Here is a 112,547-nt window from a genome sequence, read left to right on the forward strand (position 1 = left end):
GGGCAACACGCTCATCGTTCTTCAGGCCTTTCCAGGTCAGACCGTCAAACTGGACGTAATTACCTTCAGAGTCACGGAAGCCGTTGAACATGTAGTCAACGTACTGGCGTTGTACGTCTTCAACCGAGCCACGCTGCGCATCAGCCTGAGACTGCAGGGCGGATGGGCTATTGAAGATCGGGTCACGCCAGGTGAATTTGAAGCCGGAATCATGCACCGGCACCATGGTGCCGTCGAAGGTGTAGGACTTGGCATCAAGCGCCGCGCCAATCTGACCAGACATGGACGTGTGCGCCCAGCCACGGCCACCGGTACGTGCATAGTCGTAGCGGGATTGCTCAATGCGCACAGAGCGGGAAAGCGGCATCAGGTCGTTCAGCAGCGTGAACTGCGTGTTGGGTTCAAACTGCGCCAGCACAGTGGTATCGAAGGCACGGTACAGGCGGCGAATATCATCAACGGCATTCACAGCGTCCAGACGGCCTGCATCTTCACGAATGCCACGCACACGCCCGAGGAAATCAGCAGCAGCCTGGGCGCCTTCGTTTCGCGCCATTTGCAGCTCAGCAAACTGAGCCTGGTTTACTTCAAGGTTGCCGGTGCGCTCACCGACAGAACGGGAAAATACAAACATTCAGGTGCTCCTTACTTGAACACAACGCGAATCAGATCGCCGGCTGCCGCGGTAGTGGCCCGATCTTCCTCGACATAAGCAAATACAGCAGCACCATCAGCTACTGCAGTGATACGGCCACTCGCCACGGCAACCGGCTGACCTTTGGTATAAGTGCCGGCAGCGGCACGCACATTCAGAAACAGCCCTGGTAACGGCTGGATCGCCACAACGTGTTCACCGACCGCAATAGCATCATCAACACCCATGCAGCGCAGGTAATCCATGTTCGCCACGTACAGAATTGCGCTTTCAGCGCCTGCTACAGATGCGGTGAACTTACCCGCATCAAAAAAGCCGATGGTGCCAGGCAGGGTGACTGCCGCCGCGGCACCTTCACGGTTGAGAAGCGGGTTCGGGAAGATGCCGCCCGCATGAATTACATGCTTTCCATCTTTAGCCATTTTTTACTCCGGCATTTCGCTAAGGGATTGAGTTGAGTTGACCTGGCGGAATGCACCATTCAGGCCGGTAGAGGACTGGCATTGCGCATAGAGGCCATCCAGCGCCGCACCATCAAGGGCGTTGACTGCGACATCATCCAAGCCGAACTTGGCTTTTACAGCTGTACGCTTTTCGCCCTTTTCTTTGTCGGCGTTAACAGCCATGCCGCTTTCAATAGTGCTCAGCTTTTCAGCAAATGGTTTGAACCACGCCGGCGCTTCATCTGAGTTAGTTGCGGCCTTTTTATCGGCCTCTTCTTTCTCTTTTTTGGCCTTCTCGTCAGTCTCAGCCTTTGCTTTGGCATCGTCTGCAGCCATCTGGTTGTAAGCGTCCATCAGCTCTGCATCAGACTTACCTTCAACGTCGATGCCTTTCGCTTTCAGCGCATTGGTGATGAGTTCTTTCATCGGGTTTGCTTCCTCTTTGACGGAATTGCTGTTGGCGCTGAAAAACGCCTTGAGCTGGTTAAAAAATGATTTAAATGTGGGGTCTTGCGGTGGGTCGAAATCAGGCGTGTTAGCCTCGGCCAGGTTGACGACCTCCAGTTCTTGCTCGCTGCCATCGGAGTTAACAAAGATGCCAACACCTTCTTCAGGTGTGCCGGCACCGGGCTCATCCAGCAAATTGGCAACGTGGTCAAACATCATGTTGGTGACGATTTCCCGATACTTCTTGCCCTTGGACTCACCGTTGGCGGCAATACCCGAGTACAGAAGCCCAGTTGAAATGTGGATGGGCTCAACGTTGTTGCCTGCTGCCATCTCATCCAGCCGGTTAACAAGCCGCGGGCCTTTCTCGGTGGCTTCTGCATAGCGGCGATCGACATACATATCACCAGTTACCTTGCCGTCTTTGTGCTCGACGTTCTGCAACCACGCTCCGATGTGATATTCGTTTACCGCTTGCACATCACGGGCAGAGACATGTTTGCCATCTACCTTCGGGTGACCAAGCGGCATTGGGGTGCGCTCAAGGGAGCGATACCCTTTGGCGATTTCTGCTGCCGTGTACAACTTGCCGTTCATTACGATGTCGTCAACGATAGGCGTGACGCCGCGCACCACAATGTGTGGTCTGCCGTTGATGGTCTCGGTTGTGATGTTTGAAGCGGAGTTGACGACGGACAGCACGTTAACGCGATTGCGCTTCATGCTGTGTCCTCATAGTGGGTTACAGGCAATAAAAAAGGCCGCCGAAGCGACCTGTATTAGAGGGTGTCTACCTAATAGCCTTCAAAGCTACCGTGCTTTTTTTGGTACATGACGTACATAAGCTTAACGTTGTCTACCAGGGCCTTTTCAACTGGATCAGATGTCTTATCTGCTATCGCTTGTAGCTTTTCGATAATGTCATCTGGCACAGGGCGTTGCTCAGCAAGCTCATTTGCCTTTTTTAAGTTCGGCCACATCATTTTCTTCCAGCCATTTCAGAATCGGTGGGTAAATCCGGGCTCTGTCTTGTTTGGCACCTGCCACATAAAGAGAGAATGACTCAGCGAATAACTCCCGGTGGTTTTTCCCGGCATAATCGCTGAGCACTAAATCCCATCCCCGTGCACGCGCCTCGATAGATAAAGCCTCTAGGACATCGAGCTTTTGATAATACACATGATGCCCGACTTCATGCGCCACCGTCCCGCGAATAGATTGCACTGTCGAATATGGCAGGGAACCCATGGCTAAAAGCATAGGCGTTATTGCTTCTGAATCTACGGCATCTGCAACTTTGCTTAATGCAGCAGCTTTGTAATTTTCCTTCAGCGCACCTTTGCTAATAGCATCCCATGTCTGCTCACTCAAGGTGATAGCTGGGATATGGATGCTATTCGTTGAGCTGTCAAAAGCGCCCAGGCCACCCAGATTCAAATCACCCACCTTTTTCACCGGAGGAAGGTTGAAACGGGTGAAGGCTTCACTCATGGTGTTTGCCACAGTTTTTGCAGCCTGGATGTCAGTACCAGCCGGGAATACGACATTCTCGCTAACCCGCCCACGCATCCAATCTTCGATACCCGCTACACTTTTCCCTGCTTTAATCGGGACAGTAGCAATGTCGATTACAGGCTTGTCCATGAAATCGATGCTGCTGGCCCACTGTCTACGTTCCTGCCCAAGCTTTTCAACCAAGCCAGGGTTAACCACCTTTCCATTATCGCCGACAATCACCGGTATCTGACTGCAATAGCAGCGATAGCGGTTACCATTGACGGCATAGAAGGCCTCAACCTCTTCAGTGGTGTACGTGTTGCCATGCCTGGCTGCATGCCATCTGCGTGTCGTCGGCTTCAGTGCAGAGATCCAGAGCAACCTGGTATTCAGACCCAGTCTTTCTCTGGCCCAATCAGTCTCAAGCCATTGGGCTTTACGCAGTGCGCCGACCTGCTCTGTCTGAGCTATGTTCTTGGCTCTGTCCATAGACACATCAAGGCGTTTACTAATGATACCCGCGGTTTCTCGCGGGTTAACACCACGCCCGATTGAATCTGATATCACATTAGCCAGGTCAGCGCGGGCTGCATCACTCAGGCCGCGCCAATCGCTATAGGTAGAGACATAAGCTGCAGCAATCTGGTTCTGGTAAGCCGGGCTGCTGAGCAGCTGTTGCAGCGTTGTCTGCTGCCCATATACCGAGGACTGCACAGAGAGATTTGTGAATGCTTGCTTGGTGCCTCGTTCGTACTCAGCGGCGACATAAGACAAAGCCCACAGGTTCTGGCTGCCACCATCAAGTAAGTGGTCATCCAGGATGACCTGCACCCGCTCCAGCAAGTCAGCCAGCTGGGCCGCTGACATGTTGTAGATGTATGTGCCGGCGTTCACCTGGTAAATCACGTTACCGTGCACAGCATGACTTTGCTGACCGTTAACCTCTCGCTTTCGACCTGTCATCCGGGCATCAAGCAGTTGCCGTAGTGCCAGCTTAATCTGGTAATAGCGGCTCTCAATGTCGCGGAACATGCGGTTGACTGACTTGGATGACTGGGTGGGGTCTGCTTTATTGCGGGGTATTACCGGTGTCCGGATTAGCTTCTGGGTCGTCACTTAGCGGGTCTCCGGGAGGTGGCTCAGGCGGTAACTCATCTTCTGGCAAAGGCTCAAGCTCACCTGCTGCACGCACTTCGTTTTGCGTAATCGCCGGTGTGCCATATGCCAGTTGAGTTTTCTGCGCCACGTCTGCTAGTGCCTGCATGTTGCCGATCTTCTCTTTCTCGCTTGGTGCGAGCAGGTCAGACCATGCCAGTGTCACCTCACCGGATGATGGCGCGTCAATCACACCCATTGTCCAGAAGCGCTCCAGCACACTTTGAATCACGGCTGTCTGAAAGCCCCAACGGCGGCCATTGCAGCGTTTAGCCCAGTCTGATTTATCTTCATCAGAGGCAAGGCGCCCGGTTTGCTGGCCGAAGAGGATGGTGAACGGACACTGAATTGACGACGCGAACTCGTTAGCTGTGACTGTCCAGGTTGGCGCGGGATCTGCAGCTGCGACAGAAAGAACCGATGTAGTGCCAGACTGCGTTACCAGTGCGGCATCCGTACCTTGGTTGAGCCTGGCCATCTTGTCATTCATGGCTTCGCCAAGGTTTTCGTAGCCCGCTGCTTTGGCCTGCGCAGCAATAGTGTTCATGTCTGTAGTAGAGTCGAAAGCAATACCCAGCTGGCGACTGGCGTTCTTCAGGAAGCCTTCAGCGCTCCCGCCTGACACTTTCTCAAGGTCGAGCAGCTTGTTGTAACCAGCGCGGAGGTAAGGGATGCCAGACAGCATGTTTTCATCTTCAGAACCTTCACACAGGATGATGATGCGATCAGGATGGACCGTAACACCCCGAACGGGGCCGTATGTGCCATCGTCACCAACCGGCTGCTCATTGAAGTTGTAGGAAACGGGCTGCCCATACGTTTCAGAGAGCGTGTCAGTATCGAAGTTGCCAGGCTTAATCTGTGATTCCCATGCTGGGATAAGCTTGACGATCGCCTTCTCTTTCAGGCGAGAGACAACGGTTGTATCTACTGGCTGGCTCCACTCCCGCCCATCACGAAACTGGATCAGCAGCGCTGAATAGCGGCCTACCAGATTGCGGCGGTCAGCATCCTTGATTTTGGCCCAGTGCTTGTTCAGTAACTTGGTGACGGCCTTTTCCCATGGCGTAGTCTGTGTAGACTCTTTCTCTTCGTCGCCATCAACGATGGTCGGTTTGTCTACCCAGCACGAATCCAGCAGCTTATGTACTGCGGCATACGCCACGGCATTACGCTCATAGGCACGGTAGTAACGGTCGAACTCAAGGTTGTCCGGGTAGCCGAACTCATCCCAGAGCTTTGTACGCTTCGTGTTGCCGGGCTGACCGGCATACAGCATCCGCTGCCGCCCTATCTCATGAGCGAGGGCGTTTACGAGGAATTGCTCCCCGCTGCTTAATTCACTCACTGAGTGCTCCTTAGAAGAAGATTGCGCCAGGTGTCTGGCCGCTGAGCTCTGTCATCGCCCAAACAAGCGCATCGAGGCGGTCAGGTGATTTCTTTGCTGTGGTTGGTACGTACTCCATCTGCTGATTTTCCAGCTGATAAAGGTTGCCTCGGTGTGCAACACGGCCTTGTGCATAGAGCGCTGATATAGGTTCAGCGCGTGCAAACTTACCCTTACTGGCATGAACGCGGATGATGCGCTCCCGGAAGCCGGCATTACGCAGCGTTTCTTCTGCCATGTCGCCTCCTTGGTTTGTTTCAATCACGATGGCGTCTGCATCATGCTGCTTGTAAGCATCCATAGCACGGGTTGCCCAGCCATTGGGTGAATACTTGCCGCTATAGTCACCGTCTGCAGAATATTGCTTCCTGTCACCCGTGCCATAAACGCTGGCTGCAACGATGCCTGTTTCATCACTTTCATCGCTGTTGGTGGCTTGCGGGTCGATTGCTATTACCGTACGTGAAAGCGTCTCGATGATGTTGAGCGCGTGCGCAGCGGCAATCATGTCCTCAGTCCACAAAGCCCCCTCAGCATTAAACCTGCGTGGGCATTGCATGTACTGCGCTTCAGCAGTGCGACGATGTGAAAACAGTGATACGCGGTGGGACTCGTTGTGCTTGAAAGGCCAAAGCCACCCATCAGGGAGCTTGTGCTCAATCGGTATTGCGTGGGTGTTCTCTGGGTACTGCTCCGTATAGCTGAGTGAGTTGTCGATGATTACCGGCAGATTGAGATGATGCCAATGCTCACCGCTACCACCCCGCAGCAGATAGCCGCTCAAGTCGTGATAGTGGATGCGCTGCATTATCACAATCATTGGCGTTGTCTCTATCGCCAGACGTGATTTGATGGTTTCGTTAAAACGGTTATTCACACCATCACGAACCGTTTCGCTGTAGGCATCATCAGGCTTAACCGGGTCATCGATGATCAGGGCGCCCTGCCAGCCTGGCTCCATATGCCCGGCACGAAAGCCGGTAACCTGGCCGGCAGCTGAAGATGCATAGACACCGCCGCCGTGCTCTGTCCACCACATAGCCTTACTATCGGCATCATCTCGTAACACCATGGGCCACATAGCCTGATAGGCCTGCGATTTGACCATGCTGCGTGCAGTTGAAGAATTCAATAGCGCCAGATTGTGTGAATAAGACAAGTGCATAAAGCGGGAGCGATTGTTTAATGAAAGGCCGCGTCCCATCATGTTGATAGTCGCCAGCTCGGTCTTCGTATAGCCTGGAGGAACGTTGATGATCAGGCGGTTAATCTCACCATCAATTACTCTATCCAGGGTCTGTTGAATCACCTTGTGATGAGGGGCAACAATCATCTTGCCGCCAGTGCGCTGCTTGAAGAAATAACGGGAGAAGTACAAGCCATCTTCTTCACACTCTATCTTGCGGGCATAACTCCGCTGCTCAACAGTCGTCATCCTCCAACATCTCCCGTCGAGCCTGCTTATATTCGTCTTTGCTTAGTACCGCGGTCTCAATTGGACCGCCGTTTTTACCCGTATGTTCATGAGTAGCCTGCTCTTTGAAAGCCATAACAGATACATGCTTACCAAGCAGTTCAAGGTTCTTCACCTTATCCGGCCACTTAATCTTTTTCAGGATGCCAGCCAGTTCTTTACCACCATCCTCGCCGGTGTAATCAAACATCTCCGCAAGGTCGAACCCAGAGATGTATCGGCGCCAGGATGAGGGCCATTCGGTTACTGGTTTCAGCGACAAGTCATCCCGGACAATGTCCAGGACGTCCATTTGATCTATCTCTACGAGGCGCCGCAGTACGTAACTTGCATCAATGTTAACTTGCTCATTGCGTTGTGATTTGAGATCGGCAATTCTGTTTTGGATGTCAGGTTTTGACAGGTTCTCGGATGCGGTGCGATTCGCTGTCTTCTCGCTGTACCCCGCCCGAATGGCCGCTTGCGTGGCGTTCAAATCGATGAGGTACTCGCGACAGAACATTTCTTGTTTGTCGGTGAGTGCCATGTTTATTCCAGTGAGGGTAAAATGGTTGATTCAATGCATTACACAGTAAGGAAAAAATACCAATTTAAGGTTAAGAATCTAAATGCGTACTTATTTGAAAGCGACGGCGGTGGGTGGTTTTCCGCTGTACGCTCGCCTGATGATGTGTGCTTGGAAGTTGGTGATGTTATTAAGCATTACAGTGCCAATCAATGGCGTGACAAAGAAGAAAAGACGCTTACGATCGACCCCGACCTGAAGTGTTCTACCTATCAAGAAGCGGATGCTAAATTTGCAGCGTGGGTTGATGAAGATTCATAGTTTTATCCATTTCTCCTCAAAATAGGATACGGGCCTCTGTGTTTGGGTTAACCCGTATCCATACAGTCTTTCCACGAGCATGATGAAAAAATTCCGAGTTAGTGCTGGAGCTGCCTTTTAATGTTTTTTCCAATAAAAAACCGCCCGGAGGCGGTTTCATTATTTGGCTAGAGCTTCCTGTATAGCGTCAGCTATCTTGGAAACATGCTTTTCAACACTCTCAGCATCATGGGCTAGCGAACCTGAACCAACAGAAGCTTTTATTATTTCGACAGCAGCCTGCACCGCTAACAATCTTTGAAATTCCTTCTGAGTTACCCCATTCGGGGTGGTTTTCAGAAAATAATTCTCTAACATCAAAACCTCCTTTTCACAAATGGAGGCTACAGATTATCGCTAAGGCTTCTTTTAGTGAACAGGAATTAACCATTATCAAGCTCACCCGCAGATGAGCTTTGTGATGGCAATAAAAAACTTTCCAAAGGCGGTTAATCATAACTTCCGCAGCCGTTATGGTGCGAAATGTACCAATATATCGTCTTTTAGGCCTACTGGGCGCATTGGAAACGTGTCTGATTCGGCGGCTTGTTTTATTGCTTCAATAGCAGTAGCACAAAGCTCTGGATCCCCACCTTGCGCTTTTATACTTACAGGAGGCTTACCCTGTGGCTGCGTGATGGCTAAGTCGCAAACCTTCCCATGGTAAGTTTTTGCGTCAAAAAAACGGTATTGAATGGCAGTATGAACTTGGCAATACCAAACAATTATTTCACGCTTTTCACTGACAGTGGAATTTTGTGATTCACAGTAGCTCTTGATTTCTGATGCGGTTGGAAACTCTGATCTTGGTGTAAGCCCTCGAGTAGTATGAGTTTGACACCCGAACAGTGTTAAGGCCGCAATGACGCAATATGCTTTTCTCATGTTAACTTCCCTGTAGAACATTTCGATTTTTATATCACTTCTATTGAGTCATGGGTAGAAATGACATGTGGAAATCATCATCAGGCGCACTCGCAAATGCGCCTTGTGATGGCTACAAGTCAGGCCGTTCATCGTTGAACAGCAGGCCAGGCTGTGCAATCTGCATGATGTGGTCATGCTCAACTGCAAGCACGCGCTTCTCTTTCTTACGCTCATTCATCAGACGACTGCCAATGGTTCCTTTCAGCTTTGAACGGGTTTCTTTAATAGCGAATCGATGCTGCAACTCTTCGCCCATGGCCTGCCGCTGAATTAGTCGGGTTGTCATCCAGTTAAACGCCGAGATATAGCTTTCTTTGATGGCAGTAGCAGCCTTTCCAGTAAAGCCCATCACGAGCATCATCCAGCCGTCTTTAGTAATGCTATACATCAGGCGCATTTCACCTTTACGGTCGAGATATTCAACGGGCTCAAAATTGAGCCGGCTAAAATCCGGTGAGCACTCACCTTCAAGGCGCTTAATTGCTCTCAGTACGTTTTTGTGTGCCTTTCCAAAGTACTCAGCAACCTTAAGGGAGGTTGTTACGACTCGGTCACCCGATGGCATAACCATGTCATGGAAATTGAAGGCAGGAATAACTGACGGATTATTCATGGTCGATTCCTTTTAGGAAGATGAGCCTGTCGCACAGAACAGCCGTCACCCGAGAGGCCGCCATGATGCCAACGGTTGTTCTCAGGCTCAGCTTTCTGAAAGGCTCGGGTTATTGTTTGCGCGTGCGAGGCGCATAAAAAAGGCCCGCATTCATATGCAGGCCTATGGTGCTCGTTGTACGCTAGGGTCCGATAAGTTTATTTACAGGTACTTCTGAGCCAGTGCCTTTAGCTCGTCTTTCGCAGCAGCACCCAGTTGGGCAACGCCCTGCTCTACGAAGCTGAATGCAGCTTCAAAGTCTTTAACGCCGGTCTTTACTTCAGCCACTGGAGTGGATTCAACAACAGGCGTTTCAGTAGTGGTTACGGTGTCAGCAACAGGGGCTGTTGCTGTATCGGTGGTGATCGTGTCAGTCACGGTAGGTTCCTTTGTCTCTTTGGTGAGTAGCCATTTGAGCGGGTTCATTTCTTTTCTCCGCAAAGGCGGTCGTATAAATCGTTGTGGGCGTTGATAGCCCGGACGGTGCGGATATCCATTAGCTCTGAGTCTTTGCCGTGGGTGTAGATAGGGCTGAAGAGTGTGCAACTGGAATCAACGGTAACCGTGGGGCTAGTCGTCTGAGTTGTAGCGTGAGGAGTGCAGCTTGTTGCGGCTAGCAGCATCACTGAGAGCAGCGTTAGTCGTTTGAGCATCTTTAGCCACCTGTGCATTTTCTTTCTGCTTTTCAGCAACAGCTGATACCTGAGCAGACTCGACCTTAGCCGCGGTTACGTCAGCTTTAGCCTGCGTCTGTGTGGTGCCAATCTTCTTGCCACCGAAGTAACTCGCAACCAGCGCAACCACAACGGCGAGACCGGCAAGAATCTCTGACCACCATCCGGAGAGGAGTGCTGTCATGGTTGCGCGTCCAGTTGCTGTTTCTGGTTGAGTAGCTTCCGCTGACGGATGAACTGTGCTAAGACAGCCATCACCATCAGGAATGAACCGATGATGCTCAGGTAATTTGGGGGCAAGAACGACTTAATGTCTGGCGGCAGCATGTTCCAGCCGGTGAGTGCGGCATCAGGGATGAGCTGCATTGCGGCACTTAACGCTGCGCCAGCACTCCCCAGCCACACTGACCACGCTTTGAATAGCAGCTTGGCATGAGCCACAAACTCCAGATTGGTGTATTTGCGGATGAGAAGAACGCCGATAATTATCGCCAGGACAATCAGGAGCCAGATGAGGAATGTCATAGCTCTACCCTCTGCTGAATCCAGCCATAAACAAACGTCTCGTTAGCCGCCCTGCCTTCTGCAAGCTCGATATACCGGGCGCCCTGAAGGCTGTTCAGTGCCTTGAGCATCACGGTGACACCCTCATGACTACGGGCTGTAATGAACGCCCGCAAAGCAGTGATGGTGCGTGGGCCAATCTGGCCGTCTGCCACAATGTCCGGGTACAGCGTCGCCTGCTGATTGAATACATTCAGGCATCGTTGGAGAAACTTAGCCGCTACTGCCGGCCCCATGTTTACGCCGGTGTCGCAAAGCTCTGCCGCAATCTGCGGTGACAGCGCATTGACCTGATCGAACCGTGGACCAGTCCAGTAATCAGCCTCAAGAATGCTCAGCGCCTGCTGTCGTGACAGGTTCTTCATGTCGCCGGTGTAGCCATGCGCCCGGGCAACCGCTTCAGTGATTCCCCAGTTGGTCGCGCCTCCTTTGTCGTTGGGGTTGTTTACGTAACCCCCTTCCTTGCCGAGGATTTCGTTAAAAATGTCGTCTTTCGTCATTTCCCTTCATCCTCTTTGACTACCTGCTTCACCTTGTCAGCGGTCTTATTGGCTGTGCGGTCTGGCAGGGAATCGAGTTTCTTCTGAAGGTCGGCCACCTGATTACTCAGTTGCTCAACCTTTTCATCACGGCGTTCTGCGGTGATGCTGTAGTACTGTCTGATGGCCTCTACTCGCTCATTGGTTTTGCTGTTGAGGTAGGCGAAGATAATCGTCATGACGATTGATAATACGCATAGGCCAAGCAACACCCTGCCCACAAAGAACATGCGCTTGTGTGCCTTGGGTATCTCGCTATTGGGTAGGTGCATCGCTGTCGTCCTCCAGAGTGGCGATCAGCCGAGTGACTTCATTCCTGAATCGGTCGTTACCTGAATTGCTCGCTTCTGACATCGCCAACAGGATGCCCAGGGCGTTCTTGATCAGCCGGAGGTCTGTCTCCAGGGTGGAGATGCGACGAATGTTTTTATCGTGTCTGTCGCGGAGGTCGTCGTTTTCCTTTCGGAGCAGCTCATTGCTCTCTTTCAGCAAAACAACCTGCTCTTTGTAGCTGGAGATAATCTCTCCACCCGCCCTGTTGGTGGTAACGATTGAAGCGATGCCCGCAATTAAGGGCTTCCAGAAAATTGCCACCGCCCCGCCGCCTAGCAGCAGAGCGCTGATACTTGTGATTAAGCTATTCTCCATGCCTGACCTCGCTGATCAGATACAGGAGTGATGTGAGTGTGTTTTGCATGGCCGTCTCCGGCAATCCCGGCAAGACCGGCACTATTGCTGTTGAAAGAAATAAAAGAGCGCTTCAGCAAAGGCACACGATTCGGGGAAATCCACTGAGCGCTGAAAAAGAAAAAAGGCCGCTCTATGGCGACCTTTTGAAATTGGTGGAACCCGATGGAATCGAACCATCTCCTAATGCTCTTCAGGCATCCGCGCGAACCATCTACGCCAGAGTTCCTTTGTCAGGCGGTTAACGCCCGCCCACTACGGTTGTGATGGCCGGCGCTGATCTCCGGCTCAGTCTTTGACCATAGAGTTGCATCAACCTGCAAATTCACCACAACGGAAAGAGCACTGCTGTTTGCCGGGTCTATGGATAATCTTTCAAACCATCCCCGCAATGCGTCGCAATGCCCTTACCTGTTGCGCTGAAACGAAAAAGGCCGCCCGTAGGCAGCCTTTGAAGAAGGGAATGAAGTCAGGCAGCAGTTATTTCCAGCCGCTTACCTAGCGCCAGGAGCGCTTTCTGTATTGTGTCGATTTTAGTGCTATGACTCAGCGATACAATGCGCTGAACTTCCTGCGGGCGCGTATCAATCAGCCTGGCTAACTCCGCATTAGACACACCCTGTTGAACCAACGTGTTCAGCAGAAGCACCTTCGCAGCGACGCTGGCCGGCACTTCAACAAATGCTTCACCCTCTGTTGAGGGGGCTGGGATCTCCCGCCGGTCTTCAAAGTAGAAGTCAAACGCCGTTACCAGAGCGTCTTGCGCCATTGATAGCGCTTCTTCTCTGGTATCACCACCGGTCATTGCTTCTGGGATGTCGGGGAACAGCACCGCACATCCCGTTTCATCACAGTCGAACGTTACTGGATATCGCATAAATGATTAAGTGAATCTCCGCGAGTACCAGCCCCGAGGGGCTGGTTTTTATTTCAATCCGAGTTGCTTGAGAATCACTTTTCTCAGCGGCTCCGGTATCTCTTTCCCCGGATGCCTCGGCATTATCGTCTGCTTGCCGTTGAGGAAGATTTTTAGATGGTTTGTTCCATCTTTAAACTCCGCTCCCTGACCAGCAAGCCAACGTCTGAACTCGCTTTGCTTCACTTCTCCTCCTGTCTGTTTAAGTTGAGATAAATATAAACATTTTTGTTTATACCGTCAACAGGAAGATGAACATTTTTGTTTATAATATTCGCCGCAACGTAAAGCTGTCTGTTTCACAACACGAGTACATCGCTAAGCGATAACACGTCAGGCAGCTTGTCTGTTGCGCAGAAATGCAAAAAGCCCCGAGCTATTAACTCAGGGCTTAAATTCTGTTGCTCAACGACTTTTGTCACGAGCATAGCAGGAATGTAGCAGTTTCATTTCGCCAAATCAATTTATTTTCATTTTATCCGTTTTACGCCGCAAAATTCATCCTGATCGCCTCACGTTCTTCCATTATCGCGTTAAAGACACTGGCCTCCAGAAGCTCCCTGCACCATTTAATTCTTCGCCATGCTGACTGAGCATCAATCCCCGTCAGCTTGGATAACTCCATAGCAATGTCTTGCGAGCATTTGCGATCACAGTAGTATTTAATGGCTACATGTCGAATCGGGTTAGCCGGTTCGAACAGTCTGCAAATAATGGCTTCCACATAGTCGGCATCTTCTTGTTCGTTGGCGCGGTCGAGAAGATTGCTGATTGAGTTCTGCGGGTTGATTAACTGCTGTGCTTTCAGAAATAGCTCGTTGCCGGTGTAACCTTGCTTATGCAGGTTATTAACCACCTCCATGATTCTCTCGCTCTCCCTGTCGTTCCAGCTCTGGCGGATCATCAGTCTGCCAATTACGCTTGATGCCCCTGCCGGCCCTTCATTGCCACCGTATTTGCTGCCCCATACATCGAGGATGCACCGTACCCAGGCGGATTGCAGCGGGGTGATTAACTTCACTGGTTTGAGGTAGCGCTTCTTCAGGTCTGATTTACGCATTACCTGGGCGAGTTGTGCGAGTGCTTCGCTCTTCATGCTGCTTCCTCCTGATTAAATAAGTCCATCTGTGTACTGTCTGCGATAAAGGCCTCACAGCTTTCTGAGCAGGAGCCTGTGTCATAGGCTTTATTGCCTTTGATGGTTGTGGCTATATCTTCTCGGCTCATATGGCTAAACAGTGATTCGATGGTTTCGAGTGAATGAGAATTGCGGTACATGCTGGATATTGCAGACTGGCGGTTGCTTAGCTCTCTGACCTCTTCAGAACGGATAGCAGCATTGAACTGAGCGAGAAGCTCTGGTGCATCACGCATGGCCAGCGCTATTTTGCTGAGGCTCTTCTTAATGCAGAAAACGCAGTTACCTAGGTGTTCCTCGAGCTGCAGGTTGAACGGTTGTTTCGCCCACCAATTCAGAATGTCTTCCTTATCGAAATCACTCACCTCTGCCAAAAACCTTTGGTTAAGGCTTCTCATTTTCATGATGCGGTCACTGATGCGGCGGGCATTTACTGTATCCAGAAGGTATCGATCACTGAGATGCTCAACCATCAGTTGCTGATTCCCTTTCTCGCTCAGTTCCTGATAGAGGCTGCGGATTTCAAAGTCATCCATTTTCATTCGACGAAGCACTGATAAAATCTCTTGCCCCCAGATACGAGCAGGTTCATCTGCTCTCATGCCTAGCCAGGTGGTGTAATTGCCTTTACCGAATTTTTCATTGCAGTACTTTTGAAAGGGACCAAGCTTCATTCTGTCTGTGCAGAACGGGCCAGTTACGTACGGGAGTCCGTATTTTTTCATCATGCGCACCCAAGGGGTCATGTCATGCTGGATATCTGCAACGTCGACGACCTCATAGCTGTTTGCTCTGCCCAGCTCGTTATTCGGGACAAGTCGCAGGCATGTCAGGTTAATCTGCCAGTTCTGAACAACCTCACGGATGAAATCGTAAGTTTTAGGATGCTCTGCGCCGGTATCCATAAAGATGAATTGCGTCTCTGGATCCAGCTCCAGCATCGTTCTAACTAAAAATGCAGATGTGCGCCCACCGGAAAAGCTGACAACGTTAATCATGCTGCCTCCTGTCGATGTTTTATGAGTTCACGCAATTTCTTTCTGTAACGCGCTCTGAGTGTGTCGAGTTCTTCGCGGATGTATCGGTGAGGGTCGCTGTCAGATTCGAGCGCTATAACGCGCTGGAGGCCAATTTTCGCTATCAGGTTGATGCGGTATGGCCCGATGTTTCCGGAGTGGTGGGTATTGCAGGCTGCACACTGCAAATTGCAGTTATCTTCGTTAAACCTGAGTTGTGATGCTGCCGCTGTCGTCCGAAAATGACCAGCGTGATAGCTGACTGCCGTTGTGCTGCCGCAGCTGATGCAGCCCTGCCCCTCATCCCTTGCCCGAATGTAGTCGTTGAATACGCGCTGGGTCATGTTCATCCAGTGGCTTAACGGCTTCACATCGGCTTTGCGCTTGTTCCACTCTTTTCGCTCCTCCCGGTGTTGCTTACGGGCTTCACGCGCGGCTTTCTCTTCTCCCTTGAGGCGGGTGAATTCGATAGCGCATTTGTAGGAGTGGCAGACTTTCTGAGTGGTAGAGCGAGGGGTGTATTCAGTGGAGCATATCGGGCAGGTTCGGGCTTTCGGCGGCTTGGTGCCTTTAGCCATCGTCATCCTCCCCTACTGCATAGTTGGGGTCGGTCATCTCAAACCAGTCAGCGCAGTTCTGGCAGCAGTAGGTTTCGTCAGCTTCCAGTTTCAGGCCGCAGTGGGCGCACACTGGTTCAGGCTGCTTTTGCATAACCGGCCTCCTGCATTGCCAGGAAAGCTTCCATGACTGCGCGAGGTAATTGGCTGGCATGGGTTTCAACGCTGATTCTACTCTCCCGGATAATCAGGCCGGCATCAGTCCATGAGTTGCACGGGTCGAACCGGTTGGGCCCATCACCGAATCCACGGGTCACCAGAAGCGTGGTGCCGTTCAGGTCGTACTGAATCGACTCCCGGACATCCTTCACGGAGTAGGCGTTGACCATCTTCGCGCCCAGAGCGACGGCGACCGCTTTGTTAATTTCGTAGTCCGACATTTCGCTGTAGTTCACTTCCTGCTCCTTACACGCAGCCAGCGCTTAGCCATGAGCGGCCAAACGGGGTCATAGGTTCTGATTTCTGAGGTTGAAGGTTTTGGCTTGGGGTTACTGCGGGAACGCTTTGGGGGGATGAAAATCAGGTTATCAAGGGCTCGCTGGGTCAGGCTTATTTGCATGGCTTCGCCTTATTGTGAGCACCTCGATTGCCCTGATTTACCATCAGCACGCCGTTGATGATGGCGTGACGCTCGGGCTTTGTGTCTTTGTGATACTTCTTCACTGTGGTGCGATGGGTATTAATCATCCGGGCTACCTCAGTGATATTCCCGCGAGTCTGTATCAGCAGCTCAGGGATGGTCTGGATTGTTACGTTCATGCGACCTGCTTTTGTTTGAGTTGGCTGTATTCGCTATCGGCCGGCACAGTCAGCCTGCATCCGACATTGAGCGCCCAGCCCTCAACCTGTGTGAGGTAGTGGTGCATGTCGGCAGTGTCGAGGTCTGCTGTGTGGCGTAGCGTCTGGATAAGGGTCTTCTCACCGGTAATCACATCGACCATCTCCCGCTGCTCATAACCGAGATAGGTGTGTTTCATCGCATCCTTCACCCACTCTGGAGACGCAAAGGCTTTGCCACGCTTAATGAGATAAGCGCTTAGCTCTGCGTACCACATGTGCTGTAAGGAGTTCTGAGGGATGCTGCGTTGGTCGCGCCATTCGGTGATTTTGATGCGCCAGCGTTTGCCGGAAGAGACGAGTTCGAAAATTTGCTTAGTGAATTGACCCAGGGTTGTTTTGTGTAGGCAAAAGTCCTGCACGGTTACCTCCCTTCGTTTGTCTCCACGTAGTCGAGTACCAGGTTGTGGGCTTTGCTGAGCAGCAGGTCTAACGTGTGCTGTTGATGCCCGCCTTCACGCACCAACTTCAGGGCCTGGTTGATGTACTGCTGAGCCTCTGTGAGTTGGCGGTAGGGACGCAGTGGGATGACGTCGGCTGTCATTGCTTCTCTCCGTGTTTCCGGATAGCCATGATGATGCAGGCAGTGCATAACCACATGGTTCCAATGATGATTTGTAGAGGGTCATCGGCAGCCATCCCATAACCCGTAATGGGTGCACCGATAATGGCGAGGATGTAAGGCATCAGTTCTCCTAGACTGCCAGTTGCAGTTGCATGTTGAATCGGTCTCGCTGCTCACAGTAATGCAACGACCCTGGACTGTTATGTGACTCGATCCGCTCGACCATCAGCGCCGCTCGCGTCTCTTTTGATGCTGGCGCGTATGCTCCTGACCACGCCTTGTCGATGCCGATGTTTCGGGCAACGTTAGTGCTGTCAGCACTAGCCAATGGAAGCTTTGTGAATATCAGAGGATTAAGCATCCGTAGGCCGTGAAGTTTGGCAATCGGCTGCCCGTAATCATCAGTGACGTGGCGGATCAGGTCTTTCATTCTCGCCACAGCTAGGTTTGGCCGCTTAACGTCGTACTCTCCACAGCTGCCAATAGCCACTCGAGGAAATTCATTGCAGAGGCGGATAAACCGCTCATCGCTTTCGTTCATATGCCATACGGGTACGCCATAAAACTCGCCATGCGGCCATTCATCCAGCAATGCTTCGTTCTCTGACTCGCCGCCGTCGATAACGTCCGGGATGATTGCGAAATCGAAACCTGGATGGTTTTTCCATCGCGCCACGAATTCGTAATAATCCTTCCAGTCGATTTTGTTTCGGCCAGTTGCTTTCCATGCAGTGAATGCGCCATTGTCTACGGCGAAAGACTGGCAGAACTCAGCGGCGAGGTTGATTTGACTGGCGTGGGCAAAGGAGATGAAAGCATGACGACCTTTCCAAGCTTTTATGGCGCAGGTGTCCGGGGTTATGGGGCCGCCGTGATAATGCAACATAGTTAGTCCCCCTGCTTGCTGCGGGCTAGCCATGCCTGCCAAAAGCCATACTTGATGTGCGGTACAGCGTCGGTATATTTTGAAGACTCAAGATGCTTGTATTCAGCGTCCCACCAAGCTTCAAACCGCTCCCTTTCCTGTTCATCGTTGTTTGCCATATTGTCCTCCCCGCTTATGTTTTTTCCCGGCTGGCTCATACGTTTGCCCCTCTCGTATAGCGACGCCCTTGAGGTTGGTCATCGTTCTGTCGGCCACGACAAATGCTCTCTGCCTCAGCCTGGTCAGTTGGTTTGAAGTGACCGTTCTTGAACTCCTGGAACACGGTGCCAAGCTGGCCGAATCGGTTTTTGGTGACGATGATTTCTGCGTACCGTGCGGCAGGTGACTCTTCGTCATAAACCGCTTCCCGGTACAGCATGATGATGCTGTCGGCGTCCTGCTCGATGCTGCCGGAGTCGCGCAAGTCGGCATTGGTTGGGCGCTTCTGGCCTTTGGGGCGCTTCTCTACGTCACGTGAGAGTTGGCTCAGCGACATGACAGGCGTCTTCAGGTCTTTCGCCATACGCTTGAGGCTGCCGGAGATATGCGCGATAGCAAGGTCATTACGGTCAGCCTTCGGTTTGTCGATGAGGCCAAGGTAATCGACCATGATCAGCGACAGTGCCGGGTGGTTACGCTTATGCCGTTCCGCGATGGCTCTGATTTGCTCAACGCTCATCTTGCTGGCGTCAACAATCCAGACATCCAGATTCATCAACTGGCCGATGCCGTGCGATACCCTCGCCCATTCTTCATCGCCCATCTGTGCCGGATTCCTTAGCGCTGAAACCGGCAAGTTCCCGGCACCGGCCACCTGACGTTCGACAATCTGGTTGGCATCCATCTCCATGCTGAACATCAGTACCCCGCGCCTCTGGTCAGCACCCGGCAGCTTCTGGTTTGCTACGCCCTGAGCAACGGTAAGCGCAAACTCTGTCTTACCCATCCCGGGGCGAGCAGCCACAATCACCAGGTCGACGGGGTTGATGCCGCCGGTGATAGCGTCCAGCTCGGGAATACCAGTCTTCAGGGTATCGGAGTCTTCGCCCTGACGAACTCGCTTATCCAGCAGCTCACCGTAGCCTTCGAGCACCGTCTGGATGTGCATCGGCCTCACCTCATCGCCCGGGCGCTCAATGTCGCTCAGGGATGCCATGAAGTCAGCGATGGCGTTCATGGCCATCTCATGATTTTTGCAGGTGGTTACAGCTTGCTGGCCTTGCTCAAGGAGAGCGGTGAATTTGCGGATCTTCGCGTTATCAGCAACAACCCGGGCGTACCCTTTCAGGTTGGCTGCGCTGGGACAGGAGCGCATAGTCGTCATGACATTCGCAAAGTGCTCATCGCCCATCGCCTCAGCGACCATCAGGCTGTCTATCAGGCTTCGCTGCTTGGCCTGCCGCTTGATTTCACGGTAGGTCTCCCGATAGAAGTGGACCGAGAAATCCTCTTCGTCCAGGGTAGCCAGAACGTCGCTTGCATCTGGGGTGTAACCGCTAATCAGCAGGCCGCCGATTACGCTGGCCTCAATGTCGGTGTTAATCATCAGAGTGTTCCCTCACGTACTTTGGTCAGTGTCTTGCGTTGCAGCAGATAATCGAGCGTTGCTACCCATTCCCGGTCGTTGTCTCCGAAATGGAACGGCCTCGCCTGCTGCATGAAGGCGTTCACGTAAGCACGGAAGCCTTCAGCGGTTGGCGTAGCCAGGGAGGTAACGAGGGTTTTCATCTTGCGCTTGCGCTCATCGCTCAGCTCTACAGCGTGGGGGAGCTTGTCACCGACGATTTCGTTGTAGGCGCTCATGCAGGCTCCGTAGTCGATGCGGGTGGGTTTTCGTCTTTCAGGTTTGACCTGCTGAGCGCCAACACCCGTGAGGGGGTTGGGGGTGTTTTCTTTTTTCTTTTGTATATTGTCTTTTGTGGTTAGCAACTTCTGCGAAGGTTCGTTAGCGACTTCTGCTAAGGTTTTCTTAGCAGGTTTAGCTAATGTTTTGCAGAATCCGTTATTCTTGGTTTCCCACTCAGAAACGTTGGTATTCATGCCGATTTTCCGGCCTTCTTGAAGCAAGACTTTCTTCCTGATAAGCAGGTTCTTAGCCGTTGAACAGTGAGTGTGATGCTTGCCTATCATCTCCTCCAACTGCTCATTGCTGATCCAGTCCATCTTCTTGCTGAAGCCGTATGTCTTCCGCCAAACGGCAATGACGATACAGAGTTCAGTTTCGCTCAGCCCAGAAGCCATCGTTGCATCGAGCAGTTCGTTAGCTAAGCGAGTGAACCCATCTTCAAGCTGCGCCACTCTACGCTCCACGGCCTCTACAGACGGCCTCTGGTAATCTGATAACTTAACGACGCCCATTCTTCACCCCCGCCTTAGCCAGCCTGTAAACGCCAATGAGACGCTCTGCGAACGCCTTGTTGTTAGCTGCTGCAACAACCAGCCCGTCTGGTGAATCTTGGTGTCGCCACTCTTCTTGTGCTTTGAATATTCTGCGTTTTCGCATATAATTACCTCGTTGAAATGAGCAAGTTTCAATGCATTACTAAGCGTCGAAGCTGTTAGCGCAGCTCGGCGCTTTTTCTTTGGTTATCTCCAACTGCAACTTTGCGAAGTTCATCGCCGTTGACATGAGCCAGCGGTATTCCTCCAGAGATATTTTCTTTTCTCCACGCATGACAAAATCCTCTACGCCACTTGCGGCGAGAGTTTCCATGAGTTCTGGGAATTTTTCGGTTCTGCGAAGGACTGTTGAATCCGCTACGTTAAGCAGCTTTGCAACCACGGTTTGACGTGTATTCGATAGCGCCTGATGCGCGGTAGCCAGGAGATGACGACCGATAAATACGACGGTGCTCGATTTGCGTGTTGTTGCGTTTTCCATTTGAGATACTTTCCGTATTGAATAAGTAGTTGATTAAGTGGTAAACCGGTTAAGGATTCCACGATGGTGCTCCAGCATTTCGGCGGGAGCGGTTCAGATTGACAAAGAGCAGTGCTGCTTATGCAGCTGGGCGGTAAATTTGGCCCTGGTACTTCAGAACGCCAGCGGTGAAGACTTCCAGTCGGTAAGCATCTTTCTCAGGAATAATTTCCTTCCACTGAGATACAGCTGCGTCGGTCAAGCCTAACGCTCTGGCTACCGCGCGCTGAGTTCCGAAGTGGTCGATTACATCTTTCTTGTACATAGACTCGCTCCGAAATTAAAGAACACTTAAATTATCATTCTAAAGGAAACTTAAGTCAATAAGATTTAAGATCTCTTAACCATGAAAATGCAAACAGTCGGCGATCGCATCCGTGCGAGACGCAAAGAGCTTAAGTTGACTCAAAAGGATTTAGCATCCAGAGTTGGTGTATCTCATGTCGCTATCTCTCAGTGGGAGAAAGATGACACCGCACCACGGGGTGATAACTTGCTACGGCTATCGCAAGCGCTGGGGTGCGATGCCTCATACCTTAATAACGGAGATGGCTCGGCCAGCAACGTCGCCCCAGCGTCTATAGACTTTCGCGCAGTTCCTATCATCAGTTATGTACAAGCTGGATACTGGACAGCCGAATGCACCATTCGCTCTATAGAGGGTGATATAGAGTTTTTGCATACAAATATGGACTTATCTGATTCAGCCTTCACCCTCATTATCAAGGGCGACTCCATGGAACCTGACTTCCGGGAGGGAGATGCCGTTGTGATTGATCCAGACATCGCTCCTCTACCTGGCGACTTTGTTGTGGCGAAAAATGGAGAGGAAGAAGCCCTCTTTAAAAAGTATCGACCACGCGGAGTTATCGATGGCGCGGACGTATATGAGTTGGTGCCTCTTAATGAAGACTACCCCACCCTCCGCTCTGACCAGGTTCCAATCCGCATCGTAGGAACAATGGTTGAGCACCGCAGATACCGAAAAAGAAGATCCTGATCACAAAATCAACCCGCCACTGCGCGGGTTTTTTATTCTCCCCGCTTAAAAGATTCCTCGAAAATCCAGCCACTTTCTTAAATCACGCCAAATAATTTAAGTTTTCTTTAAAATCCCGCTTGACCATAGATTTAAGTTGTCTTAAATTTAGCTCCATCAGCAGGACGCAGTACACACCAGGACGGTGGCGCTCTTTAACATTGATGGGGTTTGTCTCCGCAGTAATGCGGGGAACGATTTAACTCAACAGGAGGCTATATGTAGCGTTCATGCGGGTTAGACCGCAGCCGAAAGGCAATGCAGCAGTAGTGATGCTGCCCTGAGTCACCATTGGTGAGCCTGCTTAGCGCCGGGTCAAGGTTTCTAATCAAAAGTAGCTCCGGTAAAGCAGTGCGAACGCCAGACGCACACCGGTTATTAGCGGCAGATTGCGACAGTATCTCAAGGGCATGAGCGCGGCCACTGCGAGAGTGTGGCTCAAAGTGAAGTTGGCTTTGGGATGTGGTGAATGCCGGCAGCTGAATAGCAAAGGACAGCCAAAAGCATAGGGATGGTAACCCTGACCACATCACCTAAGCCAATTACCGGAGGTACACATGACTGTAGTTATCACTCTCTTGGCCTCTGACAATGCCAAGAATCGCCGCAGAGCACGTCGTGCAGCAGAGCGTGAAAGCACTGAAAGTATCAAATGTGCAACCCTGGGGTCGAAGCCAAGGGTTACTACTCAGGCGGTCAGAAAGCCGATTGAACGTGTAGTGAAAGCAGTATCTAGCACTGAGGGGTACGGCCGGCAGCTACAGAAGGCTATCAGTCATCATGAGCCAATCGCTCAGAAGCGCGAAGAGAAGCAGCGCCGTGAGCACATGAAGGTGCGCAATCCTTTGGGGCAGCAGGTTAACGCTCGTCAGAAGATGCGCGGCAAAAGCATCCCGTTAATTTGAGAGAGGTAACCATGAGAACAACACAGTTCAACTCCGTACAGCGTCAGGCGTTCGACAAGGGATTATACGGTCGCCAGTGGAAGGCTAAGTGCAGCAAGGAGCTGAGGTTCAATGAGCTGGAGACACGAAAGGTGTTCTGGCCTGTGTACATATAGCCGCCCAATGAGGCGGCTTTTTTATGCCTGCTAACAGGAGAGTGAGATGAAATGGATTAAATGCAGCGAATCGCTACCAGAAGCTAATCAGCAAGTGCTGGTTAATGACCTGAATGGTGAAGGAGTTCTGATTGCCTGGCGCTCACTATGGTATAGCGCCGGACAGGTGCCAACTGGTGACTGGCAGTGGGTTTTCCAGATTGCAGGTTTAGAGCATGAAGATGTGAAAGTAAAAGAATGGTGTGCATATCCCGCCCCTACCGAGTGACACCGCAGAGCTGATTCACTGAGTCGGCTCGATGAGTCTCTCTAACATTGTGCCGCCCTTGCCCGCCTCGCTGCGGGCTTTTTTATGCCCATACCAAAGCTGATTCATTCGAGTCGGCTCCGTTATGTAAACACTCAAAAGGAACAAGCCCATGCAACACGCTATTGCAGGGTGGCCCGGCATGGGTTGCCCATCGGAATCTCAGCTCGACCGCATCGTTATCCGCCTGAAGCTTGCAGCCAGAAAGCTGGCTCATTCGTTCAATCATCGGGGGCATCCATGAAGTTCACCATCGCCGGTCAGCTTCTCATTATCACGATAAGCGGGAGCAGTCGTGAATATCCAAACAACGCCGCTGGCTATCAGTTGATGGCTCGCGAGTTCTGCCAAAGCAAGGGGTTGTTATGAACCTGAAATTTGAATGCCGGGACGTGCGCGTTCGCCCCGGGGTCCGCCTGGGTGAATTCAAAGTAGAGGCCGCAGACGTGGCTTTGTACGGCCAGTCAGATGACCGCGAGATTCTGAGCCAGCTCGATATCACAGAGGTGGTTGAGTGGCTTGCAGGCCAGGGTTACAGCGTTACCGCACCACAGGAGCATGCAGCATGAATGAATGGAGTGATGACGCTTTCATCGCACTGATGAAAGACGTGCTGGCTGATGAGCCAATGACAGATGAGCTGGCGCACCAAGAAGCGGCGGCAGATTACCGCACGGAACGGCAGGAAATGATGATGGGAGGTGCTTCATGGGCACAGCAACTTTAATCCTCGGTGAGTCCGGCACTGGTAAGTCTACCAGCCTGCGGAACCTCGACCCGCAGGAAGTGATTCTGGTTAAGCCGGTAGGGAAGCCGTTGCCTTTCAAATCCAGGGATTGGAAGCCGTGGGACGTGAAGGCAAAGCAGGGAACGGTCGTCACTACTGATAGCTGGGATGTTATCAAAAAGGTGATTCAGGCAGCGAGCGGGTACGGCAAACGCATTGTGGTCATCGATGACTTCCAGTACGTGATGAGTAACGAGTTTATGCGCCGCTCTGAAGAGAAGTCGTTCGACAAGTTCACAGAGATTGGCCGGCACGCTTGGGAGGTGATTAAGGCCGCACAGGACGCGCCTGATGACCTGCGGGTTTACTTCATGTCCCACACGGAAGAGACGCAGATGGGACGCGTCAAGATGAAGACAATCGGCAAGATGCTGGACGAGAAAATCACAGTGGAAGGGATGTTCACTATCGTTCTGCGCACCCTCACCCGAGATGACCAGTTCTTCTTCACCACCAAAAACAATGGTGCCGATACGGTGAAATCACCGATGGGCATGTTTGAAACCAACGAAATCGACAATGACCTGGCAATCGTAGATGCAACCATCTGCGACTACTGGGGCTTATCCAATGTTCACAACCTCAAGGAAAATGCCGCATGAGCACCCCTATCTTTACCTATAACCATGAAGCAGCTCTGACCGCCGGCCAGGGCGGCTTTATCAATGAAACCGGTGCGTATGTGCTGACCATCACCGAAGCGGCGCTGAAGCAGGCCGACAGCGGCGCCCGCTCTATCGAGTTCTCTGGTGAAGCAGAGGATGGGCGCAAGATTCAATACCTGAGCGTCTGGGTAACAAAGAAAGACGGCACTGAGAACAAGTTTGGTGCAAACATTATTCACGCCATGATGGGTTGTGCCGGTGTTAATCAGTTGACCAGCCACATGCAATCCGCTGGTCAGTATGTTGCCCCGGAGTTCGCAGGGAAGAAGATTGGCCTGGTGCTGCAAAAAGTCCTCTCCAGCAAGCAGGATGGCAGCGACACCTACAAGTTTGATATCCGCCTGCCTTTCATTGCTCAAACTCACCAGACGCTTCTGGAGAAGGCTGAAGGTAAGAATGCAGAAACAGTCAGCCGGATGGTTGCGACGCTGAAAGACAAGGATGAGCGCAAGAAAGGCGTCAGCCATGCCGACAATGGCTATCACTTCGGTCAGGACGATGACCCGGGCTTCACCCCCTTCTAACCTTCACAGGTAACCCCACATGCTCACCAGCCACGAGCAGGATGTCTACGACAACCTGCCGGTTGAGCTGCGTCCAAAATACCTGGACAAGCTCCGCCGAATCAAAGAAAGGGATGCTCTTATTGTTGCTGGTGCGCTCGAAGCCGTGGAGTGCGCCAGGCAGGGATTGCAGCATGAGCGCCTCAACAGGATGAGGCTCAACGCGCTCAACAAGGAAGCGGCGTTCTACCCGCTATGCCCAGAGCATATTCTCGATAAAGACAAGCGGGCGTTCACCAAAGAGCAGCCTGCTAACACTGATATCTATCTCGACTACACAAACCCAATCAGGGGCTTTGGCGGCGCTGTCCGTCAGGGTTAATCACGTAAGGACTCATCATGACAGACAAACAGCCTGCCCCGGTTGGGGATTGCCACATCGTAGGAAAAGCGGTTGTGCCGGGATTCAGCAAACTGGAAGCGGCAGCAAAGGCATTTGAAGAGGCGTTGAGTTCGGCGGGCACGTCAATGTCAGGCAGCCAACTGCAAGCGCTGTCAGAAGCTATGACGGCTTACCATGAATCGAGTATGCCAAACGTCATCCTTAGCCTGTTACGGCAGAATGCTGAACTTAAGGCGGAGCGTGACGCGCTGGCGGCGCAACTGGCTCGCTACTCCATGAGTGCCGGACAGGCTGACCAGCGGATGTGCGAATCTCAAGCCGTTCGTAAAGCGTTGGGATTCGGCGAGGATGCCGAAGATGTCGCACCCATTGACCTGATGGAAAAAATTGATGCCCTCAAAGCAGAGCGTGACGCGCTGGCGGCTGAGAATGCAGCGGTGAAGAACGCTATGTCGGTAACACTTGAGCATGTCAGAGTGATGGATACAGGGCAAGCAGGGGTTGCGGCAATGATTATCAATGACGCAATGAATAACAGCAAAACCCCGGCCACCGATGCCGCCAGCCTGCGCAAAGGGGGTGAGTGATGGTTGTTGGAGGCTATACGCTTGACCTGACGTGTGATTGTCAGAAGTGTCAGCGCTATATGGGTCTTCCTGATTACCGCAGTGAGGAACGGGGTTTTACGCGCTTAGCAGGGGATAATTTCACCGAGTGTTTCCGGGCAGCAAAGAAACGCGGGTGGAAATTTTACAGCAACAAAACCAAGTGCTTTGCACCTGGTCATGAGGTGGGGCGAGAATGGATAAGCAACAGAAATACAAATTGATCGCGGCGGCCAAACAGGCCATTAAGTGCTACGAGGCTGGCGGTAACGTCTCGCCGGAGCCGGAGTATCTGGCGTTGTTTAAGGTGGCGCTGGCGTCGCTGGAGGCTGAACCTGTGGCGTGGGAAGTTAAAGGGATACTGTGCCACACCAAAGAAGAGGCCGACCGGTATATCGGGGAGCCTGAACCTCTCTACGCCGCCCCGCCCGCGCCGGTGGTTAAGGTCGGATTGCCTGAGCCTTATGATGATGGACACGGCAACGAGTGGCTTTCTAAAAGAGAAGTTATCAAAGCTATTCAGGAAGCTGGCGCGGAAGTCCTGCGCCTGAACTCCAGCGATACTGACGATATAGACACCACGCCTCAGCAGTATCAATCCCTATCCTGATAGCCTCGCAATAGCGGGGCTTTTTTATACTGAAAAATCATGATTGAGCGCATCTACGGCGACACCGAGCCAGCCCATATCGTTGTCGCACATAAAGCTATGGAAGCGCATAAAGCCAAGTATGGCGAGGGCAACAAGTTTCATCCCCGGATTTACTCAGTCGCGTATCGCGGCAGGTTCTATCAAATTGAGGTCGTGACTCGCCGCCAGACTATAGCCGCGACGGTGATTACTGGTGTCAGAACGTTAACTAAAGTATTGGAGGTTGCATGAGCGAGTGGATTAAGTGCAGTGAGAGGATGCCTGAGCTAAAGCAGGAAGTGCTATGTGTTAATGAGTGGGGAGACTATGAAGCTGCTCTCTATGATGTTGGATATATCCCCGGCCCACCATTCTTTGCAACGTCAGCCGGCGAGTTTCACCCAACCCACTGGATGCCACTACCAGAACCACCGGAGGAGAACCAAGGATGATTACCGTAAACAGCTACTTTTGCGGTGCCGGCCTAATGGACGCAGGTCTGATGGACGCTGGCATTCAAATCAGCCAGGCATTTGAGATGGATGAGGATGCCTGTAAGACATACCGGGCCAATCATGGCGATCACATTAAGCAGTGCGATATCGCTAGTGAACTGGTCATGGAGCAAGACAGTTGCGACGGGATGATATTCACCTACCCCTGCACTAAATACTCCACTATTGGTGATATTCACGGAACCCGTACCGGAGATGAGCTGTTCCTGCACGCATTACGCCACCTGGCTGTGGCACGACCTGAATTCTACGTTGTAGAGAATGTCCCTGGCATGAGGGCATTCCCGGTCGTCATGGAAGCGATGACCAAGATGCCGGATTACTATGTGCACGTGTTCTGCCCGATAAAATCTGAGACCTGGCTGCCTCAGCGGCGTGACCGCCTCATTATCGTCGGCACCAAACGGCAGTGGTTGATCCGCCCGCCTGAGAATACCCGGCCAATCACCCTGGCTGAAATCCTTGAAGATGAACCACGCGTTACCCTTCCCTCAGCAATAAAAGCGCGAATGTCAGGGCAGTACCGTGACTTACCCATTATCAGTGACCCTGCCCGTGGCGATATCGCCCCGACATGTGTGGCGCACTACGCTAAAGATAAAAGTACCAGGCTGGTCGTGGATAAACGCTTTCCGATGGGTGTGCGTCCATACTCAGTAAGAGAATATGCGAGGCTCCAGGGGTTAGAGGATTCGTTCGTATTCCCAGTGTCAGATACCGCCGCCTACAGGCAAATCGGTAATGGAGTTTCACGCCATGTCGGGATGTGGATAGGCAAAGAGTTAACCCGCTATATGGGTATGCGCAAAGCTGCCTGATGGAGAAACTATGCTCGCCGGCTTCGTCCTCTTACTTACCTCCTGCGCTACTGATTGTCGCACCGTCCCCGTATCAGAAACCATGTTCCCTACCCTGACCGAGTGCCAGCAGATGGCTGAGCGCATCAGGATGGTTCGCCCGCGGGTAATTTTGGAATGTGCGGAGGTGCGCCGCTAAATGCTTACACCACTTCATCTGCTTATCACTATCGCCGCTCTGGCTATCTATTACGTCCTGATGGGCTAACGCCTAACCTTTTACTATCGCGCTATGCGTGAGGAGTTGCTATGTCCGTATATTTTTACAGTGGCCTGATTTACAAGTCAGGGATAGTTGTCCGCGGGTTTAGCGGAATAATTGAAGGAGGCAGCGCTGGAGAGGCTTATCGCACCGCTCAACAGCTTCAGGTAGACGTTCTGAGGGATAGTGGGATTTATTCTGATGACTATCTCATCCTGGTTAATCAGTTCAACAAAGTCGAATGACCACCATCCCCGACATCTCCCCGGGCGAGCTAATCCTCTGGCTCGCCATCGTCACCCTTTTCATCATCGACAGCTTCATCAGTAAGCCACCAAAGGAGTAGCTATGGCTGACATTACCCTGATACAAGAAAAAGAAGTCATGGAAAAATTGCACATTACCTCACGCACAACCATGTGGAAGTATTGTGAGTCGCATAATTTTCCCAAGCCCGTCAGAACGCGCCCAAAAGCATTTCTCAAGAGCGCAGTTGAAGAATGGATACTAAACGGAGGTGTTAATCAGAAAGCTTCCTGATGTGCCAGAACAGCTTATCGGCATGTATTTCGTATGCCTTTCTCTGATCCTCTATCCAGTCGTGCTTGTTATATACCGCCATTACCCCGCCCAGCTCATGCCCAAGCATCCTTTCGGTAACGTGAGGTGCTACCCCCTCCTCCGAAAGACGCGTGACAATAGTTCGCCTAAAGTCATGAGCGCGCCAGTAACCAATATCCATTCCCTCGCGAATACGCAGAATGTAGCGGTTCGCGGCGGCAATGGTTATTGGCTGGCCTACATCATTTCCTGGGAACAGTATTTGGTCATAGGTTTCCATCGCCCGTTCCAGTAGCGGCTTCATCTGTTCAAAGATGGGCCGCCTGATGACGTTATGCATCTTGCTGTGCTCTTTCGGAACCGTCCAGACCCATTCACTCAGATCAAACTCTTTTCTTTCTGCAAGTCGAAGCTCTGATACCCTAGCCCCCCATAGCATTAGCATCTGGTGAAGCAGTTTATTAGATGTGGCAGCTCTGCTTCTTTCAATCGCCACCCAGATACGGGCCAGCTCACTGTATGTCAGCACCCTACTACCAGTTTCTGAGCGTACGCCAACATCCTTCGGGCTGATGCGCATAATTGAGGAGCTATCAATCACCTGACGCCTTATGCACCAATTAATGGCCGTCCTGGCTTGGGACAGCAGCTGCCGAGCGCGCCGGGGGTTCTCTTTTTCCTCTTTCGAGAAGAAATCCACCCACTGTTTAACAGTTATATCGGCAATGGGCCTGCCCGAGAACGCGCCTTCTAGGTGTTTAAGCACGGTCGATGTGTACAAAGCCTGGGTTTTTGGCCGCAAGGCTACATCGACGTAATGCTCTTTCCAGTAGCGCAGGCAATCGCCGACAGTCATGGAGTCGCCGCCCGAGGTTTCTTCAAAGTAAGTACGGGGATCTGTGCCGCCGTCATAAAGAAGGCGTAACTCTCCGGTAAGTGCTCGGGCGTCTTTCAGGCTCAATGCTGGATATCGTCCTAAGCCAAGGCGCTGGGCCTTGCCTTTCCAGCGATAACGATATTGAAAGGTGATCACCCCCCTCGGAGAGATGCGAGCGCTGAGGCCATCTACATCTGAAACTTCTGGAGAACCAGAATATGGTTTACCATGTAATGAACGGAGTTTAGTGTCGCTCAAAGCCATAATTATTTTCTGTACGCAGTAAAAATGAGGTTCTGTACCAACTGTGTACGCAATATTGCATGGACTAAAGAGAACATCAATGAACTGATGTGAACATATGCAGGCAAGAGCGGGGATGTTTGGCGGGATTGTCACTGCTCAAACAGTATGTTAGCAAACAGAAGTGAACGGATAAAAATCTTGGCAAACAAAAGCGAACAACCTACCTTCCTTATTCACGATTACGAAACCTTCGGCAAAAGCCCGTGGCGTGACCGCGCCGCGCAGTTTGCCGGGGTGCGTACCGACATGGATTTCAACATCATCGGCGAGCCGCTGGTGATTTACTGCCGCCCGGCCGATGACTACCTGCCGGAGCCGGAAGCGGTGATGATCACCGGCATCACCCCGCAACACGCCAGGGCGCAGGGGCTGCCGGAAGCGGAGTTTATCCGCCGGATCCATGAGGCCTTCAGCGTGCCGGACACCTGCATCATGGGCTATAACAACATCCGCTTTGATGATGAAGTGACGCGCAACCTGCTTTACCGCAACTTCTACGACCCGTACGCCTACAGCTGGCAGCACGGTAACTCCCGCTGGGATTTGCTCGACGTGATGCGCGCCTGCTACGCCCTGCGCCCGGAAGGCATCGAGTGGCCGGAGAACGACGAAGGCTTCCCGAGTTTTAAGCTGGAGCACCTGACGAAAGCCAACGGCGTGGAACACACCCACGCCCATGACGCGATGTCCGACGTGTACGCCACCATTGCGATGGCGAAAAAGGTGAAAGAGGCGCAGCCGCGGCTGTTTAATTTCCTGCTGACCCACCGCAGCAAGAATAAACTGATGACGCTTATCGACATCCCGCAGATGGCCCCGCTGGTGCATGTCTCCGGTATGTTCGGCGCGGCGCGCGGCAACACCAGCTGGATTGCGCCGCTGGCGTGGCACCCGGACAACAAAAATGCGTTGATTGTCTGCGATCTGGCCGGGGATATGGCGCCGCTGCTGGAGCTGGAGGCAGACGCGCTGCGTGAGCGGCTTTACACCCGCCGCGACCAGCTGGCCGGCGATCAGGCTGCCGTGCCGCTGAAACTGGTGCACATCAACAAGTGCCCGGTGCTGGCCCCGGCCAAAACCCTGCTGCCGGAAACCGCCGACCGGCTGGGCATTGACCGTGAACGCTGCCTCGCCAACCTGAAACTGCTGCGGGATAACCCGCAGGTGCGGGAAAAAGTGGTGGCGCTGTATGCGGAAGCCGAGCCGTTCAACGGCAGTGACGACGTTGACGGCAAGCTCTATGACGGCTTCTTCAGCGAGGCCGACCGCACCACCATGACCATCATCCGCCAGACTGCCCCGCAAAACCTGCCGGCACTGGATCTCACCTTCCAGGACCCGCGCATGGAGGCGCTGCTGTTCCGCTTCCGCGCCCGCAACTACCCGGCCACGCTGGATGACGCTGAGCAACAGCGCTGGTTGCAGCACCGGCGTGAGGCGCTGAGCGCAGAGCGGGTGCAGCGCTACCTCCAGGAGCTGGAAGAGCTGTATAACCTGCACGAAGGGGACAAGGAGAAACTGGCGCTGCTGAAAGCCCTGTACGATTATGGTCGTGAACTGGCGGGCTAGCCGCCAGAGGGGGCCGTGAACCGGCGGGCCTACCCGCCAGAGGGGACGTGAACCGGCGGGCTGAGCCGCCGCGCCTTACGGTAAACACAAAAAAGCCAGACCGGAGTCTGGCTTTTTTATTACCTGAAAGAGGCGTTACGCCATATCGTCGGCGGCATCCTCTTCCATCTGCGGCGGGGATTTGCTGAAGAAGCGGGTAATGTAGGCCAGGTAAGCGAGGCCAACCGCGCCCCACGCCAGCCCCAGGTACATTGAGCTGGCTTCCAGATTCAGCCACAACGCCCCCACCGTCAGCGCGCCGATCACCGGCAGGATCAGGTAGTGCAGGATATCTTTCGCGGTTTTATTGCGCTGCTCGCGGATAAAGAACTGCGAAATCACCGACAGGTTCACAAAGGTGAAGGCCACCAGCGCACCGAAGTTAATCAGCGCCGTGGCGGTCACCAGGTCGAAGCAGACGGCCGAGAGGGCCACCACGCCCACCAGCACCACGTTAAAGGTCGGGGTACGCCATTTCGGGTGAACGTAACCAAAGATCTTCTGCGAGAAGACGCCGTCACGGCCCATCACATACAGCAGGCGCGACACGCCGGCGTGCGCGGCCATGCCGGAAGCCAGCACCGTCACGCAGGAGAAGCAGAGGATCACCGACTGGAAGAACTTACCGGCCACATACAGCATGATCTCCGGCTGCGACGCATCCGGGTCATGGAAGCGCGAGATGTCCGGGAAGTAGAGCTGCAGGAAGTAAGAGACCACGATAAAGATGATGCCGCCAATCAGCGCGGTCAGGAAGATCGCGCGCGGGATCACTTTCGCCGCGTTTGGCGTCTCTTCTGACAGCGAGCTGATGCCGTCAAAGCCCAGGAAGGAGAAGCAAAGGATGGTCGCGCCGGTAATCATCGGCACCACATGCGCATTCTCAGACCAGAACGGTTTGCTGCTCACCAGCTGGCCGGTGCCCTCGCCCTGATACACGCCGTGGATCAGCAGGCCCAGGAACACCACCATGATCGCCACCTGTACCACCACGATAAAGCTGTTGAGGTTCGCCACCAGCTTGATGCCGCGCAGGTTGAAGAAGGTCATCAGGCCCACCAGCGCCACCACGAAGATCCAGGACGGCACGCCCGGGAAGATCGCTTCCAGGTAGATTTTCGCCAGCAGGATGTTGATCATCGGCATGAACAGGTAGTCCAGCAGCGACGACCAGCCGACCATAAAGCCGACGTGCGGGCTGATGGCTTTCTGGGCATAGGTATAAGCGGAACCGGCAGACGAGAAACGCTGCACCAGTTTGCCGTAGCTGACGGCGGTGAACAGCACCGCGATCAGCGCAAAGGCGTAGGCGGTGGCGACGTGGCCGTCGGTCAGGCCGGTCACGATGCCGAAGGTATCAAAAATGGTCATCGGTTGCAGATAGGCGAGGCCCATCATCACCACCTGAACCAGCGTCAGGGTTTTATGCAGCTTCACGCGCTGCGCCGCCGGTGCGGCCGCCATCACATCAGCAGACATGGCTCAACCCTCCCTGAAACAGCGGGGAAACGGCAAGACCCGGCATCACCGGCCTGGCGTATTCATGCAGAGGAAACTGGGGGAACGCCGCAGGGCGGGTCCGGCACAACCCGGCACGCTTTTTCCGGGTATGACCACAGCAGACGCCGGCGGGCACCGGCACGAACATTACACATTGCCCCATCGTTCATTTCCTCATAGTGGCGACCGGTAGAGTTTGGGGTCGCACACGGACTGGTTTGATTATCTATCCGGATCGAAGCCCGGCCTCTTGATATGTAAAAACGCCCTGACGCCAGAGCGCACAAATGGTTTGTACAGCCTTGAATGCAAAAAAATAACCGACGCCTGAAAGCGTCGGTTATTTGCAAGCCGCGTATTCTGCCCGAGGGGGGCAGAGATCTCAAGATCCGGAGACCTTCTGACACACATTCTTTCAATTCGCGCAAAAAACAGCCAATAGGCGTTTTCAGCTAATCAGATCTTTTTCAACGGGTCAGGCGTTTTTCAACATCCAGTCAATTTCCGTTTCCGTGACCAGCCGCTCGAACTGCAGCAGCTCATCAGATTTACAGGTGTGGTACACGTGGCAGAAGCGCTCGCCCAGGTAGTGTTTCAGCGGCGACTGCTCCTCAAACTCATACAGCGCATCGCTCTGGCGGATCGGCAGCGGCAAACCTTCCTGTTCCAGCCCGTTGCCGGTGACCGGCTCCGGCAGCGGCAGATCGTTGTCCAGCCCGTGCAGCATCCCGGCCAGCACGGCGGCGACCACCAGATAAGGGTTGGCATCCGCGCCCGCCACCCGGTATTCCACCCGGTGACTGTTGACGTCCCCGCAGGGAATACGCAGCGCCACGGTGCGGTTATTGTGGCCCCAGGAAGCCTGGGTCGCCACATACATGCCCGGCTGGAAACGGCGGTACGCGTTGACGTTCGGGGCCAGCAGTGCCATTGAGGACGGCATCAGGTCAATCATCCCGGCCAGCACGCGTTTCAGCAGCGCGGAGTCTTCACCGTCGGCGTCAGCAAACAGGTTTTTGCCCTGGGCATCCAGCATGCTGACATGGATGTGCATCCCGCTGCCCGCATACTCTTCATAAGGTTTCGCCATAAAGGTGGCGTGCAGGTGGTGGTTCTCCGCCACCTGGCGCACCAGGCGTTTCAGCGCCAGCGCATCATCGCAGGCACGCAATACGTTATCGGTGTGGTTGAGGTTGATCTCGAACTGCCCGGGCGAGGACTCTGCCACCGCGCCGTCTGCCGGCAGATGCTGCATCTGCGCCAGCGCGTCGATGTCACTCAGCACATTGCCGAAGTGGTTCAGGTTGTCTACCGAGTAGACCTGGGTCTGGATGTTGCGCTCCTGGGTGCCCGGGGCGCACGGCGGCTGCAGGTAGCCTTCGCTGTCACGCTGACGGTCGATCAGATAGAACTCCAGCTCTACCGCTACCACCGGGAAGAGTCCGCGACGGCGCAATGCTTGCCATACATTATTCAGGACATTGCGGGGTTCAACGTCAAAGGGAGTACCATCTTCGTCCACCATGGTAAGCAACAGTTGGCCAATGTGCTCCGGGTCAGCGGCGGAGGGCACCAGCGTACCGGGGATCGGCATACAGACATTGTCCGGCTCGCCCAATTCCTGGCCGAGGCCGGCCTCTTCCACCACATTGCCGAGGATATCCATAGCGAAAACTGACGAGGGGAAGTAGCAGCCTTTTTCGAGGCGTTTTAACGCTGAGACAGGGATTCGTTTACCGCGGAAACTACCATTGAGATCGGTGAGGAGGACATCGACGTGCTGGGTTAAAGGATGGCGTTCCAAGTATTGTTCAACTTCACGTTGGAACGCGCTACTTCGTCTCTCTTCGCTGTGCTGCGCGAATTTTTCAACTTCTACCAGATTGGTTTGCATAAATCACCTGCCGTTGTGAGGGTCCGGCGCCGCCCAGAGGGGCCACCCGCGCCGTTAACTGATTGTTTTCAAAACCTGGATCCTGTCCTGATGAGCCGCCTGGCGTGCTCAAAATATACACCGTCTGTTAGAAACATAGCCCCATCGTGTTTGTTTTGCAAATGTTACGAGGTGGTTTGAATATTAACCACCAGACTGCTAAATTGATAAAATAATGACCAGGATGTCAAAAAAGCAGCGTTTTTTGGCAAAAATTTAGTCCAGTCTGCGAGGCCAAATAATGGGCAATATATTTAACAGACCAGTTGTTGGCGTTGTTATGTGCCGGGAAAGTATTGAGGGACATTACACACAAACCGTTGAAGAGAAATATCTTGATGCGGTGTTCGCGGCGGGTGGCCTGCCGGTGGCGCTGCCGCAGGTGCTGGCGTCCCAGCCTTATGCGCTTGACAGCGTGATCGCCCGGCTTGACGGCATCTTCCTGACCGGCAGCCCGAGCAACATCGAGCCGCACCATTATGGTGAAGAGGGCATTGAAGAGTGGATCGATCCGGGGCGCGATCAGCTGGCGTTGACGCTGATCCGCAGCATGCTCGACCAGCGCCTGCCGCTGTTTGCCGCCTGCCGGGGGATGCAGGAGCTGGTGGTGGCCACCGGCGGCGCCCTGCACCGGCAGGTGCATAACGAGCCGGGCTTTATGGACCACCGCGAAGATCTGTCGCAGTCTGCAGATATTCAGTACGGCCCGGCGCACCCGGTGATCGTCGAGCCGGGCGGCATGCTGGAATCGCTGCTGCCGGGCATTCCGCTGTTTGAGGTGAATTCGCTGCACGGCCAGGGCACACGGCGGCTCAGCCCGTCATTGCGCGTGGAAGCCAGCGCGCCGGACGGCCTGGTGGAGGCGGTCAGTGTCCGTGACCACCCGTTCGCCCTGGGGGTGCAGTGGCATCCGGAATGGCGCATCGAGGAAAACCCGGTATCGCGCCAGTTGTTTGAAGCCTTTATCAGCGCGTGCCGCGACGCCATGGTCGAAGAGCGCGCGGTGCAGGAACCTGCCCTATGAGTGAAGTCAGCCTGGCACCCGGGCGGCGGCTGTCACAGCTGCGCCAGCAATTAGGGTTATCACAGCGCCGGGCGGCCGAGCTGGCCGGCCTGACCCACAGCGCCATCAGTACCATTGAGCAGGACAAGGTCAGCCCGGCGATCAGCACGCTGCAAAAGCTGCTGACGGTCTATGGGCTGTCGATGGCAGAGTTCTTTACCGACGATAACCGCCTGAAGACCCCGCAGGTGGTGATTGAGCCGGAGAACCTGATTGAAATCGGCAGCCAGGGCGTGTCGATGAAGCTGGTGCATAACGGTAACCCGATGCGTGCACTGGCGATGCTGCTGGAAACCTACGAGCCGGGCAGCAGCACCGGCGAGAAGATCCGCCATCAGGGTGAGGAAGTCGGTACCCTGCTGGAGGGGGAGATTGTCCTGACCGTGAACGGACAGCAGTTCCCGCTGCATGCCGGGCAGAGTTACACCATCAATACCGGCATGGCGCACAGTTTTACCAATCTGTCGGCGCAGGTGTGCCGCATTATCAGCGCCCACACCCCGACGACGTTTTAGCGGTCAATCCGCAGGCAGTGGCACAGTAATTGCTTCATTTTGTTGCCATCTACGGCGTCACCCCCGCAGTGTGGGAACCCCGGCCTGAGGTCGCCGCGTTCCCCTGTGGGCAGGAAGCACACCGGGCCTGTATAAGGAGAAGGATATGACCGAGCATATTAGTAGTTACTATGCGGCAACGGCCAACCCGCATGAACCCTGGCCGCAGCTTGCCGGCCAGATAGAGTGCGATGTCTGCATCGTGGGCGGCGGCTTTACCGGCCTCTCTTCTGCCCTTTACCTGACGGAAGCCGGGTATGACGTGGTACTGCTGGAGGCAGTGCGTGTCGGCTGGGGGGCCACCGGGCGCAACGGCGGCCAGGTAGTGAACTCCTTCAGCCGGGACGTGGATGTTATCGAGGCGCGCTATGGCCAGGACACTGCCCAGGCATTGGGCAGCATGATCTTTGAAGGGGCGGACATCATCCGCCAGCGCATCGATCAGTACGCCATTGACTGTGACTATCGCCCCGGCGGCATCTTCGCCGCACTCAACTATAAACAGGTTGCCCATCTTCACCAGCAGAAAGCGCTGTGGGAGAAATATGGGCATCACAGTCTGATCATGCTGGATGAGAGCGGTATCCGGCATGAAATCGGTACCCGGCGCTATGTGGGCGGCATGCTCGACCCGCGCGGGGGCCACCTTCACCCGCTCAATCTGGCGCTCGGCGAGGCCGAGGCGATCCGCCGCCACGGCGGCCGCATCTATGAACACTCCGCGGTGACACACATCAACCACGGCACCCCGGCGCGGGTGCATACCGCGCAGGGCGAAGTCAGGGCGCGGTTTGTGATCATGGCCGGCAACGCTTACCTGGGCGACAGGCTGGAGCCGCGTCTGTCACGGCTCAGCATGCCGTGCGGCTCGCAGATTGTTGCCACTGAGCCGCTGTCCGAGGCGGTGGCCCGCTCGCTGTTGCCGAACAACTACTGCGTGGAAGACTGCAACTACCTGCTGGATTACTTCCGCCTGACCGCTGACCGGCGGCTGCTGTTTGGCGGCGGCGTGATCTACGGCGCGCGCGACCCGGCGGACATCGACCCGCTGATCCTGCCGAAGCTGTATAAAACCTTCCCGCAGCTGAAAGGGGTGAAGATTGACTACCGCTGGAGCGGCAACTTCCTGCTGACGCTGTCGCGGATGCCGCAATTCGGCCGGCTGGAGAAGAACGTCTACTATATGCAGGGCGACAGCGGCCACGGCGTCACCCTCACCCACCTGGCCGGCAAACTGATTTCTGAAGTGATGCGCGGAGACGCCGAACGGTTCGACGCCTTCGCCAACCTGCCGCACATGCCGTTCTTCGGCGGCCGCAGCCTGCAGGTGCCGTTCACCGCCATCGGCGCAGTCTACTATGCGCTGCGCGACCGGCTGGGCTAACCCACACCGGTACCGGTAAGGTTTGCCCTTACCGGTACTCCCCCACTGCATTCCCTCCCACCACTTTCTTTATTATCTGCCGGTCAGCCTCTCTGTTAAGATATATTTATTAGTTTTCCCACGGTATATTTATCACCCTATTTTAATCCGCAAAAATAACGTTTATCCGGTAAATCGGTATACCTCCCTATTTGTTTATCTCTGGCCAACTTATTTAAGTTATTATTTATTTTATCAACCATTAATTAATTATTGAAACGGTTCAACATCCTAAATAAATCCTATTTTCTTAAATTCTAAATTTACTGCATAAATAGCTTTATTCTTTGCATAATGTCATTTATCCAGTGTAAAAACCCGCTCTGCCAGGCACGCATAAAATTTCTTATGAGAACGATTTTCAATATCCTGCACACGGCGTTAATTACCTTTTCGGTTAAAAAAATTTTTGTTAGGTTTCTGTTGATCGCATAAAAAGATAATTTTTTTCGATCATCCACCAACCATCACCATTGAAGGAATATGACATGAGCAATAAAACTGAGAAAACCCCTGCACCTCAGAAACCGAAAGTCGTTATCAAACCAAAAAGCGATCGTCCAATCCTGATGGCTGCGCACCTGTAATTCCCATGACAGCCAGGAAACTGGCTGTCCTTTTTATTATTGAGGGTGAGATATGGAAAACCAGTATGTCATTTCCGGCACCGTATCGCGGGAAGAAGAGAGTCACGGCCTGCTATTCCAACAGGGGAATGCGCTTTTTGAAATTGAGAATATCACCGGTGATACAGCGCAATGGAATACGCTAATCAAAGCCTGTGATGGAAAAACCACACTCAGTGAGATTTTATCGCGCACGTCCTCCCTGGATAAAGAGGCAGCGTTGGCTTTTCTGGATGCGCTGATAGACAATAACCTCGGATATATCAACAACTCAGGTAACGCATACTTAAGTGGTGATGAGGCTATTCTTATCCTTGAGGATCTACAGGCTAAATTACTTTACAGCACGCTATACAAAAATAAATTCTGGCAGGCAATGCAGACACCCAGCGACGTCCCTGAGAAAGTGTATTACGGCATGGCCATTGAAAATTACCACTTTCTTTTCCGCGAAAGCTGGTTTGACTCTCCCGTACTCAGCTTCCAGATGTCGACCAAAGCCCGTCTGATCATGAATGAATTTTATGGTGAAGAGTATGGTCATGATGAGCTGATACTGAAGGCACTGAATCACATTGATATTCAGCGCGCCGACATCAGCGAAACATTACCGCTGCCGGAGACGCTGGCCTTATGTAATGCACTGGCCTATTGGTCTGCTAATGAACCCTTATTTTTCTTCAGCACCATGGGCATTCTTGAGGGTAAGGATATTAAAGTCGACAGCTATATCCTCGCCATGGAGCAAAGCGGCAAAGTTTCCGAATCCTTTATCAAGCCGATTAAAGAACATGCCAACATTAACATCGACGCTGAGCACGGCATATTAACCCGCGAGCTGTTCCATGAAATTCCGGTGGTTCGTCTTGATCAAATGAAGAGTATGATTGCCAATACCTACCTCTTTGTTGAACTTTACGATAATTTCCATAGCGCAGTGTGGAACCATTACGCTGATGATAAAAAACCGCTGTTGCGCAGACTGTCCAATATCTGAGGAAACCCAGCCATGCAGACTTCACCACAACGTTTTTCTTACCCAAAGTTGCGTGACGGCATCCTTTATTCGCGCAACGGTGCAGAACATCATTTAGATTATCGCCAGCAGGGGGTGATTTTATTCTCTGACGCTGAAGACTCGTCGCTGGATGCGTTGATTACTGACCTGTCAGCGGGCGGCTATACGCCTTCTCAGTTAAAAACGAAGAACCCCCTGTTAGCCGACGAAATAGACGCGCTGATTGAACAGCTTGATAACCATTATCTGCTGACAGAAAGCCACTACGCCCCGGTTGCCGGTACCCTGTCAGGTGAACAGTTTGCCCGTAAGCTCAAGACCTATGCCAATGCATGGCATACGCAGCTCGGCACCTCGGCGCTGTACGCCGCCATGCAAAACGGCACCGCGACCACATCCCAGCTGATTGGCTTTGCCATTGAGTACTACCATATTGTTAAAGCGGCCCCCACGGTACTCGCCCCTGCGCTCTCTCAAAAATGCCCGCCTGCGGTATTCCAGGGCATTAAACATCTTTTCCTGGAAGAGCACGACCATGAGGGTTTGTTACTGAAAGCCCTGGGTGCCGCCGGGTTGTCTGAAGAGCAGGTCAGCCAGACCACACCCCTGCCGGCCACCTTTTCTGTTTACGCCACCCTGGGGACGTTCAGCCGCCAGCACCTGTTGAGCTTTATCTCCAGCCTGTTTCTGTTCGAAGAGCCCTACCCGGAGTTTAATACGGTGTTCGTTGAGAACTGCCGGCGCCTTGGGCTGCCGGACGCTTTCTGGAAACCGATCATCGGCCATTCAGAGGTGAATGAAGAGGGCGGGCACCATTTGATTACCGATGAGCTGTTAAGCCACATCTCCGCCATCTCTGCGGAAGAGGCCCAGGTGACGCTGATCCATGTCATGACGCTGCTGGAAACCATGAAAATCTGGGACAGCCAGATTTGTGAGTATTATCAGTCTGCTACCACCCTACGCATCTATCAGTGAGGAGAGTGTCATGGAACAGTGGAGTCTTGGCCATTTTGTGAAACCGACGTTGAACACGGCTTTTCTGGCTAAAAACGAAAATGGCACGATTGAGATCGGTGAAGCAGAGGCAGAGCTGGAGATCAGTGCCACTCAGCCTGATGCCATTTTCAGCCTGCTGGAGCGCCTGCGGCTGGGGGATCAACAGGCCTGGAAAAGCATACAGGGCACGCCACAGGACGAAGAACTCGCCCTGATTATCGGCTCGCTGAATGAGTATGGCTTTATCCGCGAAACCGCCCCTGAGCATACGCCCGCCAGGAAAGAGGCGATCCTGGCGACGGCGCTTGATGAGGCAGAAGCGGCGTTGCGCCCTTACCAACCCGCGCTGACAGCCCCCCTGCGCACTCTGCTGGATCGCGCCCTGAACGCGGGTGAAGCCGATTTCATTGGCCTCATCCGGGAAGAAAAAAATGCCTTTCTTCTTTATGCGTCTCTGTCGCTCATCAGCTGGAAAACGCTTTGCCCGCCGGCTGTCCGCGCGACCGCCCTGCTGATGCAACGTATGCTGGGCGAAGAGCCGGCACCCGGCACGATTGATTTCACCGCTTTCTGGTCAGGCGAAGTGCGCCGCTGCCTCTCACTGATTGTCTGGGCGCTGGTACGCAGCCAGGCACCCGATGCCGCGCGTAAACCCCTTCCGCCTCTGCCGATCGACCAGCCGGACTCCGGCACCAATTTAGCCTTGCGCCTGGAGCGGTGGGCGTTACATTGCCTGGCCTCCTTTGGTGAGAGCCGTTTTGCCCCGGCCCTGCGCACCAATGCGCACGGCGCTCAAAAATCGCTGATTGAGGCGGTCTATGCGCAGGAGTATTACATCACGGAGCGCTTTATCGATCTGGTTTCCGCGGCCATTGCGCTGCGCCTGCCGCGCCCTCTGAAAAAGCTGCTGCGCCGCTACTATAGCGAGGAGATGGGCCATGAGTCTTACGAGCTCAGAACCTGCCTGGCGCTGGGCCTGTCGGAAGATGAACTGCACAGCGCGCTTCCTACCCCCTTTGCACAACTGCTTTGCGACACCTACACCTGGCTGGCAGGTCACCATGTTGTCGCTTATGCGGCGGCGGCCACCATTACCGAAGGGTTACCGGGCCAACCCAATATCATCAATGAAGCGGTTGCCACCTCGGGTTTGTTAACCGCAGAGGTGAATGAAAGCTCGCGCAAACATGAAGCGCTTAACGAAAAGTTGTTCCACCCCTATATTTCCCGCCTTCTGCTGGCGGAATGCGGTGAGCAGAGTGTGGATACCCAGGAGATCGCGCGGGATTGCTATGGGCTATTGCTGGAAATGACCTGGAGAACCTGGGAGGAGCTGGAAAAGTTACATGTCCGGCAAGGCCGCCCTTCTCTTAATTACCGTATGCAGGATTTCCTTTAACGATGGGCGCGCTGGAGGCGTATAGCCGGTATGTCAATGATGACTGGCTTCAGACCCTGGCTCCGCTGGGAGACGTTCCCGTATTCATCCGGGCCGCCGGCGATCGTTTGCACGACAGCCAGGGGGACGAGTGGTTTGATTTTATCGGCCATTATGGTGCCATGCTGTTTGGTCATCATCACCCGGTTCTCCAGCAGGCGCTGATCGCCGCACTGGCGGACGATCTTCCCATCGGCGCGCCCATGGGGATCACTGCCCATGGCGCGGCACTGGCGCAACAGCTGATTGAAAAGCTGGCGCTGGGTGACGGCTGGAACAACTGGACACTGACCACCGGCGCGGAAGCGGTAGAAGGGGCGCTGAAAATCGCGATGACCGTCACCGGCCGCCAGAAAATCCTTGCCAGAGCAGGCGCCTTCCACGGCTTGAGCAGCCTGACGCTGGCCCTGAACAATATGCCTTTCTGGCGTCAGGGTTATGAAGCGCTGGTACCGGATGACGGCGTCACGTTCTTTGACGACCCGCAGGATGTCCCTGCGTTATTGGCGTCGGGTGAGTATGCCGCCGTCATTATTGAGCCTCTTCAGGCGATTGCCGGCGGCCGGCGGCTGGATGCGGCCCAGGCCGAGGCTTTCCGTATGGCCTGCACACGTACCGGCACCCTGTTTATTGTTGATGAAATTTTCACCGGGCTGGGCCGGTGCGGTGACTACAGTGCCATGCAGGCGCTGGGGTGGGCCATACGGCCTGATATTATCCTGCTCGCCAAAACGCTGACGGGTGGCCTGATGCCCAGCGCGCAGTTGCTGGTAAAACAGCCCTTTTTCCACGCCTTTACCGGGCGACCCGGCTGCGCCAAGCTGATTGCCTCCACCTTTTCCGGCAATAATCTTGGCCACCGGGTGGCGCTGGCGGCTCTGCAATTACTGACTGATACCCTGGAAACCCCCGGGCTGATGGCCCGCCATGGCCACTTTTCCGACCGGCTTAAAACGCTGGCCGCACGCTACCCGCGGCTGTTGCAGGGCGTTTCCTCGTTGGGCGCCCTGCATTTCCTGCATTTCACCACCCCTGAAGCGGCACAATTAAGCTGGCACTATCTCCATGCCAATAAAATCCTGACCACGCTGTGTGCCCACCAACCCGCCACACTGAAGCTTATCCCCTCGCTGTGCCAAAGTGATGAGGCCAATGAGGCGCTGTACAACGTGATTGAATATGTCTGTGAAGAGGAAGGTGAGCATGTCAGATAAAAGGCATATTCTGCTGTTGGGGCCGACCGATGATTACTTTGACAAAGTGGCGGCCTGTGGGCACCACGTCACGGTATTGACCGAACCCAGCCGCCTGACCGCACGCCAGAAAATACGCGGTGGCGTGACCCTTCTGGCAGACTTCCGGCATTTCCCTTCTCTGCTGTTAATCGCCAGTGATGCCCATCAACATACCCCCTTTGATGCGGTGATCTCTTTTACCGAATATGGGATGGAACCGGCGGCCATGATCGCCGCCGCGCTGAACCTGCCCGGCCCGGATCTTCGCAGCACTCTGATCTGCCGGGATAAAGTACGTACCCGGGAGGCCGTAGGCGCCCACGCCCTCTCTGCCTTGCCCTTCGCGGCGATAACGGATAACGCACAGCTCGCGCAGTTTATTGCCGGCCATGCACTGCCGGTGGTGGTGAAGCCCCGCTCGGCGACCGGCAGCCAGCAGGTGGCCATCCTGAATCATCCTGGGGATACGCTGCCCGCGATAGCCGGTGACTGGCTGGTTGAATGCTTTGCGCCTGGTAAAGAATACAGTTGCGAAACCTTTTCGGTTAACGGGCGGCATACGCTGGTCGCGGTGACTGAAAAATTACTGGGCGGCACCAGCGGCCTGGTGGAGGTCGGGCATAAAATTCTGCCCCAGAAAATACTGACAGCGGAATTTGAACAGTGGTTATTCCAGGTATTGGAGGCCATCGAGCTGAAAAACGGCGTGGGCCATACTGAGATAAAAATTGAAGGTGACACCATAAACCTGATCGAATGCCACAACCGCCCCGGGGGCGATCGCATCTGGCAACTGGTTGAGCTGGCCATCGGCATCGATCTGATCACCCTCGCCACCCGCCTGCTGTGTGGAGAGGCAGTGACCGTGCCGCCGCCCCAGTCACGCTGTGCCGCCATGACCTACTTCCAGTTCCAGCCCGGCCCCGTCACCTTGTCATCTCATCCGTTTATCGCCCCACCCGCGTGGGTACGTTGGTATGAGTGGACGCTTAAACCCGGCGATGAGATACCGCCAATGACCGACTCCTTTCATCGCCATGGTGGGTTTATTGTCGATGCCGACGATCATGCCTCCCTTAATCAGCGCATTGCGCAGGTTTTACATGAGACGGTGGTACGCTGAATGTCTATTCTTTCTGAGGTGCGGGGCTTCTCCGCCCCCACCCGCAAAACGCTGTTCGTCCAATGGCTGACCTCCATCGGCTATTTTTCAGTGATTCCGTTTCTGGTGGTTTACCTGGTACGTTTCCAGCATTTCAGCGCGGAATTTGCCACACTCCAGCTCTCGCTGTTTTTAATTGGTCAATATGGTGCCACCTTTCTGGGCGGGCTGATGACGGACAGGTTCAGCCCTAACCTCACCATGAAATATGGGCTGATTCTTCAGATAGCCTGCTATCTGGTCTTTTTTACCGGTATTTCCCAAAGCGGCATTATCTGTGTGTTAAGTACCACTGTCGGCATCAGCAAAGGCTTATTTACACCGGCGGCCAAAACCCTGGTGGCGCGTGTTTCAGCAGGGAGCAATAAAATATTGCTCTTCTCATTCCGCAGCACCGTGAATAATGTCGGTGTCGCGCTCGGCAGCGCCATCGGCGGTCTGTTTATAACGGCCAACAGTGCCTCTTTCTTCGCCATCGCCGCCGCCAGCCAGCTTATTGCCCTGGCGGTGCTGTTCACCTTGCCCGCGCCCGCTGCGATACCCGCCGGCCACAGCCACAGCGCCTCTCCGCCGGTCAATAAAGGCACGGTGCGGCAACTGGGCAGCAATCTCTCCTTTATCGCGGCCTGTCTGCTTTACTGCGCGTTTAATTTTATTTATATGCAACTTGAAAGCGCCTTTCCTCTTTTCTCTTCCCAGAAATGGGGGGCAATGGCGGTGTCGGCGATCTTTATGATGAATGCCGCCGTGGTTATTTTGCTGCAAGTTCTGGTGAATGTTTATTTGAATAAGTGGCTCTCGCCCTGGTTATCGATGTGCCTGGGGTTTATGGCGTTCTCTCTCACGTTTTCTCTGTTAGGCAGCGTGGAAAGCCTGGGCGCGTTTATTATCCTGATTGGGTTTTATACCCTGGGCGAAATTACCGTAGACCCGACGATTGATGCCGTCACCAGCGAGGCTATTCCTGCCCGGATGCTGGGCACGGCGTTTGGGGTACTGGGCATTGCCGGGCTGATTGGCGGCGTCAGCGGCAACGCCTTTGCCGGGCGGTTCCTCAGCCTCGCGCTCAATCAGCCTGCGACCTTATGGCATAGCTGCCTGGCCGTCTCAGCACTGGGTGTTGGGTTAACCCTTTTGTTTTCTTTGAAGAAATTCTATATTAAACAGACACAGGTCGGCTAACTACCCCATGGAGAAACCGATGGACACGCCTATTGAATGGAAAAAAGATCGTTACCGCATCTCCACCGATCCGGCGCAGCTGGACATTGCGGCGATCCACGCCTTTCTGACCCGCTCGACCTGGGCGGCGGGGATTGATCGCGATACGGTGCAGCGGTCGGTGGCGCACAGCCTGAACTTTGGGCTGTATCAGGGGGAAACGCAGGTAGGCTTTGCCCGGCTGGTGACGGATTTCGCCACCTTCGGCTACCTGTGTGACGTCTATGTGCTGGAGGCGCACCAGCAGGCCGGGCTCGGCCGCTGGCTGATGGAGTGCTGCCAGGCACACCCGCTGTGGCAGCGGCTGCGGCGGGTGATGCTGGTCACCTCCACCGCGCCCTGGCTGTATGAAAAACTCGGCTACACGCCGGTTAACCGCGAGAATTTCGTCTGGCAGCAGGTGCAGCCAGATATTTATACCGCCACGCGCTGAGTCACAGTGAGGGCTGGGCCACCAGCCCGTCAATCATCACCTGCGGCATCCCTTGCGAGCAGCGTTCAATACGCCCGCGCACCCCATACACCTTCGCCAGGCTCGCCGGTGTGATCACCGTGTCCGGTGCGCCGTCGGCGATCAGGTTGCCGTTTTGCAGCATCAATACGTGGTCGCCATGGCGCAGCGCGATGTTGATGTCATGCACCACCACCACCGTCACCATATTGCGCCGCCGGGTTTCACGCCGCACTAAATCCATCACATGGAACTGGTAGTTAAGATCCAGCGCGCTGAGCGGTTCATCCAGCAACAGTAACGACGGCTGGCGGATCAGCGACTGTGCCAGCCCCACCAGCTGTTTCTGGCCGCCGGAGAGCTGATCGAGGTAGCTGAGCGCCAGATGGGCGATGCCCAGTTGCTCCAGCAGCGCCATCACCTCGTGCTCACCGGCGGCGAGCTGCCCGCGCCCGCCCGCGGCGCGTTGCGCCACGATAATGGACTCCAGCACATGCAGGTGCACCCCGGCCGGCAGCGACTGCGGCAGGTACACCACCTGCTCCGCCCGCCGGGAAAACGGCATCTGCATCAGATCCTGCCCGTCCAGCCGCAGCGCGCCCTGTGCCGGGTTAAGCCCGGCCAGCGAACGCAGCAGCGTGGATTTGCCGCTGCCGTTCGGCCCCAGCAGCACGGTGATTTTCCCGCGCGGCAGCTGCGGCACGTTAAGGTCACGGATCACCGGGCGTTTCGGGTAACCGGCGTGAAATGCCTGAATCTCTAGCCCTGCGGTCATACTGTCCCCCGGTGGCGTAAAATAATACTGAGGAAGAACGGCACGCCCACCAGCGAGGTCACAATGCCGACCGGAATAATCACGCCGGGTATCAGGTTTTTCGAGGCCACCGAGGCCATCGACAGCACCAGCGCACCAATCAGCGCGCTGGCCGGCAGGTAGAAACGGTGATCCTCCCCGAACATCAGCCGCGCAATGTGCGGTGCCACCAGCCCGATAAAGCCGATCGGGCCGACAAACGCTACCGCCAGCGCGGACAGAATGCTGATGCGCAGCAGCGTCGCCAGCCGCAGGCGGCGCACGTCGATGCCGAAGCTCACCGCGCGGTCTTCACCCAGGCGCAGCGCCGTGAGTTTCCATGCGCTCATCATCGAGAGCGGCAACAGCAGCGCCACCACCGCCAGCAGAATGCCGAGCTTGGTCCAGCTGGCGCGCGCCAGGCTGCCCATCGTCCAGAACACCAGCCCCTGCAACGTGTCTTCAGTGGCGATGAATTGCATCATCGACACCAGCGCGTTAAAGGTGAACACCAGTGCAATGCCGAACAGCACCACGCCGGAGGTGGCCACCCGCGTCCAGCGCGTCACGCCGTCCAGCATCAGCGCCGCCAGCAGCGCAAAGATAAAGGCGTTGGCCGAGATAAACCACTGGGCCGGAATGCCGGGTAACCCGATGCCGAGCACAATCGCCAGTGCCGCGCCAAACGCCGCCGCCGATGACACCCCGAGGGTAAAGGGGCTGGCCAGCGGGTTATTGAGGATGGTCTGCATCTCTGATCCGGCGAGGCCGAGCGCCAGCCCCACCACCACTGCCATCAGCGCATAAGGCAGGCGGATGTCCCAGACGATCACGCGGGTGCCGGCGTCTGCCGTGTCGGGTGACAGCAGCGTATGCCAGAGGGTCGGCAGCGACAGCCCGGCCGGGCCAAGGGTGAAATCAAGAACCAGCGAGCCGATGATGGCCACAACCAGCAGCGCCATAATTAACAGACGGTGCCGGACAATACGCCGGTAGTGCCCCATCACACCGGCCTGCGGCGCAGTGGCCGTCAGGCGCGAGGGGTCAGTGGTGATGCTCATGTTGTGATTACCTGTTGCGGGTGGTTCTGTTGCAAAGGGTTCTGTTCCGCGCGCCTGCCGGGGCGTAGTGCGAACGCCGGGGCATAACGGAAACGGCAAATAGGGTGCGCTTACTGCGTGCGGCCGGAGGCGGGCAACGCGGAGCCAACCATAAAGCAAACGAGAATTCTTATCAATATCATTAATAGGCAAGAAAGGGTTTTCAGAAAGGTAACAGGCTGTTTCTGCTCTGTTATCCCCTGAGCTGACGGAACCGCCCCATAAAAAAAGGGCGGATCCTATGATCCGCCCTGCTTTTTCGCTCACCCCATACCGGGGCGGCTGCCGTTACTCTTTGTGTTCCGGGAATTCCATCTCGTGGTATTTCACCACTTTAGTGCCTTTGGTCAGCTTGTAACCGAACCAGATCAGCAGGAACAGCGGAATACCGATGTAAGTCGCCGCCACTGAAGACCAGTCGATCTGGTCTTGCAGGAAGGCCTGGTAGTTCTGCCCGAGGGTGATCACCAGACAGAGCGCAAAGGCAAACATCGGCCCCAGCGGGAAGAAGCCGGAGCGGTACGGCAGCGCCGCCAGCGACAGCCCCTGCTTCACATAGCCGCGGCGGAAACGGTAGTGGCTGACGGCAATACCGAGCCAGGCGATAAAGCCGGTCATGCCGGAGGTGTTCAGCAGCCACAGGTAAACCGTCTGGTTACCGAACATCGAGGTCAGGAAGCAGAGCGCCGCCACCACGGTGGTGGCATAGAGCGCGTTACGCGGCACGCCACCTTTGGAGAGCCGGGCAAAGATACGCGGCGCACGGCCTTCTGACGCCAGCGTAAACAGCATACGGGTGGAGGCGTACATGCCGGAGTTACCCGCCGAGAGCACCGCCGTCAGGATCACGGCGTTCATCACGGCCGCTGCCGACAGCAGGCCGGCGTTTTTGAACACCAGCGTGAACGGGCTGACGCTGATGTCTTTCACATCGTTACGCAGCAGGCTCGGGTCGGTATACGGGATAATCAGACTGATGATCAGAATCGCAAAGATATAGAACAGCATGATCCGCCAGAACACCTGGCGCACCGCACGCGGGATATTTTTCGACGGGTTTTCGGACTCACCGGCGGCGATGCCGATAAGCTCAGTGCCCTGGAAAGAGAAACCGGCGATCATCGCCACGCCAATCATCGCGGAGAAGCCCCCGGCAAACGGCGCGTCACCGATGGTCCAGTTCTGCCACCCGGCATGTTCACCGCCCTTCATGATGCCGACGATCATCAGCACGCCGATAATAATGAAGATAATGACCGTGACGACCTTGATCAGCGAGAACCAGTATTCCGCTTCCCCGAAGCCTTTCACCGAGATCCAGTTCAGTAGGAACATCAGCCCCAGGAACAGGGCGCTCCAGATCCAGCCTGGCACATCCGGGAACCAGTAGCTCATCAGCAGCTGCGAGGCCACCAGCTCCACGGCGATGGTCACCGCCCAGTTGTACCAGTAGTTCCAGCCGAGGGCGAAACCGAAGCCCTCTTCCACATATTTTGCGCCGTAAGTGGCGAAGGAACCGGAGACCGGCATAAAGGCCGCCAGTTCACCCAGGCTGGTCATCAGGAAATAGACCATCAGGCCGATCAGCGCGTAGGAGAGCAGTGCGCCCCCCGGCCCGGCCTGTGACACGGTGGCCCCAGAGGCCACAAACAGCCCGGTACCGATCGATCCACCAATGGCGATCATCGTCAGATGACGCGCCTTAAGCTCCCGGCGCAGGGCCGGTTGCGGCTGCGAATTATTAGTATGTTGTTCCGCCATTTTTACCCTATTTTTGTTCGTCCCGGGGGAATTTGAGGGCGGATTGTAGCAAACCCGCCCCTAAGGTATAGCAGGATCGGGCGGTTATAAGAGAGCTTCATGATAGGCCATGGATTATAAGTAACAGCCTTGCAACAACTGTTGCAAGGCTGAGCAAATTGCGGCAAAAAGCAGCAAACAGTGGCCGCTACTGGCGGAGTTTGCAGTAGTCGAGGAAGCGCTGGAGCGCGCTGGAGATATGTTTTTGCCGGTGGTGGATCAGGTACAGGGTGCGCATCAGCGGCTCACCCGGCAGCGGGATTTCGGCCAGCGTACCGGCCGTGAGCTGCTCCGCGATGACCCGGCGCGACAGGCAGCTGATGCCGATATTGTGGCGCACCGCGTGCTTAATCGCCTCGGAATTGCCCAGCTCCATCACCAGGTTGAACGCCGGGAGCCGCGCCAGCAGCAGGTGATCCAGCACCTCGCGGGTACCGGAACCGCGCTCACGCAGGATCCACGGCGCCTGCGCCAGCATCTCCGGCGTCACCGGCCGCTCGGCCAGCGGCTCCCCTGCCCTGACCCGCTGCGGCGCGGCGAACACCACCAGCTCATCCTGCAACCACGGCTGGGTAATCAGCTCCGGCATGTGGCACGGCCCTTCAATCAGGCCGAGATCCACGCGGAAATCAGCCACCGCGGTGATCACGTCCTGGCTGTTGCCGACGTTCAGCTCCAGCGGCGTGTTGGGGTAGTCGGCGCGGTATTCGGCAATCATCCCCGGCAACATATAGTTGCCGATGGTGCTGCTGGCGGCGATACGCAGGGAGCCGTTGTCATGGTTGAACAACCGCTCGATCTCGCCGGCCTGCTCCAGCAGCGCCAGCGCCCGCGGGTAGAGCAGCCGCCCATGTTCATTAATGACCAGCCGTTTGCCGACCCGGTCAAACAGCTGCACCCCGAGCTGGTTTTCCAGATCGGCCAGCGCGGCGCTGACGGCAGATTGTGACAGGGAGAGCACCACCGAGGCCTGGGTGGTCGAACCGCTCTTCAGCACTTCAGCAAAGACTTCAAGTTGTCGGAGTGTGATATGCATAGCGATCTCTGTGTGTTGGCGCAGAATGCCCGGAAATGATGCCGGTACCGGTAACCGGGAGGGTTTTCCGGGCCCGGGTTTGTGCCGCCTATCGGCGTCAGGGCCAGGCGTGGCGCAGGTGCCTCACAATTAAGGGTATCACGTTTGCCGCATTTCGTGAGGCAGCCCCGGCGCTCCATATGTTTCTGCTACGTTATTGATTGATGGCGCTAATGTTTATACCAGTTTTAACGGTTGGTTATAACGATATAATCAATTTCTCTTTTATACTTCTCCGCCGTAAGCTGCCTTCCTACCCCTGGAGGCATCCTGATGAATACTCTCTCTTTAATGAACACACACAAAACGCGCATCTTTACGCCTAAACGCGTCGCAGCGCTGCTGCCGGGGCTGCTGCTGACCGGCCTGCTCACCGGGATCGCGTTGAAAATCAGCGGGCTGGATAGTGTGGCTTCCCTGGGACTGGGCGCGCTGACGCTGGCCATTCTGGCCGGGATTATCGCCGGTAATACGGTTTATCCCTGGCTGCGCCCCGCCGGCGCCCCCGGCGTGACGTTCGCCAAACAGACGCTGCTGCGCCTCGGCATTATCCTCTATGGCTTCCGCCTCACCTTCCAGCAGGTGACGGCCGTGGGTACCACAGGCTGGCTTATCGATTTTTTAACGCTCAGCTCAACTTTTTTACTGGCCTGCTGGCTGGGCCGCCGGGTTTTTGGCCTGGATCGCGAGACGACGCTGTTGATCGGTGCCGGCAGCAGCATCTGTGGTGCAGCGGCCGTGATGGCGACCGGGCCGGTGGCAAAAGCGGATGCGGGCAAGACCGCCATCGCGGTGGCGACGGTGGTGCTGTACGGCACGCTGGCGATTTTTGCCTACCCGTGGCTCTACCATGTTTTGCAGGCGCACAGCGCGTGGCCGGTAAGCGTACAGGCTTTCGGCATCTATACCGGCTCGACGGTGCATGAGGTGGCACAGGTGGTGGCCGCCGGTCACGCCCTCGGCCCGGAGGCTGAAAACGCCGCCGTAATCGCCAAGATGATGCGGGTGATGATGCTGGCACCGTTCCTGCTGCTGCTCTCCGGCTGGCTGGCACGGCAGGCCCCGGCGAAAAACGGCACTGCCGCGCCGGTCACCGTGCCGTGGTTTGCGCTGGCCTTTATCGCGGTGGCGATGCTGAACTCCCTGCAGCTGTTGCCGCCGCACTGGGTGCAGGCGCTGCTGGCGCTGGACAACCTGCTGCTGGCGATGGCGATGGCCGCCCTCGGGCTGACCACCCAGTTCAGCGCCCTGAAGCAGGCCGGGCTGCGGCCGTTACTGCTGGGCGGTTTGCTGTTTGCCTGGCTGATGGCCGGCGGCGCGGGGATCAACCTGCTGGTTAACGCGCTGCTCGGGTAACGGCGGCGATCAAAGGCTGCGTTTGTGGTAACAAAACCATTACACTGTGCGCTGTCAGGCAGAACCAAAGGAGAATGACATGAAGTTTGTCGGAGCGCACGTCAGCGCCACAGGCGGGGTTGATCAAACGCCGGAGCGCGCCCATGCGCTGGGTGCGACCGCGTTCGCCCTGTTCACCAAAAACCAGCGCCAGTGGCGTGCCGCGCCGCTGAGCAGCACAGTGATTGAGACTTTCCGGCGCAACTGCGAGCGTTACGGCTACACCAGCGGGCAGATTTTGCCGCATGACAGCTTCCTGATTAACCTCGGCCACCCGGAACCGGAGCCGCTGGAGAAGTCACGCGCCGCGTTTATTGATGAGTTGCAGCGGTGCGAGCAACTGGGGCTGTCGCTGCTGAACTTTCACCCCGGCAGCCACCTGAAGCAAATCGATGAAGACGCCTGTCTGGCGCGGATTGCGGAGTCGGTGAATATCGCCTTAGATCAGACCGAAGGCGTCACGGCGGTGATTGAGAACACCGCCGGCCAGGGCAGCAACCTCGGTTTCCGCTTTGAGCATCTGGCAGCGATCATTGACGGCGTGGAAGACAAAAGCCGGGTGGGCGTCTGTATCGACACCTGCCACGCCTTTGCCGCCGGGTATGATCTGCGCACCCGCGAGGCGTGTGACCGCACCTTTGCCGAGTTTGACCGGATTGTCGGCTTCAACTACCTGCGCGGTATGCACCTGAACGACGCCAAAAGTGCTTTCGCCAGCCGGGTTGACCGCCATCACAGCCTGGGTATGGGCAACATCGGCCATACGCCTTTCAGCTACATCATGGAGGATGCGCGGTTTGATAATATCCCGCTGATCCTGGAAACTATCGACAGCAGCATCTGGAGCGAGGAGATCGCCTGGCTGATGTCGCAGCAGAGTACCGCAGACAGCCCGGCTGTCTGAATCCACGGCATAAAAAAAGGCGCTCACTGAGCGCCTTTTTATTTGGGGCATCCTGTCTATTCAGGACGCTACCGGAAACCGGCTTACTGCGCCTCGATGTTCTCCGCCACTTCCGCATCACTGCGTTTGATGATGGCGTAAGAGATCCCCGCCAGGGCCGTACCGGCCACAATCGCCACCAGGTAGAGCAGCACCGGCTGGATAGCCCCTGGGATCAGCAGCACAAACAGCCCGCCGTGCGGTGCCATCAGCTTGGCACCAAAGGCCATGGAGAGTGCGCCGGTCAGCGCCCCGCCCACGATACAGCACGGCAGCACACGCATCGGGTCACGGGCGGCAAACGGAATCGCCCCTTCGGAGATAAAGCACAGCCCCAGCACCAGCGCTGCTTTGCCGCCTTCCTGCTCGCTCTGCGCAAACTTGCGCCGGGCCAGCAGGGTGGCAACCCCCATCGCCAGCGGCGGCACCATACCGGCCGCCATGATGGCGGCCATCGGCGCATACACCGAGGAACTCAGCAGTGCCACACCAAAGGCATAGGCTGCTTTGTTGACCGGGCCACCCATGTCGGTACACATCATTGCCCCGAGGATCGCGCCCAGCAGCACCGCGTTCGCAGTACCCAGGGATTGCAGCCAGTTGGTCAGCCAGTTCATGAGGCCTGCGACCGGCGTGCCGACGATGTAGATCATCGCCAGACCGGTAATCAAACTGGCCACCAGCGGGATAATCAGAATCGGTTTGAGCGCCTCCATACTGGACGGCAGGCGCAGCTTGCCGCTGATGGCGCGGGCCACATAGCCCGCCAGGAAACCGGCGATGATCCCGCCGATAAACCCGGCACCGGTGCTCACGGCCAGCATCCCGCCGATCAGGCCCGGCGTCAGGCCGGGGCGGTCAGCAATTGAGAAGGCGATGTAACCGGCCAGCACCGGCACCATCAGGGCGAAGGCGGAGCCGCCGCCGATCTGCATCAGCGCTGCGGCCAGCGTACCTTTTACTTCAAACGCTTTGATACCAAAGATAAAGGAGAGCGCGATACACAACCCTCCCGCCACCACCATCGGCAACATGTAGGAGACGCCGGTCAACAGGTGACGGTATGGGCCGGTGCCGCCTTCCTGTTTTTTGGTGCTTTTTGCCGCAGCACTGCCCGCTTTGGCCGGTTGATAGACCTCCGCTTCCGCCACGGCCTTGTCCAGTTCCTGTTTGGTTTTCTTCAGCGCCAGACCGGTCGAGGTACGGTACATCGGCTTACCGGCGAACTTCTCCAGATCCACTTCGATGTCTGCCGCCACCACCACCAGATCGGCCTGCGCGACCTCTTCCGGGGTGATCGGGTTACCGGCACCCACGGAGCCGCGGGTTTCGACTTTCACCCACCAGCCGCGTTTTTTGGCTTCCGCCTCAATCGCCTCGGCGGCCATAAAGGTGTGCGCCACGCCGGTCGGGCAGGCGGTGACCGCCACAATGCGTTTCGGCCCGGCGGCCGCAGCCGCAGCCGGAGCGTTGGTCAGGGTCGCAGTGGGTTGCGGGGCCTGATAAGCGGTGGCCTCCTGCTGGGCGCGTTGCAGGAAAGCCTGCGGATCGCGTACTGCCTGTTGCAGTGCGCCTATAAAAAGTTTCTTGCCGGTCAGGGCGGCATCCGCAGGGGCCTGCTCACCGGCGACGGCCACCAGATCGGCCTCCGCCACATTATCAGTCAGCGTCACCCCGGCCTTTTGGGCCGCAGCGGTGAGCATACGTTTCGCCAGGTAGCCTCGTGCCTGCCCCAGCGACGGGTCTGTCATCAGCAGCGTTTTCATTGTGCCTCCTGCTGTTAATTAAAAGGTTTTAAATCAACACGGGCCATCATTGCCGCCAGTTGGGTGCGGTCAGTGACGCCGACGTTGCTCTGGCTCACCGCCAGGGCGGCAACCGCCGTGGCGAGGCGCAGGGTATGTTCGCTTGATTCACGCATCAGCAGGCCGTAGATCAGGCCGCCGACCATGGAGTCGCCCGCGCCGACCGTGCTGACCACCTCACAGGCCGGCGGGCGTGCCAGCCAGGCCCCGGAGGCGTTGACCCACAGCGCCCCTTCCGCGCCCAGGGAGATCACCACATGGGCGATGCCCTGATCGCGCAGGCTGTGGGCCGCTTCAACCACGGATTCCAGCGTCGGCAGTTTTTTACCGGCCCAGATCTCCAGCTCGCGGCGGTTGGGTTTAACCAGCCACGGCGAGGCTTTCAGCCCGGCGACCAGTGCGTCGCGGCTGCTGTCGAAAATGATGCACGGGCACTGGCTGCGCAGGCGCGTCATCCAGTCGGTGAAGGCGTCCGGGTCAACGCCCGCCGGCAGGCTGCCGCTCACCGCCACCATGTCGAACTGGCCGAGCCAGCTCAGGGAATCGGTGACGAAGCGCTCCCAGTCCTGCGGGGTGACGTTAAAGCCGGAGAAATTCAGGTCAGTCACCTCACCGCCGTTCTCGGTGAGTTTGACGTTGATGCGGGTGCGGCCGTTGACCACCTGGAAACGGTTGGCGATGCCCAGCTCGCTGAACAGCTGCTGGAAACCGTCCTGGTTCTCTTTGCCCAGGAAACCGCCGACGGTGACGTCGATGCCCAGATCTTTCAGCACTTTGGCAACGTTGATGCCTTTCCCGGCGGCGTGCAGCCCGGTGGTTTGCACCAGGTTAACTTCCCCGCGCTCAATTTCCGGGCAGAAGCCCACCAGATCGTAGGCCGGGTTTAAGGTGATAGTGGCGACTCTGCGGCTCATACGCCCTCCCCCAGCCCTTCGGCAATCGCAGTGCCGATGGCTTGCAGCGCCTGTTCGGCGTCATCCCCGCTGGCGGTGAAGCGCAGGCGGTGGCCTTTTTTCACGCCCAGTGCCACCACTTTCATCAGGCTGCGGCCGTTGGCCGGTTTCCCGCTGCCGTCGAGGTTGGTCACGGTGATCTCACTGTTAAATTGTTTGATGGTGTTAACCAGCATGGTGCCCGGCCGTGCGTGCAGGCCGTGCTCGTTGCGCACCACAAATTCAGCGCTCAGCACCTGGCTCTCTTCCGGCACCACACTGGTCAGCAGCGCCAGCAGTGTGGGTGCGTCAGCGTTCAGCAGGCGTTCAGCTTTATCGGCCAGCAGCAGGTCACTCAGGTAGTTCAGCACCGCCAGCGGCTGGTCGTCTGCCACGGCAGCGGTGACCAGCAGCGCGACTTTCTCGCCATCCTGCTCAAAGGCGCTGGCCGGGCGGCTTACCGCCACGGCACTGCGCAGGTTGCCCTCATAGCTATCTGCCAGCCAGATGCCCTGGCCGAGGCTCAGCGGCGTGCGGCTGACGGCATCGCTGACGAAGCGGCTGTCTACCGCACCGACCTGCTGCAGGCGGCCGGCATTCAGCGCCTGCAGGGTGATCAGGTTATCGGCGGCCACATCCAGCGCCATCAGCGAGGTGTCAAACAGCAGCTCCGCGCGCTGTTTTTCGCCCATCAACAGGCTGCGCAGGGTCTCTTTGGAGTCCGTTTTCGCCATTTCATCGGCGACGCTGTCATCAGACAGCACGTGGGTCAGCTGGCGCAGCAGCGCCAGGTGTTCGTCTGAACGGGCCGCGATGCCGATCACCACATAGGCGGTCTGGCCGTCGCCCCAGGCGATGCCCTGCGGGAACTGGAACACCTGCACGCCGGTCTTGAGTACCAGATCGCGCGTGTCAGTGGTACCGTGGGGAATGGCGATGCCGTTGCCGAGGTAGGTGGAGGTCTGCAACTCGCGTTGCTGCATGCCGTCAACATAACCGGCGCCAACATTGCCGGCCGCAGTCAGGGCAGCCGCCACCTGCTGGATGGCCTCCTGCTTGCTGCCTGCCGCGGCACCGAGGTGGATGTCTTGCTGTGACAACTGGAACATAATTCTCCTCGCTTGCTGAAATTGAATCGTTTCAGCTCTCATGAGAAAAAGGCGGCGCCGGGGAAACAGCGGATGCGCTGACCGACGCTGAAACGTTTCAATGAGTCTCTGACCGGGCTGACTTTTATGCAAGTTTTCTTGTGGTTGTTGTCACAGTTTTTTGACTTCACGCACATTTTGCTGATTGCGGCTGAAGTGCTTACAGGATACAAGGCCTTTTTGCTGAAAAAAGCTGACAGGAGAAATTATGCCGGTGGTAATGGGAGTGGGCGTGATTATTGTTAACGCCTCAGGGGAGGTGTTGGTTGGGAAACGTTGCGGCAGCCATGCGCCCTATTGGTCGATTCCCGGCGGCCATATGGAGCCGGGCGAAGGGTTTGCAGAGGCGGCGATCCGGGAAGTGGCGGAAGAAACCGGCCTTATACTGGCGGCCCCGCAGGTTTTCGGCCTCAGCAATAATCTGGAGACCTGGCAACAGGAGGGCAAACACACGGTGTCGGTGTGTTTGCTGGCGGCCCATCCGGGCGGCGAGGCAGAACGCAAAGAGCCGGAAAAATGCGCAGAGTGGCGCTGGTGCCGCCCGGACGCCCTGCCGCAGCCGCACTTTGAGGCGAGCCGCACCGCCATTGCGTTGTGGCAACGCGGGCAGTTCTGTTTACCGGCCACCTCTTAGCCCGTGAAAACGGCGCGGCTGCCCCAGCTGCCGCGCCAGCCGGCCGCCGATCACACTTTCACTTGTGTGCGGCGGCAAAGAAAAATCTGTTTACCTTTTCAGCAACTGAAACGTCTTTTTGTTTTTTTTAAACAGGCGTAAGATGCGCCGCGACTCTCCCTTTTCCTGTTCTGTTAGCGAATATTATGTCTGCTCCCATAGCCTCTGCCCGGCGCCTGCCTGATGTCACCTCGGCGGCCTTTTTACTGGTGGCGTTTCTGACCGGCATCGCCGGTGCGCTGCAAACCCCGACCCTGAGCCTGTTTCTCTCCACCGAAGTGCATGCGCGGCCGTTTATGGTCGGGCTGTTCTACACCGGCAGCGCGGTGATCGGTATTCTGGTCAGCCAGATGCTGGCCAGCCGTTCCGACAAGCGCGGCGACCGCCGCAACCTGATTTTTGTCTGCTGCCTGCTCGGCGCGCTGGCCTGCGTGCTGTTCGCCTATAACCGCAACTACCTGCTGTTGCTGCTGGTCGGGGTGCTGCTGTCGAGCTTTGGCTCTACCGCCAACCCGCAGATGTTTGCGCTGGCGCGCGAGCATGCCGAGAAGACCGGGCGCGAGGCGGTGATGTTCACCTCGATCCTGCGGGCGCAGGTGTCGCTGGCGTGGGTGGTCGGCCCGCCGCTGGCCTTTGCACTGGCGCTCGGCTTCGGCTTTCCCTTTATGTATATGGCGGCGGGCGTGGCCTTTTTGCTGTGCGGGCTGCTGGTGCGCTACTTCCTGCCGTCGATGCCGAAAGCGGAACTGAAAACCACCGATACCTTGCAGGCCCCGCACCGTAACCGCCGCGATACGCTGCTGCTGTTTGCCGCCTGCACCCTGATGTGGACGGCCAACGGCATGTACCTGATCAACATGCCGCTGTATCTGGTGCATGAGCTTAACCTGCCGGAGAAACTGGTGGGAGTGCTGATGGGCACCGCGGCCGGGCTGGAGATCCCTATCATGCTGGTGGCCGGGTATTACGCCCGGCGTTTCGGCAAACGCAGCATGATGCGCCTTGCGGTGGCGGCCGGGGTGCTGTTTTACTTCTGCCTGCTGTTTACCACCGGCGTGGTGCCGCTGCTGATGCTGCAACTGCTCAACGCGGTGTTCATCGGCATTCTGGCCGGGATCGGCATGCTCTATTTCCAGGATTTGATGCCGAATCAGGCTGGGGCGGCGACCACGCTGTTTACCAATTCCACCCGCGTCGGCTGGATTATTGCCGGCTCCTGCGCCGGGGTGGTGGCCGAGATGTGGAACTACCACGCTGTGTTCTACAGCGCGCTGGCGATGGTGGCCGGGGCGGTGTACTGCGTCTGGCGCATCCGCGATGTGCCGCCAAAAACCGCCGCAGACCCGTTGGCTGAGTTGCTGCCGATGGAAAAAGCGGACAACGGCGGCCTGCCGCTGCCGTAAGCTATTCAGGGTGCGGTGGCCGCTTCCAGCCGCGCCAGAAAGATCAGCGCATCATCGCGGTGGCTGTGGCACATCTCGCGGCTGGCCTGTAGCCCGCCGCACACTTTCGGCCGCAACGGCGAGCGGAACAGGCGGCAACGCAACTGCTCATCAAGCTGTACACAACGGGTGTTGGCCGGTTTGCCGTCAGGCATGCCGGGGATCGGGGAAGAAATAGAGGGTGCGATACAGCAGGCCCCGCAATCGGTACGGCATTCCATCATCATCTCACAGGGCAGAATCTCACAAGGCGCGACAATAACAGGCCGCGCGCCCCTTCTCCAGTGCTGTTTTGCCCGTTCCCCGGTACGGCACCGCCGCCTTCCCTTATGCACTTCACGTCATACCTGGCGAAATATCGCGCATTTTGACACGCTGTCAGGATAACCTTCCACTTTTGCACGCTGGGCTGGGGTAAACCCCGGTTTACTTCTTTCCGCCGCGCTTGTACTATTGCGCTAGTACAAAGATTCATTGCCGGAGTTATTATGTCGTCTGAGTTTGCCGTGCCCGCCACCCGCCCTTCCGCCTTTGGCGGGGCGATGATCATTGCCGGTACCGCTGTGGGTGCCGGGATGTTTTCTATTCCGGTGGTGACCTCCGGCGTCTGGTTCAGCGGTTCGGTGATGCTGCTGGCCTATACCTGGCTCTGTATGCTGCTTTCCGGCCTGCTGATCCTGGAAGTGGCGCTGAACTACCCGGCCGGGGCCAGTTTCCACACGCTGGTGCGGGATCTGCTGGGGCGGCGCTGGAGTTTGATTAACGGCCTGTCGATCGCGTTTGTGCTCTACATTCTCAACTACGCTTATATCTCCGCCGGGGGGTCGATCATCGCCCATACGCTGGGCGGCGGGCTGGGGCAGAAGAGTGCCGGGCTGGCGTTTGCCGTGGCGGTGGCGCTGGTGGTGTGGCTCTCAACGCGGGCGGTGGATCGCCTCAGCACGATATTGATCGGCGGTATGGTGATCAGTTTTGCGCTCTCCATCGGTAACCTGTTCACCCAGGTGCAACCGGCGCTGCTGTTCAACAGCGCCCAGCCGGGCAGTGATTATGCACCTTACGCGCTGGCGGCCCTGCCCTACCTGCTGACTTCCTTTGGCTACCACGGCAATGTGCCGGGGCTGGTGACTTACTATCACCACCAGCCGAAGCCGGTGGTACGCAGCCTGGTGGGCGGTACGCTGATTGCGCTGGCGATCTACCTGCTGTGGCAATATGTGGTGCAGGGCAACATCAGCCGTGACGCCTTCCGCACGGTGATTGCCGAGGGCGGTAACATCGGCAGCCTGATGAAGCAGATGGGCAGCGTCAGCGCCAGCCCGCTGATTACCACCCTGCTGAACGCCTTCTCCTACATGGCGCTGGCCAGCTCCTTTTTGGGCGTGGCGCTGGGGCTGTTTGACTACCTGGCGGATGTGTTCCGCCTCGGCAACGATCGTGGCGGCCGCGCCCGCAGCGCGCTGCTGACCTTTGCACCGCCGACGCTGGGCGCGCTGCTGTTCCCGGACGGTTTTTTGTACGCCATCGGCTTTGCCGGGCTGGCCGCCACGGTGTGGGCGGTGATTGTCCCGGCGTTACTGGCGCGCGCCAGCCGTCGCCGCCACGGCCGCGGCGGGTTCCGGGTGCCGGGCGGCCCGGCGGTATTGGGGTTCGTGCTGGCGTTCGGCGTGATCAACGCGGCGGCGCACCTGTTATCACTGGCCGATCTGCTGCCGGTTTACCACTGACAGGCAGGCGGTGCGGGGGGTTGACGCGTGCCGCCTCACTCTTTTTGCGCCGCCTGCTTGCCTGAAGCGCACGGCGCGGGTACCTTGTCGCCACTTCTTGATAATCCTCCCAGACAGGTCACTTTTTATGGCAAGAGCGAACGAAATCAAACGCGGCTTTGTAATCAACTACAACGGCAAACTGCTGCTGGTGAAAGACATTGATGTGCAAAGCCCCAGCGCCCGTGGTGCCAGCACCCTGTACAAAATGCGCTTTTCAGATGTGCGTACCGGTTTAAAGGTGGAAGAGCGCTTCAAAGGCGATGACATCCTGGACACCGTCACCCTGACGCGCCGCAGCGTTAACTTCTCCTACGTGGACGGCGACGAATACGTGTTCATGGATGACGAAGACTACACCCCGTACGTCTTTAAGAAAGACCAGATTGAAGATGAGCTGCTGTTTATCCCGGAAGGCGGCATGCCGGGGATGCAGGTGCTGACGCTGGACGGCCAGATCCTGGCGCTGGAACTGCCGCAGACGGTGGATCTGGAGATTGTGGAAACCGCACCGGGCATCAAAGGGGCTTCGGCCAGCGCCCGCAACAAACCGGCGACCATGACCACCGGGCTGGTGATCTCCGTGCCGGAATACCTGAGCAGTGGTGAGAAGATCACCATCCATATCGCGGAACGCCGCTATATGGGCCGTGCGGACAAATAATCCCGCCACGAAAAAGGCGCTCAGTGAGCGCCTTTTTTATCGTCCCAGCCCCGGTATCAGCGCCGCGGCAAGTCAGTAAACTGGGTGCACTTCAGCGCCAGCTCGACCCCGCGTAACTCCGCCAGCCCTTTCAGCCGCCCAATCGCCGAATAGCCGGGATTGGTTTTCTTGTGCAGGTCATCCAGCATCTGGTGCCCGTGATCGGGGCGCATCGGAATGGCGGACGGCCGCCCGGCGCGGTGGCGGCGCTGCTCTTCGCGCAGCAACGCCTGGATCACCGCTACCATGTCAACGTCGCCGTGCAGGTGTTCGCCCTCATGGAACGATTCCGGGTTCGCCTCGCGGCAGGTGGCGCGCAGGTGGATGAAGTGGATGCGGTCGGCGTAAGCGTCGATCATGCTGACCAGATCGTTGTCGGCGCGCACGCCGTAAGAACCGGTGCAGAAGGTAAAGCCATTGTTCGGGCTGTCCACCGTCTCTTTCAGCCACTGCATATCCTCCTGGGTGGAGATGATGCGCGGCAGGCCGAGGATCGGGCGCGGCGGATCGTCCGGGTGCACGGCCAGGTTGATGCCCACCTCTTCCGCCACCGGCACAATGGCGCGCAAAAATGCCGCCATGTTTTCACGCAGCGCGGCTTTGTCGATGCCTTCGTAGGTCGCCAGCCGGGCGCGGAACTGATCCAGCGTGTAGCCCTCTTCCGCCCCCGGCAAACCGGCGATGATATTCGCGGTGAGCTGCGCCACGTCGGCGTCACTCATCGCCCGGAAATAGGTTTCTGCCCGTGCGCGCGCCTCGTCGCTGTAATCCTGCTCCGCCCCCGGCCGCTTCAGAATATGCAGCTCAAACGCGGCGAAAGCATCCTGATCAAAACGCAGCGCTTTGGCACCGGTCGGTAATTCATACGCCAGATCGGTGCGCGTCCAGTCCAGCACCGGCATGAAGTTATAACAGACGGTGCGGATGCCGCAGGCCGCGAGGTTGCGCAGTGACTGCTGGTAGTTGGCGATATGGCGCGCCACGTTGCCGCTGCGGGTTTTGATCTCCTCATGCACCGGGATGCTCTCCACCACCGACCACACCAGCCCTTTCGCCTCAATGATCGCCTGCCGCACTTTGATCTCCTCCACCGGCCAGACCTCGCCGTTGGCGATATGGTGCAGGGCAGTCACCACCCCGGTCGCCCCGGCCTGACGCAGATCGTCCAGTGAGACCGGATCGGCCGGCCCATACCAACGCCATGTTTGTTCCATGCTTTATCCTTTTCATTTAGAAGGCAGCGCCGTGCAGGGAGAGGCAATTAGCACAAAGCTGTCATACCAGTAAATCAAGTTATCACTTATCTTACTACCATACACCGGCCCTTTGCCTTGTCAAAAGCCGCAGGGCAATGGGTTGATGCAGTTCACGAATCTCAGTTAATCTGCGGGGATGCGGTTTGAATTTGCCTGATGCGGCAGTACACTGCCGGAAGTCAGGGCTGTCCGGCGGAGCGGAAAATGCGCTAAAAGATGCCCGCCGCCAAAATTGGTCTGACCACTTTTTCCCGCTGTGGGTTTCCTCCGGCAGCGGGTCCGCCTTCCCGGCCGCTGCCGGCATTCTCAGTCAGGAGCATTCATGAAAACTATTGCCACCGCCCCGCTTCCGCACGCTGTCCAGCAACCGGCTTACGATCGCCGGCAGTTGCAGAGCCGCATTGTGCATATCGGCTTCGGGGCGTTTCACCGGGCGCATCAGGCGCTGGTCACCGACCGGTTACTGAACCAGGAAGGCGGAGACTGGGGGCTGTGTGAAATCAGCCTGCACGGCGGCGTAGAGATGATGCGCCGGTTGCGCGAGCAGGATCACCTCTACACCGTGCTGGAAAAAGGGGCGGAAGGCAATCAGGCTATCGTGATCGGCGCGGTGCACGAGTCAGTACACGGCAAAATTGAAGGCGTGCCGGCGGTGCTGGAAAAGCTGGCAGAGCCGCAGGTGGCGATCGTCACGCTGACCATCACGGAAAAGGGCTACTGCATTGAACCGGGCAGCGGCAAACTGGACCTCAACCACCCGGCGATTATTGACGACCTCGCCAACCCCACCGCCCCGACCTCCGTCCCGGCGATTCTGGTCGAGGCGCTGCGCCTGCGTCACGCCCGCAACCTGCCGCCGTTTACCGTGCTCTCCTGTGACAACATCCCCGATAACGGCCACGTGGTGAAAAATTCCCTGATCGGGCTGGCGCAGGCGCGCGATCCGGCACTGGCGCACTGGATTGCCGACCATGTGAGTTTCCCCAGCACCATGGTGGATCGCATCGTCCCGGCGGCCACGCCGGAGACGCTGGAGGAGATTGCCGACGCGCTGGGCGGCGTGCAGGATGAGTGCGCCATCGCCTGTGAGCCGTTCCTGCAATGGGTTGTCGAGGATAATTTCGTTGCGGGCCGCCCGGCCTGGGAGCGCGCCGGGGCGCAATTGGTGGACGACGTGCTGCCGTTTGAGCAGATGAAACTGCGGATGCTGAACGGCAGCCATTCGTTCCTGGCCTATCTCGGCTACCTGGCGGGTTACCAGCACATTAATGAATGCATGGAAGACCCGGCCTACCGCACCGCCGCCCACCGCCTGATGCTGGGCGAACAGGCACCGACCCTGACAGTGCGCGACACCGATCTGCCCGGCTACGCCGATCAATTAATTGCCCGCTACGCTAATCCGGCGCTGAAACATCGTACCTGGCAGATTGCGATGGACGGAAGCCAGAAACTGCCGCAGCGGATGCTGGACTCAGTGCGCTGGCATTTGGCCAACGGCAGTGATTTTGACCTGCTGGCGCTGGGTGTGGCGGGCTGGATGCGTTACGTCAGCGGTACGGACGATGCGGGCCAGCCGATTGAGGTGAAAGACCCGATGGCCGCTGTCCTGCAACAGGCTGTGGCGGCATCACCGGAGGATGAAGGCCGGGTGCAGGCGTTGTTGGGCATAAAAGCGATCTTTGGTGAAGACCTGCCGCAACAGGCGGCGTTTGTCACTGCCGTCACCCGCGCCTGGCTGAGCCTGCGCGACATCGGCGCACGTGAAACCGTGCAACGCTGGGTCAACCGTTAAGCTTTTCCGGCCCGGCATCTGCCGGGCCAACCGCGCATTTTCCCCGGCCCGGCGTTCGCCGGGCCGTCATGCCAGCAGCGCCGTGACCCGCTCGCTGACCACCGGATCATCACTGTGCGCAATATTAACGCGCATCACATCCTGCCCGCCGCCAAACAGGGTGCCCGGTGCCAGCGCAATCCCTTCCGAAAGTGCCTGTTCAGCCAGCGCCTCTGCCTTCACATGGGCAGGCAGGTGCGCCCATAAAAATAACCCCCCGGTATAGCGCACCGGAAACCGGCACCCTGCCGCCTGTAACCAGGCCGTGACCCGGGCGGAGGATTCAGCCAGCCGGCTGACCAGCCGCCGCTGGTGGCGATAGTAGCTGCCGTCCCGGAAGAACTGGCAGAGCGCCTGCTCGGTAAATTCGCAGGTCACGCTGCCGGTCAGGGATTTCAGCTGGGTGATGGCCTGCGTCAGCGCCGGGTTGGCGGCAATGTACCCCACCCGCATATTGGCGCTCAGCAGTTTGGAGAAGCCGGAGATATAGCTGGCATTCGCCAGTCCGGCCAGGGCGGCCATCGGCGGCGGTGCCCCGTCCATCAGATCATGATACAGATCGTCCTCAATCAGGTGGCAGCCATACCGGTTGAGCAGCGTAATCAGCGCGACCATCTCATCCAGCGAATAACTGTGGCCGGTGGGGTTGTGCATCAGCCCGGAGGTAATAAAGACCTTGGGCCGGTGGGCGATAAGCAGTGCTTCCAGGGCTTCCGGGGTAACTCCCTGATGGCCGCGCGGCACACACACCACGTTGGCCCGGTGCTGGCGCAGGTTGGCGGTGAAATTGAAGTAGCACAGGTCATCCAGCAATACGGTGTCGCCCGGCGTCACCAGCACCCGCAGCAGCAGATCGACGGCATTCATGGTGCTGCCGGTCAGGATAATGTTATCGGCCGGAACCCGCAGGCCCGCCTCGGCGAGCTTCAGCTGCAATGTCTGGCGCAGCGGCAGGTACCCCAGCGGGTGCCCATACTCCATAAAGCGCAGGCGGGGGGTACGCAGCGTGTGGCGCAGTGCCTTGCGGAACAGCCCGGTGTCGAGCCAGGTTTCCGGGAAAAAACCGCAGCCCGGCCGCAGCAAGGTGCTGTTGGTGGCGAATGCGCGCTTCAGCCGGGTGTGCAGATCCGCTGCCGCCTGCGTGACCGGGGCCACCGGGCCGCCCGGCACGCTGTCGCGGCTGATAAAGTAGCCGCGCCCCGCAATAGACGTCACCAGGCCGCGCGCGCGCAACCGCTCCAGCGCATCCACCACCGTGTATTTACTGACCGACAACTGCTCACAAAATTCACGCAGGGAGGGCAGACGGCTGCCCGGCCCCAGTGTCCCCTCTTCCACCGCCCGCGCGACAAACTCCACTAACTGGTTGACCTTGGGCATCCCTTCAACCAGCTGAAAACCCATTAAGCTCAGCATATTTTTCTTTTTCATCCTGATGCCACTGTACCGGTGTTTTTACCAGCCAGGCCGGGCGGGAAATCATCACGCCTTACCTGCCTCTGATGCCCATCATGCCTTATGTTAGCGCTCCTGACCTTAGCCAGGGCGTTGATTCGTGAAACTTTTAGGAAAAACTTCATTTTATTTCAGCAGCCCGCGCCGGGCCTTTCTGCCCCGCTCCCCAGGCTTACTGTTACGGATGCTGTCAGCCATTGTGCTGTTTGCGCTGCTTGGGCAGGCCAATGTCTGGCTGGATGCCACCAACAACATTGTCCTGGCGACAGGGTACCGGCTGTTACTGATCCTGACCCCCCTGACGCTGCTGCTGTTCGGCCCTTTTGCCCTGCGTGTCACGGTGTTTGCCGCCCTGGCCGGCATTGCCCTGCTGGCCGTACCGGCCGGGCCGGGCCTCCAGATGGTGGGCGTTATCCTGTTTGGCTATGGCGTGGCCGTGTTGGGTTCTATCGTCAAAAAAGATGCCGCCACCTCCCCGGCCGGGGCCGCCAATAACAAGATTATGCTGAATGTCGGCAGCCTGTGTGCCGGCGTAGTCTTGCTCTACCCCCACTGGCAACCGCTGCATTTCTACCTGCTGCTGGGCCTGTTACTGCTGCTGTGCCTGCCTGCGGCCTGGCGTTTTACCCCGTCACCGGCGCTGGCGCCCGCCGCCGCTCTGACGATGCCGGCCGGTAAGAACACCCTGTGGGTGCTGGCGGGGCTGATGAACGGGATCAAACTGTTCGCCGTGTTCTCCGTGCTGCCGCAGGCGATCCTGGCCCATCACAGCACACTGCCCGCCTGGTACGGTGGGATGATTATCCTGAACAGCGCGGTGGTTGCCCTGTTGCAGTTGCCGATCATGAAACTGATTGCGCGCAGCGGTAACAAGGCGTTGTGGGTCTCGCTGCTGCTTATCCTGTCCGGGTTGGTGATACTGGCGATGCCTGACGTTTTCCGGGTGTATACCTTTGCCGGCGCGCTGCTGTGGCTGACGCTGCTCTCCATCGCAGAGTGCGGGCTGAGTTATCTGGATTACTGCGCCGCCCAGGATAATGCCTTATTGGTTAAAGAGATCTCCGTGAGTGCCGGTGCCGGGTTAACTGTGTGTGTGATGCGTTATCTGCCGGCTCCCTATAATGCGGAGCTCCTGTCTGCTATTGCGATTGTGGCCCTGCTTACCTGGCTGTGGCTTTATCAGCGCCGCCATAAGGAACGTTTTAATGCCCTCAATAACCTTTATGAAAAATAAGACCGCATACCTGTTCCGGGATGTGATTTCGCTCTTTCGGCATTCCCTATGCCCCTGCCTGCGTGCTGTGTGTCTATAACCCCCTTCCAGTTACTTACCAAAATTTATGTTTAAAAATATCGGCAAAGAAGAGAAACTAGTGTCATAAAACAGGGCATTCGCCCTTAATTGTTATAGTGTTTTTAAAAAATTAATAATAAAGGTGAGCATTACCGGCGGGGTGTCTTTATTGTACACCCGCCTTGCTATGCCCCGTCGCGTAAGGCCTGTAGCGTCACAGGCCGGCCACCCACCAAAGGATGCGTTCATGACCTATGTCAATGTGATTACCGGCTTTCTGGGCAGCGGGAAAACCACCACCCTGCGCCATCTGCTGAGCCAAAAACCTGCGCATGAGAACTGGGCCATTCTGGTCAATGAGTTTGGCGAGGTAGGGATTGACGGCGCGCTGCTGGCTGACCAGGGCGCGGTGCTGAAAGAGATCCCCGGCGGCTGCATGTGTTGCGTGAACGGGTTGCCGATGCAAATTGGCCTGAATATGCTGCTGAAGCAAAAACCCGACCGGCTGCTGATTGAACCCACCGGGCTGGGGCACCCGAAGCAGATCCTCTCTCTGCTGACCTCTGACACCTATCAGCCGTGGCTGACCCTGCAAGCCACGCTGTGCGTGCTGGATGCGCGCCAGTTGGCTGAGACACGTTACACAGAAAATGAGAATTTCCGTGACCAGCTGGCGGCGGCGGATGTGATCATCGCCAACAAACAGGATACCTACCAACCCGCAGACCAACAGCGGCTGGCCGAGTGGGAAGCGGCGGCAGCGGCCGGGCGGCCGGTGGTGGCGGTGCAACAGGGCGAGGTGCCGCTCACCTGGCTCGCCCGCCCGCGGGAAAACCAGCGCGAATTGCCCGACGGCGCGCACCATCATGCGGCCGCTGCGGCACCGCGCGGGCTGGCCGCGCTGAGCCTGCCGGGCAACCAGCGCTGGCGGCGTGCCCTGAACCAGGGGCAGGGTTACACCAGCTGCGGCTGGATTTTCGATGATGAAACGGTTTTTGACACCATCCCGCTGCTGGAGTGGGTGCGGCTGGCACCGGTGGAACGCGTTAAAGGTGTGTTGCGCATCCCGGAGGGCACCTTGCAGGTTAACCGGCAGGGACAGGATCTGCACATTGAAACCCAGGCAGGGGCACCGGCCGACAGCCGGATTGAGGTGATTAACCCCGGTGAGACCGACTGGAACGCCCTTCAACGCGACTTGTTGAAGATCCGTTTAGTCACCAGCGCTTAACGTAGCTGCCAAATTGATTCCTTCTTTTTTTACTTCCGGATAAATAAACAGGTCATCACTGCTATGTGGCGCAAAAACTTACCGGCTATTCTGCTGCTGAATATGCTGGGCATGGTGTTATTTCTTTCTTATTACCTGCCCGCGCATCACGGGTTTTGGTTTTCGATCGATTCGTCGATCTTTTTCTACTTTAACCAGCATCTGGCGACCAGCCCGGCCTTTTTAAACGCCGTCGCGGTCACCAATAACCGCCTGTTCGATGGCTGCTCGCTGCTGGCAATGGGGCTGCTCTACCTCTCTTTCTACCTGAAACAGGATGCCGCCGGCCGCCGCCGCCTGGTCGTGACCGGGGTGGTAATGCTGCTGACCGCCGTGGTGCTGAACCAGCTTGGCCACCTGCTGCCGGTCAGCCATGTCAGCCCGTCCCTGTATTTCCCGCACGTTAACCGGGTCAGTGAGCTGACCGGCATTCCCACCAAAGATGCCTCGCGTGACAGCTTCCCCGGAGACCACGGCATGATGCTGATTATTTTTGCCTGCTTTATGTGGCGCTATTTCACAAAAACCGCCTTTGCATTGGCTTTGGCGATTGTGGTGGTCTTCTCACTACCGCGCCTGATGATTGGCGCGCACTGGTTCAGTGATATTGCCGTCGGCTCGCTTTCAGTGGTGCTGGTGGGGTTAAGCTGGTGGCTGCTGACCCCGGCCTGTGACCACCTGATTACGTGGCTTGACCGGCGTCTGCCGCACAAAGGCTCACGAGCCGCCTGAAACCTCAGGCAGAGCAAAGCGTTATACCTCCGGGGGCCTCAGGCCCCCGTTTTTATGGGTAGGTTGTGTCAGCCTGCCCCCTGCCGGACAATAAAATCACAGAACGGTGGCTTAAGGAGGCCTTTTCAGCAGAAAGCGGCTAAAAATAAAACAGTGAATTTTAATCGATTGCTTACATGACTTTACATCACAAATTCTTATCAGAATTACTTTAAAAGCACTCGCAATCTCTGGGGGGTTACGGTAATCTCGGATTCACTTTTGAGGTTATTCTGTTTTTTCATCTGAAATTAACTGAAATCTGTGCGTAAAGCCGCACTTTTCAATCAGGTGAATTGCTCAATACTTCGACGGTCAGTAGTCTCACTTCGTTTGGCATTTTTCTTATAGCGACGCCGTCGTTAAGGACATCAAGGGAAAACATTTATAATGGTCAAGTCTCAACCCTTACTGAGATATATCGTGCGGGCGATCCCCGCAGTGGCAATGGCCGTCATGCTTTCGGCCTGTAGTTCGATGAATTCCCAACATGCGCAGACTGAGACGCATGCAGTAAATGACCGTAATGGCCTCCTACTGCAAGCCTCTCAGGATGAGTTTGAAGAGATGGTCCGTAATGTTGACATTAAGTCAAAAATTATGGACCAGTATGCTGACTGGAAAGGTGTGCGTTACCGCTTAGGCGGCACCAGCAAACGCGGTATTGATTGTTCCGCTTTTGTGCAGATGACGTTCCGTGAACAGTTTGGCCTGGATCTGCCGCGATCAACCTATGAGCAGCAGGATATCGGCAGAGGGATCCAGAAAGGCAAACTGCGCCCGGGTGACCTGGTGCTGTTCCGCGCCGGCTCTACCGGCCGCCACGTGGGCATCTACCTCGGCAATGACGAGTTCGTGCATGCCTCCACCAGCAGTGGCGTGATGATCTCCAGCCTCAGTGATAACTACTGGAAAAAACGTTATCGTGAAGCCCGCCGCGTATTGAGCGGACAGTCCCACAGCTGACAACCCCTTCCCTTGTTGTTATGCCAGATGCTGTAATGCCAAACGAATAAAAAAGCGCCCTCCGGGGCGCTTTTTTATTTGCGGTCAATCACGTAACGCCCTGCCCCAGGAAAATAGCCGTCGTTGCCCGGTGGGGGTCAGTTATACTGTTACCATCTCTGGCGAACTGTAAAGGAAATGAAACTATGCGGCTAAAAACGGCATTAATGCATACCGTTTTGCCCAAGCGACGTTATTTACAACGCAGCATTCTTTTCGCCACACTTTTTTTTCTGTTATTTAACGCCATTACCTTATGGGTGATTTATCAGGCCAATGAACGCCGGCAGCAGAAACTTCTGGATAGTGTGGTGAGTTTTTCTGTGCGCTATTTGCGGGATCTGCAAAATAACATGGCGAACATGAACACCCTGACCCAGTTTCCCTGTTCGCTCGCCCAGGCCACCCTGACCCAGAATGCCGCCTTTACCCGCGGCGTGCGCACCTATCTGCTGGTGAAGGACGGGGTGGCCTACTGCTCCTCCGCCACCGGGGAAATGGAGAGGCCGGTCAACACCATCTACCCGGCCTTACGGCTCGACCGGCCCCAGGATATGGTGCTCCAGCAGGGCACCTACATGGTGCCGGAAAAACCGGCGATTGGTGTCTGGCTGGCGGTGCCGTCACAGCCGCGCACCGGGGTGCTGGCCACGCTGGACATTAACTTTGGGGCTTACCTGCTCTTTACCCAGGTGCAAGGCCGGGAAGTGACCGGCGGCCTGGCGCTGATTATCGGCCCGCATGCGCTGACGACCCGCCGTGATGTGGTGCAACCCGCCGCTGCCCTGCCGGTGGCTGACTCGCGCATCGTCCGGGTGCCCCGCTCGCCCATCGACCTGCGGCTTTACGGGGCCAGCCTCGGGATGGACGACGTGCAGCTGACTTTACTGGCGGGCCTGCTGCTGGCTTGCCTGGTGGGCACCCTGAGCTATTACCTGATGCGGGTGCGCAACAGTGCTGACCACGAAATGCTGGAGGGGATGCGGCGGCGGCAATTCCATATGGAGTACCAGCCGGTGATTGATACCCGGTCGCAGCAGGTTGCCGGGGTAGAAGCGCTGATGCGCTGGCGGCATCCGCGTGAAGGCAATATTCCGCCGGATGTGTTTATCAGCTATGCCGAAGCCCAGGGGCTGATTGTGCTGCTGACCCGCCACCTGTTCGGGCTTATCGCACAGGATGCGCTGCAGTTACGGGAGGTACTGCCCGTCGGGGCGAAGCTGGCGGTTAACCTCTCACCCAGCCACCTGACCGATCCGGAATTTGAACATGACGTTCAGCAGTTTATCGGCCAATTACCACCGGGGCATTTCAACGTGGTGTTTGAGATAACCGAGCGCGGCATGGTGGAGACGGAAGATGCCCTGGAGAAGTTTGACTGGCTGCGCCAACAGGGCATTGAGATTGCCATTGATGATTTCGGCACCGGCCACAGCGCCTTAATCTACCTGGAAAAATTCCGGCTCGACTTCCTGAAGATTGACCGGGGGTTTGTCACGACCATTGGCCGCCAGACCGTCACCGCACCGGTGCTGGACACGGTGCTGAACCTGACGCGCGAACTGCGGCTGAAAACCGTGGCAGAAGGGGTCGAAACCCCGCAACAGGCGCACTACCTGCGTGAGCATGGTGTCACCTATCTGCAAGGGTATCTCTACAGCCGCCCATTAACCCCGGCTGGGCTGAAGGAGTTTGTCACGCGTTATCACCCCTGAGGCCGGCGGCAACAGGAGCTGGAAAGCAGGTGGGCATCAGAAGGGATACAGCGCTTTGAGTGAATCGGCAATCGCCGCGCCGACATTTTTTAAACGGCATAACGTTGCCCCTTCGTGGCACCCTTCCACAAACAGGCACGGCTCCCCTTCCCACTCCAGCACCGAGGAGTCAACCTGGATCTCAGCCAGCGTCAGGCGCAGTTTTTCCATGATCTGCCAGGCGCTGTCGCCGTCATGGCTCAGCAGCCGCAGCCCAATCAGATTGGTTTCATCGGCCATCACCGTGAGCGGGAGTGGCTCGACTTTGACGCCGGTCAAACCTGATGACCAGCGGTAGTGTTGTGGCAAACGGTGTACCACCGAAAGTTGGATGTTATTCACGTTCGAACCCCAGAGAAACATGTTATCACCCGGTACAGCGCAGTAGACGCCTGCCTGCCCCCGGAGCTTGTTGGCCACTATTCACATTCCGGGTGAAGCGCGCCATGCGCTGTCATTGGTCTGGTGCTGCTCAGGCTGCGTACGGCATTGCCCCTGAGTCATGAGAGCCAGATCTCATTTTGGCTTATTTGTAACCCTTTACCCGCTGTATCTCAACCATTTTTGTGCAATTTGATTACTTTTTACCCCTTATATTTTTACAAAAATGAAACAAAAGGCATGAAGATAAACGGTTACGACCTGTAACTAACTGATTAATAAAGTGAACTTAGAAGGCTTAAAAATGAAGGGGAAATCCGCCGAAAAACGGAAAAAAATGGGGTTACGCCGGGAGTAAAACGGTTACACCGAAAAAAACCGGGGCGGAACCCCGGTATCTGATGGACTCAGGCAGCCGGTTGCAGGCTGCTTTTCACCGGCCGGCTGGCATAGAGGTAAAGCAGCATCGCGGCGGTAATGCAGAACGCCATTGAGGCCACCATCGGCCAGGCGCTGTGCGCCGGCAGGGTGGAAAGCACCGTGCCCACCAGCGCGCCGATGCCGAAGCGCAGCGTACCGGCTAATGAGGCTGCCGTGCCCGCCATGTGCGGGAAATCATCCATGATCACCGCCATCGCATTGGAAGTGACCATGGCGATGCAGCCGACATAGCCCGCCACGCCGGCCACCAGCGCCCAGAAGCCGAACCCCAGCGCCGTAGAGGCCAACAGCCACAGCCCCATCACAAACTGGATGGTCAGGCCAAGGCGGAACATTTTCATGGAGCCGGTACGGCGGACGTTGCGGCTGTTGAACACCGTCAGCACCACCATCACCACTACGTTCAGGGCGAAATAAAACCCGAAGTGCTGGGTGGAGACCCCGTTCAGATCGATGTAGACAAACGGCCCGCAGCTCAGGAACGAGAACATGCCGCCAAACGAGAAGCCGCTCGCCAGCATGTAGCTGAATACCCGTTTATGGCGGAACAGCGAGGCAAAGTTACCGGCCGTGGTACGCAGGTGGAACTTTTGCCGCCGCGCTTTCGGCAAGGTTTCCCGGATAAACAGCATGACCAGCACCGCTGCCACCAGCGCCGCGCCGGCCATGCTCCAGAAGATGGCGTGCCAGCTGAACAACACCATCAGTCCGCCGCCCATCATCGGGGCCAGCAGCGGGGCCACGGTCATCACCAGCACCACAAAGGACATCATGCGCGAGAACTCATCCTTGGTGAACATGTCACGCATCAGGGCGTTGATCACCACGCTGGCCGCGGCGGCTGACAAGCCGTGCAGAAAGCGCATATGCACCAGCTGGTCAACCGACTGCGCCATAGCGCAGGCTGCGCCCGCCAGCGCAAACACCAGGGTACCGCCGAGGATCACCGGCTTGCGGCCCAGGCTGTCGGCCATCGGGCCGTAGAACATCTGGCCGATGGCGAAGCCCAGCACGTAGGCGCTCAGCGTCATCTGCACGCTGCCGCCGGAGACGCCGAACTCCCTGGCAATTACCGGCATACTCGGCAGGTACATGTCGATCGCCAGCGGCATCAACATGGATAACAATCCCAGAATGAACACCAGCCCGGTATGGGATGTGCGTGTTTCTTGCACGTTTACAGCTCCTGTCATGAAAAAAGCGCCTGCCGGCGGCAGGCGTAAGGTGAGGATCAGCGCGGTACAGCTACGCTGGCAATCTCTTCGTCGGTCAGCGGGCGGTAATCACCCGGGGCCAGAGAGTCATCCAGGGCGATGGCGCCGATGCGCTCACGGTGCAGCGCCACTACGCGGTTACCGACAGCAGCAAACATCCGCTTCACCTGGTGGTAACGCCCTTCACGGATGGTCAGGCGTACCAGCGTCGGCTCGAGCTGTTCCAGCTGGGCCGGCAGGGTCAGATCTTTCTCATTGTGCAGTTGCACCCCGTCCAGGAACTGCTGCGGCGTCTCCGTTGAGAGCGGCTGTTCCAGGGTGACCAGGTAGGTTTTCTCACAATGGTGCTTCGGCGAGGTGATGCGGTGCGACCACTGGCCGTCATCGGTCATCAGCACCAGCCCGGTGGTGTCGATGTCCAGACGCCCTGCCGCGTGGAGCTTATAGGCCACCGGTTCTTCCAGGAAATAGAGCACCGTCGGGTGATCCGGGTCATCGGTGGAGCAGACATAGCCCTGCGGCTTGTTCAGCATGAAGTAACGTGGGCCGTTCTGCTGCTCCAGTACATTGCCGTCGAACTTCACCACGTTCTCCGGGGTCAGTTTCAGCGAACCGCTTTTGACGATCTCATCGTCTACGGTTACACGCTTGTTGCGCAGCTCACGCAGAACCAGCGCCCGGCTGACGCCCAGTTGCTGAGATAAAAACTTGTCCAGTCGCATTAAATCTTTTTAGCCTTTTGAGGAGTGCCGCCGCCCGCCTGCACCCATCGGGCAGGCGCGTGCGCCGTGATACAGAGTGGCCTTTTCCGCCGGAGGGGCGTAAAGGCGATATGAACCCGCCAGTATAGCCGGGCTTGGCGTCCTGTCATAGAGACCGGCGGCGCTTATCTGCCCGGCAGGGTCGCCATGCGGCCTTGGCTTTGGCATACTGGGGGGGTTATGCCCCCCTCTTTGTTGCAGGAATCCCAGCCATGTCATTTACCCTTCGCCCTTACCAGCGCGAGGCCGTTGAGGCCACCCTGAGTTACTTCCGCCGGCACCGTGAACCGGCGGTAATTGTGCTGCCTACCGGGGCAGGAAAAAGCCTGGTGATCGCCGAGCTGGCGCGGCTGGCGCGCGGCCGGGTATTGGTGCTGGCGCACGTCAAAGAGCTGGTGGCGCAGAACCATGCCAAGTACCGCGCCTACGGCCTGGAGGCGGATATTTTCGCCGCCGGCCTGCAACAGAAAGAGAGCAGCGGCAAAGTGGTGTTCGGCAGTGTGCAGTCGGTGGCGCGGAACCTGCCGCTGTTCGACGGTGCCTTTTCCCTGTTGATCATCGATGAGTGCCACCGCATCGGGGATGATGATGAGAGCCAGTACCAGCAGATTATCCAGCACCTGCGGCGCGCCAACCCCAACCTGCGGCTGCTGGGGCTGACTGCCACCCCCTACCGGCTCGGCAAGGGCTGGATTTACCGCTACCACTACCACGGCATCACGCGCGGCGATGAGAACAGCCAGTTCCGCGACTGTATCTACGAGCTGCCGCTGCGCTATATGATCAAACACGGCTTTCTGGTGCCGCCGGAGCGGCTCGACATGCCGGTGGTGCATTACGATTTCAGCCGCCTTGAGGCCAACAGCAACGGCCTGTTCAACGAGGCGGAGCTGAACCGCGAACTGAAACAGCAGCAGCGCATTACCCCGCACATCATCAGCCAGATCATCGAATACGCCGCCGACCGGCGCGGCGTGATGATTTTTGCCGCCACCGTGGAGCACGCCGGTGAGATCCACGGCCTGCTGCCCAAAGGCGAGGCGGCCCTGGTCAGTGCGCAGACCCCGCCCGCCGAACGTGACCGGCTGATTGAGGCGTTCAAACAGCAGGAACTGCGTTATCTGGTGAATGTGGCAGTGCTCACCACCGGCTTTGACGCCCCGCACGTTGACTTGATCGCCATCCTGCGGCCCACGGAGTCGGTCAGCCTCTACCAGCAGATTGTCGGCCGCGGCCTGCGCCTCTACCCCGGCAAAACGGATTGTTTAATCCTGGATTACGCCGGTAACCCGCACGACCTCTTTACGCCGGAAGTGGGCAGCAGCAAACCCGCCGGGGACAACCAGCCGGTGCAGGTCTTCTGCCCGGCCTGCGGCTTCGCCAACCTCTTCTGGGGCAAAGCCCTGCCGGACGGCACGGTGATTGAGCATTTCGGCCGCCGCTGCCAGGGCTGGCTGGAGGATGATGAAGGCCACCGTGAACAGTGTGATTTTCGCTTCCGTGCCAAGAGCTGCCCGCACTGCGGCGCAGAGAATGACATCGCCGCCAGGCGCTGCCACCAGTGCAATGAAGTGCTGGTCGACCCGGATGACATGCTGAAAGCCGCGCTGAAGCTGAAAGATGCGCTGGTGCTGCGCTGTGGCGACATGGCGCTGGAGAGCGGCCGCGACAACAAAGGCGAGTGGCTGAATGTGACCTACTACGATGAGGACGGTGCCAGCGCCGGCGAGCGTTTCCGCCTCACCACCCCGGCGCAGCGGATGGCCTTTCAGCAGCTGTTTATCCGGCCGCACCAGCGTGCGCCGGGGGTGCCGTTCACCTGGCAAACCGCTGCCGATGTGCTGGCACAGCAGGCGTTGTTCCGTCACCCCGATTTCGTGGTGGCGCGCCAGCGCGGGCACTACTGGCAGATCCGTGAAAAAGTGTTCGACTATCAGGGGCGCTACCGGCGCGCCAATGAATTACGCGGCTGACGCCCTTTTATCAACAATACGCCCCGGCGGCCGGGTTTTCATTGCCGCGCCGGGCCAAATCCGTTAAAATGCCGCCCGCTTTGTTTCCGATAACCGGACGTAAAGCTGAAATATCCAACCTGTTGCTGGGTCGCCTGTAGCAGGGTTAATTTTCTTAAAGAGAAAAAACAATGTTCACTATCAATGTAGAAACTCGTAAAGAGCAGGGTAAGGGTGCGAGCCGCCGCCTGCGTGCAGCTAACAAATTCCCGGCAATCGTATACGGCGGTACTGAAGCACCGATCGCTATCGAGCTGGACCATGATTCCGTGAAGAACATGGAAGTGAAAGCTGAATTTTATAGCGACATCGTTACTCTGGTTATCGACGGTAAAGAGACCAAAGTAAAAGTTCAGGCTGTACAGCGTCACCCGTTCAAGCCGAAACTGGCTCACATCGACTTCGTTCGCGCGTAAGCCGACCGAGTGATGGCCCTGGGACGCTGGGGCAACCGCCAATAAAAAACGCCGCAATTGCGGCGTTTTTTATTGCCCGGATGTCACCGGGCGGGCTTATTTTTCGCCGTTGCTCAACCGGCGCTGCAACTGATCACGCAGGTTCGGCGGCGTGCCCTTGATGGTCAGGGTGTCGGTGGCCGGATCCCAGAAAATACGCTCCCCCATCAGCAAGGCATCAAAATTGATGCTCAGGCCGCCGCCGCTGCCGGCAAACTTGGTGAGCTGGCGCAGGGTGCTGCGATCGGCCGGGAAACTCTCCTCCAGCTGATAGCCTTCGTCACTGGAAAACTGTTTGAAATCACGCTCACCCACCGGCGGCAACGCCTGCGCCAGTTCTGTCAGGGCGATCTCCTCACCGGCCTGCAACTGCTCATTGCAGTAGCTGTATACCTGCTGGCGGTAAGCCTGGCGCTCGTTCTTGTCCAGTTGCCCTTCTGCGCAGTAGTCATCTACCGCCTGCAACAGGCCGCGGTTCTGCGCTTTGGTGTCCAGCCCTTCAGCCGCGCCCAGGAAATCCATAAAGAAATCGGAGACCTTACGCCCTACCCGCCCTTTCAGGAACGTCAGGTAACGGGTCGATTCCGGGTTGGTTTCCCATTCGGTCAGGTCGATGCGCGCCACAATATCCGCGTGGTTGATGTCCAGATAATGGGTGCTGCTGATGTCCAGCTGTTCATTCACCCGCATACTCGGGCAATTGCTCAGCACTGAAATCAGTAAATATTCCACCGCCAGATAGCGGTACTGGCAGAACAACACCACGCCGCCCTCGGCAAACGGGTATTTGGCCAGTTCGTCCCGCAGGCGGCCGGTAGCTGCGCGGGTAAAGGCCAGGAACGTCTCATCGCCCTTGCGGCAACCGCGCAGGGCGTCTGCCAGCTCGCTTTCTGCATTAAACAGGCCATACGCCTTGCTCTTGGCGCTGTAGACGCGGTGCAGTTCCGCCATCATCTCATCTACGGCGGCGTTGGTGGTCAGCAGGGAGTCGCGCAGTACCACCTCAAGTGTCTGCTCGTCCCGTTTGATCAACTGGTGTAAGGCGATCTGGCCGATATCCAGACTCATGTGCGTTCTCCTGTCTTGATTGGGGCAACCCCCGTGCGGCGCGTATTCAAACACTGAAGGCGGCCGGCTGCAACTTAAAAGCGGCAACCTGAGAAGGGCTTCCCGGCTTTGGCGGCTTAATGTTATAAAAGTGGGGAAAGTCACGCGCCTATACGTTAAGATATTGGACTTTGTCAGGCCGAGAAGCACAGTAAACTATATGCCACAATCATCCCGTTACAGCGACGAACACGTCGAACAACTGCTTGCCGAGCTGGTAAGCGTTCTTGAGAAACACCGCGCCCCGACCGATCTTTCCCTGATGGTGCTGGGCAATATGGTGACCAACCTGCTGAATACCAGCGTGGCGCCCGCACAGCGCAAACACCTGGCGCGTTCTTTTGCTGACGCGTTACAGGCCTCGGTCCGCGAAGATAAAGCCCATTAAGCTTACAGCCGCCCCGACCCCTGTATGGTGAAGAATAGCCAGCGCTATCGCGAAAAAGTCTCCCAGATGATCAGTTGGGGGCACTGGTTCGCGCTGTTCAATATCCTGCTCTGTCTGGGGCTGGGCAGCCGCTACCTGTTTGTTTCTGACTGGCCCGCCTCGCTGACCGGCCGGGTGTACGCCTTTGCCAGCCTGCTGGGCCACTTCAGCTTTATCGGTTTCTCCGCTTACCTGCTGATCATTTTCCCGCTCACCTTTGTGGTGATGTCCCAGCGGTTGCTGAGGTTTATCTCGGCAGCGCTGGCGACCGCCGGGCTGACGCTGTTGCTGGTGGACAGCGAGGTGTTCACCCGTTTCCACCTGCACCTTAACCCGGTGGTCTGGGAGCTGGTGGTCAACCCGGAACAGGGAGAGCTGGCCCGTGACTGGCAGCTGATGTTCATCAGTGTGCCGGTGATTTTCCTGGTGGAGATGCTGTTCGGCACCTGGGCCTGGCAAAAACTGCGCAGCCTCAACCGGCGCAGTTTCGGCAAGCCGCTGGCGGCGCTGTTTATTGCCAGCTTCTTCAGCTCACACCTGCTTTACATCTGGGCAGACGCCAACTTCTACCGGCCGATCACCATGCAGCGCGCTAACCTGCCGCTCTCCTACCCGATGACGGCCCGTAAGTTTCTTGAGAAGCATGGCCTGCTGGATGCGCAGGCGTACCAGCGCCGGGTTGCTGAACAGGGCAAACCGGAAGCGCTGGCGGTGGAATACCCACTGAATGAGATAAGCTTCCGTGACAGCGGCAGCGGCTACAATCTGTTAATGATTGTGGTAGACAGCTTCCGGGCAGAGGCGCTGGCCCAGACCATGCCGGACGTTGATCGCTTTGCCCAGGAGAACGCCCGCTTTACCCAGCACTACAGTGCGGGCAGCCGCAGTGACACCGGCCTGTTTGGCCTGTTTTACGGGATTTCGCCGACCTATATGGACGGGATTCTGTCAGCGCGTAAACCCAGCGCGCTGATTAATGCGCTGAGCAGCCAGGGTTACCAGTTTGGGTTATTCTCCTCGGACGGCTTCAACAGCGTGCTCTACCGGCAAGCGCTGCTGGCAGACTTTTCCCTGCCTCCGGCGTTAAAACAGAGCGACAGCCAGACGCGCCAGCAATGGCAGCAATGGCTTGAGAGCCGCACCGGCCAGACGCCGTGGTTCTCTTATCTCAGCTTTAACGGTGTTGGCCAGGCATTGAACGGCACGCACCCGGATAAACCGCTGAGCGGCCCTGCCCTCGCCCTGCAGTACCGCAAAGCGGCGCTGCAGACCGACCAGCAGATTGCTGCCGTGCTGGAGAGCCTGCGTACGCGTGGGGAACTTGATAAAACCGTGGTGGTAATCACCGGCAGCCATGGCGTTGCCTTTAATGACAAGGGCCGGCTGAGCAACGGTTACAGCCGCCAGCAGCTGCAGGTGCCGCTGATTGTGCACTGGCCGGGTACGCCGGCGCAGAGCATCAGTAAGCTCACCAGCCATGAGGATGTGATGGCCACGTTGATGCAGCGCCTGTTACATGTGCAAACGGCTGTGGCTGACTACTCACAAGGTGAGGATCTGTTTGCCGCCCGCCGACGCCACGCCTGGGTGACCACCGGTGGCAGCGGGAACCTGCTGGTAACCACCCCTACCCAGACACTGCTGCTGGAAGCCGGGGGGGACTACCGGGTCTATGACGTTGACGGCCGTGAGATCAAAAATCAGAAGCCGCAGCTGGCCCTGCTGTTACAAGTGTTGACGGATGAAAAGCGCTTTATTGCCGACTAACTGCTTAAAACTAAAGCAGTCATTGGGCTGACCTCTTGCATTCGAAACGGGAAACGGTAGTATAGTGACCCATAGCGTCGGCATGTAGCGCAGCCTGGTAGCGCACCGTCATGGGGTGTCGGGGGTCGGAGGTTCGAATCCTCTCATGCCGACCAACAATCTCTTCTGACAGTACCGGTTACTGACGGAAACCCCACAAAAACCCGCATCCTCACTGAGTTTGCGGGTTTTTTGTTGCCCGGCATTTACCGGTATGCCACTGTTTTAGCTTGATGGTTTGGGACTACATATGGGACTACGTGCGCACAGGCCCTTCGTGCCCTAGCCACATCATGGCACATTTCCATCATCGTATATTCCCATCATCGCGTAGCCCCAACCTGCAATAACAGGCGGATAAAAAGGCGCTGTATGCCACGCGCCTTTTTCGCCAACACTTTCCCTTGGATTCCGGCATTCCCGATACGCTCACGGCAAGTGACCTGATGATTCTGCCTGCTGTTTTATCAGCATATAGCGATTAAGCAGTTGATGCAGATGCCTGTCAGTTTGTGACACCAGAGCCGCCGGCAACGGTTCACCGGGCGGTGTCTGCCCCAGGACATACAACTGCGCCTCCGCCGGCACAGAACGCTCAAAATTCTGAGTAATCGCAAACACCATCGACTTCAGCTCTGAACCGGTCAGGTACTTTCCTTTGCGCTCATCTAACGCATTCAGCTGCGCGGTCAATGCCCGTAACCCCTCCATTCCCTGATGCCAGGCCGGGAGCGCCTCCGGCGGTAACGCATTTGCCGTGATGTGCTGCTGCCACTGCGCATTAAGCACCTCAGATTCCGGCGGCTGAGCCTGCGCGGCCAATGCAAAACCATAATGTTGTAACCATAATGGTGACTGGCGGCTGAGTTCCGTCAGGGCGTGTTCACTGGCCGCCACCGGCAACAGGGTCAGGCGGGGATGCAGGTATTGCCAGCCCCATAGCCCCGCTCCACCAAGAACCAACGTCGTCAGCACGCCCGCCACAAACCCTTTCCACGCCCGGTAAGGTTTAACCGGAGCAGCGGCTTTCTCGGGAAGGCGTACCATTACCGGCCGGGCAACCGAGAGACGCGGTGCCGCTACGCCGGCAATGTGGGCCTGAGGGGGTAACGGCATCACAGCCTCATCCTGATGGATCGCCTCCTTTTCCAGCCGGATTGCCGCGTTATGCATAAAAACCAGCAGCGCCTCCATCTGGCTTACCTTTTGCAATGCCAGGCGCTGGCACTGTACCTGCATTGCCCGGAGATGCTGCTGTGCCTGATAAAGCAGCGGCAACGCGGTGTACGTCAGATTCAGTGTACGCACTACCGCCTGTAATCGCTGGCTGAGCCCGGACAACAGCGTTATACGGACTTCCACCGGCTGCGGCCATAACACCGCCCAGTGATGAGTAATCAATGGCTCCAGTATCGCCAGCCCCTCATTCAGGCCCTCTATCCCGGCCAGATGCGCACGCGCCAGCGTATACCAGCAGGCCGTCTGCAACTCCACTCCGTTCTGCCGGAACAGCGACAGGCTAAGGGATTCAACACGGTTCCAGTCCACATCCGGACGCGCCGGATGGGTCAATTTATTCAATTCTTCACGCAGCGTGCCAAAATCTGCCAGTGCCCGCGGGTCGCCGCCGGTTTTTAGTCTGCACTCACTGTTATCTTTCATAACATTCCCTTCCCTGAACGGTTGTTAATAGCTGCTCCCCGGGTCGAGATACTGCTGCTGTTTCAGGTGGCGCATCAGCACCCTCCCCTCCGGCATAAACGCCGTGCCGTACCGCACCAGCCCCAACCCTTTCAGCTCAGCATCAATCGCGTACTCCAGATGGCCGGGAGCAGTCTGCGTTAACATCGACACCGACATCTTTTTCAGGCGCGGCTCATATTTCAGCAACACCGTTGAGAGCGTCTCCATCAATTGGTGCGCCGTGCCCGGCATCCCCTGCAGGATTTTACTCATGTCCGGCAGGCCGTAATCCGGCAGGTGGCTCAGCGCACCCGCCCGGCAGTTCAGGATGCGCTGCATATTGTCGAGCACCGAGAGGATGACCTGGTTCTCGTCACTGACCTGATGAAGGTCAAGCCCGCCGGTGAAATTGCCGAGCAGGGTTTCATAAAGAGACGGGCCATTATGTCCGTTGGGCATCATCTCTTCTCCGGCAGCAAAGTCAGGCTGTTACTGCCCGGCGCAATGATGCGCGGCGCATCCGGGTCGAGATCATCACGCGTCAGCACGCGCTTCCAGTGGTTTTTCTCCCTGTCCGGGTGGCGGAATAAGCCCACCACTGCCACATACTGCGCTTGTTCATCCATCGGCATGGTAAGGTTTGCATCCCCGCCGGGCTTCACTACCACCTCACGGGATGCCAACAGCTCGTCACCCAATGCCTGCTCGCCGCCATTGACCAGCTGTTCATAGACCGTTTTATCAAACGCTTTCCGGTCTTTCAGCTGGTATACCCGTATCATCAATGGTTCAGACAGGGAGCCGCTTTCGCGCGCGTCGGTGTTCAGCGCCTCACGGGCGGTAAAATCGAGGTGCAGGGTTTTCACCTGCTTGTAGAAAATGGATTTTGCGGCAGAGGCTGTGCCGTCGGTAATGCTCTGCGTCAGGCCACAGCCGGTCAACAACACCGGCAGCAACAGCAATGAAAATCGGTTAATTGAAGCGATATGTAACACGTCGGTTTCCTTTAATTGTAACGGCCCGCGGCAGTCCGCAGTAATGGCCGGGCACCACGGTAAACTCTGCAGGCACAGCGTGCGCGGGGCTCTCATCATCTGCCCCCAGCACACCCGTCAGCCCCAGCAGAAAATCGGCTTGCCCCAGTACCGGCTCTGGCAGCAGCGGCGTAGGCACCGTCAGTGTGATGCGCGCCTTATAGCGCCAGCCGAGATAGACCCGCAGCAGCACCTCAAAATCGCCATAGAGCTGTCCGTCCGGCAGCCAGGCCCGCGCTTCCTGCGCATCTTCGGTAAACAGGGCAATCAGCAACTGGCTATTGGCCTCTGTGGCTTCCTCACCCAGCACGGTGCAGCCATCCAGCAAAAAGCCTTCATCCCCCGAAAGCCCCATCGGCTGGTCAATCACGACCGGGCGCAGGCAGTGCGGGGTTACGACTGCGCGGGTTTGCGGAGCCAGCAGCCCTACCAGCGCCTGCACGCCTTCCGCAGTGCGGGCCTGCCGGCGCATGATGCCCAACAGCGCCAGAAAGCGGGATACCGGCGTGGCAACATGCTTATCTGTGCCGGGAATGCCCAGACCGATAAGCCCCAACAGGCTTTGTGAAATCGCGTCCTTTCCCCCTGCCTCGAAATTGGCCGGGTAAGCGTGTTTACGCCAGATTCGGTAAAACTGCGTCAGGATGCGATGGTTGAAGATGTCGAGGAACCCTTCCAGCGCCTCATGCCCTTCCCGTCGCTGGGTGATGTCATCGAGATACGAGGTCGGCAGCGGGGAATCCACGCCATACAGCCCCAGGAAGGTGGTGCGTACCGTGGGCGGCGCATCCGGCACATCGTCATCGTACTCCACCGCTTTCAGTTCGCTGACCGGAAAACCCATCCCCGGATGGGGCCGAAAGCGCACCGGGTCATCCGCCGGGTGGGTAGTGCTGCCGAGTGGTGGCCGTGCCGGTGCGCCCTTCTCCAGTAACTGACAGAAGCGGTAAAAGTTGATGCGTCCAATCTCTTTCGTCAGCCGCGCGGTCAGCCGGGGACACGTCGGTTGTGGTTCTCTTCCCATTCGAGGCGCTCTCCGGTTGGCTGAAGGATAATGATCAGGCGGTTAAATAAATGGATATCGGTGTAGAGGGCAAAGAAGCGGCTGAGCATTTCACCAAACAGGCAGATATCACCGTGGCCGGCAAAACCGTGGCTGTCGAGGGTAACCTCAATCTGCACGCCGCGTAGCAGATGCCCCTGCTCAAAGCGTTCAATTTCACTGTGCTTCACGTCGATAATGGCGGCCAGCCTGCGTCGGTTCATCTCATTATCTGTCCAGTCATACAGGGCCAGCGTGCCGCGCAATACCTCGGCGTTATCCATCATCCACAAAAAGCTGCTGCCCAGGTGGCTCAGCACCCGCCAGTGGAAACGGTCACGGTTCGGCGGGTAACACGGCAGCGTCGGCGCGCAGAGGTTGCGCACCCACACATTAATCGCCATGGTTTTCACCACCGTGTCCAGTACGGTGCTCTGCAGCGCCTTGCGCGGCAGTTGCCCATTAGTACCGGTCAGGCCCAGGCTCAGGTTCTCATTTTCCGGCACCGTGTGGTTATCAAAGGCCTCACCGCCCAGCACCAGCCAGGTGTCATGCAGCCCGGACGGGCCGCGCTTTACGCGGGTGTGGTAGTAGTATTCCGGTGCATCATGGCGCAGCATCCCACCTTTATGGCGGAAACTGGAGAACGGTACATACACCTGATGCCCGGAGTGGCGCGAAGAGATCACTGAGTCCACTGAATAGATCTCGGTATGGCCGTCCTGCACCCGCATCGGGCGCAGCAGGTAGTCGGTCTGCAACGAATCAAGGTGCAGCGGGTCGGATTCCAGTGCAAACAGGTTAATTACCGGTACACAGTGCAGGCGCAGATGTTTTTCTGAGAAGCTGAAATCATGTGCCCAGCGTTCCGACAGCACGATATCGATGTCGAACCCGCGAAGCCCGGCCGGCAATGTGATACTCTCCAGCCCGCGCAGCGTCACAAACATAAACTTCTCACGGAAGGTGAAATACTCCAGCAGCAGCTGGTAACCGCTGAAGCTGCCCGCATCCCTGGGCCACAGATTGTCCTGATCACTAAACCCCTGCGGAGAGAAATAGCCGTCGAGCGGCCGGCGATCCGTATCGCCTGAAAGCCGTATCCACATCCGGGCCGTATTCAGGGTGAGTGCCTCATGCAGGGCGCAAGCCAGCGGCGCATCCGCATTAAGATAGAGCGGCAGGTCGCCCAGCGTCATGTTGCCCCAGTCCGCCAGCTCCCCACACTCAATGCGCAGGCGGATAACCGATCGGCCATCCGGCTCCGTGCCGATACCCGCCCGGCTCAGTGACAACGGCAACAGGGTGATATCCTGCGTGGTGGTGTAGCGGCAGCGGGTCTGGCGCTCGCCCAGCGGACGGGAGAGCACCTCAAACCCCTGGGCCACGGCCATGCGCTCCTTCATCTCTCGCCAGTCCGGTGTAAATTCCACAATAGAGAGTGACGGAATAGTGCGCAGGTAGTGCGGCCAGAGCATGCTGACCAGCCCTTCGGTCAGTTCCGGTAAATCGTCGTCGAGTTTTTCGCGCAGCCGGCCCATCAGAAAGGCAAAGCCTTCAAACAGCCGCTCCACATAGGGGTCAGGCGCGCCGGCCTTGTCCATATTTAATCCGGCCGCCCGGTCAGGGTGGGCACGGGCGAATTCCTCGCCCGCTTCGCGCAGATAGCGCATTTCAGCGTCAAAATAACGCAGGGTTAAGTCGTCCATGGGCATATCATTTATCTTATTGAGTGAGTATTACGGAATCGGTGTATCATGATGAAGCTAACTATCAATTAAAAAATTATCTCTCATTATTTTCGGTGCCTTTTTCCTTTTCAGATATACGTTATCAAGCACGAAAATCAATGGTACTTGACTGAGTGAAAAACCCCACCCAGCTTATTAATAACAACTGGAGATAATAAAACCTAAACTTCTAAATAAACTTTACAGCTTCTTGTTTTCGAAAGAGAAGAGCCCCATGAAAAATTGATTCTATTGCTTTTATCGTATCATCCTGCTTACCTTCTCTATATAAGTCATTGCCGATATTATACTTTATGCTGTTATACTTTTCTCCAGGTCTACGCATGACACCCTACCCCAATCAGAAACCCGAAACTTGCCTTGCAGAATAAAGAATGGTGATAATTTAAAATGGATTTACTTTTACAAAAAAATTTTTCCGCTCATTTTTAAACGGTATTTTGTATATTTAATGCGCTAATCAATAATTTATCACCTCTTGTTTTTAAGCGTTAAATTTAATTTTTTAAAACAAAAATTTCCTGATATACTCCGGACTAAATCTTTACCTTCTTTAATAGAGATTTTAACCGCACAACTCCCTTCTTCTGAAGTTATATCAAATTCTTTATATCTCACAGCAGTAGCCTGGGAGCTTATTATATTTCCAATTTTCCAGCCAAGATACAATTTCCGATCTTTCATGGCGATATCGTAAAAAGTCAATGGGACTTTTGCTGATTTTCCTTTTTCTATCCTGACAGGATTCATAGAATCACTCGCCTCTTCTTCATTAGGCTCTACGCCATTTTCTCCAGTGCCAGAATAAAGGTAAATCACGTTATCTGTTTCGTTATCTATTATTACAAAAGGTCGACCATAACTTACTAACAAAAAAACAAAAATCGCAAAACAAGAAAATAACGCTATTTTTTTCATATTTACCTTGAAATATTCACAATAGTTTATTCACTTTAACATTCCAACACCAATGCGTATCCCTGGATTTTGGAAATCGGTTATCAGGTGTGGATTCAAGTGCATCAATAATATTCTGAAATGTAAGTTCCTCTGCAAATCTCCCTTTTGTTTTATATAATGAAAAACCTATTTTCATACTAGTAATATCATCTACTGTATCGTTCCCCATTGCTCCAGGGGTCATATTTTGCTCTAAAGATGAACCTGCTAAAAGAAGTGATTCAGTAAAACCAACACTAAGCCCTACATATCCATAGTGAATATTTGACCAAACATCAATATAATAATCATGATTTTTATATTTATGGTAATAAGTCTCTGATATTTGCCCACTATCAAGAGGGCGAACAACAGCTACACTTTTAAATTTATGTCTTATTGTTTGTTTATGATCCCAAATTGCACCTGTTTTAACCGTTTGATACCATAAGGTCATCGCAGCCAATAAGTTTTGTTCGGGCGGGGGCGAGGATTTTAAATACCATGGTAAATCATCCCATTCTTGATATTTTCTTTCCAAGGAATCCTTGTCAATAAGCTCTCTTATCCGCTCCGCTGTATCACCCCTGACATTGTTTTTAATTTCAGCAACAATATAATGCGCTATATCTGTAGCGCCATCACTATGATGGCACATTATTTTCTGATTATCTTCTTCTTTACTTTTAACGTTAACCGCGCTCGGTGCCGGTTCATCTTCAGGATCAGCCTTATTTTTATATGCAGCCTGAACAGCGTGCGCAGACTGCGCACGCTGTTCAGGTTCATTACTGCTTGCACCCGACGCTTTTTCATATGTATCTGTCAATATTGACGGCACAAGTCGCGCCTGGCACGGGCAGGTGCTTTTACTGTCCAGCGTGCCCGCTATTTTTCGCCCGAAAATCGTGTCGGTCTCTATGCCGCCCGCAATAAAAAATTTCCCGGCATATTGCCCGCAGGTGACCTGATCCCGCTCACGCGCCAGAGGCTTACCAAACAGCGTGTGGGTCGGCTCCCCTTCAATAATAATTCCACCGCAGGTGGTTCTGTCACCTTGTACCAGATAGTAACCTTTTGCCATCCTGTTCTCCTTAGTTGTCAATTGCACAACACGGCCGCGCGGGCCGGATCGAGGGCGATAAGCCCGGCGAGCAGGCTCTCCATGTCCGTGTTCAGGCGGGATTTGTCTGCGTCATTTCGCCCGGCTTTCATCCTCAGCAGCTTCAGCCGGCGGGCTTTGACCTCAAATAGCAGTTCCGGCTCCCACTGCGTAAGCGTCAGTGTGGCCGCGTTATCATCCAATTCCTCCAGCAGGTGCAGCGCCATCTCGTTTTTACCGTATTGCTCGGTGACGCGGGCCATCAGTAACCGCAGCAGCCACCGGTGGCGCGGGGTTACAGTACCCGGCCGGTGCTGTAACCAGCTCAGCGCGGCGTCAATACCGTCGCTGTCGGCCAGACTCAGCGCCTCAGCTTCCAGTTGCAGGATGTCGTCATCCCCCGCTGCAACGGTGGATGCCGCACGTTGCTCACCCCAGCCAGCTGAGGGCTCCATCACTTGCTGGTTGATCCAGTTCAGTGTCACCTCATCGGCAAAGGGGGTGCCGTCGTTCCAGGTCAGGCTCTCCAGCCCCGGCAGGCGGGTCAGCAGGCCGTGTAAATCCTGTTTAATGATCTCTGCCCAGCTGTCATAGGGCGCACCCGCCCTGCTCAGGGCCTGGTAGATATACCATTGCAAATCCAGCCAGATATGATTAACGCCCTGCGCAAACAGGCTGTCGGCCTGCTCCAGCAACTCCAGCCAGCTCTGTTGCAACCAGAGCCGTTTGAGCAGCGCCCGATGCTCCGGTTTTGGCGGCACCAGCCGGGTGCGCCCGTTTGCGTCAAGCGGCGGCAGTTCGTGCAACGTGTCCTGACGCACGCATTTCATCAGATGGTGACCGGAGAGCCAGCCCTGGGGCTGATCACGCAGGTAATTCGCCAGCAATTTCGCCTGCTCCAGCAACTCGCGCCCGGACGCAACCGGTTTTAGTGCTGGTGCATCCGGGAAGGCAGTGGGGATACTGTCAGCAGACCCGCTGTTCTGCGGAACTACGGCCTCCAGCCCACCGGATTGCATCAGCCGGTTTTCCAGCGCGGCATACAGGCTGCTTAATTGTGGGCGGGCGCTCTCTTCCCAGGCGGCAAGGCCCTGCTCAAGCAGCACCAGGGCGCCGGTCATATGCTTAAAATCCGCTTTTGCGACTTCCGGATAAAGTGACAGACTGTCCAGCATCCGGCTACCCGACAACCACTCCAGCGCTGCTTTACGGCTGTTAGCCCGCAATGGGTGCAGGGTGTCACCAAACTGTTGTACCAGCCCGGCCAGCAGCATCAGCCCCTCCGCCAGCCCCGCTTCCCCGTCGCGGTGCAGTCGCGCCCAGATGTAGTAAGTCGCGACGCGCACATCCTTGCTTACGGTGGTAAGCAGTTTTTCCGCCAGCTCACAGACCAGCGCCGTATCGGCACCGGTGAGTTTATTGACTTCTTCACGCATCTGCTGGAAGTCATCGTCATAGCCGGGATCATCACCGATGGGTGCGTCTGCCGTGACCGGCAGGAGCCAGCTCTCCCACTGACGGAGCTGCTGCCGCGCCTGCGGCAACAGAGCATCGGTATGGTACCGGCAGGCGGTAAGCAGGGTATTCAGCGTAGCCATAGGTTATTCTCCCTCTGTCTCGGCGATGTCCGGCAACAACGTATCCGGCAACGTGTCGTCAGCCGGCATCAGCGCGGCCGTTTCTATATGGAATATCTCTGCCGGAAGCGTGAAGTTACGCAACCTCAGCAGTGCCAGCGGGCCATCGCCCAGCGCGGTGCGCAGCAACCACTGCACCTGCCGGTTGTCCGGTGTGTTGAGGGTCAGCCGGTACAGACCGTCCCCCACTTTCTCCCGCCGGGTTTGTTCAAGCCAGCGAACACCTCCCCATGCGCCGCTGTAATCCGCAAAAAGACGTGCACCTGCATCGGTTGACGTCCAGGTCAGCATCGCGCCCGGTTTATTGATCACCCCCGGCCAGCGCAGGCTCTGCCACGACGGCAGCTGGTTAAAATAGTGCAGTATCTGGCCGTCAAGCGTGAGCTGTGTCTCCACGATGTCCGGCATCGCTACGCCCTGCATCTCAAAGCTGATGCCCTGGCTGCCGTCGGTAAACAGAATGTCGGACAACTGGCTCAGCTGGTTGATGGCTTTCAGGAACGCAGGGTTAAAGGTTAGCCCCTGACTGCTGGTTTCATCCGCTACCCATGTGCTGCCCTCTTTATGCAGCACACCCCCCAGTTGCGTGGTCAGGAAGCGGTCTATCCGCCCCGTATCCCGGCGGATAAACTCCGCCAGCATCGGCAGAGACACATCCGTTTTCCCGGCGGCAAACGGATAGCGCCCGGTAAAGGCCGATGCCCAGTTCGTCACCACCGCGCGCTGCCATACCTCGTTGAGGCTGGCTGCCGAAGGCTGGAGGACGGTTTCCCAGGCCTGGGACAGCGGCTGAACGAACATCGCCTGCCCGAAACCATTCCATTCTTCACCAAGGCTGGCGGCAATCAGGCTGCCGTACTCCTGGGTATCCGTCAGGTCAACGCTTTTGCCCTGGAACACCGTCTGCGCCAGCTGCTGCATCCTCGCCTGAGGATCAGGCGCGTTAGCCACCTGCTGGAGTTTCAGCCGCACGCGGGTCACGCGGGTGAGGTAGGTTTGTAAGCTGAGGGTGCTGTCGGCAGCCATGACCGTCTGCGTGCTGTTTTTGCCCATCAGCGTCAGCAACGGGCCAAAGGTGCTGTCCAGCGGCCCCGTGGGCCCGGCAGCGCGTTGGTCAATCACCGGTTTCTCTTCTTTACCCAGCAGGTCTTTGGCCGATTTCATCAATGATGCCGAAAGCGCCTCACGCTGCCGTCCGGCCTGCCCCTGGTACGCCAGCGTGTTCATCAGCGCGATCAGCGGTGACTGGCGGACATCACTCATCAGGGTGAGCTGATCCGTGACGTCAGAGAGGTTTTGCGCCGGGTTCCAACTCAGGCTGTTCAGAAAGCCCAGCCAGGCCCCCGCAAAATCGATGAAATAGCGCTCGGTGAGGCGGTTTTTCAGCGCCTCCGGCGAGATATCTGCAGACACGGATTTACGGTTATCGCTCAGCACCCAGTCAATCTCATCGCGCCGGGAGGCTACCGCCTTCTCAATCGCCTCTTGTATTCCCCCTTCCCACGCCTGACGGGTAAACATGCCGGGTACCACATCCTGTGTGGCGAACAGGCGGCGGGCATCGGTATCTCCGGTCATCGCCTCAAGGGTCATGTCCGCATAGTTGCGGTGCACCGAGACCAGCATATTTTCATACAGGGTGCTTTCCGCATTGCGCTGCCCGATTTGCTCCAGCAGCACCTGCCGTGCCTGATTCACCAGTGCTGCATCAGAGGTGATTTTCCATGATGGCCGGGACGGCAGGCTCTGCATATAAAAAGCCCACAGGTCGGGGGCGAGACTCTGCCAGAGGGCGGGCGAGAGGCCTTTACGCATCGGCTCCACGTTTTTCATCACCTGCGTGTAAAACGCTGCATCCGCTTTTTCCGGGCGCGTCATCATCAGGTAGGCTTTAAGCTGGTCGTAGCCCGGTTTTGCCCGTTGCGCACGCAGTGGGCTGTCCGGCGGCAGCGCGGCCAGTGTGTCGAGTTCGGCATGCAGACGTTGTGCTGCCACGTCACGTATCAGGCAATTATTCGCCGCGCCGTACCAGGGCAGCAGCGCCTGAAGCAGTTGCGGATTGTGGTTCAAACCAACACGCTGATACCAGGGTGCGCCCTCTTTTTCACGTTGTTGCAGACGCCCGATATCATTGCGCAGGGCGTGCAGCGCGATAAGCTGCTCATCGGTGAGTACAACGGCATGCACCAGTGGCTGTGCTTGCCTGGCAGCAGAGATAATCTGCTGGCGGTTCACCGCAAATGAGATGAGACTGCCCGCTGCCCACAGGGCCATCAACCCCAGCAGGGAGAGCCCGAGCGTGCGCTGCCACGGCAGCCCGACCCAGACACCGCGCGTCCCGGTGCAGTCTGCCAGCACTCCCCGCCAGATAGCCGGGGCCTCCCAGGCATGTTCATGCGGTCTCTCCTCCACAGCCTCCTTTTGCGGCAGCGGCAGGCTGAACATCAGCCCGCGCAGTGGAACACGTTTCAGATGCGTCGTCAGCCAGGGTGTCAGCAGCGTCTGCCAGCGGGCAATCTCTCTCTCTTCAAGACGTTGCCCGAGACGCAGCAGAAAATCGTGCGGTCGGCGGTCGCATACCTGTTGCATACCCTGCTCACGCAGCAATGGCAGCATCGCGGTGAGTTGTCCGCTTACGATCTCCGGGGTAGCGCGCGCCGGGAACAATGCCCCTACCGGTTGCACCTCCCGTTCATCCTGTGACCATTGGCTGTCACACACCTGCCACAGATAAACCGCCGGCTGGTAATGCAGCGCCGCTCCGATTTGCTCCAGAGTACGCAAGGCCGTATCCAGCACGGACGCATTCGCCTGTTCGTGCACGAGCGCCAGCACAATCCCATCCAGCGGACGGCTGCGGCGCAGTGTGCGCAGCCCGACCAGGCGTTCTTTATCTACTGTAGTTTGCGGGCTGCCGCCGTAAATCAGCACCGTGCGGTTGCCTTCCAGCCACTGTTTATCCTTCAGGCCGGGGGCAATGGCGGCAATGTGTGCCTCCTCCCCCATCACCAGCAGCAACCGGACTTTATAGCGCCAGAGCAGGTGGTAGCGGGTGCGGAGGTGGGATTTAATACCGTAAGCTAAAATATGGGATTGTTTAGGGGCTGACGTACCGGAATGTACATCTTCACCTGCTTTTTGAGTCACAAATTTTATGCGCTTTTGCTGAAATGACACCCCTGAAAAAAATAATGCTAAAAATAGCAATGTAGCCAGCATTATGTATAACCAAAGTTTTAGCTTTCCCTTTTCATCATCCCATCCAAAATACTCAGCATAAAAAAAACAAAATAAAGCCGCAGTGCTTCCAATCAAAATAACAAAAAGGAGTAAGCCAGAAACCCTCCATAAATTACCTTTCCCTATCACACTGACGCTCCTTCGTACCCTCTACAGGGCGTTACAATGTTGAAATTGATGCCATTTTTCTCGCCATGAGCAATCAATCTTATTTTTTTATCTCTTTCGACACATGATGCAGATAAAGACATAGCGGCCCATACATCCAGATTACCTAATGTGAGATCTAAGTCTGTTATTTGACATTTGCTGCTAGTGTTTTCTGAAACAAAAAAATTATTTAACTGCGAGGCCAGCTCACCACACATGCCCTCACATATATTACTCAAATAAAACTCTTCAGCACTCTTTGAAATGGGTTGATATTTAGTGAAATCATAAAGCCCATCACTTATGTTTATTTCATCAACAAATAGAGGTCGAAATAAACGCCCACTGTAAAACCCATAGTCATAAACAACACTTTCTTCATGGGTGAGAATAAAAATACAGCCACTTTCTGTGCCTATGTTCTGCACGTTACTTTCGCTTAGCAAGCGAACACTTATCACTATAATCATATTTTTCCGTGAATTATCTAATAGCAATGAAAATTGCTTGTGATAAGTATCTGTTGTAAAGACATAGCCAAATAATTTTTCTACAGGTAATCCCATTAGCTTCCAGCTTCGCTTAAAATCATCCCAGGATGTTAAGTCTGAATCTTTTATAAAAACCACATCAAAATCGAACAGCGGAGTGAGCTCTTGAAAACGGCCACGCAGAGAAAAAAGCAATTCTTGCAAAATAGTTTGGAATGTAACGGATTTAATATTGGATGGATCAAATGTAACTTCCTGTCCCTTGATCACCCGCTGATGTTCGCCAGTCAGTTTTTTAATTTTATTGATCTGACTGGGTAATAAGAGTTGATGGTCAACAATCAAAAGATATTTACTGCTCCAGGCCCTCCATTTCTTCTCAATTAATTCTGTTTCTTTTTCCCATGCTTCATGATGCACCAGGTCAAGACCATATTTATAGCAACGCAAAGAAAAAGCCGACAAGTAAGTCATTACAAGTAAAAATGATATAGTACACCAATACTTGTAAAAAAACTCATTTAGCGCCAGAGTTCTCATTAAGCCATAAAAAAGAAAAATAAAAGAAACCAGCATAAAAAAATAAATCGTCCAAAGCTTTTTATTTATAATAGAAACGTATTTTTTATTAATTACTTTCTGAATGGGCCACATTGAAAGCACCTTTCTTTACTTTAATTATAAATTGACATGCAAGAAATAATCTGGTTAATATTTCTCATCCCGGCAATCATTAATAATAACCTCCCAAGTTTTAGTATCTATTTCATCGGTTAATAAGCAGTAACTCATACTTGCATCTCGCCTCAAGTTATTAAAAATACTTTTAATCATACTATGCCGATAAAAATACGGGTGTTTGGTTAGTGCATGCATTCCAAATAGAATGAAATCATTTTCATTAAATAACACATCTACAGGGACTGAATGGAAAGCTAAAAGTAAAATCTGGTGGGATTGATTCTCAATAATCCTTTGATTTTGTCGGTATGTATTTCTATATCTTCGCATTACCCTATTAATATTAGATGTGTGTTGAATTTTTTCCCAGCTATGGGAACTTAATGAAAGGGAATAATTCATTTGCCGGAAACCGGTGTAACCTCCTGCTTTACTGCTTAACCTTCCATCGCCATCAATATAATACCAACGTTGTACGGAGCCCAGCAATCGGGATTGTTGCCACTCATCCAGTACATTTAAAACGACATCGATAATAGCGGCATCAAAAAATCGCAATAAAAACTCACCTTTACCTGCCACCCTTTGTATGGCTGTCGATGAGATATGCTCTGCGATATACTCAATATCATTTGGTGTACTTAGCCAGGCACAGATAGCCCGACCTTTTCCTGCTTCAAGAGCATCAGGGTCAACCTCATTCATGGCAATATCTATGCTTAAATTAAAAAACGCAATATCTTCTTTATAGTTTAAATTTATTGGGATCAACCAGAGCTCCAATGCACCGGATAACTCAGGGTGATCAAAATTTACCTTATAGAGATTTTTTCCTATCAGGCCATTCCATAATCCATCTTCTTTACGCATATTTCCTAAGCTTGGATCTACCAGTAACAGGCATTGCCCTCCTTCAATGATAATTTTCTCTGATAATTCTTTTTTGATTTCCTCTGAACGTTTTGCAACAGCGCTTTCTGTATAATTAAAGTTAACAAAAAACAATAGACACCCCCGTATAATCAGTAATAGACATTTTTAATAGTAATACCAATACTCAAAGGAGCCTGCCCATTTACTGGTAGGCCGCAGGGGTTTATCTTTACGTTTAGGGGAATACCATTTCCCTTGCCTTTTAAGCCTACGCTCATGTCTTGCGGTAGTTTTATTTAAATCAATCTTCTCAGGAGACGCCCACCCCATAGTGCGGAAAATATCTTCTGCCAGTTTACAGGTGGTTGGCGCGTAGGCTTTGTAAGCGGAGATGGCAATGACTATTGCGATAAGGGCGTAAATTACCATGGCAATGGCCCATAACTCGCCATAATATTGCATATTAAACAATTCACGCAACGCTGTTAAATAATCACCGTCAATAACTGAAGACATACCAAAACAAAAAAGCATCATAAAAAATAAGAACAATATAAACATATATTTTACACGCAACCAGCCATAGGCATAACGGCCCATTTCACACTCAGGACATACGGAGATGATTCGCTCTGCCGGGTAGGCTATGGCATAGACCTCATAGTGGTCTGTCTGCCACTCCGCCACCATCTCTACCTCATCCCCTGCTTTCAGGTCTGTCATACCCACCCAGCCCCGGAACGGCATGCCTTTTATCTGACCCTGAATATAATCCGCGGTGCTCACCAGCGGCTTGTCCTCTGAGGCCAGCAGTGCCCCCAGGGCCGGGCTGCCTGCCAGGCGCTGGGCATCACTGGCGTTGGGCAAGGGGTTGGTGCGGTAGAAGTCCACCTCAAAATCAGCCTGGCAGCGCTGACGGCTGAAGGCCTCCAGTTCCCCGGTTATTTTGCAGAGTCCGCAAATAGGCGGTAATACCGGCGGCGGCGGGAGCGCCATTAAGCGAGCGGATGCTTCTTGATACTCAGCTTCCCGCATCGCGATCCTTTCCAGAGTTGCGTCGGGGATATTTTTACGATATCTGTTTTGTGCTCCCTCCCACATATCTTTCTTATTTTGAACTTCTTCCTGTAATTGACGCAAATTTACCGGCTTCTCCCCTCTCATAATACTTCCTTAATAGCAGTATTCAAACGTTCCGCTTGTTCACTATAACCAAGATATAAAGGCTCTGAACCAAAATAACATTGGCGGCACCAGACTTGTAATTCGTTATCAGAAATCCAGGTAATTATTACCTGAAGAAAAATTAATACAACAGCGAACTCCTAGGTCAAGAGGATCACTAACACACGTACTCCCAATATATTTTTAGCAATTAATAGTAATACCAATACTCAAATTGCCCCGCCCATTTACTGGTAGGCCGCAGGGGTTTGTCTTTACGCTTAGGGGAATACCATTTTCCTGCCCTTTTAAGCCTACGCTCATGTCTTGCGGTACTTTTATTTAAATCAATCTTCTCAGGAGACGCCCACCCCATAGTGCGGAAAATATCTTCTGCCAGTTTACAGGTGGTTGGCGCATAGGCTTTGTAAGCGGAGATAGCAAGAACAGCACACATCATAAAGTCAATGATAAATATGATGCTCCACATTTTACCATGATTACCTTTACTTAAATCAAGGATATATAACATACCTTCCAGGTAGGTGTTGCCATTAAAGAAAGGAAGGATAAATAAAGGAATAGACACTAAGAACATAACGAGAATAAACATATACTTTACACGCAACCAGCCATAGGCATAACGGCCCATTTCACAGCGCGGACATACGGAGATGATTCGCTCTGCCGGGTAGGCTATGGCATAGACCTCATAGTGGTCTGTCTGCCACTCCGCCACCATCTCTACCTCATCCCCTGCTTTCAGGTCTGTCATACCCACCCAGCCCCGGAACGGCATACCTTTTATCTGACCCTGAATATAATCTGCGGTGCTCACCAGCGGTTTATCCTCTGAGGCCAGCAGTGCCCCCAGGGCCGGGCTGCCTGCCGCCATGGCGGCGGCCCCGCCTGCCAGGCGCTGGGCATCACTGGCGTTCGGCAAGGGGTTGGTGCGGTAGAAGTCCACCTCAAAATCAGCCTGGCAGCGCTGACGGCTGAAGGCCTCCAGTTCCCCGGTTATTTTGCAGAGTCCGCAAATAGGCGGTAATACCGGCGGTGGGGGAAGCGCCATTAAGCGAGCGGCAACTTCCTGATATTCAGCTTCCCGCATCGCGATCCTTTCCAGAGTTGCATCGGGGATATTATTACGATATCTGTTTTGGGCTCCCTCCCATATATCTTTCCTATTTTGAACTTCTTCCTGCAATTGACGCAAATTTACCGGCTTCTCCCCCCTCATAATATTTCCTTAATAGCAGTATTCAAACGTTCCGCTTGTTCACTATAACCAAGATATAAAGGTTCTGACCCAAAATAACATTGACGGCACCAGACTTGTAATTCGTTATCAGAAAACCAAGAAATTATTACTTGCAAGAAAATTAATATAGCAGAGAATTCCCATGTCAAAAATATGGCTAACACACGCACTCCCAATATACGAAATGCCAAAAGTTTGGTGATATTTTCTGCAGAACCTGTTAGACCCACTGCCCCCAGAAACATGCCTACATATTTAACAGTTCCCAGCCCATCAGCTCCCATTTTTAATGTATAGAAGCAAACGAATCCAAAGCGATTTTTTTCTATTTCCTTGTTAAATTGGTTTAAATCAATTATGGTACTAATCGCTGAAGCCGCCCCGCCCATAAAAGCGCCTAATCCCTTAACCAGCCCTATAGTCCGCGCGCCGGCACTCTCTCCTTTCTCAAGCGCAGGCAAAACGATATCACTTACCTGGTAGACCATTGTCATGCCGCTGGCCAACAGTGTCGCCTGGCTTTTAATGTCCCCTTTCGTTTGACTGTAAAGATAACCAAAGTCCAGGGCGTTAAAAAACAGCATCACCAGCCCAATACGAGAATTTTTTATAGCTGCACTACCCTCCTCTTTTCCCGAAAAGTCATTCCAAGTTTTTGTTATTTTCTGATATTTTGCCATCTTCTCTTGATTCACCTCCATAAACCCTTTGCTGGCTTTTATTTCCTGTAATAACGATGCCCGATAGGCCGCCCCCTCTGTCAGCTGGGCATTAAGCAGGTTGGTCACATGCTCCGGCGGTACACCGGCCCGCAGGGAAAAAATCATTTTGAACACCATTTCATTAAAGCTGTCCAGCTTGCCGCCAAAATTCTTCAGGTTAAAAATCCGGTCGCCGACTGACGACATAAACCCGTCCATCTGATAAAGCTGTCTGTCCACCCAATGGGCATCATCAGGCAACGCTTTCGCCAGCTCTTTACTGGCCTTCTGATAAAAGCTTGTGTATTTCTTCAGATTCCCGGCCTGAGAGAGTGCCAGTGCCAGTGTTGTGGGTATAATAGGTGAATGGTCGTCTTTTTTACTCTTAGCCTGTTGTAATAACAAATCCAGCTCATTGATTATCGCCGGGTCGTTAGCGGCCACCGCACGCCACAACAGATTTGTGCAATCGGCGGCGCTCAGCCCGTCACGCCAGCTCTCTATTAACGCTTGCCCACGTGGCGTATTGCCGATGCCGCAAATCGCCTTAGTCACGATAGACTGATAATTGATCCCGTCATTGAACTCTTCAGAATGAAAATCTTCCAGCGTGGTAATAAACAGGGGCGCAATCAGCCAGTTCAACAGGCTGCCGCTTCGTTGCTCATAGATGGTTGCGATATCTGTGCAGAGCTGTTGATAGCATTCCACAAAATCTTCACGTCGGGCAGTATCAAGCAGGGCAGCGTAAGGCTCCCAGCTTTTTGCTCTCTGCCGGTCACCCGCCTTCTGGTAGCCGCTTTCCCTGGCTGCCATCTCCTGCTGAACCTGCTGTTTTAATCGTGCGACCTGTTGCCGGTGTTGCGCCAGAGGCTCCATAGGCATGCGGATAAGTTCATTTGCATAATCTTCATCAACATTTTCCGCTCCCCACTGCTCCAGCAAATCGCAGTCACTCATCGCCTGTTGCAGCAGTTCCGGCTGATCCTGGTAACGCCGACGCAAAGCGGTTCGCCGAAAAGCGCTTGTTTCCGGATTGGCATAAAACTTCCCTTCTCCCATCCGGGTGCGAAGCCTGTCGAGTTTGTTTTGGGCTGCATCGCTTAAAAGTGCCTGTATTAACTCCAGATCCCGGTGCGTTTTCAGGTCAAGATCACGTTCAAGCGCAAATTGTGCCTGACGACCCAGCACATCCATTCCCCAGCCGTTAAGTTCATGAGCGATACCCACGGCATCCCACAGGGGGATAAGCATGGGGGAACACCCTTCACCGCAACGGCTTTTCATCTTTTCAGCCGTCACACTATGTTTACCCCGGCGCCCTACAGACCACGGGTAAAGCGTCGACCAGCTGTTCAACAGTGTCTGATTCACACTGTATTTATTAGTGGGAGAGCCCGTTTGAGTCAGGTTAGGCGCTGAACTCAGGGTGTGCTTTGCTTCGGATTGCTGATCCGGCATCAGGCCGGAAAAAGCGATATCCTGATAATCCAGTACTGCTTTTAAAGAGTCTGCCGTGGCTATTGTCACCCCTTTACCGGTGGGATTTTTTGCCCAGACGGCCGGCTGAATTTTTTGCATACGTTGACTACGTGCGGATTGGTCATTTTTATAACGATCCAGCGTGGTGTTACTCCATTTGAACTGGCTGTAGGCGAGCCACACATCACCACATTTTTCCGGAGAGCCAATACAAAAAAACTCTACCATGCTGCCGTCATGCTTTTGTGAATAACAAGCAGTTGAGGTAATTTCCAGGGGATGGGTTGCCGAATATTGAAGCCATAGCGAACCATCCTGGGCAATACTGAAACATTGCCAGTACTGAATACCCAGTGCGCCCTTTTCATAAAACAGATACAAATAGCCTTGCCGCAAAGCACGTAAGGCATATTGCTCATCATTTTCCAATTCTATATCTGTAATTGTGGGATCTTGAGCCCAACCGGGCAGTGAAGAGGAAATAGGCTTAGGCACAACAGCATAACGCACGGGTAAAATAGCCAGCCCCGTTGAAGTACATTCATTATTACAAGCCATGAGTTAATCCTTGCGCCTCGTTTATTACGCTGACTCAACCATTGAAATATTTGGTTTGTGCATAAACTTTATGATCGTTACAACCACATAAAACACGATCCTGATCTTGTACCAGTTTTGTTTCCCCATCTATCCAGGCTTGTGCAGTTCCATTAATAGGAAATGCACCTTTACATTTACTGCATGAAGCAAGATCACCTGATTTCACGATGACTCTGTCTTCATCAACAAATGCAGAAGTCGCTGAAATAATGCTTCCATAGGTGGTTTTATCACCTAACGCTGCCAGTCTCTTGGTCGGCATGAGTATTTTCCAATCAGATAAATTACGAAGAAAGGGTTACAGAGGGATCTTGTGCTTGCGCAGCTTTAATTATTCCTGGTTTACACCCTGTAGGGAGTTTTACTGCGTTTTCCAATGTGTCCGCCCCCATCCGCTGTATAACAATGCATTTCATTGTGACATTCTTAGCAGTGCCTAACTCAATACCTCCTTCGCTAAGACGGATATAAGAACCGCCGCAATTAAGAAGAAGTTCTGTTTGTGCTGTGACTAATACCCTATTCTTCTGGCTGGCTATGGTAAGCTGCTTTTCAGCGAGCAAATCTAATGCATCACTTTGTGCCTGAATTTCTATTTTTCCAGCTGTCGCAAACATTTTGATGCCCATTCGGTGGGCAAACAGGCTTAATGCTTCACCCACGGCGATCCGGAATTTTTTAACTATGCTGAAATCGGCATCACTTCCTGCGGTTGCTATTAAATTTTCCTTTGCCGATAACTGAACGCTTGCCGGTGTCACCATGGCAATCCCAGCGGGTGCCGACATGAGCAAAGCCTGCTGTTTCAGGTTCGCCAGGGTCGTATTCATCAGCTCTGTTTGCTTTGTTAAATCCGCAAGTTCAGCTTCTGCCGCTTCTGCGGCATGCCTTAACCCTGCCGTTACCTGGCGCGCTGCCTCCAGCTCCGTTAAGGCCGCCTCCATCTCCAGTACCTTACCCTGCGCCATGGGCTGCGCATCCGCGCTGATAAACAGCCCCTTCCCGGCGCGTATCGTGCCGTAGCTGTCGGTTCGCAGCTCAAAGCCCTCGCCGCGCGGCTGCCGTTCACTGTCCACCAGATACCCGAGGTTCAGCTGGCTTTTGCCGCCGTACTCGGTGGCGAGCTTGATGTGCTCCTGCCCGCGGGTGTCGTCGAGCCGCAGTTTGTTGTTGGCCGGGGTGCGCAGGACGTTGCGTTTGTAGTTGCGGATGGTGACGTGGTCGGGGTGCGAAGAGTCGTGCAGCACGCCCGCGAGATAGGGCCGGTCAGGATTGCCGTCCTCAAAGCCTATCGCCACCTCGGTGCCGGCCAGCAGCGGCAGGTGCAGGCCATAGGTGTCGCCTGCATAAGGGCGGGACTGGCGCACCCACAGGCTCTCTTCGCCTGCGGGCCAGGCTGCTCGGTCAAACAGCAGGGTGACTTTGTAGCGCCCGTGTTTGTCGATATGGCCGTAGAGGTCGTTGGTTTTGGTGCTGGTGACCCGCGCCGGTAAGGTGCCCGCCATCTTCGGCCTGGCGATGAGCGGGGGACGAAAGCCGTATGCCTCTGCGCAGGGTATCGCCGTTATCGTCACCTCAAAGCTTTTATCCCGCCGGGCGGTGGCGGTGAGCGCAGTAATCACCACGCCCCGGCGGAAGGCGTCCGGGACGCCCAGGCCGCCGGTGACCGTCAGTCTCTGTCCCGGCGCAATACCGGCACAGCTGGTGACCGCCGTGAGCTGCGTCTGCGCATTCAGGTAGCGCTCATGGTGGATACGGGCATAAAACGCGCCGCTCTCGGGGGCCGGGTTATGCCCGGCGGCCCCGGCGGTGAGGTAGTTATCGGCGTAGTGGTAAGCTTCGCCGTAGGTGGTCGCCTCCCCGTGCGTCACCTCTGCCTGCGCACTCAGGTCATCGGCGGCGCAGCGGTAGTTGTAGTCGCGGGTGCTCACTGACTTCTCCACCACCCGGTGCGCGCTGACCAGGTCCCATACCGACTCTACCCCCACATCATGCATCCCCGAAGGCGGTACCGCGGGCAGGGTGACGCCCGGCTGGTAATGGCACGGCTCATCACAGAACTCCACCACATCGATACTGAGCCGGGTGTTGGGGGTAAAGCGGAACCAGATACCCACCTCTGCCAGCAGGCGCGAGATAAAGGTCAGGTCATCCTCACCATACTGCATCACCTGCTCGCGGCGCGGGTATTCGCGGGAAAGCGTGAACAGAAAGTCCTGCCCGCGCATGTCATGGCGCTCACGCAGAATTTTCTCCACAATCTGCGGCACCGACATGTCCTGATAAATCGCGTTCTGGTGGCTGCGCGACAGCAGCGCCAGCCGGGGCTGCAGCGCGAGCTCATACTGTCCCTCATCTTTGGAGGTGGCGAGCTTCGTAAAGCCGGTCACCACCCCCTGCACCACCCGCACCGGTTGCATCACGCGCACCCCAAACCCCCGGTCCACCGGGGCCTGCAGGGTCAGGGTGCCGTCCTGCAGCAGAAAGGCCGCCGGGTCGAGGGCTTTATCCGTGCAGGTAAAGGTGAGGCGGTAGCAGAAGGGCGTGCTCAGCGCCTCCTCTGCGGTCAGACCCAGGATATCCAGCTCGGCGGTGCAGCCGCGCACGCGAAGCAGATGGTGGCGATGGTCGAAGAAGATGGCGGGGGTGGTTTTCATTTTATAAGCCTGTATCGCAGATAATAAAAATAGCGAATTTTAATTTACTGAAAAAAAAGATTTAGAAGCTTTGAGAGTCAAAGTAAAATTACTTATTAACCAGTACATAAATCATCATCAATAAGGTAATGGGGTTTAATAAAATCATAAGCGATCACCTAATGACATGTTAACCATTGATAGATATCGATTTTACCGCCCCAGTTATCTGCTGCTTTTACATTAAAAACATCCTAATAATGACCGCCAATTCCGTACACAGTCACGTTATGCCCCTGGACTGAAAACAAAACACGATCTCCTTGCGTTAACCGAATTGAACATTTGTTTCCAGTAAGTTTTTCATAGTGTAAATCACCTACTTTTTTTGCCGAATCAGAAGGTGACATCCCTCTGTCTCTAATTAGTCTTCGCCATTCATAATATTTCTTCATTCCGGCAGGATGAACCGCCCTGCTTTTACCTGACTGATAAGCTTTACTTGCTGCATCGTCATTAAATATGTACCCCATACTTCACCTCATTAATTTATTTCACACAAGGACCCAGGCGGGACCTAATAAACCCGCATGCATTTAAAAAACCAGTCTTTGACCTGCCATGAGATCGCCAAATAAAGTATGTCGTAACATTCATGTTGATGACTTTATTACATCAAACTGCAGCATAATCCCCTCGGTCTCACTCCAGCCCAGGGTCAGGTGGGTGATAGGCTGCTGTGCTGCCCGGCGTTGCAGCAGCTGCTGGCTCAGCACCGGTAAGATCTGCTGGTTGAGCAGGCTGTTGATATTGCGCGCGCCCGTGTCCGGCAGCAGGCAGGCGTCAACCAGCGTGTCATACAGGCTCGCCTCTATCGTGCAGTGCAGGCCGTAGTGACGGTTCAGGCGGCCGGCCACCTGAGTAAGCTTCATCGCCACAATAGTACGTAATGCGGTGGCGCTCAGCGGGCGGTAAATCAGCGTCTGGAAGCGTGCCAGCAGCGCGGGCTGGAAGTGTTCACGGAGTACCGGGTGCAGTAATTCGTGCAGCTCGCTGTCGGTGGCTTCCGGCTGCTCGTCGAGCAGTTGCATCAGGGGGTCGCTGCCGAGGTTAGCGGTCATCAGAATCACCGTGTTGCGAAAGTCAATCTCCCGTCCTTCGCCGTCACGCATAACGCCGCGGTCAAACACCTGGTAAAACAGGTTCAGCACGTCGCGGTGCGCTTTCTCAACTTCATCAAGCAGCACCACGCTGTAGGGGCGCTGGCGCACCGCCTCGGTGAGAATGCCGCCCTGGCCGTAGCCGACATACCCCGGCGGGGAGCCCTTGAGCTGGGAGACGGTGTGCGCTTCCTGGTACTCGGAGAGGTTGATAGTAATCAGCGACTTTTCGCCGCCGAACAGGCTGTCGGCCAGCGCCAGTGCGGTCTCGGTTTTCCCGGTGCCGCTCGGGCCGACCAGCAGGAATACGCCCAGCGGGCCGCTCTCCGGCGTCAGGCCGGTTTTCGCCGCCCGCAGGCGCTGCGCCAGCCCGGTCAGCGCCGCGTCCTGCCCCAGGACGCGGGCGCCCAGCTGCTGTTCGAGGTGCAGCAGGTCAGTCTGCTCATCTTTCAGCAGGCTCGACAGCGGCACGCCGGTCCAGTCCGCTATCACGCCGGCCACGGTGCGCACATCCACATCCAGGGACAGCAGCGGCGCACTGCCCTGTACGTCCCTCAGTTGCTGTTGCAGCTCAGCCAGCCGGGCAACGTCAGCAATGTCCTGGCGGGCCTCAATAATAAGGCGGGTCAGGCGCTGCTCTTCGTGATACTGCTGTTGAAGGCGCTGCTGCTCTGCGGTCAGCATTGTGCGACGCTGCTCAATCTCCTGCAGGCGGGTCGAGCCCATATCCGGCAGCATCACCAAATCCTGCTCAATCGCCTGTTGCTCCAGCAGCAGGGCGGCCAGCTCGGCGTGAAGGGCCGTCAGTGCATCCGGCAGGGTATCGAGGCTCATACGTACCCGCGCGCCGGCGGTGTCGAGCAGGTCGACGGCTTTGTCCGGCAGCTGGCGGCCGGTGAGGAAGCGGCGGGAGAGCGTCACGGCCGCGGTGATGGCCGCATCCCGGATATGCACGCCGTGGTGCTGCGCATAGCGCGACTTCAGCCCGCGCAGCATCAGACAGGCGGCCGCATCATCCGGTTCATCCACGCTGACCCGCTGGAAGCGGCGCTCCAGTGCGGCGTCACGCTCAAAATACTGTTTGTACTCGCTCCAGGTGGTCGCCGCAATGGTGCGCAACTCACCCCGCGCCAGCGCCGGTTTCAGCAGGTTGGCCGCATCCGCGCCGCCCGCCTGGTTGCCTGCCCCGATAAGGGTGTGCGCCTCATCAATAAACAGCAGCACCGGCACCGGCGACTGCTGCACGGCATCAATCACATTTTTCAGCCGCTGTTCGAATTCCCCTTTTACCCCTGCCCCCGCCTGTAACAGGCCGAGGTCCAGGGTACGCAGGCTCACGGGTTTCAGGCTCTCCGGCACGTTGCCTTCGGCGATGCGCAGCGCCAGCCCCTCGACCAGCGCCGTTTTCCCTACACCCGGCTCGCCCACCAGAATCGGGTTGTTTTTGCGCCGCCGTGAAAGGATGTCTATCATCTGGCGGATTTCGCTGTCGCGGCCGAACACCGGGTCAATCTGCCCGGCACGCGCTCTGGCCGTGATATCCAGGGTGAATTTGTCCAGCGCCGCCTGCAGGGCCTCGCTCAGACCCGGTTCAGCACTTCCCGCCGCGTTTTGCTTTGCTTCCTCCAGCACGGGAACGGCCTGAGTCAGACGCGCCTGCTGTTGCCGTTCGGGCCGTTCGTCGGACTGCGCATCCAGCAGCGGCGTCAGACGGGAGAGCTGGGCGGCGCTCAGGCTGAACAGTGGCCAGGCGCCCTCACAGTGCAGCAGCAGGGGCTGCGTTATCAGCGCCTCCAGCAGATGCACGCTGCGGATAGTCTCTGCGCCGTGCTGCAAGGAGGCCGTGAGCCAGGCGGCCTGCATCAGCGCCTGTAACGCTTCTGACAGCTGCGGGCGGCTCTGCACCGAGCGCGGCAGCGCGTCGAGGTGCGCCAGCAGGCTCTGCCACAACGCGTCCATATCCCACTCATAGCGACGCGCCAGCACCGTGATGTCGCCTTCCCCCAGCTCCAGCAGCTTGAGCAGCCAGTGCTCGATGGTCACGGCGGCATGGGCGCGGGTGCGGCACAGCGTGGCCGCTGCCTCCAGCGCCCGGGCGCAATAGGGGTTTAAACGACGAAGTAATACGGCTTGCTGCTCCATGCTCTGCTCCTTGTTGGGTACGCTACCGCCCTTCGCTGTTAACCAAAGCGCATAAGGCCGGTGTCCGGGACTGTGGTGCTGTTTTGGTTTTGCGGTGTCGTGTTCTGACTTCACAAACAAAAACAGCAAAAAAACAGCAGACGGCGAGCCGTCTGCTGTGAGGGGGTTACGCGGTGGTGCGTTCATTCCAGGAATCGGAATGAATGATGTTGCCGTCTTTATAGGTCCAGGTGATTTTTTCGTAGCGCAGCTCAACCATTTCCAGGTGGTTGTGCTTCTCATACGCCGGGTCTTTGATGTCGTGCATCAGCGGGGCGACTTTCACCAGCTTGACGTTCTCAAGCTTGGTGTTGAAGTACTCCACCTCCTGACCGGCGTCATTGATGCGGTACCATTTGAACTCGGCGGATTTCAGGGTCTGGCCGGTGGTCACCGCCTTGTAGAGGTACGGGGTGGAAGCGTCGATTTCTTTGGTAAACAGGAACGGGGTGTGGATACGCGTTCCGGTCAGCTTGCCGGTGTTGTTATCGGTCGGGATGTACAGGTTATGCTCCTGCGCCACGACTTCGATGCTGCCTTCACGGTCTTTGACGTCTACACAGCCTTTGATGTCCGCGCCGCCGTCGTCTTTGAGCCATAGATAGACTGGAATTGCCATGAGTTACTTCTCCATTGTTGGGGTTAACGCATCACCCAGAGCCGGTGATACGGGGGTTGCGCCGGTGACCTGACAGGCATTCGCCTGCGGCACCAGGCTGATTTCGACCCGGCGGTTGGCCGCCCGGCCCGCCTCCGTGTCATTGGTGTCATGCGGGCGGCTTTCGCCGTAGCCCTGCACCGCAAAGCAGCTCTCCGGCACCGCGCCGGTGTCGCGCATCCAGTTGCGCACGGACTCGGCGCGCCTGAGCGAGAGCTGCTGGTTGGACGCCGCGTCACCGGTGTCATCGGTGTGGCCGGCCACCACTATCAGCCGGCCCGGCCTGGCCTTAATCCCCACCAGGGCGTTCACCAGCACCTTCGTGGAGCCGGGTTTAAGCTGATGGCGGCCCACGTCAAACAGCGCGAGGCTGTCCAGGCGGATGATTTTGGGCGCCGGAGCATTTTTTGGTTCAGGGGGAGAAAGCGGCGGAACGTAGTTTTTAATGGCATTCAGCAGCGGCAGGCGCAGGCGGCCGCCCAGATACAGGCCCAGGCCCAGACGCAGCGGTTCACCGTTACGTGACCAGTTATCCAGTTGCGTCATATGTGTCCGTAATACCGCCACTGCCTGTGCTTTAGGTTCAGAATCCCGCATAGCTATCGCGTAGTAATGCCGGATATCAAAGGCGGTACGCTGTAAAAGTTGCCGATTATGCCAACCGCTGCTGCACAGGGCCGCTATAGCGGCCAGCGTAAACAGCATGAGCGCATGGCAACCCACCCGCTGACGCGGGGTGAGTGCATGGCCTTTCGGGAGTAACGGCAACACAAAATCCGGCAATGGGAAGGCCACGCTTTCTTCTGCCGGCACCCAGCCTGCTACCTGATCGAGGGTGGTCCGTTGCCGCAGCCAATCTGCCCAATGAGCATCTTCCACAAGACCAGCCATTGCCCGGCCCTGATAAAGCAGCACTGCATAAGGTAATACTGGCGGGACATCAGGGTTTTCAGCGGTGAAGGCAGGTGAGATATATTGGCTAAACCAATCTGCCAAACTGTTCAGCATCGCCTGTTGTTGCAAACGTGCGCCGCTTTCATCCTGCGCGGTCCAATAGGTACTGCTGCAAGGCGCACAGCCCTCCCGCCACACATGCACCGGTTCACCGGGAAGGGCTGCCTGCCATACCGGCTCAGTGACTGCCTGCCCGGCAATGCGGCAGCTCAGCAGCAGGGGAACGGCCTGGCAGGTCTCCTGCCGCAGCCTGCTCATCTGCCAGCGCAATTCATACAGGCGGGAAGCCAGTGCTGTGTCATAAACGTGCTGCTGAGGATTAACGCAGACCATCACCGCCAGTTGCCCGGCCCAGGCCGGACGCTGCCACAGTAACTCGCGCACAACATGGCGTAGCTCACGACCCTCCTCCACCCGCAGCCAGCACCCCTGTGAGGTCTGGTATACCGCGCTTTTGCCCGGCCAGTCCGCTTTCTCTCCACACACCAGGACTACCGGCAGGCGGTAAGGCTCTTCCGGCAATCCGGTAAAGCGCAGCGCGCTTGCGTCTACAGGCCGGCGGCCGGCACGGATAAAGCCAGGAATGACCATCACCATGACCACACCCATGCTTACTCTACGGGCGACCACCGGGAGCGGTAAAAACAGCAGACATAACAGCACGGCCAGTAATCCTGCCCATAACCATAATCCCCGTTGCAATGCGGGTTTCATCGCATCCCTCCCGGCAACAGCGTAGCAACCAGGTTATCGAGCCAATGATCAAGTCCCCACCACAGCGCTGCCAGGCTAAGGGCTGACAAGCCAATACGTACCGGCCAGTGACGCAACCAGGCTCCCGCCCCCAGCCCGGCGGAGGCAGGGGCCAGCACTGCATGGCTCAGGGCGGCACTGAAAGCCGGTACCCGATCACTCAGCTCCCGCACCAGTCGCGCCCGTTCCGGCACGTCGGTGCAGTCAAAGCCGCCCAGAAAACCAAGCATCAACACCCGATGAAAACAGGTCAGCACAGCGATATCGGGTGCGGCTTCACGTAGCACCTGGCGCATACGTTCATACAACTGATCACCGGCATTCAGGTTGCCGAAAAACTGCCCCTGAAGCGGCTTGTCGTACCATTGGATGCACGCATCATCCTGTACACCACGACTTTTCGCAGCCTCATCCAACAGTGCGCATTGCGCGTACAGGATATGCTGACAACTCTCTGCACTGTAATTTGCCGACATCAGATGCTGTTGCACCCGCTCAAGATTATCCACGCAACGTTGCCAGAGCCGCTGCCCGTCACCCTCCTTAAACACCGAACCATGACGTAGGCTGATAACGACCAACCACGTATCCTGCAACAAGGTGTCGATATCACACGTTTTGTTGTCGCTCATGTTCTCAGCACCGCAAAGAGTTCAAGCTCAGGCTCACCCAGCGTACCGGGGACATAAAATACGCAGCTTCCTGACACTTGCATGGCCTGCGCCGCAGGATGAGTCATATCCAGTGCGAAATACTGGTTTTCCAGACGCAGCGGAATAGCCGCCGGTACATGGCTCAGCGCGCGCAGCGGAATACCCTGCCGGGAAGCATTGATGACCTCGCCCACTTCATCCGGGCTCCCCACTTTGCATTGTTGCGGGAACTGCTCCAGCAGCTGCGCTACCGGCAGTGATGAACGTACCGAGAGATAAAAGTCCACTTGCTCACGCAGCCTCGGATCGTGCAGGCGCGCCTGCCACTGATGCAGACGTTTTTCATGAGTCAATTCAACGGCTACTACCCGTGAAGGTAGGCTGGCTTCGAGCAACTCACCGAGCAGATCAAACAACGGCGGGAAGACGTCAGTCAGTTGTTCATGCCGGTAAGCAGGTATTGCCGTAACAGTATGTGCCAGCGAAAAAGTCAGCAGACTGCCCGCCAGACGCGCCAGCTCCTGGTACAAGCGTTCAGGATGTACCTGCATATGGCGTTGAAAATTTCCCAGTACCGGTTCCGCACCGTTAAGCGCATTAAGCAGCCAGAACAGCGACACATCGGCCACGGCAAAATCAGCCATGCGCTCATTGCTTTCACGGCGCATTGCCATCAGTCGTGCTAGCCGGGTTCGCAGTTGAGTCATCAGCTGCTCAAGCTGGTTGACCAGCCATGCGCTGGCCTTCAGGTTCAGCAGCGGCGGAATAAAGGTATTGTCCTGCATCCAGCCCCCCTGCCTGTCACGGTGCAGACGTGCCACCGGGCAGATCAGATAATCGCTGTTATCCTGTGAATCCAGGCGCAACGTCAGTTCATGCTGTAAGGTGGCAATCTGGCGTGTATCGTCACCAAAATGGTTACGTACCTCATGCCAGCGCTGGCGGTAACGCACGGGCCGTTCAGCCATCTCTTCCGGTTTCAGGCAGTTGCCGCCATTCGGGTAGAGTTGTGGCAGCGCTAACATGACCGTGATGTCACTGTTGTCTGTCTCAGGAAGAGCCAGCGTGGGTGGTAACGCATCGGCGCAGTCGCTGTCTGTCAGGGTGCCATCAGGAAAACGCACCACCAGACGGCCGGCTTTAAGCCGGCCTTGTTTCAGGGCATCACGCTCAAACTCAGCCTCCAGCACACCCCAGGGGTGCATCACGCCCATCAGCGCGATGCACTCGGTATGCCAGGCCGTAAAGGCGGCCTGCTGTTGGAAATGCTGCGGCGATACCATGACACCCTGCATCCATAACGGTCGCTCTATCTTCATTGAGCCTCCGGGCTTCAGGCTTTCGCTTTCGGCATCTGAGAGACCAGCGACAGGCTCACATCCAGCCCTTCCACCTGGAAGTGCGGCACGGCGTAGAGTTTCACGCGGAAGAAGCCCGGGTTGTCCTCGATATCTTCCACCGTGACTTTCGCATCGCGCAGCGGGTGGGAGGCCTGCAGTTCGTCGCCCGGATCGGTCATTTCCGTGACCAGCGTGCGCACCCAGGTATTCAGCTCCAGCTCCAGCAGGCGGCGGTCTTTGGTAGTACCGATGTTTTCACGCTGGATAAGCTTCAGGTAGTGGGCGATACGCGACAGCAGGAAGATGTACGGCAGGCGCGCATTGATGCGGCTGTTGGCGGTTGCATCCGCGGTGTCATACAGCGCCGGTTTCTGGGCGGAGTTCGCCGAGAAGAAGCAGGAGTAGTCGCGGTTTTTGTAGTAGGAGAGCGGGATAAAGCCCAGGTTGGCGAACTCAAATTCGCGGGTTTCCGGGATCATCACCTCCGACGGGATTTTCACCTGGTTGCCGGTACCCAGATCGTAGAGGTGAATCGGCAGGTCAGTGACCGCCCCACCCGCCTGCGGGCCGCGGATCTGCACGCACCAGCCATTCTTGATAAAGCTTTTCACCATATTGGCGGCGAAGGCAAAGGAGGCATTGGTCCAGAGGTATTTCTCATGGTCCGGGCCTTTGACCTCCTCCACATAGTTGAAGCTGCGCACCGGCACGGTGTCCGGGCCGTACGGCAGGCGGCCCAGCACACGCGGCATGGTCAGGCCGATATAGCGGGCGTCATCGGAGTCGCGGAATGACTTCCATTTGATGTACTCGGCGCGGTCAAAGTAGTTGCCGATATCTTTGATGGCCGCCACCTCTTCCATGGAGGACTTCAGGAAGAACGCCGGGCCGACGGCGCCGATAAACGGCATGTGGGCCGAAGCGGAGACTTTGGAGATATTGCGCAGCAGCGCCACATCCTGCGAGGAGGCATCAAATTCGTAGTTGGAGATAATCGCCCCAATCGGCTCGCCGCCCGGGGTGTCATACTCCTGGATATAGGTATGGTAATAGAGGCCGGTCTGGATAATTTCCGGGCTGTCCTCGAAGTCCCGGCGCAGGTCATCTTTAGAGA

The 112,547-nt window shown here is 55.9% G+C and carries 116 protein-coding genes, 2 tRNA genes and 2 pseudogenes (2 of these 120 only partly in view); 45 read left to right on the forward strand and 75 right to left on the reverse strand.

What is annotated here, in order from left to right:
* The 8 genes and pseudogenes from CYR55_RS05405 to CYR55_RS05440 all read right to left on the reverse strand — a co-directional run.
* Positions 1–634, reverse strand: partial view of a major capsid protein gene (locus CYR55_RS05405; protein ID WP_101815131.1) — the 5' portion only. 434 nt of this gene lie to the left of the window's left edge; only the first 634 of its 1,068 coding nucleotides appear in the window; the start codon lies at positions 632–634; its stop codon lies off the left edge, out of view.
* Positions 635–645: 11 nt separating this feature from the next.
* Positions 646–1,077: a hypothetical protein gene (locus CYR55_RS05410; protein WP_101815132.1), complete on the reverse strand. Its 432-nt coding sequence runs from the start codon at positions 1,075–1,077 to the stop codon at positions 646–648.
* 3 nt (positions 1,078–1,080) lie between these two features.
* Positions 1,081–2,268, reverse strand: coding sequence for a DUF2213 domain-containing protein (locus tag CYR55_RS05415; protein WP_101815133.1), 1,188 nt, complete (start codon positions 2,266–2,268; stop codon positions 1,081–1,083).
* Positions 2,269–2,339: 71 nt separating this feature from the next.
* A complete protein-coding gene (locus CYR55_RS05420; protein ID WP_146000952.1) occupies positions 2,340–2,528 on the reverse strand; it encodes a hypothetical protein in 189 nt (62 codons plus the stop codon).
* A 679-nt stretch (positions 2,529–3,207) separates the two neighbouring features.
* Positions 3,208–4,074 (reverse strand): annotated as a pseudogene (locus CYR55_RS23940) (phage minor head protein); the annotation flags it as partial.
* A gap of 37 nt (positions 4,075–4,111) precedes the next feature.
* On the reverse strand, positions 4,112–5,545 hold the full coding sequence (locus CYR55_RS05430) for a DUF1073 domain-containing protein (RefSeq protein ID WP_420912721.1): 1,434 nt from the start codon (positions 5,543–5,545) through the stop codon (positions 4,112–4,114).
* A gap of 10 nt (positions 5,546–5,555) precedes the next feature.
* Positions 5,556–7,019 (reverse strand): phage terminase large subunit family protein, encoded by a 1,464-nt coding sequence (locus CYR55_RS05435; RefSeq protein WP_101815136.1) that lies wholly within the window; start codon positions 7,017–7,019, stop codon positions 5,556–5,558.
* Entirely contained in the window at positions 7,006–7,584 is a 579-nt protein-coding gene (locus CYR55_RS05440) for a terminase small subunit (protein WP_101815137.1), read from the reverse strand. The genes CYR55_RS05435 and CYR55_RS05440 overlap by 14 nt, the downstream gene beginning before the upstream one ends.
* Before the next feature lie 21 nt (positions 7,585–7,605).
* On the opposite strand from CYR55_RS05440, the gene CYR55_RS05445 reads away from it, so the two are divergent.
* Positions 7,606–7,884: a hypothetical protein gene (locus CYR55_RS05445; protein ID WP_101815138.1), complete on the forward strand. Its 279-nt coding sequence runs from the start codon at positions 7,606–7,608 to the stop codon at positions 7,882–7,884.
* Positions 7,885–8,043: 159 nt separating this feature from the next.
* Here the strand turns inward: CYR55_RS05445 and CYR55_RS05450 are convergent, their stop codons facing one another.
* From CYR55_RS05450 to CYR55_RS05580, 27 genes are all read right to left on the reverse strand, one after another.
* Positions 8,044–8,241 (reverse strand): hypothetical protein, encoded by a 198-nt coding sequence (locus CYR55_RS05450; RefSeq protein ID WP_101815139.1) that lies wholly within the window; start codon positions 8,239–8,241, stop codon positions 8,044–8,046.
* Positions 8,242–8,394: 153 nt separating this feature from the next.
* Entirely contained in the window at positions 8,395–8,808 is a 414-nt protein-coding gene (locus tag CYR55_RS05455; protein WP_101815140.1) for a cell envelope integrity TolA C-terminal domain-containing protein, read from the reverse strand.
* Between the two features lie 112 nt (positions 8,809–8,920).
* Complete coding sequence (locus tag CYR55_RS05460; protein ID WP_101815141.1) at positions 8,921–9,463, reverse strand: Rha family transcriptional regulator; 543 nt, start codon at positions 9,461–9,463, stop codon at positions 8,921–8,923.
* 201 nt (positions 9,464–9,664) lie between these two features.
* Positions 9,665–9,928, reverse strand: a complete 264-nt coding sequence (locus CYR55_RS05465; protein WP_101815142.1) for a hypothetical protein — start codon at positions 9,926–9,928, stop codon at positions 9,665–9,667.
* A gap of 144 nt (positions 9,929–10,072) precedes the next feature.
* Positions 10,073–10,360, reverse strand: coding sequence for a hypothetical protein (locus tag CYR55_RS05470; protein WP_101815143.1), 288 nt, complete (start codon positions 10,358–10,360; stop codon positions 10,073–10,075).
* A complete protein-coding gene (locus tag CYR55_RS05475; protein ID WP_101815144.1) occupies positions 10,357–10,701 on the reverse strand; it encodes a DUF7940 domain-containing protein in 345 nt (114 codons plus the stop codon). The genes CYR55_RS05470 and CYR55_RS05475 overlap by 4 nt, the downstream gene beginning before the upstream one ends.
* A complete protein-coding gene (locus CYR55_RS05480) occupies positions 10,698–11,240 on the reverse strand; it encodes a glycoside hydrolase family 108 protein (RefSeq protein ID WP_101815145.1) in 543 nt (180 codons plus the stop codon). The genes CYR55_RS05475 and CYR55_RS05480 overlap by 4 nt, the downstream gene beginning before the upstream one ends.
* Positions 11,237–11,458, reverse strand: a complete 222-nt coding sequence (locus tag CYR55_RS05485) for a hypothetical protein (protein ID WP_241522088.1) — start codon at positions 11,456–11,458, stop codon at positions 11,237–11,239. Before CYR55_RS05485 ends, CYR55_RS05480 begins: the two co-directional genes overlap by 4 nt.
* Positions 11,459–11,534: 76 nt before the next feature.
* On the reverse strand, positions 11,535–11,927 hold the full coding sequence (locus CYR55_RS05490) for a hypothetical protein (RefSeq protein ID WP_101815147.1): 393 nt from the start codon (positions 11,925–11,927) through the stop codon (positions 11,535–11,537).
* A 192-nt stretch (positions 11,928–12,119) separates the two neighbouring features.
* A tRNA-Phe gene (locus CYR55_RS05495) sits at positions 12,120–12,195 on the reverse strand.
* Positions 12,196–12,435: 240 nt separating this feature from the next.
* The gene (locus CYR55_RS05500) at positions 12,436–12,843 is read right to left on the reverse strand and encodes a type II toxin-antitoxin system HicB family antitoxin (protein WP_101815148.1); all 408 of its coding nucleotides are present in this window, start codon (positions 12,841–12,843) and stop codon (positions 12,436–12,438) included.
* 48 nt (positions 12,844–12,891) lie between these two features.
* Entirely contained in the window at positions 12,892–13,068 is a 177-nt protein-coding gene (locus tag CYR55_RS05505; RefSeq protein ID WP_101815149.1) for a type II toxin-antitoxin system HicA family toxin, read from the reverse strand.
* Between the two features lie 298 nt (positions 13,069–13,366).
* Entirely contained in the window at positions 13,367–13,978 is a 612-nt protein-coding gene (locus tag CYR55_RS05510) for a hypothetical protein (protein WP_101815150.1), read from the reverse strand.
* Positions 13,975–15,018, reverse strand: coding sequence for a phosphoadenosine phosphosulfate reductase domain-containing protein (locus CYR55_RS23835; RefSeq protein ID WP_206604030.1), 1,044 nt, complete (start codon positions 15,016–15,018; stop codon positions 13,975–13,977). The genes CYR55_RS05510 and CYR55_RS23835 overlap by 4 nt, the downstream gene beginning before the upstream one ends.
* Positions 15,015–15,614 carry a recombination protein NinG gene (locus CYR55_RS05520; protein WP_101815151.1) on the reverse strand — a complete coding sequence of 200 codons (600 nt, stop codon included), beginning with the start codon at positions 15,612–15,614 and terminating at the stop codon, positions 15,015–15,017. Before CYR55_RS05520 ends, CYR55_RS23835 begins: the two co-directional genes overlap by 4 nt.
* Complete coding sequence (locus CYR55_RS05525) at positions 15,607–15,747, reverse strand: protein NinF (RefSeq protein ID WP_165699529.1); 141 nt, start codon at positions 15,745–15,747, stop codon at positions 15,607–15,609. The genes CYR55_RS05520 and CYR55_RS05525 overlap by 8 nt, the downstream gene beginning before the upstream one ends.
* The gene (locus CYR55_RS05530; RefSeq protein ID WP_101815153.1) at positions 15,731–16,048 is read right to left on the reverse strand and encodes a phage protein NinX family protein; all 318 of its coding nucleotides are present in this window, start codon (positions 16,046–16,048) and stop codon (positions 15,731–15,733) included. Before CYR55_RS05530 ends, CYR55_RS05525 begins: the two co-directional genes overlap by 17 nt.
* On the reverse strand, positions 16,045–16,212 hold the full coding sequence (locus CYR55_RS05535) for a NinE family protein (protein WP_101815154.1): 168 nt from the start codon (positions 16,210–16,212) through the stop codon (positions 16,045–16,047). Before CYR55_RS05535 ends, CYR55_RS05530 begins: the two co-directional genes overlap by 4 nt.
* Complete coding sequence (locus tag CYR55_RS05540; RefSeq protein ID WP_101815155.1) at positions 16,203–16,412, reverse strand: protein ninH; 210 nt, start codon at positions 16,410–16,412, stop codon at positions 16,203–16,205. Before CYR55_RS05540 ends, CYR55_RS05535 begins: the two co-directional genes overlap by 10 nt.
* Positions 16,409–16,852, reverse strand: a complete 444-nt coding sequence (locus CYR55_RS05545; protein WP_101815156.1) for a YbcN family protein — start codon at positions 16,850–16,852, stop codon at positions 16,409–16,411. The genes CYR55_RS05540 and CYR55_RS05545 overlap by 4 nt, the downstream gene beginning before the upstream one ends.
* Positions 16,853–16,854: 2 nt before the next feature.
* Positions 16,855–17,034 carry a hypothetical protein gene (locus CYR55_RS05550; protein WP_101815157.1) on the reverse strand — a complete coding sequence of 60 codons (180 nt, stop codon included), beginning with the start codon at positions 17,032–17,034 and terminating at the stop codon, positions 16,855–16,857.
* A 151-nt stretch (positions 17,035–17,185) separates the two neighbouring features.
* Complete coding sequence (locus CYR55_RS05555) at positions 17,186–17,941, reverse strand: hypothetical protein (RefSeq protein ID WP_101815158.1); 756 nt, start codon at positions 17,939–17,941, stop codon at positions 17,186–17,188.
* A gap of 2 nt (positions 17,942–17,943) precedes the next feature.
* Positions 17,944–18,099: a hypothetical protein gene (locus CYR55_RS23505; protein ID WP_165699530.1), complete on the reverse strand. Its 156-nt coding sequence runs from the start codon at positions 18,097–18,099 to the stop codon at positions 17,944–17,946.
* Between the two features lie 35 nt (positions 18,100–18,134).
* The gene (locus CYR55_RS05565; RefSeq protein ID WP_101815301.1) at positions 18,135–19,523 is read right to left on the reverse strand and encodes a replicative DNA helicase; all 1,389 of its coding nucleotides are present in this window, start codon (positions 19,521–19,523) and stop codon (positions 18,135–18,137) included.
* 2 nt (positions 19,524–19,525) lie between these two features.
* Entirely contained in the window at positions 19,526–20,338 is an 813-nt protein-coding gene (locus tag CYR55_RS05570) for a replication protein (RefSeq protein WP_101815160.1), read from the reverse strand.
* Positions 20,339–20,522: 184 nt separating this feature from the next.
* Complete coding sequence (locus CYR55_RS05575; protein ID WP_101815161.1) at positions 20,523–20,861, reverse strand: hypothetical protein; 339 nt, start codon at positions 20,859–20,861, stop codon at positions 20,523–20,525.
* Between the two features lie 118 nt (positions 20,862–20,979).
* Entirely contained in the window at positions 20,980–21,165 is a 186-nt protein-coding gene (locus CYR55_RS05580) for a Cro/CI family transcriptional regulator (protein ID WP_101815162.1), read from the reverse strand.
* A gap of 81 nt (positions 21,166–21,246) precedes the next feature.
* On the opposite strand from CYR55_RS05580, the gene CYR55_RS05585 reads away from it, so the two are divergent.
* From CYR55_RS05585 to CYR55_RS05655, 16 genes and pseudogenes are all read left to right on the forward strand, one after another.
* A complete protein-coding gene (locus tag CYR55_RS05585) occupies positions 21,247–21,900 on the forward strand; it encodes a LexA family protein (protein ID WP_101815163.1) in 654 nt (217 codons plus the stop codon).
* Positions 21,901–22,496: 596 nt separating this feature from the next.
* Positions 22,497–22,844, forward strand: a complete 348-nt coding sequence (locus tag CYR55_RS05590) for a hypothetical protein (RefSeq protein ID WP_101815164.1) — start codon at positions 22,497–22,499, stop codon at positions 22,842–22,844.
* A 201-nt stretch (positions 22,845–23,045) separates the two neighbouring features.
* Entirely contained in the window at positions 23,046–23,267 is a 222-nt protein-coding gene (locus CYR55_RS05595; RefSeq protein ID WP_101815165.1) for a DUF551 domain-containing protein, read from the forward strand.
* A 181-nt stretch (positions 23,268–23,448) separates the two neighbouring features.
* Positions 23,449–23,550 carry a protease FtsH-inhibitory lysogeny factor CIII gene (locus tag CYR55_RS05600; RefSeq protein ID WP_241522096.1) on the forward strand — a complete coding sequence of 34 codons (102 nt, stop codon included), beginning with the start codon at positions 23,449–23,451 and terminating at the stop codon, positions 23,548–23,550.
* Complete coding sequence (locus CYR55_RS24110; RefSeq protein WP_276515043.1) at positions 23,547–23,675, forward strand: hypothetical protein; 129 nt, start codon at positions 23,547–23,549, stop codon at positions 23,673–23,675. Before CYR55_RS05600 ends, CYR55_RS24110 begins: the two co-directional genes overlap by 4 nt.
* On the forward strand, positions 23,672–23,875 hold the full coding sequence (locus tag CYR55_RS05605) for a thioredoxin reductase (protein ID WP_101815167.1): 204 nt from the start codon (positions 23,672–23,674) through the stop codon (positions 23,873–23,875). Before CYR55_RS24110 ends, CYR55_RS05605 begins: the two co-directional genes overlap by 4 nt.
* Positions 23,872–24,033 (forward strand): hypothetical protein, encoded by a 162-nt coding sequence (locus CYR55_RS23510; protein ID WP_165699531.1) that lies wholly within the window; start codon positions 23,872–23,874, stop codon positions 24,031–24,033. Before CYR55_RS05605 ends, CYR55_RS23510 begins: the two co-directional genes overlap by 4 nt.
* Positions 24,015–24,695, forward strand: a complete 681-nt coding sequence (locus CYR55_RS05610) for an ATP-binding protein (RefSeq protein WP_101815168.1) — start codon at positions 24,015–24,017, stop codon at positions 24,693–24,695. Before CYR55_RS23510 ends, CYR55_RS05610 begins: the two co-directional genes overlap by 19 nt.
* Entirely contained in the window at positions 24,692–25,282 is a 591-nt protein-coding gene (locus CYR55_RS05615; RefSeq protein WP_101815169.1) for a DUF669 domain-containing protein, read from the forward strand. The genes CYR55_RS05610 and CYR55_RS05615 overlap by 4 nt, the downstream gene beginning before the upstream one ends.
* Positions 25,283–25,301: 19 nt before the next feature.
* On the forward strand, positions 25,302–25,643 hold the full coding sequence (locus CYR55_RS05620; RefSeq protein ID WP_101815170.1) for a hypothetical protein: 342 nt from the start codon (positions 25,302–25,304) through the stop codon (positions 25,641–25,643).
* A gap of 323 nt (positions 25,644–25,966) precedes the next feature.
* A pseudogene (locus tag CYR55_RS23945) lies at positions 25,967–26,224 on the forward strand (hypothetical protein); the annotation flags it as partial.
* A gap of 241 nt (positions 26,225–26,465) precedes the next feature.
* On the forward strand, positions 26,466–26,879 hold the full coding sequence (locus CYR55_RS05630; protein WP_101815172.1) for a hypothetical protein: 414 nt from the start codon (positions 26,466–26,468) through the stop codon (positions 26,877–26,879).
* Positions 26,880–26,918: 39 nt separating this feature from the next.
* On the forward strand, positions 26,919–27,152 hold the full coding sequence (locus tag CYR55_RS05635; RefSeq protein WP_101815173.1) for a DUF4060 family protein: 234 nt from the start codon (positions 26,919–26,921) through the stop codon (positions 27,150–27,152).
* A complete protein-coding gene (locus CYR55_RS24190; protein ID WP_101815174.1) occupies positions 27,149–27,352 on the forward strand; it encodes a DUF551 domain-containing protein in 204 nt (67 codons plus the stop codon). Before CYR55_RS05635 ends, CYR55_RS24190 begins: the two co-directional genes overlap by 4 nt.
* Complete coding sequence (locus CYR55_RS05645) at positions 27,349–28,233, forward strand: DNA cytosine methyltransferase (RefSeq protein WP_101815175.1); 885 nt, start codon at positions 27,349–27,351, stop codon at positions 28,231–28,233. The genes CYR55_RS24190 and CYR55_RS05645 overlap by 4 nt, the downstream gene beginning before the upstream one ends.
* 589 nt (positions 28,234–28,822) lie before the next feature.
* Positions 28,823–29,014 carry a helix-turn-helix transcriptional regulator gene (locus CYR55_RS05655; RefSeq protein WP_101815177.1) on the forward strand — a complete coding sequence of 64 codons (192 nt, stop codon included), beginning with the start codon at positions 28,823–28,825 and terminating at the stop codon, positions 29,012–29,014.
* Here CYR55_RS05655 and CYR55_RS05660 read toward each other — a convergent pair.
* Positions 28,995–30,176 (reverse strand): tyrosine-type recombinase/integrase, encoded by a 1,182-nt coding sequence (locus CYR55_RS05660; protein WP_101815178.1) that lies wholly within the window; start codon positions 30,174–30,176, stop codon positions 28,995–28,997. The genes CYR55_RS05655 and CYR55_RS05660 overlap by 20 nt on opposite strands.
* 147 nt (positions 30,177–30,323) lie before the next feature.
* Between CYR55_RS05660 and sbcB the strand changes: the two genes are divergently transcribed.
* On the forward strand, positions 30,324–31,787 hold the full coding sequence (sbcB, locus tag CYR55_RS05665) for an exodeoxyribonuclease I (RefSeq protein ID WP_420912722.1): 1,464 nt from the start codon (positions 30,324–30,326) through the stop codon (positions 31,785–31,787).
* Between the two features lie 135 nt (positions 31,788–31,922).
* On the opposite strand, the gene CYR55_RS05670 is transcribed toward sbcB, so the two are convergent.
* On the reverse strand, positions 31,923–33,305 hold the full coding sequence (locus tag CYR55_RS05670) for an APC family permease (RefSeq protein WP_101815180.1): 1,383 nt from the start codon (positions 33,303–33,305) through the stop codon (positions 31,923–31,925).
* A gap of 496 nt (positions 33,306–33,801) precedes the next feature.
* Positions 33,802–35,220 (reverse strand): glutamine synthetase family protein, encoded by a 1,419-nt coding sequence (locus tag CYR55_RS05675; RefSeq protein WP_101815181.1) that lies wholly within the window; start codon positions 35,218–35,220, stop codon positions 33,802–33,804.
* Between the two features lie 280 nt (positions 35,221–35,500).
* On the opposite strand from CYR55_RS05675, the gene puuD reads away from it, so the two are divergent.
* The 10 genes from puuD to CYR55_RS05725 all read left to right on the forward strand — a co-directional run bounded on the left by puuD (position 35,501) and on the right by CYR55_RS05725 (position 46,431).
* A complete protein-coding gene (gene puuD, locus CYR55_RS05680) occupies positions 35,501–36,283 on the forward strand; it encodes a gamma-glutamyl-gamma-aminobutyrate hydrolase (RefSeq protein WP_101815182.1) in 783 nt (260 codons plus the stop codon).
* Positions 36,280–36,837, forward strand: coding sequence for an HTH-type transcriptional regulator PuuR (puuR, locus tag CYR55_RS05685; RefSeq protein ID WP_101815183.1), 558 nt, complete (start codon positions 36,280–36,282; stop codon positions 36,835–36,837). Before puuD ends, puuR begins: the two co-directional genes overlap by 4 nt.
* Positions 36,838–36,982: 145 nt before the next feature.
* The gene (locus CYR55_RS05690; protein WP_101815184.1) at positions 36,983–38,260 is read left to right on the forward strand and encodes an NAD(P)/FAD-dependent oxidoreductase; all 1,278 of its coding nucleotides are present in this window, start codon (positions 36,983–36,985) and stop codon (positions 38,258–38,260) included.
* A gap of 678 nt (positions 38,261–38,938) precedes the next feature.
* Positions 38,939–39,922: an iron-containing redox enzyme family protein gene (locus CYR55_RS05695; RefSeq protein WP_101815185.1), complete on the forward strand. Its 984-nt coding sequence runs from the start codon at positions 38,939–38,941 to the stop codon at positions 39,920–39,922.
* Between the two features lie 12 nt (positions 39,923–39,934).
* Positions 39,935–40,921, forward strand: a complete 987-nt coding sequence (locus CYR55_RS05700; RefSeq protein WP_101815186.1) for an iron-containing redox enzyme family protein — start codon at positions 39,935–39,937, stop codon at positions 40,919–40,921.
* A 10-nt stretch (positions 40,922–40,931) separates the two neighbouring features.
* The gene (locus CYR55_RS05705) at positions 40,932–42,341 is read left to right on the forward strand and encodes an iron-containing redox enzyme family protein (protein ID WP_101815187.1); all 1,410 of its coding nucleotides are present in this window, start codon (positions 40,932–40,934) and stop codon (positions 42,339–42,341) included.
* Positions 42,342–42,343: 2 nt separating this feature from the next.
* On the forward strand, positions 42,344–43,594 hold the full coding sequence (locus tag CYR55_RS05710) for an aminotransferase class III-fold pyridoxal phosphate-dependent enzyme (RefSeq protein ID WP_101815188.1): 1,251 nt from the start codon (positions 42,344–42,346) through the stop codon (positions 43,592–43,594).
* Positions 43,584–44,738 (forward strand): ATP-grasp domain-containing protein, encoded by a 1,155-nt coding sequence (locus CYR55_RS05715; RefSeq protein ID WP_165699532.1) that lies wholly within the window; start codon positions 43,584–43,586, stop codon positions 44,736–44,738. Before CYR55_RS05710 ends, CYR55_RS05715 begins: the two co-directional genes overlap by 11 nt.
* A complete protein-coding gene (locus CYR55_RS05720; protein WP_101815190.1) occupies positions 44,739–45,959 on the forward strand; it encodes an MFS transporter in 1,221 nt (406 codons plus the stop codon).
* Between the two features lie 19 nt (positions 45,960–45,978).
* On the forward strand, positions 45,979–46,431 hold the full coding sequence (locus CYR55_RS05725; protein WP_101815191.1) for a GNAT family N-acetyltransferase: 453 nt from the start codon (positions 45,979–45,981) through the stop codon (positions 46,429–46,431).
* A gap of 1 nt (position 46,432) precedes the next feature.
* On the opposite strand, the gene CYR55_RS05730 is transcribed toward CYR55_RS05725, so the two are convergent.
* From CYR55_RS05730 to yieE, 4 genes are all read right to left on the reverse strand, one after another.
* Complete coding sequence (locus CYR55_RS05730; RefSeq protein ID WP_101815192.1) at positions 46,433–47,224, reverse strand: ABC transporter ATP-binding protein; 792 nt, start codon at positions 47,222–47,224, stop codon at positions 46,433–46,435.
* On the reverse strand, positions 47,221–48,303 hold the full coding sequence (locus CYR55_RS05735; protein WP_101815193.1) for a FecCD family ABC transporter permease: 1,083 nt from the start codon (positions 48,301–48,303) through the stop codon (positions 47,221–47,223). Before CYR55_RS05735 ends, CYR55_RS05730 begins: the two co-directional genes overlap by 4 nt.
* 327 nt (positions 48,304–48,630) lie before the next feature.
* Positions 48,631–50,103 carry an amino acid permease gene (locus tag CYR55_RS05740; RefSeq protein ID WP_101815194.1) on the reverse strand — a complete coding sequence of 491 codons (1,473 nt, stop codon included), beginning with the start codon at positions 50,101–50,103 and terminating at the stop codon, positions 48,631–48,633.
* 187 nt (positions 50,104–50,290) lie between these two features.
* A complete protein-coding gene (yieE, locus tag CYR55_RS05745; RefSeq protein WP_101815195.1) occupies positions 50,291–51,178 on the reverse strand; it encodes a DNA-binding transcriptional regulator YeiE in 888 nt (295 codons plus the stop codon).
* 330 nt (positions 51,179–51,508) lie between these two features.
* On the opposite strand from yieE, the gene CYR55_RS05750 reads away from it, so the two are divergent.
* Entirely contained in the window at positions 51,509–52,573 is a 1,065-nt protein-coding gene (locus CYR55_RS05750; protein WP_241522097.1) for a YeiH family protein, read from the forward strand.
* A 79-nt stretch (positions 52,574–52,652) separates the two neighbouring features.
* Positions 52,653–53,516 (forward strand): deoxyribonuclease IV, encoded by an 864-nt coding sequence (nfo, locus tag CYR55_RS05755; RefSeq protein ID WP_101815197.1) that lies wholly within the window; start codon positions 52,653–52,655, stop codon positions 53,514–53,516.
* 83 nt (positions 53,517–53,599) lie between these two features.
* On the opposite strand, the gene fruA is transcribed toward nfo, so the two are convergent.
* From fruA to fruB, 3 genes are read right to left on the reverse strand one after another with little or no spacing between them, the layout of a single operon-like run.
* Positions 53,600–55,321 (reverse strand): PTS fructose transporter subunit IIBC, encoded by a 1,722-nt coding sequence (fruA, locus tag CYR55_RS05760; protein ID WP_101815198.1) that lies wholly within the window; start codon positions 55,319–55,321, stop codon positions 53,600–53,602.
* A gap of 14 nt (positions 55,322–55,335) precedes the next feature.
* On the reverse strand, positions 55,336–56,274 hold the full coding sequence (gene fruK, locus CYR55_RS05765; RefSeq protein ID WP_101815199.1) for a 1-phosphofructokinase: 939 nt from the start codon (positions 56,272–56,274) through the stop codon (positions 55,336–55,338).
* Complete coding sequence (gene fruB / locus CYR55_RS05770) at positions 56,271–57,401, reverse strand: fused PTS fructose transporter subunit IIA/HPr protein (protein WP_101815200.1); 1,131 nt, start codon at positions 57,399–57,401, stop codon at positions 56,271–56,273. The genes fruK and fruB overlap by 4 nt, the downstream gene beginning before the upstream one ends.
* A gap of 247 nt (positions 57,402–57,648) precedes the next feature.
* Here fruB and CYR55_RS05775 point away from each other — a divergent pair, with 247 nt between their 5' ends.
* Positions 57,649–58,074 (forward strand): nucleotide triphosphate diphosphatase NUDT15, encoded by a 426-nt coding sequence (locus CYR55_RS05775; protein ID WP_101815201.1) that lies wholly within the window; start codon positions 57,649–57,651, stop codon positions 58,072–58,074.
* A 185-nt stretch (positions 58,075–58,259) separates the two neighbouring features.
* Positions 58,260–59,516 (forward strand): sugar efflux transporter, encoded by a 1,257-nt coding sequence (locus CYR55_RS05780; RefSeq protein WP_101815202.1) that lies wholly within the window; start codon positions 58,260–58,262, stop codon positions 59,514–59,516.
* 5 nt (positions 59,517–59,521) lie between these two features.
* On the opposite strand, the gene CYR55_RS05785 is transcribed toward CYR55_RS05780, so the two are convergent.
* A complete protein-coding gene (locus CYR55_RS05785) occupies positions 59,522–59,776 on the reverse strand; it encodes a YkgJ family cysteine cluster protein (RefSeq protein WP_101815302.1) in 255 nt (84 codons plus the stop codon).
* Between the two features lie 267 nt (positions 59,777–60,043).
* On the opposite strand from CYR55_RS05785, the gene mtr reads away from it, so the two are divergent.
* Together mtr and yeiP are read left to right on the forward strand one after the other, a co-directional pair.
* Positions 60,044–61,282 (forward strand): tryptophan permease, encoded by a 1,239-nt coding sequence (gene mtr, locus CYR55_RS05790; RefSeq protein WP_101815203.1) that lies wholly within the window; start codon positions 60,044–60,046, stop codon positions 61,280–61,282.
* 127 nt (positions 61,283–61,409) lie between these two features.
* Positions 61,410–61,985 carry an elongation factor P-like protein YeiP gene (gene yeiP, locus CYR55_RS05795; protein WP_101815204.1) on the forward strand — a complete coding sequence of 192 codons (576 nt, stop codon included), beginning with the start codon at positions 61,410–61,412 and terminating at the stop codon, positions 61,983–61,985.
* Between the two features lie 56 nt (positions 61,986–62,041).
* Here the strand turns inward: yeiP and uxuA are convergent, their stop codons facing one another.
* The gene (gene uxuA, locus CYR55_RS05800) at positions 62,042–63,238 is read right to left on the reverse strand and encodes a mannonate dehydratase (protein WP_101815205.1); all 1,197 of its coding nucleotides are present in this window, start codon (positions 63,236–63,238) and stop codon (positions 62,042–62,044) included.
* 364 nt (positions 63,239–63,602) lie between these two features.
* On the opposite strand from uxuA, the gene CYR55_RS05805 reads away from it, so the two are divergent.
* Positions 63,603–65,075, forward strand: coding sequence for a mannitol dehydrogenase family protein (locus CYR55_RS05805; RefSeq protein WP_101815206.1), 1,473 nt, complete (start codon positions 63,603–63,605; stop codon positions 65,073–65,075).
* Between the two features lie 66 nt (positions 65,076–65,141).
* Here the strand turns inward: CYR55_RS05805 and CYR55_RS05810 are convergent, their stop codons facing one another.
* A complete protein-coding gene (locus CYR55_RS05810; protein ID WP_241522089.1) occupies positions 65,142–66,530 on the reverse strand; it encodes an aminotransferase-like domain-containing protein in 1,389 nt (462 codons plus the stop codon).
* A 223-nt stretch (positions 66,531–66,753) separates the two neighbouring features.
* Between CYR55_RS05810 and CYR55_RS05815 the strand changes: the two genes are divergently transcribed.
* The 5 genes from CYR55_RS05815 to CYR55_RS05835 all read left to right on the forward strand — a co-directional run bounded on the left by CYR55_RS05815 (position 66,754) and on the right by CYR55_RS05835 (position 72,624).
* On the forward strand, positions 66,754–67,803 hold the full coding sequence (locus tag CYR55_RS05815; protein WP_101815208.1) for a hypothetical protein: 1,050 nt from the start codon (positions 66,754–66,756) through the stop codon (positions 67,801–67,803).
* A 307-nt stretch (positions 67,804–68,110) separates the two neighbouring features.
* Entirely contained in the window at positions 68,111–69,094 is a 984-nt protein-coding gene (locus CYR55_RS05820) for a CobW family GTP-binding protein (RefSeq protein ID WP_101815209.1), read from the forward strand.
* A 63-nt stretch (positions 69,095–69,157) separates the two neighbouring features.
* Positions 69,158–69,865: a phosphatase PAP2 family protein gene (locus tag CYR55_RS05825; protein ID WP_101815210.1), complete on the forward strand. Its 708-nt coding sequence runs from the start codon at positions 69,158–69,160 to the stop codon at positions 69,863–69,865.
* A gap of 429 nt (positions 69,866–70,294) precedes the next feature.
* The gene (gene mepS / locus CYR55_RS05830; RefSeq protein WP_101815211.1) at positions 70,295–70,870 is read left to right on the forward strand and encodes a bifunctional murein DD-endopeptidase/murein LD-carboxypeptidase; all 576 of its coding nucleotides are present in this window, start codon (positions 70,295–70,297) and stop codon (positions 70,868–70,870) included.
* Positions 70,871–71,076: 206 nt separating this feature from the next.
* Positions 71,077–72,624 carry a cyclic di-GMP phosphodiesterase gene (locus CYR55_RS05835; RefSeq protein WP_241522098.1) on the forward strand — a complete coding sequence of 516 codons (1,548 nt, stop codon included), beginning with the start codon at positions 71,077–71,079 and terminating at the stop codon, positions 72,622–72,624.
* Between the two features lie 36 nt (positions 72,625–72,660).
* Here CYR55_RS05835 and CYR55_RS05840 read toward each other — a convergent pair whose 3' ends face one another.
* The 3 genes from CYR55_RS05840 to rsuA form a co-directional block, all read right to left on the reverse strand.
* The gene (locus CYR55_RS05840; protein ID WP_101815303.1) at positions 72,661–73,005 is read right to left on the reverse strand and encodes a YejG family protein; all 345 of its coding nucleotides are present in this window, start codon (positions 73,003–73,005) and stop codon (positions 72,661–72,663) included.
* 446 nt (positions 73,006–73,451) lie between these two features.
* The gene (locus tag CYR55_RS05845; protein WP_101815213.1) at positions 73,452–74,660 is read right to left on the reverse strand and encodes a Bcr/CflA family multidrug efflux MFS transporter; all 1,209 of its coding nucleotides are present in this window, start codon (positions 74,658–74,660) and stop codon (positions 73,452–73,454) included.
* Between the two features lie 56 nt (positions 74,661–74,716).
* The gene (rsuA, locus tag CYR55_RS05850) at positions 74,717–75,421 is read right to left on the reverse strand and encodes a 16S rRNA pseudouridine(516) synthase RsuA (RefSeq protein WP_101815214.1); all 705 of its coding nucleotides are present in this window, start codon (positions 75,419–75,421) and stop codon (positions 74,717–74,719) included.
* A gap of 251 nt (positions 75,422–75,672) precedes the next feature.
* Here rsuA and radD point away from each other — a divergent pair, with 251 nt between their 5' ends.
* Both radD and rplY read left to right on the forward strand, forming a co-directional pair.
* A complete protein-coding gene (radD, locus tag CYR55_RS05855; protein WP_101815215.1) occupies positions 75,673–77,433 on the forward strand; it encodes a DNA repair helicase RadD in 1,761 nt (586 codons plus the stop codon).
* A gap of 170 nt (positions 77,434–77,603) precedes the next feature.
* Positions 77,604–77,888: a 50S ribosomal protein L25 gene (rplY, locus tag CYR55_RS05860; protein WP_072933636.1), complete on the forward strand. Its 285-nt coding sequence runs from the start codon at positions 77,604–77,606 to the stop codon at positions 77,886–77,888.
* 96 nt (positions 77,889–77,984) lie between these two features.
* Here the strand turns inward: rplY and yejK are convergent, their stop codons facing one another.
* Positions 77,985–78,995, reverse strand: a complete 1,011-nt coding sequence (gene yejK / locus CYR55_RS05865; RefSeq protein ID WP_101815216.1) for a nucleoid-associated protein YejK — start codon at positions 78,993–78,995, stop codon at positions 77,985–77,987.
* A gap of 199 nt (positions 78,996–79,194) precedes the next feature.
* On the opposite strand from yejK, the gene CYR55_RS05870 reads away from it, so the two are divergent.
* From CYR55_RS05870 to CYR55_RS05880, 3 genes are all read left to right on the forward strand, one after another.
* The gene (locus CYR55_RS05870; RefSeq protein ID WP_101815217.1) at positions 79,195–79,422 is read left to right on the forward strand and encodes a YejL family protein; all 228 of its coding nucleotides are present in this window, start codon (positions 79,195–79,197) and stop codon (positions 79,420–79,422) included.
* Between the two features lie 24 nt (positions 79,423–79,446).
* Positions 79,447–81,228: an LPS biosynthesis-modulating metalloenzyme YejM gene (gene yejM, locus CYR55_RS05875; RefSeq protein WP_101815218.1), complete on the forward strand. Its 1,782-nt coding sequence runs from the start codon at positions 79,447–79,449 to the stop codon at positions 81,226–81,228.
* 78 nt (positions 81,229–81,306) lie between these two features.
* A tRNA-Pro gene (locus CYR55_RS05880) sits at positions 81,307–81,383 on the forward strand.
* Positions 81,384–81,696: 313 nt separating this feature from the next.
* Here CYR55_RS05880 and CYR55_RS05885 read toward each other — a convergent pair.
* The 23 genes from CYR55_RS05885 to tssC all read right to left on the reverse strand — a co-directional run.
* On the reverse strand, positions 81,697–82,929 hold the full coding sequence (locus tag CYR55_RS05885) for a VasL domain-containing protein (RefSeq protein WP_101815219.1): 1,233 nt from the start codon (positions 82,927–82,929) through the stop codon (positions 81,697–81,699).
* Positions 82,930–82,953: 24 nt separating this feature from the next.
* On the reverse strand, positions 82,954–83,409 hold the full coding sequence (gene tssE, locus CYR55_RS05890; protein WP_101815304.1) for a type VI secretion system baseplate subunit TssE: 456 nt from the start codon (positions 83,407–83,409) through the stop codon (positions 82,954–82,956).
* On the reverse strand, positions 83,409–83,945 hold the full coding sequence (gene tssJ / locus CYR55_RS05895; RefSeq protein WP_241522090.1) for a type VI secretion system lipoprotein TssJ: 537 nt from the start codon (positions 83,943–83,945) through the stop codon (positions 83,409–83,411). Before tssJ ends, tssE begins: the two co-directional genes overlap by 1 nt.
* Positions 83,923–85,008 carry a type VI secretion system baseplate subunit TssG gene (gene tssG, locus CYR55_RS05900; RefSeq protein ID WP_101815221.1) on the reverse strand — a complete coding sequence of 362 codons (1,086 nt, stop codon included), beginning with the start codon at positions 85,006–85,008 and terminating at the stop codon, positions 83,923–83,925. Before tssG ends, tssJ begins: the two co-directional genes overlap by 23 nt.
* The gene (gene tssF, locus CYR55_RS05905) at positions 84,972–86,735 is read right to left on the reverse strand and encodes a type VI secretion system baseplate subunit TssF (RefSeq protein WP_101815222.1); all 1,764 of its coding nucleotides are present in this window, start codon (positions 86,733–86,735) and stop codon (positions 84,972–84,974) included. Before tssF ends, tssG begins: the two co-directional genes overlap by 37 nt.
* Positions 86,736–87,248: 513 nt before the next feature.
* Positions 87,249–87,695, reverse strand: coding sequence for an immunity protein TsiR (locus tag CYR55_RS23290; protein ID WP_146000953.1), 447 nt, complete (start codon positions 87,693–87,695; stop codon positions 87,249–87,251).
* Positions 87,696–87,711: 16 nt separating this feature from the next.
* Positions 87,712–88,800: a polymorphic toxin type 44 domain-containing protein gene (locus CYR55_RS05910; RefSeq protein WP_101815223.1), complete on the reverse strand. Its 1,089-nt coding sequence runs from the start codon at positions 88,798–88,800 to the stop codon at positions 87,712–87,714.
* Between the two features lie 17 nt (positions 88,801–88,817).
* Entirely contained in the window at positions 88,818–90,416 is a 1,599-nt protein-coding gene (gene tssA, locus CYR55_RS05915) for a type VI secretion system protein TssA (protein WP_101815224.1), read from the reverse strand.
* Between the two features lie 3 nt (positions 90,417–90,419).
* Complete coding sequence (locus tag CYR55_RS05920) at positions 90,420–93,674, reverse strand: ImcF-related family protein (RefSeq protein WP_101815225.1); 3,255 nt, start codon at positions 93,672–93,674, stop codon at positions 90,420–90,422.
* Positions 93,675–93,820: 146 nt separating this feature from the next.
* A complete protein-coding gene (locus CYR55_RS05925) occupies positions 93,821–94,990 on the reverse strand; it encodes a hypothetical protein (RefSeq protein ID WP_101815226.1) in 1,170 nt (389 codons plus the stop codon).
* A gap of 54 nt (positions 94,991–95,044) precedes the next feature.
* The gene (locus CYR55_RS05930) at positions 95,045–96,022 is read right to left on the reverse strand and encodes a DUF4123 domain-containing protein (protein ID WP_146000954.1); all 978 of its coding nucleotides are present in this window, start codon (positions 96,020–96,022) and stop codon (positions 95,045–95,047) included.
* 33 nt (positions 96,023–96,055) lie between these two features.
* Complete coding sequence (locus tag CYR55_RS05935) at positions 96,056–97,054, reverse strand: putative type VI secretion system effector (protein ID WP_101815228.1); 999 nt, start codon at positions 97,052–97,054, stop codon at positions 96,056–96,058.
* A gap of 211 nt (positions 97,055–97,265) precedes the next feature.
* Positions 97,266–98,294: a putative type VI secretion system effector gene (locus tag CYR55_RS05940; RefSeq protein WP_101815229.1), complete on the reverse strand. Its 1,029-nt coding sequence runs from the start codon at positions 98,292–98,294 to the stop codon at positions 97,266–97,268.
* Positions 98,291–101,056: a T6SS effector BTH_I2691 family protein gene (locus tag CYR55_RS05945; protein ID WP_146000955.1), complete on the reverse strand. Its 2,766-nt coding sequence runs from the start codon at positions 101,054–101,056 to the stop codon at positions 98,291–98,293. The genes CYR55_RS05940 and CYR55_RS05945 overlap by 4 nt, the downstream gene beginning before the upstream one ends.
* A 34-nt stretch (positions 101,057–101,090) precedes the next feature.
* Complete coding sequence (locus tag CYR55_RS23295; protein WP_146000956.1) at positions 101,091–101,360, reverse strand: PAAR domain-containing protein; 270 nt, start codon at positions 101,358–101,360, stop codon at positions 101,091–101,093.
* 22 nt (positions 101,361–101,382) lie between these two features.
* Positions 101,383–103,755 (reverse strand): type VI secretion system Vgr family protein, encoded by a 2,373-nt coding sequence (locus tag CYR55_RS05950; protein WP_101815231.1) that lies wholly within the window; start codon positions 103,753–103,755, stop codon positions 101,383–101,385.
* Between the two features lie 233 nt (positions 103,756–103,988).
* Positions 103,989–104,267, reverse strand: coding sequence for a hypothetical protein (locus CYR55_RS05955; protein WP_101815232.1), 279 nt, complete (start codon positions 104,265–104,267; stop codon positions 103,989–103,991).
* A 120-nt stretch (positions 104,268–104,387) separates the two neighbouring features.
* Positions 104,388–107,036: a type VI secretion system ATPase TssH gene (tssH, locus tag CYR55_RS05960; RefSeq protein WP_101815233.1), complete on the reverse strand. Its 2,649-nt coding sequence runs from the start codon at positions 107,034–107,036 to the stop codon at positions 104,388–104,390.
* Positions 107,037–107,202: 166 nt separating this feature from the next.
* Positions 107,203–107,694, reverse strand: a complete 492-nt coding sequence (locus tag CYR55_RS05965; protein ID WP_101815234.1) for an Hcp family type VI secretion system effector — start codon at positions 107,692–107,694, stop codon at positions 107,203–107,205.
* A 3-nt stretch (positions 107,695–107,697) separates the two neighbouring features.
* Positions 107,698–109,401, reverse strand: a complete 1,704-nt coding sequence (locus CYR55_RS05970; protein WP_101815235.1) for an OmpA family protein — start codon at positions 109,399–109,401, stop codon at positions 107,698–107,700.
* Complete coding sequence (tssL, locus tag CYR55_RS05975) at positions 109,398–110,072, reverse strand: type VI secretion system protein TssL, short form (protein ID WP_101815236.1); 675 nt, start codon at positions 110,070–110,072, stop codon at positions 109,398–109,400. The genes CYR55_RS05970 and tssL overlap by 4 nt, the downstream gene beginning before the upstream one ends.
* On the reverse strand, positions 110,069–111,412 hold the full coding sequence (tssK, locus tag CYR55_RS05980) for a type VI secretion system baseplate subunit TssK (RefSeq protein WP_101815237.1): 1,344 nt from the start codon (positions 111,410–111,412) through the stop codon (positions 110,069–110,071). The genes tssL and tssK overlap by 4 nt, the downstream gene beginning before the upstream one ends.
* Before the next feature lie 14 nt (positions 111,413–111,426).
* On the reverse strand, positions 111,427–112,547 hold the 3' portion of the coding sequence (tssC, locus tag CYR55_RS05985; RefSeq protein WP_101815238.1) for a type VI secretion system contractile sheath large subunit. Its footprint extends 430 nt past the window's final position; only the last 1,121 of its 1,551 coding nucleotides appear in the window; its start codon lies beyond the right edge, outside the window — the gene reads right to left on this strand; it ends in the stop codon at positions 111,427–111,429.

The organism is Chimaeribacter californicus, assembly GCF_002858675.1.
Lineage (GTDB): Bacteria > Pseudomonadota > Gammaproteobacteria > Enterobacterales > Enterobacteriaceae > Chimaeribacter > Chimaeribacter californicus.

What these genes read in the sequence shown, in the direction of transcription:
- CYR55_RS05410 (WP_101815132.1), bottom strand. Translation starts at nt 1,077, where the DNA reads ATGGCTAAAGATGGAAAGCATGTAATTCATGCGGGCGGCATCTTCCCG.
- CYR55_RS05415 (WP_101815133.1), bottom strand. Translation starts at nt 2,268, where the DNA reads ATGAAGCGCAATCGCGTTAACGTGCTGTCCGTCGTCAACTCCGCTTCA.
- CYR55_RS05420 (WP_146000952.1), bottom strand. Translation starts at nt 2,528, where the DNA reads ATGATGTGGCCGAACTTAAAAAAGGCAAATGAGCTTGCTGAGCAACGC.
- CYR55_RS05435 (WP_101815136.1), bottom strand. Translation starts at nt 7,019, where the DNA reads ATGACGACTGTTGAGCAGCGGAGTTATGCCCGCAAGATAGAGTGTGAA.
- CYR55_RS05440 (WP_101815137.1), bottom strand. Translation starts at nt 7,584, where the DNA reads ATGGCACTCACCGACAAACAAGAAATGTTCTGTCGCGAGTACCTCATC.
- CYR55_RS05445 (WP_101815138.1), top strand. Translation starts at nt 7,606, where the DNA reads ATGGTTGATTCAATGCATTACACAGTAAGGAAAAAATACCAATTTAAG.
- CYR55_RS05450 (WP_101815139.1), bottom strand. Translation starts at nt 8,241, where the DNA reads ATGTTAGAGAATTATTTTCTGAAAACCACCCCGAATGGGGTAACTCAG.
- CYR55_RS05455 (WP_101815140.1), bottom strand. Translation starts at nt 8,808, where the DNA reads ATGAGAAAAGCATATTGCGTCATTGCGGCCTTAACACTGTTCGGGTGT.
- CYR55_RS05460 (WP_101815141.1), bottom strand. Translation starts at nt 9,463, where the DNA reads ATGAATAATCCGTCAGTTATTCCTGCCTTCAATTTCCATGACATGGTT.
- CYR55_RS05465 (WP_101815142.1), bottom strand. Translation starts at nt 9,928, where the DNA reads ATGAACCCGCTCAAATGGCTACTCACCAAAGAGACAAAGGAACCTACC.
- CYR55_RS05470 (WP_101815143.1), bottom strand. Translation starts at nt 10,360, where the DNA reads ATGACAGCACTCCTCTCCGGATGGTGGTCAGAGATTCTTGCCGGTCTC.
- CYR55_RS05475 (WP_101815144.1), bottom strand. Translation starts at nt 10,701, where the DNA reads ATGACATTCCTCATCTGGCTCCTGATTGTCCTGGCGATAATTATCGGC.
- CYR55_RS05480 (WP_101815145.1), bottom strand. Translation starts at nt 11,240, where the DNA reads ATGACGAAAGACGACATTTTTAACGAAATCCTCGGCAAGGAAGGGGGT.
- CYR55_RS05485 (WP_241522088.1), bottom strand. Translation starts at nt 11,458, where the DNA reads ATGACGATTATCTTCGCCTACCTCAACAGCAAAACCAATGAGCGAGTA.
- CYR55_RS05490 (WP_101815147.1), bottom strand. Translation starts at nt 11,927, where the DNA reads ATGGAGAATAGCTTAATCACAAGTATCAGCGCTCTGCTGCTAGGCGGC.
- CYR55_RS05500 (WP_101815148.1), bottom strand. Translation starts at nt 12,843, where the DNA reads ATGCGATATCCAGTAACGTTCGACTGTGATGAAACGGGATGTGCGGTG.
- CYR55_RS05510 (WP_101815150.1), bottom strand. Translation starts at nt 13,978, where the DNA reads ATGAAGAGCGAAGCACTCGCACAACTCGCCCAGGTAATGCGTAAATCA.
- CYR55_RS23835 (WP_206604030.1), bottom strand. Translation starts at nt 15,018, where the DNA reads ATGATTAACGTTGTCAGCTTTTCCGGTGGGCGCACATCTGCATTTTTA.
- CYR55_RS05520 (WP_101815151.1), bottom strand. Translation starts at nt 15,614, where the DNA reads ATGGCTAAAGGCACCAAGCCGCCGAAAGCCCGAACCTGCCCGATATGC.
- CYR55_RS05525 (WP_165699529.1), bottom strand. Translation starts at nt 15,747, where the DNA reads ATGCAAAAGCAGCCTGAACCAGTGTGCGCCCACTGCGGCCTGAAACTG.
- CYR55_RS05535 (WP_101815154.1), bottom strand. Translation starts at nt 16,212, where the DNA reads ATGCAAATAAGCCTGACCCAGCGAGCCCTTGATAACCTGATTTTCATC.
- CYR55_RS05540 (WP_101815155.1), bottom strand. Translation starts at nt 16,412, where the DNA reads ATGAACGTAACAATCCAGACCATCCCTGAGCTGCTGATACAGACTCGC.
- CYR55_RS05550 (WP_101815157.1), bottom strand. Translation starts at nt 17,034, where the DNA reads ATGACAGCCGACGTCATCCCACTGCGTCCCTACCGCCAACTCACAGAG.
- CYR55_RS05555 (WP_101815158.1), bottom strand. Translation starts at nt 17,941, where the DNA reads ATGTTGCATTATCACGGCGGCCCCATAACCCCGGACACCTGCGCCATA.
- CYR55_RS23505 (WP_165699530.1), bottom strand. Translation starts at nt 18,099, where the DNA reads ATGGCAAACAACGATGAACAGGAAAGGGAGCGGTTTGAAGCTTGGTGG.
- CYR55_RS05570 (WP_101815160.1), bottom strand. Translation starts at nt 20,338, where the DNA reads ATGGGCGTCGTTAAGTTATCAGATTACCAGAGGCCGTCTGTAGAGGCC.
- CYR55_RS05575 (WP_101815161.1), bottom strand. Translation starts at nt 20,861, where the DNA reads ATGGAAAACGCAACAACACGCAAATCGAGCACCGTCGTATTTATCGGT.
- CYR55_RS05580 (WP_101815162.1), bottom strand. Translation starts at nt 21,165, where the DNA reads ATGTACAAGAAAGATGTAATCGACCACTTCGGAACTCAGCGCGCGGTA.
- CYR55_RS05585 (WP_101815163.1), top strand. Translation starts at nt 21,247, where the DNA reads ATGAAAATGCAAACAGTCGGCGATCGCATCCGTGCGAGACGCAAAGAG.
- CYR55_RS05590 (WP_101815164.1), top strand. Translation starts at nt 22,497, where the DNA reads ATGACTGTAGTTATCACTCTCTTGGCCTCTGACAATGCCAAGAATCGC.
- CYR55_RS05595 (WP_101815165.1), top strand. Translation starts at nt 23,046, where the DNA reads ATGAAATGGATTAAATGCAGCGAATCGCTACCAGAAGCTAATCAGCAA.
- CYR55_RS05600 (WP_241522096.1), top strand. Translation starts at nt 23,449, where the DNA reads ATGGGTTGCCCATCGGAATCTCAGCTCGACCGCATCGTTATCCGCCTG.
- CYR55_RS24110 (WP_276515043.1), top strand. Translation starts at nt 23,547, where the DNA reads ATGAAGTTCACCATCGCCGGTCAGCTTCTCATTATCACGATAAGCGGG.
- CYR55_RS05605 (WP_101815167.1), top strand. Translation starts at nt 23,672, where the DNA reads ATGAACCTGAAATTTGAATGCCGGGACGTGCGCGTTCGCCCCGGGGTC.
- CYR55_RS23510 (WP_165699531.1), top strand. Translation starts at nt 23,872, where the DNA reads ATGAATGAATGGAGTGATGACGCTTTCATCGCACTGATGAAAGACGTG.
- CYR55_RS05610 (WP_101815168.1), top strand. Translation starts at nt 24,015, where the DNA reads ATGGGCACAGCAACTTTAATCCTCGGTGAGTCCGGCACTGGTAAGTCT.
- CYR55_RS05615 (WP_101815169.1), top strand. Translation starts at nt 24,692, where the DNA reads ATGAGCACCCCTATCTTTACCTATAACCATGAAGCAGCTCTGACCGCC.
- CYR55_RS05620 (WP_101815170.1), top strand. Translation starts at nt 25,302, where the DNA reads ATGCTCACCAGCCACGAGCAGGATGTCTACGACAACCTGCCGGTTGAG.
- CYR55_RS05630 (WP_101815172.1), top strand. Translation starts at nt 26,466, where the DNA reads ATGGATAAGCAACAGAAATACAAATTGATCGCGGCGGCCAAACAGGCC.
- CYR55_RS05635 (WP_101815173.1), top strand. Translation starts at nt 26,919, where the DNA reads ATGATTGAGCGCATCTACGGCGACACCGAGCCAGCCCATATCGTTGTC.
- CYR55_RS24190 (WP_101815174.1), top strand. Translation starts at nt 27,149, where the DNA reads ATGAGCGAGTGGATTAAGTGCAGTGAGAGGATGCCTGAGCTAAAGCAG.
- CYR55_RS05645 (WP_101815175.1), top strand. Translation starts at nt 27,349, where the DNA reads ATGATTACCGTAAACAGCTACTTTTGCGGTGCCGGCCTAATGGACGCA.
- CYR55_RS05655 (WP_101815177.1), top strand. Translation starts at nt 28,823, where the DNA reads ATGGCTGACATTACCCTGATACAAGAAAAAGAAGTCATGGAAAAATTG.
- CYR55_RS05660 (WP_101815178.1), bottom strand. Translation starts at nt 30,176, where the DNA reads ATGGCTTTGAGCGACACTAAACTCCGTTCATTACATGGTAAACCATAT.
- sbcB (WP_420912722.1), top strand. Translation starts at nt 30,324, where the DNA reads ATGTTAGCAAACAGAAGTGAACGGATAAAAATCTTGGCAAACAAAAGC.
- CYR55_RS05670 (WP_101815180.1), bottom strand. Translation starts at nt 33,305, where the DNA reads ATGTCTGCTGATGTGATGGCGGCCGCACCGGCGGCGCAGCGCGTGAAG.
- CYR55_RS05675 (WP_101815181.1), bottom strand. Translation starts at nt 35,220, where the DNA reads ATGCAAACCAATCTGGTAGAAGTTGAAAAATTCGCGCAGCACAGCGAA.
- puuD (WP_101815182.1), top strand. Translation starts at nt 35,501, where the DNA reads ATGGGCAATATATTTAACAGACCAGTTGTTGGCGTTGTTATGTGCCGG.
- puuR (WP_101815183.1), top strand. Translation starts at nt 36,280, where the DNA reads ATGAGTGAAGTCAGCCTGGCACCCGGGCGGCGGCTGTCACAGCTGCGC.
- CYR55_RS05690 (WP_101815184.1), top strand. Translation starts at nt 36,983, where the DNA reads ATGACCGAGCATATTAGTAGTTACTATGCGGCAACGGCCAACCCGCAT.
- CYR55_RS05695 (WP_101815185.1), top strand. Translation starts at nt 38,939, where the DNA reads ATGGAAAACCAGTATGTCATTTCCGGCACCGTATCGCGGGAAGAAGAG.
- CYR55_RS05700 (WP_101815186.1), top strand. Translation starts at nt 39,935, where the DNA reads ATGCAGACTTCACCACAACGTTTTTCTTACCCAAAGTTGCGTGACGGC.
- CYR55_RS05705 (WP_101815187.1), top strand. Translation starts at nt 40,932, where the DNA reads ATGGAACAGTGGAGTCTTGGCCATTTTGTGAAACCGACGTTGAACACG.
- CYR55_RS05710 (WP_101815188.1), top strand. Translation starts at nt 42,344, where the DNA reads ATGGGCGCGCTGGAGGCGTATAGCCGGTATGTCAATGATGACTGGCTT.
- CYR55_RS05715 (WP_165699532.1), top strand. Translation starts at nt 43,584, where the DNA reads ATGTCAGATAAAAGGCATATTCTGCTGTTGGGGCCGACCGATGATTAC.
- CYR55_RS05720 (WP_101815190.1), top strand. Translation starts at nt 44,739, where the DNA reads ATGTCTATTCTTTCTGAGGTGCGGGGCTTCTCCGCCCCCACCCGCAAA.
- CYR55_RS05725 (WP_101815191.1), top strand. Translation starts at nt 45,979, where the DNA reads ATGGACACGCCTATTGAATGGAAAAAAGATCGTTACCGCATCTCCACC.
- CYR55_RS05730 (WP_101815192.1), bottom strand. Translation starts at nt 47,224, where the DNA reads ATGACCGCAGGGCTAGAGATTCAGGCATTTCACGCCGGTTACCCGAAA.
- CYR55_RS05735 (WP_101815193.1), bottom strand. Translation starts at nt 48,303, where the DNA reads ATGAGCATCACCACTGACCCCTCGCGCCTGACGGCCACTGCGCCGCAG.
- CYR55_RS05740 (WP_101815194.1), bottom strand. Translation starts at nt 50,103, where the DNA reads ATGGCGGAACAACATACTAATAATTCGCAGCCGCAACCGGCCCTGCGC.
- yieE (WP_101815195.1), bottom strand. Translation starts at nt 51,178, where the DNA reads ATGCATATCACACTCCGACAACTTGAAGTCTTTGCTGAAGTGCTGAAG.
- CYR55_RS05750 (WP_241522097.1), top strand. Translation starts at nt 51,509, where the DNA reads ATGAACACACACAAAACGCGCATCTTTACGCCTAAACGCGTCGCAGCG.
- nfo (WP_101815197.1), top strand. Translation starts at nt 52,653, where the DNA reads ATGAAGTTTGTCGGAGCGCACGTCAGCGCCACAGGCGGGGTTGATCAA.
- fruA (WP_101815198.1), bottom strand. Translation starts at nt 55,321, where the DNA reads ATGAAAACGCTGCTGATGACAGACCCGTCGCTGGGGCAGGCACGAGGC.
- fruK (WP_101815199.1), bottom strand. Translation starts at nt 56,274, where the DNA reads ATGAGCCGCAGAGTCGCCACTATCACCTTAAACCCGGCCTACGATCTG.
- fruB (WP_101815200.1), bottom strand. Translation starts at nt 57,401, where the DNA reads ATGTTCCAGTTGTCACAGCAAGACATCCACCTCGGTGCCGCGGCAGGC.
- CYR55_RS05775 (WP_101815201.1), top strand. Translation starts at nt 57,649, where the DNA reads ATGCCGGTGGTAATGGGAGTGGGCGTGATTATTGTTAACGCCTCAGGG.
- CYR55_RS05780 (WP_101815202.1), top strand. Translation starts at nt 58,260, where the DNA reads ATGTCTGCTCCCATAGCCTCTGCCCGGCGCCTGCCTGATGTCACCTCG.
- CYR55_RS05785 (WP_101815302.1), bottom strand. Translation starts at nt 59,776, where the DNA reads ATGGAATGCCGTACCGATTGCGGGGCCTGCTGTATCGCACCCTCTATT.
- mtr (WP_101815203.1), top strand. Translation starts at nt 60,044, where the DNA reads ATGTCGTCTGAGTTTGCCGTGCCCGCCACCCGCCCTTCCGCCTTTGGC.
- yeiP (WP_101815204.1), top strand. Translation starts at nt 61,410, where the DNA reads ATGGCAAGAGCGAACGAAATCAAACGCGGCTTTGTAATCAACTACAAC.
- uxuA (WP_101815205.1), bottom strand. Translation starts at nt 63,238, where the DNA reads ATGGAACAAACATGGCGTTGGTATGGGCCGGCCGATCCGGTCTCACTG.
- CYR55_RS05805 (WP_101815206.1), top strand. Translation starts at nt 63,603, where the DNA reads ATGAAAACTATTGCCACCGCCCCGCTTCCGCACGCTGTCCAGCAACCG.
- CYR55_RS05810 (WP_241522089.1), bottom strand. Translation starts at nt 66,530, where the DNA reads ATGCTGAGCTTAATGGGTTTTCAGCTGGTTGAAGGGATGCCCAAGGTC.
- CYR55_RS05815 (WP_101815208.1), top strand. Translation starts at nt 66,754, where the DNA reads ATGCTGTCAGCCATTGTGCTGTTTGCGCTGCTTGGGCAGGCCAATGTC.
- CYR55_RS05820 (WP_101815209.1), top strand. Translation starts at nt 68,111, where the DNA reads ATGACCTATGTCAATGTGATTACCGGCTTTCTGGGCAGCGGGAAAACC.
- CYR55_RS05825 (WP_101815210.1), top strand. Translation starts at nt 69,158, where the DNA reads ATGTGGCGCAAAAACTTACCGGCTATTCTGCTGCTGAATATGCTGGGC.
- mepS (WP_101815211.1), top strand. Translation starts at nt 70,295, where the DNA reads ATGGTCAAGTCTCAACCCTTACTGAGATATATCGTGCGGGCGATCCCC.
- CYR55_RS05835 (WP_241522098.1), top strand. Translation starts at nt 71,077, where the DNA reads ATGCATACCGTTTTGCCCAAGCGACGTTATTTACAACGCAGCATTCTT.
- rsuA (WP_101815214.1), bottom strand. Translation starts at nt 75,421, where the DNA reads ATGCGACTGGACAAGTTTTTATCTCAGCAACTGGGCGTCAGCCGGGCG.
- radD (WP_101815215.1), top strand. Translation starts at nt 75,673, where the DNA reads ATGTCATTTACCCTTCGCCCTTACCAGCGCGAGGCCGTTGAGGCCACC.
- rplY (WP_072933636.1), top strand. Translation starts at nt 77,604, where the DNA reads ATGTTCACTATCAATGTAGAAACTCGTAAAGAGCAGGGTAAGGGTGCG.
- yejK (WP_101815216.1), bottom strand. Translation starts at nt 78,995, where the DNA reads ATGAGTCTGGATATCGGCCAGATCGCCTTACACCAGTTGATCAAACGG.
- CYR55_RS05870 (WP_101815217.1), top strand. Translation starts at nt 79,195, where the DNA reads ATGCCACAATCATCCCGTTACAGCGACGAACACGTCGAACAACTGCTT.
- yejM (WP_101815218.1), top strand. Translation starts at nt 79,447, where the DNA reads ATGGTGAAGAATAGCCAGCGCTATCGCGAAAAAGTCTCCCAGATGATC.
- CYR55_RS05885 (WP_101815219.1), bottom strand. Translation starts at nt 82,929, where the DNA reads ATGAAAGATAACAGTGAGTGCAGACTAAAAACCGGCGGCGACCCGCGG.
- tssE (WP_101815304.1), bottom strand. Translation starts at nt 83,409, where the DNA reads ATGCCCAACGGACATAATGGCCCGTCTCTTTATGAAACCCTGCTCGGC.
- tssG (WP_101815221.1), bottom strand. Translation starts at nt 85,008, where the DNA reads ATGGGAAGAGAACCACAACCGACGTGTCCCCGGCTGACCGCGCGGCTG.
- tssF (WP_101815222.1), bottom strand. Translation starts at nt 86,735, where the DNA reads ATGGACGACTTAACCCTGCGTTATTTTGACGCTGAAATGCGCTATCTG.
- CYR55_RS23290 (WP_146000953.1), bottom strand. Translation starts at nt 87,695, where the DNA reads ATGAAAAAAATAGCGTTATTTTCTTGTTTTGCGATTTTTGTTTTTTTG.
- CYR55_RS05910 (WP_101815223.1), bottom strand. Translation starts at nt 88,800, where the DNA reads ATGGCAAAAGGTTACTATCTGGTACAAGGTGACAGAACCACCTGCGGT.
- tssA (WP_101815224.1), bottom strand. Translation starts at nt 90,416, where the DNA reads ATGGCTACGCTGAATACCCTGCTTACCGCCTGCCGGTACCATACCGAT.
- CYR55_RS05920 (WP_101815225.1), bottom strand. Translation starts at nt 93,674, where the DNA reads ATGCTGGCTACATTGCTATTTTTAGCATTATTTTTTTCAGGGGTGTCA.
- CYR55_RS05925 (WP_101815226.1), bottom strand. Translation starts at nt 94,990, where the DNA reads ATGTGGCCCATTCAGAAAGTAATTAATAAAAAATACGTTTCTATTATA.
- CYR55_RS05935 (WP_101815228.1), bottom strand. Translation starts at nt 97,054, where the DNA reads ATGAGAGGGGAGAAGCCGGTAAATTTGCGTCAATTACAGGAAGAAGTT.
- CYR55_RS05940 (WP_101815229.1), bottom strand. Translation starts at nt 98,294, where the DNA reads ATGAGGGGGGAGAAGCCGGTAAATTTGCGTCAATTGCAGGAAGAAGTT.
- CYR55_RS05945 (WP_146000955.1), bottom strand. Translation starts at nt 101,056, where the DNA reads ATGGCTTGTAATAATGAATGTACTTCAACGGGGCTGGCTATTTTACCC.
- CYR55_RS23295 (WP_146000956.1), bottom strand. Translation starts at nt 101,360, where the DNA reads ATGCCGACCAAGAGACTGGCAGCGTTAGGTGATAAAACCACCTATGGA.
- CYR55_RS05950 (WP_101815231.1), bottom strand. Translation starts at nt 103,755, where the DNA reads ATGAAAACCACCCCCGCCATCTTCTTCGACCATCGCCACCATCTGCTT.
- CYR55_RS05955 (WP_101815232.1), bottom strand. Translation starts at nt 104,267, where the DNA reads ATGGGGTACATATTTAATGACGATGCAGCAAGTAAAGCTTATCAGTCA.
- tssH (WP_101815233.1), bottom strand. Translation starts at nt 107,036, where the DNA reads ATGGAGCAGCAAGCCGTATTACTTCGTCGTTTAAACCCCTATTGCGCC.
- CYR55_RS05965 (WP_101815234.1), bottom strand. Translation starts at nt 107,694, where the DNA reads ATGGCAATTCCAGTCTATCTATGGCTCAAAGACGACGGCGGCGCGGAC.
- CYR55_RS05970 (WP_101815235.1), bottom strand. Translation starts at nt 109,401, where the DNA reads ATGAAACCCGCATTGCAACGGGGATTATGGTTATGGGCAGGATTACTG.
- tssL (WP_101815236.1), bottom strand. Translation starts at nt 110,072, where the DNA reads ATGAGCGACAACAAAACGTGTGATATCGACACCTTGTTGCAGGATACG.
- tssK (WP_101815237.1), bottom strand. Translation starts at nt 111,412, where the DNA reads ATGAAGATAGAGCGACCGTTATGGATGCAGGGTGTCATGGTATCGCCG.